Source organism: Burkholderia sp. PvR073 (assembly GCF_054055695.1).
Genome location: NZ_JBSRXO010000012.1, coordinates 110,040 through 202,489, shown reverse-complemented (window position 1 = coordinate 202,489; position 92,450 = coordinate 110,040). Strand labels below are relative to the sequence as shown.

94 protein-coding genes, 4 tRNA genes and 1 riboswitch (1 of these 99 only partly in view) are annotated in these 92,450 nt (G+C 64.5%); of the genes, 91 read left to right on the top strand and 7 right to left on the bottom strand.

The genetic code is table 11. The annotated features are described in order from the left end of the window. Window positions 1-956: 956 nt before the first annotated feature. Window positions 957-1,313 (bottom strand): hypothetical protein, encoded by a 357-nt coding sequence (locus ACVK00_RS28990; RefSeq protein WP_284888427.1) that lies wholly within the window; start codon window positions 1,311-1,313, stop codon window positions 957-959. An 804-nt stretch (window positions 1,314-2,117) separates the two neighbouring features. Between ACVK00_RS28990 and ACVK00_RS28985 the strand changes: the two genes are divergently transcribed. From ACVK00_RS28985 to dsbD, 49 genes are all read left to right on the top strand, one after another. Then, a tRNA-Tyr gene (locus ACVK00_RS28985) sits at window positions 2,118-2,203 on the top strand. Between the two features lie 43 nt (window positions 2,204-2,246). Next, window positions 2,247-2,320, top strand: a tRNA-Gly gene (locus tag ACVK00_RS28980). Between the two features lie 25 nt (window positions 2,321-2,345). Then, window positions 2,346-2,420: transfer RNA gene (locus ACVK00_RS28975), tRNA-Thr, on the top strand. 64 nt (window positions 2,421-2,484) lie between these two features. Then, window positions 2,485-3,675, top strand: coding sequence for an elongation factor Tu (gene tuf / locus ACVK00_RS28970; RefSeq protein WP_011350666.1), 1,191 nt, complete (start codon window positions 2,485-2,487; stop codon window positions 3,673-3,675). Window positions 3,676-3,734: 59 nt separating this feature from the next. After that, a tRNA-Trp gene (locus tag ACVK00_RS28965) sits at window positions 3,735-3,810 on the top strand. 43 nt (window positions 3,811-3,853) lie between these two features. Beyond that, the gene (gene secE / locus ACVK00_RS28960; protein ID WP_006753590.1) at window positions 3,854-4,234 is read left to right on the top strand and encodes a preprotein translocase subunit SecE; all 381 of its coding nucleotides are present in this window, start codon (window positions 3,854-3,856) and stop codon (window positions 4,232-4,234) included. Window position 4,235: 1 nt separating this feature from the next. Then, window positions 4,236-4,793 carry a transcription termination/antitermination protein NusG gene (gene nusG, locus ACVK00_RS28955; RefSeq protein ID WP_006400672.1) on the top strand — a complete coding sequence of 186 codons (558 nt, stop codon included), beginning with the start codon at window positions 4,236-4,238 and terminating at the stop codon, window positions 4,791-4,793. Window positions 4,794-4,932: 139 nt separating this feature from the next. Further along, the gene (gene rplK / locus ACVK00_RS28950) at window positions 4,933-5,364 is read left to right on the top strand and encodes a 50S ribosomal protein L11 (protein WP_006753591.1); all 432 of its coding nucleotides are present in this window, start codon (window positions 4,933-4,935) and stop codon (window positions 5,362-5,364) included. Beyond that, entirely contained in the window at window positions 5,365-6,063 is a 699-nt protein-coding gene (gene rplA, locus ACVK00_RS28945) for a 50S ribosomal protein L1 (protein ID WP_006759673.1), read from the top strand. It begins immediately after the preceding gene. A 308-nt stretch (window positions 6,064-6,371) separates the two neighbouring features. Further along, entirely contained in the window at window positions 6,372-6,869 is a 498-nt protein-coding gene (gene rplJ, locus ACVK00_RS28940; protein ID WP_006753593.1) for a 50S ribosomal protein L10, read from the top strand. Between the two features lie 63 nt (window positions 6,870-6,932). Continuing rightward, the gene (gene rplL / locus ACVK00_RS28935; RefSeq protein WP_006759674.1) at window positions 6,933-7,307 is read left to right on the top strand and encodes a 50S ribosomal protein L7/L12; all 375 of its coding nucleotides are present in this window, start codon (window positions 6,933-6,935) and stop codon (window positions 7,305-7,307) included. A gap of 377 nt (window positions 7,308-7,684) precedes the next feature. Further along, a complete protein-coding gene (gene rpoB, locus ACVK00_RS28930; protein WP_105834654.1) occupies window positions 7,685-11,791 on the top strand; it encodes a DNA-directed RNA polymerase subunit beta in 4,107 nt (1,368 codons plus the stop codon). 21 nt (window positions 11,792-11,812) lie between these two features. Next, window positions 11,813-16,054: a DNA-directed RNA polymerase subunit beta' gene (rpoC, locus tag ACVK00_RS28925; protein WP_105834653.1), complete on the top strand. Its 4,242-nt coding sequence runs from the start codon at window positions 11,813-11,815 to the stop codon at window positions 16,052-16,054. A gap of 241 nt (window positions 16,055-16,295) precedes the next feature. Next, entirely contained in the window at window positions 16,296-18,143 is a 1,848-nt protein-coding gene (recQ, locus tag ACVK00_RS28920) for a DNA helicase RecQ (RefSeq protein ID WP_228906554.1), read from the top strand. Window positions 18,144-18,371: 228 nt separating this feature from the next. Continuing rightward, the gene (gene rpsL, locus ACVK00_RS28915) at window positions 18,372-18,752 is read left to right on the top strand and encodes a 30S ribosomal protein S12 (protein WP_006400662.1); all 381 of its coding nucleotides are present in this window, start codon (window positions 18,372-18,374) and stop codon (window positions 18,750-18,752) included. Window positions 18,753-18,924: 172 nt separating this feature from the next. Next, window positions 18,925-19,395 carry a 30S ribosomal protein S7 gene (rpsG, locus tag ACVK00_RS28910; protein ID WP_006477195.1) on the top strand — a complete coding sequence of 157 codons (471 nt, stop codon included), beginning with the start codon at window positions 18,925-18,927 and terminating at the stop codon, window positions 19,393-19,395. Between the two features lie 123 nt (window positions 19,396-19,518). Then, complete coding sequence (fusA, locus tag ACVK00_RS28905) at window positions 19,519-21,621, top strand: elongation factor G (RefSeq protein WP_011350673.1); 2,103 nt, start codon at window positions 19,519-19,521, stop codon at window positions 21,619-21,621. Between the two features lie 39 nt (window positions 21,622-21,660). Next, the gene (gene tuf / locus ACVK00_RS28900; protein ID WP_011350666.1) at window positions 21,661-22,851 is read left to right on the top strand and encodes an elongation factor Tu; all 1,191 of its coding nucleotides are present in this window, start codon (window positions 21,661-21,663) and stop codon (window positions 22,849-22,851) included. 286 nt (window positions 22,852-23,137) lie between these two features. Further along, the gene (gene rpsJ, locus ACVK00_RS28895; protein WP_004199280.1) at window positions 23,138-23,449 is read left to right on the top strand and encodes a 30S ribosomal protein S10; all 312 of its coding nucleotides are present in this window, start codon (window positions 23,138-23,140) and stop codon (window positions 23,447-23,449) included. 177 nt (window positions 23,450-23,626) lie between these two features. Continuing rightward, window positions 23,627-24,277 (top strand): 50S ribosomal protein L3, encoded by a 651-nt coding sequence (gene rplC / locus ACVK00_RS28890; protein ID WP_006752926.1) that lies wholly within the window; start codon window positions 23,627-23,629, stop codon window positions 24,275-24,277. Continuing rightward, window positions 24,277-24,897 (top strand): 50S ribosomal protein L4, encoded by a 621-nt coding sequence (gene rplD / locus ACVK00_RS28885; protein WP_006477192.1) that lies wholly within the window; start codon window positions 24,277-24,279, stop codon window positions 24,895-24,897. Before rplC ends, rplD begins: the two co-directional genes overlap by 1 nt. Next, window positions 24,894-25,208 (top strand): 50S ribosomal protein L23, encoded by a 315-nt coding sequence (rplW, locus tag ACVK00_RS28880; protein WP_004199275.1) that lies wholly within the window; start codon window positions 24,894-24,896, stop codon window positions 25,206-25,208. Before rplD ends, rplW begins: the two co-directional genes overlap by 4 nt. Before the next feature lie 2 nt (window positions 25,209-25,210). Then, complete coding sequence (gene rplB / locus ACVK00_RS28875; protein ID WP_006482900.1) at window positions 25,211-26,038, top strand: 50S ribosomal protein L2; 828 nt, start codon at window positions 25,211-25,213, stop codon at window positions 26,036-26,038. 10 nt (window positions 26,039-26,048) lie between these two features. After that, on the top strand, window positions 26,049-26,324 hold the full coding sequence (gene rpsS, locus ACVK00_RS28870) for a 30S ribosomal protein S19 (protein WP_004199273.1): 276 nt from the start codon (window positions 26,049-26,051) through the stop codon (window positions 26,322-26,324). 12 nt (window positions 26,325-26,336) lie between these two features. After that, entirely contained in the window at window positions 26,337-26,666 is a 330-nt protein-coding gene (gene rplV / locus ACVK00_RS28865) for a 50S ribosomal protein L22 (protein ID WP_004199272.1), read from the top strand. Window positions 26,667-26,677: 11 nt separating this feature from the next. Beyond that, window positions 26,678-27,478, top strand: a complete 801-nt coding sequence (rpsC, locus tag ACVK00_RS28860) for a 30S ribosomal protein S3 (RefSeq protein ID WP_006482899.1) — start codon at window positions 26,678-26,680, stop codon at window positions 27,476-27,478. A 2-nt stretch (window positions 27,479-27,480) separates the two neighbouring features. Continuing rightward, the gene (gene rplP / locus ACVK00_RS28855; RefSeq protein WP_006752927.1) at window positions 27,481-27,897 is read left to right on the top strand and encodes a 50S ribosomal protein L16; all 417 of its coding nucleotides are present in this window, start codon (window positions 27,481-27,483) and stop codon (window positions 27,895-27,897) included. Between the two features lie 9 nt (window positions 27,898-27,906). Beyond that, complete coding sequence (gene rpmC, locus ACVK00_RS28850) at window positions 27,907-28,101, top strand: 50S ribosomal protein L29 (protein WP_006400652.1); 195 nt, start codon at window positions 27,907-27,909, stop codon at window positions 28,099-28,101. Further along, window positions 28,098-28,370 carry a 30S ribosomal protein S17 gene (rpsQ, locus tag ACVK00_RS28845; protein ID WP_006752928.1) on the top strand — a complete coding sequence of 91 codons (273 nt, stop codon included), beginning with the start codon at window positions 28,098-28,100 and terminating at the stop codon, window positions 28,368-28,370. Before rpmC ends, rpsQ begins: the two co-directional genes overlap by 4 nt. Window positions 28,371-28,680: 310 nt before the next feature. Next, window positions 28,681-29,049: a 50S ribosomal protein L14 gene (gene rplN, locus ACVK00_RS28840; protein ID WP_006752929.1), complete on the top strand. Its 369-nt coding sequence runs from the start codon at window positions 28,681-28,683 to the stop codon at window positions 29,047-29,049. A gap of 9 nt (window positions 29,050-29,058) precedes the next feature. Beyond that, complete coding sequence (rplX, locus tag ACVK00_RS28835) at window positions 29,059-29,367, top strand: 50S ribosomal protein L24 (RefSeq protein ID WP_006477187.1); 309 nt, start codon at window positions 29,059-29,061, stop codon at window positions 29,365-29,367. A 16-nt stretch (window positions 29,368-29,383) separates the two neighbouring features. Continuing rightward, window positions 29,384-29,923, top strand: coding sequence for a 50S ribosomal protein L5 (rplE, locus tag ACVK00_RS28830; protein ID WP_006482882.1), 540 nt, complete (start codon window positions 29,384-29,386; stop codon window positions 29,921-29,923). A 7-nt stretch (window positions 29,924-29,930) separates the two neighbouring features. Next, on the top strand, window positions 29,931-30,236 hold the full coding sequence (rpsN, locus tag ACVK00_RS28825; RefSeq protein ID WP_006482884.1) for a 30S ribosomal protein S14: 306 nt from the start codon (window positions 29,931-29,933) through the stop codon (window positions 30,234-30,236). A 14-nt stretch (window positions 30,237-30,250) separates the two neighbouring features. Further along, entirely contained in the window at window positions 30,251-30,646 is a 396-nt protein-coding gene (gene rpsH / locus ACVK00_RS28820) for a 30S ribosomal protein S8 (RefSeq protein WP_006477185.1), read from the top strand. A gap of 18 nt (window positions 30,647-30,664) precedes the next feature. Further along, the gene (gene rplF / locus ACVK00_RS28815) at window positions 30,665-31,195 is read left to right on the top strand and encodes a 50S ribosomal protein L6 (protein ID WP_006752930.1); all 531 of its coding nucleotides are present in this window, start codon (window positions 30,665-30,667) and stop codon (window positions 31,193-31,195) included. A 12-nt stretch (window positions 31,196-31,207) separates the two neighbouring features. Next, window positions 31,208-31,573, top strand: a complete 366-nt coding sequence (rplR, locus tag ACVK00_RS28810; RefSeq protein ID WP_006477183.1) for a 50S ribosomal protein L18 — start codon at window positions 31,208-31,210, stop codon at window positions 31,571-31,573. 14 nt (window positions 31,574-31,587) lie between these two features. After that, window positions 31,588-32,106 carry a 30S ribosomal protein S5 gene (gene rpsE, locus ACVK00_RS28805; protein ID WP_006752931.1) on the top strand — a complete coding sequence of 173 codons (519 nt, stop codon included), beginning with the start codon at window positions 31,588-31,590 and terminating at the stop codon, window positions 32,104-32,106. Between the two features lie 15 nt (window positions 32,107-32,121). Beyond that, complete coding sequence (gene rpmD, locus ACVK00_RS28800) at window positions 32,122-32,304, top strand: 50S ribosomal protein L30 (protein WP_006400644.1); 183 nt, start codon at window positions 32,122-32,124, stop codon at window positions 32,302-32,304. Window positions 32,305-32,330: 26 nt separating this feature from the next. Then, window positions 32,331-32,765, top strand: coding sequence for a 50S ribosomal protein L15 (gene rplO, locus ACVK00_RS28795; RefSeq protein WP_006482880.1), 435 nt, complete (start codon window positions 32,331-32,333; stop codon window positions 32,763-32,765). A gap of 42 nt (window positions 32,766-32,807) precedes the next feature. Beyond that, window positions 32,808-34,157, top strand: a complete 1,350-nt coding sequence (gene secY / locus ACVK00_RS28790) for a preprotein translocase subunit SecY (RefSeq protein ID WP_011655761.1) — start codon at window positions 32,808-32,810, stop codon at window positions 34,155-34,157. Window positions 34,158-34,166: 9 nt separating this feature from the next. Then, window positions 34,167-34,385, top strand: a complete 219-nt coding sequence (gene infA / locus ACVK00_RS28785) for a translation initiation factor IF-1 (RefSeq protein ID WP_004521905.1) — start codon at window positions 34,167-34,169, stop codon at window positions 34,383-34,385. Window positions 34,386-34,405: 20 nt separating this feature from the next. Then, window positions 34,406-34,522 carry a 50S ribosomal protein L36 gene (rpmJ, locus tag ACVK00_RS28780; protein ID WP_004199844.1) on the top strand — a complete coding sequence of 39 codons (117 nt, stop codon included), beginning with the start codon at window positions 34,406-34,408 and terminating at the stop codon, window positions 34,520-34,522. Between the two features lie 38 nt (window positions 34,523-34,560). Further along, a complete protein-coding gene (gene rpsM, locus ACVK00_RS28775) occupies window positions 34,561-34,926 on the top strand; it encodes a 30S ribosomal protein S13 (protein ID WP_006752933.1) in 366 nt (121 codons plus the stop codon). Window positions 34,927-34,954: 28 nt separating this feature from the next. After that, window positions 34,955-35,356 (top strand): 30S ribosomal protein S11, encoded by a 402-nt coding sequence (rpsK, locus tag ACVK00_RS28770; protein ID WP_004197937.1) that lies wholly within the window; start codon window positions 34,955-34,957, stop codon window positions 35,354-35,356. A 156-nt stretch (window positions 35,357-35,512) separates the two neighbouring features. Then, a complete protein-coding gene (gene rpsD, locus ACVK00_RS28765) occupies window positions 35,513-36,136 on the top strand; it encodes a 30S ribosomal protein S4 (protein WP_006752934.1) in 624 nt (207 codons plus the stop codon). Window positions 36,137-36,260: 124 nt separating this feature from the next. Continuing rightward, entirely contained in the window at window positions 36,261-37,238 is a 978-nt protein-coding gene (locus ACVK00_RS28760; RefSeq protein WP_006477176.1) for a DNA-directed RNA polymerase subunit alpha, read from the top strand. A 136-nt stretch (window positions 37,239-37,374) separates the two neighbouring features. Continuing rightward, a complete protein-coding gene (rplQ, locus tag ACVK00_RS28755; RefSeq protein ID WP_166722470.1) occupies window positions 37,375-37,770 on the top strand; it encodes a 50S ribosomal protein L17 in 396 nt (131 codons plus the stop codon). A 201-nt stretch (window positions 37,771-37,971) separates the two neighbouring features. After that, window positions 37,972-38,298 carry a divalent-cation tolerance protein CutA gene (gene cutA / locus ACVK00_RS28750; RefSeq protein ID WP_354122897.1) on the top strand — a complete coding sequence of 109 codons (327 nt, stop codon included), beginning with the start codon at window positions 37,972-37,974 and terminating at the stop codon, window positions 38,296-38,298. Continuing rightward, on the top strand, window positions 38,291-40,126 hold the full coding sequence (gene dsbD, locus ACVK00_RS28745) for a protein-disulfide reductase DsbD (protein WP_284888467.1): 1,836 nt from the start codon (window positions 38,291-38,293) through the stop codon (window positions 40,124-40,126). Before cutA ends, dsbD begins: the two co-directional genes overlap by 8 nt. 112 nt (window positions 40,127-40,238) lie before the next feature. Here the strand turns inward: dsbD and hemB are convergent, their stop codons facing one another. Together hemB and yihA are read right to left on the bottom strand one after the other, a co-directional pair. Further along, the gene (hemB, locus tag ACVK00_RS28740) at window positions 40,239-41,237 is read right to left on the bottom strand and encodes a porphobilinogen synthase (RefSeq protein ID WP_284888468.1); all 999 of its coding nucleotides are present in this window, start codon (window positions 41,235-41,237) and stop codon (window positions 40,239-40,241) included. Window positions 41,238-41,490: 253 nt separating this feature from the next. Then, the gene (gene yihA, locus ACVK00_RS28735) at window positions 41,491-42,150 is read right to left on the bottom strand and encodes a ribosome biogenesis GTP-binding protein YihA/YsxC (protein WP_006752938.1); all 660 of its coding nucleotides are present in this window, start codon (window positions 42,148-42,150) and stop codon (window positions 41,491-41,493) included. A gap of 217 nt (window positions 42,151-42,367) precedes the next feature. Between yihA and ACVK00_RS28730 the strand changes: the two genes are divergently transcribed. The 5 genes from ACVK00_RS28730 (at window position 42,368) to msrQ (ending at window position 48,505) form a co-directional block, all read left to right on the top strand. After that, window positions 42,368-43,021, top strand: coding sequence for a c-type cytochrome (locus ACVK00_RS28730; RefSeq protein ID WP_006758792.1), 654 nt, complete (start codon window positions 42,368-42,370; stop codon window positions 43,019-43,021). A gap of 202 nt (window positions 43,022-43,223) precedes the next feature. After that, window positions 43,224-45,446, top strand: a complete 2,223-nt coding sequence (locus ACVK00_RS28725; RefSeq protein WP_284888469.1) for a cytochrome c biogenesis protein ResB — start codon at window positions 43,224-43,226, stop codon at window positions 45,444-45,446. A 4-nt stretch (window positions 45,447-45,450) separates the two neighbouring features. After that, window positions 45,451-46,641 (top strand): c-type cytochrome biogenesis protein CcsB, encoded by a 1,191-nt coding sequence (ccsB, locus tag ACVK00_RS28720; RefSeq protein ID WP_228906563.1) that lies wholly within the window; start codon window positions 45,451-45,453, stop codon window positions 46,639-46,641. A gap of 158 nt (window positions 46,642-46,799) precedes the next feature. Then, window positions 46,800-47,795: a protein-methionine-sulfoxide reductase catalytic subunit MsrP gene (gene msrP, locus ACVK00_RS28715; protein ID WP_284888470.1), complete on the top strand. Its 996-nt coding sequence runs from the start codon at window positions 46,800-46,802 to the stop codon at window positions 47,793-47,795. Window positions 47,796-47,815: 20 nt separating this feature from the next. Next, window positions 47,816-48,505 carry a protein-methionine-sulfoxide reductase heme-binding subunit MsrQ gene (gene msrQ / locus ACVK00_RS28710; protein WP_284888471.1) on the top strand — a complete coding sequence of 230 codons (690 nt, stop codon included), beginning with the start codon at window positions 47,816-47,818 and terminating at the stop codon, window positions 48,503-48,505. 86 nt (window positions 48,506-48,591) lie between these two features. On the opposite strand, the gene lptM is transcribed toward msrQ, so the two are convergent. Further along, window positions 48,592-48,873 (bottom strand): LPS translocon maturation chaperone LptM, encoded by a 282-nt coding sequence (gene lptM, locus ACVK00_RS28705; RefSeq protein WP_228906569.1) that lies wholly within the window; start codon window positions 48,871-48,873, stop codon window positions 48,592-48,594. A gap of 39 nt (window positions 48,874-48,912) precedes the next feature. Between lptM and cyaY the strand changes: the two genes are divergently transcribed. Next, window positions 48,913-49,239 carry an iron donor protein CyaY gene (gene cyaY, locus ACVK00_RS28700; protein WP_284888472.1) on the top strand — a complete coding sequence of 109 codons (327 nt, stop codon included), beginning with the start codon at window positions 48,913-48,915 and terminating at the stop codon, window positions 49,237-49,239. Window positions 49,240-49,333: 94 nt separating this feature from the next. Here the strand turns inward: cyaY and ACVK00_RS28695 are convergent, their stop codons facing one another. Next, entirely contained in the window at window positions 49,334-51,721 is a 2,388-nt protein-coding gene (locus tag ACVK00_RS28695; protein ID WP_435521214.1) for a PBP1A family penicillin-binding protein, read from the bottom strand. Between the two features lie 225 nt (window positions 51,722-51,946). On the opposite strand from ACVK00_RS28695, the gene ACVK00_RS28690 reads away from it, so the two are divergent. The 12 genes from ACVK00_RS28690 to ugpQ all read left to right on the top strand — a co-directional run bounded on the left by ACVK00_RS28690 (window position 51,947) and on the right by ugpQ (window position 64,106). After that, window positions 51,947-52,870: a competence protein ComA gene (locus tag ACVK00_RS28690; RefSeq protein ID WP_284888474.1), complete on the top strand. Its 924-nt coding sequence runs from the start codon at window positions 51,947-51,949 to the stop codon at window positions 52,868-52,870. Further along, window positions 52,867-53,499 carry a fimbrial protein gene (locus ACVK00_RS28685; RefSeq protein ID WP_284888475.1) on the top strand — a complete coding sequence of 211 codons (633 nt, stop codon included), beginning with the start codon at window positions 52,867-52,869 and terminating at the stop codon, window positions 53,497-53,499. Before ACVK00_RS28690 ends, ACVK00_RS28685 begins: the two co-directional genes overlap by 4 nt. Beyond that, a complete protein-coding gene (locus tag ACVK00_RS28680; RefSeq protein ID WP_284888476.1) occupies window positions 53,496-54,362 on the top strand; it encodes a pilus assembly protein in 867 nt (288 codons plus the stop codon). The genes ACVK00_RS28685 and ACVK00_RS28680 overlap by 4 nt, the downstream gene beginning before the upstream one ends. Continuing rightward, window positions 54,359-56,029 carry a type IV pilus secretin PilQ gene (locus tag ACVK00_RS28675; protein ID WP_354122898.1) on the top strand — a complete coding sequence of 557 codons (1,671 nt, stop codon included), beginning with the start codon at window positions 54,359-54,361 and terminating at the stop codon, window positions 56,027-56,029. Before ACVK00_RS28680 ends, ACVK00_RS28675 begins: the two co-directional genes overlap by 4 nt. 40 nt (window positions 56,030-56,069) lie before the next feature. Then, entirely contained in the window at window positions 56,070-56,624 is a 555-nt protein-coding gene (locus tag ACVK00_RS28670; RefSeq protein ID WP_126228774.1) for a shikimate kinase, read from the top strand. Then, window positions 56,621-57,700: a 3-dehydroquinate synthase gene (gene aroB / locus ACVK00_RS28665; protein ID WP_175661884.1), complete on the top strand. Its 1,080-nt coding sequence runs from the start codon at window positions 56,621-56,623 to the stop codon at window positions 57,698-57,700. Before ACVK00_RS28670 ends, aroB begins: the two co-directional genes overlap by 4 nt. A gap of 65 nt (window positions 57,701-57,765) precedes the next feature. After that, entirely contained in the window at window positions 57,766-58,950 is a 1,185-nt protein-coding gene (locus ACVK00_RS28660; protein ID WP_228907594.1) for a deoxyguanosinetriphosphate triphosphohydrolase, read from the top strand. 88 nt (window positions 58,951-59,038) lie between these two features. Further along, on the top strand, window positions 59,039-60,373 hold the full coding sequence (ugpB, locus tag ACVK00_RS28655) for a sn-glycerol-3-phosphate ABC transporter substrate-binding protein UgpB (RefSeq protein ID WP_166722455.1): 1,335 nt from the start codon (window positions 59,039-59,041) through the stop codon (window positions 60,371-60,373). 96 nt (window positions 60,374-60,469) lie between these two features. Beyond that, entirely contained in the window at window positions 60,470-61,354 is an 885-nt protein-coding gene (gene ugpA, locus ACVK00_RS28650) for a sn-glycerol-3-phosphate ABC transporter permease UgpA (RefSeq protein WP_228906580.1), read from the top strand. Next, window positions 61,351-62,196, top strand: coding sequence for a sn-glycerol-3-phosphate ABC transporter permease UgpE (gene ugpE / locus ACVK00_RS28645; RefSeq protein ID WP_228906582.1), 846 nt, complete (start codon window positions 61,351-61,353; stop codon window positions 62,194-62,196). Before ugpA ends, ugpE begins: the two co-directional genes overlap by 4 nt. Before the next feature lie 31 nt (window positions 62,197-62,227). Further along, window positions 62,228-63,313: a sn-glycerol-3-phosphate import ATP-binding protein UgpC gene (locus ACVK00_RS28640; protein ID WP_284888478.1), complete on the top strand. Its 1,086-nt coding sequence runs from the start codon at window positions 62,228-62,230 to the stop codon at window positions 63,311-63,313. Window positions 63,314-63,341: 28 nt separating this feature from the next. Next, window positions 63,342-64,106 carry a glycerophosphodiester phosphodiesterase gene (ugpQ, locus tag ACVK00_RS28635; RefSeq protein ID WP_228906586.1) on the top strand — a complete coding sequence of 255 codons (765 nt, stop codon included), beginning with the start codon at window positions 63,342-63,344 and terminating at the stop codon, window positions 64,104-64,106. Between the two features lie 167 nt (window positions 64,107-64,273). Here the strand turns inward: ugpQ and ACVK00_RS28630 are convergent, their stop codons facing one another. Next, window positions 64,274-65,005, bottom strand: coding sequence for an OmpW/AlkL family protein (locus ACVK00_RS28630; protein ID WP_284888479.1), 732 nt, complete (start codon window positions 65,003-65,005; stop codon window positions 64,274-64,276). Window positions 65,006-65,198: 193 nt separating this feature from the next. Here ACVK00_RS28630 and ACVK00_RS28625 point away from each other — a divergent pair, with 193 nt between their 5' ends. The 5 genes from ACVK00_RS28625 (at window position 65,199) to thpR (ending at window position 74,823) form a co-directional block, all read left to right on the top strand. After that, window positions 65,199-65,912 carry a transposase gene (locus ACVK00_RS28625; protein WP_228906593.1) on the top strand — a complete coding sequence of 238 codons (714 nt, stop codon included), beginning with the start codon at window positions 65,199-65,201 and terminating at the stop codon, window positions 65,910-65,912. 289 nt (window positions 65,913-66,201) lie between these two features. After that, entirely contained in the window at window positions 66,202-70,905 is a 4,704-nt protein-coding gene (locus ACVK00_RS28620) for a glutamate synthase-related protein (RefSeq protein WP_284888480.1), read from the top strand. Between the two features lie 85 nt (window positions 70,906-70,990). Beyond that, a complete protein-coding gene (locus tag ACVK00_RS28615) occupies window positions 70,991-72,457 on the top strand; it encodes a glutamate synthase subunit beta (RefSeq protein WP_228906602.1) in 1,467 nt (488 codons plus the stop codon). A 306-nt stretch (window positions 72,458-72,763) separates the two neighbouring features. Further along, on the top strand, window positions 72,764-74,278 hold the full coding sequence (locus ACVK00_RS28610) for an alanine/glycine:cation symporter family protein (protein ID WP_228906604.1): 1,515 nt from the start codon (window positions 72,764-72,766) through the stop codon (window positions 74,276-74,278). Continuing rightward, entirely contained in the window at window positions 74,275-74,823 is a 549-nt protein-coding gene (gene thpR / locus ACVK00_RS28605) for an RNA 2',3'-cyclic phosphodiesterase (RefSeq protein ID WP_228906606.1), read from the top strand. Before ACVK00_RS28610 ends, thpR begins: the two co-directional genes overlap by 4 nt. A gap of 65 nt (window positions 74,824-74,888) precedes the next feature. Here thpR and ACVK00_RS28600 read toward each other — a convergent pair whose 3' ends face one another. Continuing rightward, the gene (locus tag ACVK00_RS28600; protein WP_228906608.1) at window positions 74,889-76,658 is read right to left on the bottom strand and encodes an ABC transporter ATP-binding protein/permease; all 1,770 of its coding nucleotides are present in this window, start codon (window positions 76,656-76,658) and stop codon (window positions 74,889-74,891) included. A 270-nt stretch (window positions 76,659-76,928) separates the two neighbouring features. Next, window positions 76,929-77,052: riboswitch (TPP riboswitch) on the top strand. A 234-nt stretch (window positions 77,053-77,286) separates the two neighbouring features. Between ACVK00_RS28600 and ACVK00_RS28595 the strand changes: the two genes are divergently transcribed. The 19 genes from ACVK00_RS28595 to ACVK00_RS28505 form a co-directional block, all read left to right on the top strand. Next, entirely contained in the window at window positions 77,287-78,423 is a 1,137-nt protein-coding gene (locus tag ACVK00_RS28595; RefSeq protein WP_284888481.1) for an FAD-dependent oxidoreductase, read from the top strand. 32 nt (window positions 78,424-78,455) lie between these two features. Continuing rightward, the gene (gene thiS, locus ACVK00_RS28590; protein ID WP_006762101.1) at window positions 78,456-78,653 is read left to right on the top strand and encodes a sulfur carrier protein ThiS; all 198 of its coding nucleotides are present in this window, start codon (window positions 78,456-78,458) and stop codon (window positions 78,651-78,653) included. Between the two features lie 38 nt (window positions 78,654-78,691). After that, window positions 78,692-79,507: a thiazole synthase gene (locus ACVK00_RS28585; protein ID WP_284888482.1), complete on the top strand. Its 816-nt coding sequence runs from the start codon at window positions 78,692-78,694 to the stop codon at window positions 79,505-79,507. Continuing rightward, on the top strand, window positions 79,504-80,628 hold the full coding sequence (gene thiE / locus ACVK00_RS28580) for a thiamine phosphate synthase (protein WP_284888483.1): 1,125 nt from the start codon (window positions 79,504-79,506) through the stop codon (window positions 80,626-80,628). The genes ACVK00_RS28585 and thiE overlap by 4 nt, the downstream gene beginning before the upstream one ends. An 84-nt stretch (window positions 80,629-80,712) precedes the next feature. Continuing rightward, on the top strand, window positions 80,713-81,534 hold the full coding sequence (locus ACVK00_RS28575) for an ABC transporter ATP-binding protein (RefSeq protein ID WP_228906613.1): 822 nt from the start codon (window positions 80,713-80,715) through the stop codon (window positions 81,532-81,534). After that, window positions 81,531-82,298, top strand: coding sequence for a lipid asymmetry maintenance ABC transporter permease subunit MlaE (gene mlaE / locus ACVK00_RS28570; protein ID WP_011655796.1), 768 nt, complete (start codon window positions 81,531-81,533; stop codon window positions 82,296-82,298). The genes ACVK00_RS28575 and mlaE overlap by 4 nt, the downstream gene beginning before the upstream one ends. A gap of 24 nt (window positions 82,299-82,322) precedes the next feature. Next, window positions 82,323-82,892 carry an outer membrane lipid asymmetry maintenance protein MlaD gene (mlaD, locus tag ACVK00_RS28565; protein ID WP_228906615.1) on the top strand — a complete coding sequence of 190 codons (570 nt, stop codon included), beginning with the start codon at window positions 82,323-82,325 and terminating at the stop codon, window positions 82,890-82,892. A 31-nt stretch (window positions 82,893-82,923) separates the two neighbouring features. Beyond that, window positions 82,924-83,898 carry an MlaA family lipoprotein gene (locus tag ACVK00_RS28560; RefSeq protein ID WP_228906617.1) on the top strand — a complete coding sequence of 325 codons (975 nt, stop codon included), beginning with the start codon at window positions 82,924-82,926 and terminating at the stop codon, window positions 83,896-83,898. A 110-nt stretch (window positions 83,899-84,008) separates the two neighbouring features. After that, window positions 84,009-84,638: an MlaC/ttg2D family ABC transporter substrate-binding protein gene (locus tag ACVK00_RS28555; RefSeq protein WP_228906618.1), complete on the top strand. Its 630-nt coding sequence runs from the start codon at window positions 84,009-84,011 to the stop codon at window positions 84,636-84,638. Then, window positions 84,635-84,910 carry an STAS domain-containing protein gene (locus ACVK00_RS28550; RefSeq protein WP_006751811.1) on the top strand — a complete coding sequence of 92 codons (276 nt, stop codon included), beginning with the start codon at window positions 84,635-84,637 and terminating at the stop codon, window positions 84,908-84,910. Before ACVK00_RS28555 ends, ACVK00_RS28550 begins: the two co-directional genes overlap by 4 nt. Window positions 84,911-85,102: 192 nt before the next feature. Then, window positions 85,103-86,029: an ABC transporter ATP-binding protein gene (locus tag ACVK00_RS28545; protein WP_228906620.1), complete on the top strand. Its 927-nt coding sequence runs from the start codon at window positions 85,103-85,105 to the stop codon at window positions 86,027-86,029. Continuing rightward, on the top strand, window positions 86,026-86,871 hold the full coding sequence (locus ACVK00_RS28540; protein WP_228906621.1) for an ABC transporter permease: 846 nt from the start codon (window positions 86,026-86,028) through the stop codon (window positions 86,869-86,871). Before ACVK00_RS28545 ends, ACVK00_RS28540 begins: the two co-directional genes overlap by 4 nt. 53 nt (window positions 86,872-86,924) lie before the next feature. Then, a complete protein-coding gene (locus ACVK00_RS28535; RefSeq protein ID WP_006477131.1) occupies window positions 86,925-87,164 on the top strand; it encodes a BolA family protein in 240 nt (79 codons plus the stop codon). Between the two features lie 13 nt (window positions 87,165-87,177). Next, entirely contained in the window at window positions 87,178-88,527 is a 1,350-nt protein-coding gene (gene murA, locus ACVK00_RS28530) for a UDP-N-acetylglucosamine 1-carboxyvinyltransferase (protein WP_212053350.1), read from the top strand. Next, on the top strand, window positions 88,524-89,177 hold the full coding sequence (hisG, locus tag ACVK00_RS28525) for an ATP phosphoribosyltransferase (protein WP_006751807.1): 654 nt from the start codon (window positions 88,524-88,526) through the stop codon (window positions 89,175-89,177). Before murA ends, hisG begins: the two co-directional genes overlap by 4 nt. Before the next feature lie 24 nt (window positions 89,178-89,201). After that, window positions 89,202-90,518 carry a histidinol dehydrogenase gene (gene hisD / locus ACVK00_RS28520; RefSeq protein WP_228906622.1) on the top strand — a complete coding sequence of 439 codons (1,317 nt, stop codon included), beginning with the start codon at window positions 89,202-89,204 and terminating at the stop codon, window positions 90,516-90,518. Between the two features lie 121 nt (window positions 90,519-90,639). Beyond that, the gene (gene hisC / locus ACVK00_RS28515; protein ID WP_175794466.1) at window positions 90,640-91,713 is read left to right on the top strand and encodes a histidinol-phosphate transaminase; all 1,074 of its coding nucleotides are present in this window, start codon (window positions 90,640-90,642) and stop codon (window positions 91,711-91,713) included. Between the two features lie 65 nt (window positions 91,714-91,778). After that, window positions 91,779-92,366 carry an imidazoleglycerol-phosphate dehydratase HisB gene (hisB, locus tag ACVK00_RS28510; protein ID WP_060107572.1) on the top strand — a complete coding sequence of 196 codons (588 nt, stop codon included), beginning with the start codon at window positions 91,779-91,781 and terminating at the stop codon, window positions 92,364-92,366. Between the two features lie 62 nt (window positions 92,367-92,428). After that, a protein-coding gene (locus ACVK00_RS28505) for a YchE family NAAT transporter (RefSeq protein WP_006751803.1) crosses the window boundary here: on the top strand, window positions 92,429-92,450 show its beginning. 599 nt of this gene lie beyond the right edge of the window; the window shows 22 of its 621 coding nt (coding positions 1-22); the start codon lies at window positions 92,429-92,431; the stop codon falls past the right edge of the window.

Sequence of the window (92,450 nt, the reverse complement as noted above, 5' to 3'; positions counted from 1 at the left end):
CAGGACCGTGAAACGACTCTACGCCGATGATAGTGCGGATTCCCGTGTGAAAGTAGGTAATCGTCAGGCTCCCTAAGCCAAGAACCCCCGCCCGAACAGGCGGGGGTTTTTGCATTTGGGCGGCGAAAAGAGCGATCGCAGCGAGGCGGGTGCGCTGGCGCCGGCGGGCAGGTGAGCTGGCCGGGCAGGATCCTCACGTACGTCGCATCCGTGTCGCCGCCATCTCTGCGGCCACGACAGTAAGCTTGCATCGCTCGCAGAGCGGGAATCGTGTCGACGCCGAATCGTTTGATCTGACGACGTCAGGTCGACGCATCCGGTTCTTATCACGATCGACAGCATCGAACCCGCGCAGCGAGATCTACCACATCCGGAGGCTCTTGTTACCGCTGGCATCGAGCTCCACGCCGGCTTCCATCCCTTCGAACGATCGATCATCGGAACGCCGCCGATCGCCCTTTTGCAAGGCGAGGATTCGCCATTCGTCTGGCTGTCATTGGTGCTCGCTTCATGCTCGGAATGATCTCGTTTCCTGGCCTTTCTTCCGCTATTTGCCGCCTCGAGCGCACTGCACGACTAGCCGAATCGTCACGCCGTGGCGATCCCTCGTCGCGGCCTATCGGCATGCATATTTCATCTATCTCCGCTCAATATCGGTGATTGTGTTCGAAGTGTCGGTACTCGACCGACGCGTTCGCTGGCAGATCTTGGGGCTCTCGCGGGCAGAACGAGCCTGCAAAAGCGTGCCTGTCGGCGCGTGAACGATGAGCGAAACTGTCGTCAGGCCGTCCGCCGACGCCGAGACAACACGGAGACAAAAAAACTGATCTGCCGGGTCCGATGCCGTCGGAAGTTCGCGCTGTTGCTTTTGACGAGAACGGGGTGCCCGTTTCGAGGGACGTGGATTCTTCGACGAGCGAATAGGCAGTACCGCCGAAACCAGTCGCTATCCGAGCTCAACTGAACAAGGCGTGCATCGTATCGACACGTCGGTTGCGCGTGCGCAGCGCTGCTTCGCTGCGATAGGGCGACCAGGCACTCACGTTGGTCGGCTGGCACGAGGGGCGACGCAATGCGCGCTTGCACTGCTGTCCGTTCGCCGCGACGCCGACGCGCAGCTGATGTGGCAGCCACGCTCGCGTGCGCAGATCGTCGCGTATCAGCAGCTGCGAGACATCAAAGCCGGCCGAGCTGTCGGTGTCGCCCTGAGAGGCGTCATCGTCGCTGCCAGCCGCGATACGGTAGGTCGACGCGTCGTTCTGTAGCCACGCGCACGTGATCGCATCCGGAGCCATGGCGCTCGCGGTCGCCATCCCGTTCTCGGCCGTGATCGCATACCCGGCGTCGATTGCCGGCTTTAACGCGTCACCCTCCGCGAGGGCCGCCGCGTTTTCCGCGCGCCCTGAGGCGTGGCTCTCTGAAAGCGACTGCTACCCGATTGCCGCGATCCTTTCTGCGCGGCGCCACGCATTTGGCGTGTCGCCCGCATGGGCCGCAGAAGCTGCGAAGATCGGCGCGAGGGCAACAAGGAAGACCAGATTTCGCATACGGCGCGAGAGGGGAGGTTGGCTCGATCGCGCGGCGCGGAATGGTGCCGCGCCGGCTCTCTGTCTTCGGTGATGAGCAGGCGCCGGGCGGAGGGGCCCTATCCAGAGGTTAGATATGCCGCGGCGGCGCCGAGGAGCCTTTTACTCCGAACCGGAATCCGGCTTCAGCGTCGGTGTGCCGACAACCACTACAGAGGCGTCGGCCGTCCCATGCCTAGCGGTACGTCGGCGTGTTCCTGATGACCAACTTCATCCGCTCCGAGCCCTCTGCGGATGCCCCCGATCCGCCCGGCATGGAAATTGCGGATTTTTTTCATCTACCCGCTTGGCATTATGAGCCGGAGGCCGTATGATGGCGGTCTTTCGTTTTCAGCGAAGATGCAAATCGACGCTGAAGGCGGAGTCTGACGAGGATGTGGGCGCGCCGTGTGGCGGTCCTCTCGTGCTTGCCTCAGCCGGGCGAGCGTGGGTGTGGGTGAGTCGCGCAGGCGTGCTGGAAGAGAATGAAAATAATCTTCCGGATGTGCTTGACAGGAGTGCGATGCACCCCCATAATCGTCAGTTCTCTACGGAGGGGTGCCCGAGTGGCTAAAGGGGGCAGACTGTAAATCTGTTGGCTTACGCCTACGTTGGTTCGAATCCAACCTCCTCCACCAGAACATCAGCTTGAAGAGCGGCAGGGAATCGTTGGTAGCCCGTGCGGGTGTAGCTCAATGGTAGAGCAGAAGCCTTCCAAGCTTACGACGAGGGTTCGATTCCCTTCACCCGCTCCAGTTCGTGAAGTTGAAGCGTAAAAGCGCCCATGTGGCTCAGTGGTAGAGCACTCCCTTGGTAAGGGAGAGGTCGGCAGTTCGATCCTGCCCATGGGCACCAGCAGTACAAGTCGGTGTCTGTTTGCGCGCGGCGCAACCTGTGAAATTCCTTTTGGGAGTCGAAAATGGCCAAGGGTAAATTTGAGCGGACCAAGCCGCACGTGAACGTTGGTACGATTGGTCACGTTGACCACGGCAAGACGACGCTGACGGCAGCGATCACGACGGTTCTGACGAAGAAGTTCGGCGGCGAAGCGAAGGCATACGACCAGATCGACGCGGCACCGGAAGAAAAGGCGCGCGGCATCACGATCAACACGGCACACGTCGAGTACGAAACGGCTAACCGCCACTACGCACACGTCGACTGCCCGGGCCACGCTGACTATGTGAAGAACATGATCACGGGCGCAGCGCAGATGGACGGCGCGATCCTGGTGTGCTCGGCAGCAGACGGCCCGATGCCGCAAACGCGTGAGCACATCCTGCTGGCGCGTCAGGTTGGCGTTCCGTACATCATCGTGTTCCTGAACAAGTGCGACATGGTGGACGACGCTGAACTGCTCGAGCTGGTCGAGATGGAAGTTCGCGAACTCCTGTCGAAGTACGACTTCCCGGGCGACGACACGCCGATCGTGAAAGGTTCGGCAAAGCTGGCGCTGGAAGGCGACACGGGCGAGCTGGGCGAAGTGGCGATCATGAGCCTGGCAGACGCACTGGACACGTACATCCCGACGCCGGAGCGTGCAGTTGACGGCGCGTTCCTGATGCCGGTGGAAGACGTGTTCTCGATCTCGGGCCGTGGTACGGTTGTGACGGGTCGTGTCGAGCGCGGCATCGTGAAGGTCGGCGAAGAAATCGAAATCGTCGGTATCAAGCCGACGGTGAAGACGACCTGCACGGGCGTTGAAATGTTCCGCAAGCTGCTGGACCAAGGTCAAGCAGGCGACAACGTTGGTATCCTGCTGCGCGGCACGAAGCGTGAAGACGTGGAGCGTGGCCAGGTTCTGGCGAAGCCGGGTTCGATCACGCCGCACACGCACTTCACGGCTGAAGTGTACGTGCTGAGCAAGGACGAAGGCGGCCGTCACACGCCGTTCTTCAACAACTACCGTCCGCAGTTCTACTTCCGTACGACGGACGTGACGGGCTCGATCGAGCTGCCGAAGGACAAGGAAATGGTGATGCCGGGCGACAACGTGTCGATCACGGTGAAGCTGATCGCTCCGATCGCGATGGAAGAAGGTCTGCGCTTCGCAATCCGCGAAGGTGGCCGTACCGTCGGCGCCGGCGTCGTCGCCAAGATCATCGAGTAAGCCAGTTATTCGTTGATCGACAGTTTTGGGGCTGGCAACAGCCGGCCCCAGCATGGTTTAGGGGTATAGCTCAACTGGCAGAGCGTCGGTCTCCAAAACCGAAGGTTGGGGGTTCGATTCCCTCTGCCCCTGCCAAAAATCGCCACGTGGTCCCACGTGGCATTTGTTTTAAGGTGTTATGGCGAATCCATCCGTCGAAACTGTAAATACCTCCGGCGATAAGCTGATGCTGGCCCTGGGCGTATTGTTGGTCTTGGCCGGATTCGTGGGCTTCTTCTGGCTGGCCAACCAGCAGTGGTATGTCCGCGGTGCCGCATTGGCGGTAGGTATCATCGCCGGTGTGGCCGTCGGCCTGATGTCCGCACCTGGCAAGGGCCTTATCGCGTTTGCCAAGGATTCGTACAAGGAAGTCCGCAAGGTCGTTTGGCCCACCCGCAAGGAAGCCACGCAAACCACGCTCGTCGTGTTCGGTTTCGTGCTCGTGATGGCGATTTTTCTCTGGTTGAGCGACAAATCGATCGAGTGGGTGATTTTCTCGGCGATTCTGGGATGGAAATGATATGAGCGATACTCCGGCATCCCCGAGCGGAAAGCGTTGGTACGTCGTGCACGCCTACTCCGGTATGGAGAAGAGCGTGCAACGCGCGCTTCAAGAGCGCATCGAACGTGCTGGCATGCAGGACAAATTCGGCCAGATCCTGGTTCCGACCGAAGAAGTGGTCGAAGTCAAAGGCGGCCACAAGGCTGTGACCGAGCGTCGTTTCTTCCCTGGCTACGTGCTGGTGGAAATGGAAATGACGGACGAAACGTGGCACCTCGTGAAGAATACGGCGAAGGTCACGGGTTTCGTCGGCGGTGCGCGTAACCGCCCGACCCCGATTTCCCCGAAGGAAGTCGAAAAGATCATGTCGCAGATGCAGGAAGGCGTCGAGAAGCCGCGCCCGAAAACCCTGTTCGAAGTTGGCGAGATGGTGCGTGTCAAGGAAGGCCCGTTCACGGACTTCAACGGCACTGTCGAAGAAGTCAACTACGAAAAATCGCGCGTGCGTGTGTCGGTCACCATCTTTGGCCGCTCCACCCCGGTCGAACTCGAGTTCGGTCAGGTCGAAAAAGTTTGATCCCATTCGGTGGGCAGCCTCGGCTGCCCACCTTCGCGCTTACGGCCCGCGTTATGGCCGTTGAGGAGCGTCAGTAGCCAGCGGCGAACGCGCGTTATCACTCACCGAACGCCGCCTGGCGTTCCAACGAGGTTTACAAATGGCAAAGAAGATTGTCGGCTTTATCAAGCTGCAGATTCCTGCAGGTAAAGCCAACCCGTCGCCGCCGGTCGGTCCGGCACTGGGCCAGCGCGGCCTGAACATCATGGAGTTCTGCAAGGCGTTCAACGCGCAGACTCAAGGTATGGAGCCGGGTCTGCCGGTGCCGGTGGTCATCACGGCATTCGCTGACAAGAGCTTCACGTTCGTGATGAAGACGCCGCCGGCGACCGTCCTGATCAAGAAGGCGGCGAAGGTGGACAAGGGCTCGAGCAAGCCGCACACCGACAAGGTCGGTTCGATCACGCGCGCTCAAGCCGAAGAAATCGCGAAGACCAAGATGCCGGACCTTACGGCAGCTGATCTGGACGCAGCCGTTCGCACCATCGCTGGTAGCGCACGCTCGATGGGCATCACTGTGGAGGGCGTGTAAATGGCTAAGATCTCCAAGCGCCGTCAGGCATTTGCCGCCAAGGTCGACCGTCAGAAGCTGTATGCGATCGAAGACGCACTGGCACTCGTGAAGGAATGCGCGAGCGCGAAGTTCGACGAATCGATCGACGTCGCAGTTCAGCTCGGCATCGATGCGAAGAAGTCGGACCAGGTCGTTCGTGGTTCGGTCGTTCTGCCGGCAGGTACGGGCAAGTCGGTTCGCGTTGCCGTGTTCGCGCAAGGCGAGAAGGCCGAGCAGGCTCGTGCAGCAGGCGCGGAAATCGTCGGTATGGAAGACCTGGCTGAGCAGATCAAGGCTGGCCAGATGGACTTCGACATCGTGATCGCTTCGCCGGACACGATGCGTATCGTCGGTACGCTCGGTCAGATCCTCGGCCCGCGCGGCCTGATGCCGAACCCGAAGGTCGGCACGGTCACGCCGGACGTCGCGACGGCAGTCAAGAACGCGAAGGCTGGTCAGGTGCAATTCCGTGTCGACAAGGCCGGTATCATCCACGCGACCATCGGCCGTGCATCGTTCGAAGCAGCTGCACTGCGCTCGAACCTGTCGGCACTGATCGAAGCGCTGCAGAAGGCGAAGCCGGCAACGAGCAAGGGTGTCTACCTGCGCAAGGTCGCACTGTCGAGCACGATGGGCGTTGGCCTGCGTGTCGACCAAGCTACGCTGGCAGCACAGTAAGCAAGTATTCGGGCCGCTTCGTTCGCGAAGCGGCCTACATGGGCTTTGGGCGGTTGTTCGTGCAGTAGGGCGGGCAACCGGTTATCAAAGACCGTTGGTGGGGCGCAGCAGGCAGGCGATCCCTTAATTCAAGCCAACGCAGATGGCGAACCCGAAAAAGTTTTGCAGTGGTGAAGCCGCAGGTCGTGAAGCGATTCACGGCGTGAGGTGGAAATACTCCTAACGAGGTCGGACGCCGTTGTTGAACGAGGTGCGTGAGGTTTCGGCCATGCCGGCCGCACCGAACGTATCGTTTCTGGAGGCTAACCGTGCCGCTTAATAGAGAAGACAAGCAAGCCGTCGTCGCTGAGGTTGCCGCGCAAGTCGCGAAGGCCCAGACCGTTGTGCTGGCTGAGTATCGTGGAATTGCGGTTGGCGATCTGACCAAGCTGCGCGCGCAAGCGCGTGAGAAGCAGGTGTACCTGCGCGTGTTGAAGAACACGCTGGCGCGTCGCGCTGTTGAAGGTACGCCGTTTGCTCCGCTGGCAGAGCAGATGACTGGTCCGTTGATCTACGGCATCTCTGAAGATGCAATTGCCGCTGCTAAGGTCGTCAACGACTTCAGCAAGGGCAATGACAAGTTGGTCATCAAGGCTGGTTCGTTCGATGGCAAGGTGATGGACAAGGCTGGCGTGCAAGCGCTGGCAAGCATCCCGAGCCGTGAAGAACTGCTCTCGAAGCTGCTGTTCGTTATGCAGTCGCCTGTTTCGGGCTTCGCGCGTGCTCTCGCCGCGCTGGCCGAGAAGAAGCAAGCGGAAGCTGCGTAAGCGAACATGCATCAGCGTCACTGATCGCTGGCTGTATTCGAATTCAATTTAGGAGTATTTCAAATGGCAATCGCAAAAGAAGACATCCTGGCAGCAGTCGAAGGGATGACCGTTCTGGAACTGAACGAACTGGTCAAGGCATTCGAAGAGAAGTTTGGCGTGTCGGCAGCTGCAGTGGCAGTCGCTGGCCCGGCAGGCGGCGGCGCTGCTGCTGCTGCAGAAGAGAAGACCGAATTCACGGTCGTCCTGACTGAAGCAGGCAGCAACAAGGTTGCAGTCATCAAGGCAGTTCGCGAACTGACGGGCCTGGGCCTGAAGGAAGCGAAGGACGTCGTTGACGGCGCACCGAAGGCTGTCAAGGAAGGCGTCGACAAGGCTGCTGCTGACGAAGCCAAGAAGAAGCTGGAAGACGCGGGCGCGAAGGTCGAAGTCAAGTAAGTTTCGACGCGCTGTGCGAAGGCTGGCGGTATTTTCACCGCCGGCCTTTTTGTGCTTTGTGGGGACGTTATTCTGGCACTCTTTTGGGAGCCCGAATAATCGGCCCCAGAAGCCAAAGAAAACCGCCAAATCGTTGTCAATGGTCACGATTGGCGTTTCTCTTTGTCTTCTGAAGCGACTGCAGAAGGCAAGTTTGGTCGGGTAGCGGGCAACACAGGCATCCGCTGCCGTCAGCCAGCGGTTGGTAGCGGCCAACCACCAAGCTTCTCGGCTCGTTCAAGCCATCGGGCGGCCATCGGGTCTCAGTCGGTGAACACTCGGGTTAGAAACGTCCAGGTATCCCGCCTCGACAGCACCCGCCGTGATTCGGAGATCGTATGCAATATTCCTTCACCGAGAAGAAGCGCATTCGCAAGAGTTTCGCGAAGCGCCCCATCGTTCACCAAGTTCCGTTCTTGCTGGCTACCCAGCTTGAATCATTCAGCACGTTTCTGCAAGCCGATGTGCCGGGCACGCAACGCAAGCCTGAAGGTTTGCAGGCCGCCTTCACATCGGTATTTCCCATTGTTTCGCACAACGGTTTCGCGCGCCTCGAGTTCGTGAGCTATGCGCTGTCCTCGCCGGCATTCAACATCAAGGAATGCCAGCAGCGGGGCCTGACGTACTGCTCCGCGCTGCGCGCGAAGGTCCGCCTCGTCATCCTCGACAAGGAATCGCCGAACAAGCCGGTCGTCAAGGAAGTGAAGGAGCAGGAAGTGTACATGGGCGAAATTCCGCTCATGACGCCGACGGGCTCGTTCGTCATCAACGGCACCGAGCGTGTCATCGTCTCGCAGCTGCACCGTTCGCCGGGCGTGTTCTTCGAACACGACAAGGGCAAGACGCACAGCTCGGGCAAGCTGCTGTTCTCGGCACGGATCATTCCGTACCGCGGCTCGTGGCTCGACTTCGAATTCGATCCGAAGGACATCCTGTACTTCCGCGTCGACCGTCGCCGCAAGATGCCGGTCACGATCCTGCTGAAGGCCATCGGCCTCACGCCGGAACAGATCCTCGCGAACTTCTTCGTGTTCGACAACTTCACGCTGATGGACGAAGGCGCGCAACTCGAGTTCGTGCCCGAGCGCCTGCGTGGTGAAGTCGCGCGCTTCGACATCACGGATCGCGACGGCAAGGTCATCGTCCAGAAGGACAAGCGGATCAACGCGAAGCACATTCGCGACCTCGAAGCCGCGAAGACCAAGTTCATCTCGGTGCCGGAAGACTATCTGCTCGGCCGCGTGCTGGCGAAGAACGTCGTCGACGGCGACACCGGCGAAGTGATCGCGAGCGCGAACGACGAAGTCACGGAAAGCGTGCTCGAGAAGTTGCGCGAAGCGGGCATCAAGGAAATCCAGACGCTCTACACGAACGATCTGGACCAGGGTCCGTACATCTCGTCGACCCTGCGTGTCGACGAAACGACCGACAAGACGGCCGCGCGCATTGCGATCTACCGCATGATGCGTCCGGGCGAGCCGCCGACCGAAGAAGCGGTCGAGGCGCTGTTCAACCGTCTGTTCTACAGCGAAGAAGCGTACGACCTGTCGAAGGTCGGCCGTATGAAGTTCAACCGCCGCGTCAGCCGTGACGAGATCACCGGCCCGATGACGCTGCAGGACGACGACATCCTCGCGACGATCAAGATCCTCGTCGAGCTGCGCAACGGCAAGGGCGAAGTGGACGACATCGACCACCTCGGCAACCGCCGCGTGCGTTGTGTCGGCGAACTGGCGGAAAACCAGTTCCGCGCGGGTCTCGTGCGTGTCGAGCGCGCGGTCAAGGAACGCCTCGGCCAGGCCGAAAGCGAAAACCTGATGCCGCACGACCTGATCAACTCGAAGCCGATTTCGTCGGCGATTCGCGAGTTCTTCGGTTCGTCGCAGCTGTCGCAGTTCATGGACCAGACCAACCCGCTGTCGGAAATCACGCACAAGCGCCGTGTTTCCGCACTGGGCCCGGGCGGTCTGACGCGCGAACGCGCAGGCTTCGAAGTTCGTGACGTGCACCCGACCCACTATGGCCGCGTGTGCCCGATCGAAACGCCGGAAGGTCCGAACATCGGCCTGATCAACTCGCTCGCACTGTACGCGCACCTGAACGAGTACGGCTTCCTCGAGACGCCGTACCGCAAGGTCGTGGACAGCAAGGTGACCGACCAGATCGATTACCTGTCGGCGATCGAGGAAGGCCGCTACATGATCGCTCAGGCGAACGCCGCGATCGACGAGAACGGCCAGCTGGTCGACGAACTCGTGTCGTCGCGTGAAGCCGGCGAAACGATGATGGTCACGCCGGACCGTATCCAGTACATGGACGTCGCGCCGTCGCAGATCGTGTCGGTTGCAGCCTCGCTGATCCCGTTCCTCGAACACGACGATGCGAACCGTGCACTGATGGGTTCGAACATGCAGCGTCAGGCCGTGCCGTGTCTGCGTCCGGAGAAGCCGGTCGTCGGTACGGGCATCGAGCGCACCTGTGCGGTCGACTCGGGTACGACGGTTCAGGCGTTCCGTGGCGGCGTCGTCGACTATGTCGACGCAGGCCGTATCGTGATTCGCGTGAACGATGACGAAGCCGTCGCGGGTGAAGTCGGTGTCGACATCTACAACCTGATCAAGTACACGCGTTCGAACCAGAACACGAACATCAACCAGCGTCCGATCGTGAAGATGGGCGACAAGGTCTCGCGCGGCGACGTGCTGGCCGACGGCGCCTCGACGGACCTGGGCGAGCTCGCGCTCGGCCAGAACATGCTGATCGCGTTCATGCCGTGGAACGGCTACAACTTCGAGGATTCGATCCTGATCTCGGAGAAGGTGGTCGCCGACGATCGCTACACGTCGATCCACATCGAAGAGCTGAACGTCGTTGCACGCGACACGAAGCTCGGGCCGGAAGAAATCACGCGCGACATCTCGAACCTGGCGGAAGTCCAGCTCGGCCGTCTCGACGAATCGGGCATCGTGTACATCGGTGCGGAAGTCGAAGCGGGCGACGTGCTGGTCGGCAAGGTCACGCCGAAGGGCGAGACCCAGCTGACGCCGGAAGAGAAGCTGCTGCGCGCGATCTTCGGCGAGAAGGCATCGGACGTGAAGGACACGTCGCTGCGCGTGCCGTCGGGCATGAGCGGTACCGTGATCGACGTCCAGGTGTTCACGCGTGAAGGCATCCAGCGCGACAAGCGTGCGCAACAGATCATCGACGACGAACTGAAGCGCTACCGTCTCGACCTGAACGACCAGCTGCGCATCGTGGAAGGCGACGCGTTCCAGCGTCTCGCGCGCATGCTCGTGGGCAAGGTCGCGAACGGCGGCCCGAAGAAGCTCGCGAAGGGTACGAAGATCGACCAGGCTTACCTGGAAGACCTCGACCACTACCACTGGTTCGACATCCGCCTGGCGGACGACGAAGCAGCGGCGCAGCTCGAAGCGATCAAGAACTCGATCGAAGAAAAGCGTCACCAGTTCGACCTCGCGTTCGAAGAGAAGCGCAAGAAGCTCACGCAAGGCGACGAACTGCCGCCGGGCGTGCTGAAGATGGTCAAGGTGTACCTCGCGGTGAAGCGCCGTCTGCAGCCTGGCGACAAGATGGCAGGCCGTCACGGTAACAAGGGTGTCGTGTCGAAGATCGTCCCGATCGAAGACATGCCGTACATGGCCGATGGCCGTCCGGCTGACGTCGTGCTGAACCCGCTCGGCGTGCCGTCGCGGATGAACGTGGGTCAGGTTCTGGAAGTGCACCTCGGCTGGGCCGCGAAGGGCCTCGGCTGGCGTATCGGCGAAATGCTGCAGCGCCAGGCGAAGATCGAGGAAATGCGTTCGTTCCTGACGAAGATCTACAACGACTCGGGCCGCAAGGAAGATCTGGAAAGCTTCACCGACGACGAGATCCTCGAACTCGCGAAGAATCTGCGCGAAGGCGTGCCGTTCGCGACGCCGGTGTTCGACGGTGCGACCGAGGAAGAAATGGGCAAGATGCTCGACCTCGCGTTCCCGGACGACATCGCCGAACAGCTCGGCATGAACCCGTCGAAGAACCAGGTCCGTCTGTACGACGGCCGCACGGGTGAAATGTTCGAACGTCGCGTGACGCTTGGCTACATGCACTACCTGAAGCTGCACCACTTGGTCGACGACAAGATGCACGCGCGTTCGACCGGCCCGTACTCGCTCGTGACGCAGCAGCCGCTGGGTGGTAAGGCGCAGTTCGGTGGCCAGCGTTTCGGTGAAATGGAAGTGTGGGCACTCGAAGCGTACGGCGCGTCCTACGTGCTGCAGGAAATGCTGACGGTGAAGTCGGACGACGTGAACGGCCGGACCAAGGTCTATGAGAACCTGGTCAAGGGTGATCACGTCATCGATGCAGGCATGCCGGAATCCTTCAACGTGCTCGTGAAGGAAATCCGCTCGCTCGGTATCGATATCGATCTCGACCGCAATTAATCGGACTACGGAGAGAAGGCAATGAAAGCTCTGCTCGATCTATTCAAGCAAGTCCAACAGGAAGAAGTTTTCGACGCGATCAAGATCGGTCTGGCCTCGCCGGACAAGATCCGTTCGTGGTCGTTCGGCGAAGTGAAGAAGCCGGAGACCATCAACTACCGTACGTTCAAGCCGGAACGCGATGGTCTGTTCTGCGCGAAGATCTTCGGGCCGATCAAGGACTACGAGTGCCTGTGCGGCAAGTACAAGCGTCTGAAGCACCGCGGCGTGATCTGCGAGAAGTGCGGCGTCGAAGTGACGCTGGCGAAGGTGCGTCGCGAACGCATGGGCCACATCGAGCTGGCCTCGCCGGTCGCGCACATCTGGTTCCTGAAGTCGCTGCCGTCGCGTCTGGGCATGGTGCTCGACATGACGCTGCGCGACATCGAACGCGTGCTGTATTTCGAAGCGTACGTGGTGATCGAACCGGGCATGACGCCGCTGAAGGCGCGGCAGATCATGACCGAAGAGGATTACTACAACAAGGTCGAGGAATACGGCGACGAATTCCGTGCCGAGATGGGCGCGGAAGGCGTGCGTGAACTGCTGCGCGCGATCAACATCGACGAGCAGGTCGAGACGCTGCGCACCGAGCTGAAGAACACCGGCTCGGAAGCGAAGATCAAGAAGTACGCGAAGCGCCTGAAGGTCCTCGAGGCATTCCAGCGCTCGGGCATCAAGCCCGAGTGGATGATCCTCGAAGTGCTGCCGGTGCTGCCGCCGGAACTGCGTCCGCTCGTGCCGCTGGACGGCGGCCGTTTCGCGACGTCGGACCTGAACGACCTGTATCGCCGCGTGATCAACCGTAACAACCGGTTGAAGCGTCTGCTCGAGCTGAAGGCGCCTGAAATCATCGTCCGCAACGAAAAGCGGATGCTGCAGGAAGCCGTCGACTCGCTGCTCGACAACGGTCGTCGCGGCAAGGCGATGACGGGCGCGAACAAGCGTCCGCTGAAGTCGCTCGCCGACATGATCAAGGGTAAGGGCGGTCGTTTCCGTCAGAACCTGCTGGGCAAGCGCGTCGACTACTCGGGCCGTTCGGTCATCGTGGTCGGCCCGACGCTGAAGCTGCACCAGTGCGGTCTGCCGAAGCTGATGGCGCTCGAACTGTTCAAGCCGTTCATCTTCAACAAGCTGGAAGTGATGGGCGTCGCGACGACCATCAAGGCTGCGAAGAAGGAAGTCGAGAACCAGACGCCGGTGGTGTGGGACATCCTCGAAGAGGTGATCCGCGAGCACCCGGTGATGCTGAACCGTGCGCCGACGCTGCACCGTCTCGGTATCCAGGCGTTCGAACCCGTGCTGATCGAAGGCAAGGCGATCCAGCTGCACCCGCTCGTCTGCGCGGCGTTCAACGCCGACTTCGACGGTGACCAGATGGCCGTTCACGTGCCGCTGTCGCTCGAAGCGCAGATGGAAGCGCGTACGCTGATGCTGGCGTCGAATAACGTGCTGTTCCCGGCCAACGGCGATCCGTCGATCGTGCCGTCGCAGGATATCGTGCTGGGTCTGTACTATGCGACCCGCGAAGCGATCAACGCCAAGGGCGAAGGCCTGTCGTTCACCGGCGTGTCGGAAGTGATCCGCGCGTACGAGAACAAGGAAGTCGAGCTGGCGTCGCGCGTCAACGTGCGGATCACCGAAATGGTTCGCAACGAGGACACGTCGGAAGGCGCGCCGCAATTCGTGCCGAAGATCTCGCTGTACGCGACGACCGTCGGTCGCGCGATCCTGTCGGAGATCCTGCCGCACGGCCTGCCGTTCTCGGTGCTGAACAAGCCGCTGAAGAAGAAGGAAATCTCGCGCCTGATCAACACCGCATTCCGCAAGTGCGGTCTGCGTGCGACGGTCGTGTTCGCCGACCAGCTGATGCAGTCGGGTTTCCGTCTCGCGACGCGTGCCGGTATTTCGATCTGCGTGGACGACATGCTCGTGCCGCCGCAGAAGGAAACGATCGTCGGTGACGCCGCGAAGAAGGTGAAGGAGTACGACCGCCAGTACATGTCGGGTCTCGTCACCGCGCAGGAACGCTACAACAACGTGGTCGACATCTGGTCGGCAACGTCGGAAGCGGTCGGCAAGGCGATGATGGAGCAGCTGTCGACGGAGCCGGTGACGGACCGCGACGGTAACGAGACGCGCCAGGAGTCGTTCAACTCGATCTACATGATGGCCGACTCGGGCGCCCGGGGTTCGGCGGTGCAGATTCGTCAGCTGGCCGGTATGCGAGGCCTGATGGCGAAGCCGGACGGCTCGATTATCGAGACGCCGATTACCGCGAACTTCCGCGAAGGCCTGAACGTGTTGCAGTACTTCATCTCGACCCACGGTGCACGTAAGGGTCTGGCTGATACGGCACTGAAGACCGCGAACTCGGGTTACCTGACGCGTCGTCTCGTCGACGTCACGCAGGATCTGGTGGTGGTCGAGGACGATTGCGGCACGTCGAACGGCGTGGCGATGAAGGCGCTGGTCGAAGGCGGTGAAGTCGTCGAAGCGCTGCGTGACCGTATCCTCGGCCGCGTCGCGGTCGCGGACGTTGTGAACCCGGAAACGCAGGAAACGCTGTACGAATCGGGCACGCTGCTCGACGAAACGGCGGTCGAGGAAATCGAACGCCTCGGCATCGACGAAGTGCGCGTGCGCACGCCGCTGACCTGCGAAACGCGTTACGGTCTGTGCGCGGCCTGCTATGGCCGTGACCTGGGCCGCGGCTCGCTCGTGAACGTCGGCGAAGCAGTCGGCGTGATCGCGGCACAGTCGATCGGTGAACCGGGCACGCAGCTGACGATGCGTACGTTCCACATCGGTGGTGCGGCATCGCGTGCGGCGGTGGCGTCGTCGGTCGAAGCGAAGAGCAACGGTATCGTGCGCTTCACGGCCACGATGCGTTACGTCACCAACGCGAAGGGCGAGCAGATCGTCATTTCGCGTTCGGGCGAGGCGCTGATCACCGACGATATCGGCCGCGAGCGTGAACGTCACAAAATCCCGTACGGCGCGACGCTGTTGCAGCTCGACGGCGCGGCGATCAAGGCCGGCACGCAGCTGGCGACGTGGGATCCGATGACGCGTCCGATCATCACCGAGTACGGTGGTACGGTGAAGTTCGAGAACGTCGAGGAAGGCGTGACCGTCGCGAAGCAGATCGACGACGTGACCGGCCTGTCGACGCTGGTCGTGATCGACGTGAAGCGTCGTGGTTCGCAAGCTTCGAAGAGCGTGCGTCCGCAGGTGAAACTGCTCGACGCGAACGGCGAGGAAGTGAAGATCCCGGGCACGGAACACGCAGTGCAGATCGGCTTCCAGGTCGGCGCACTGATCACCGTGAAGGACGGCCAGCAAGTGCAGGTGGGTGAAGTGCTTGCACGTATCCCGACCGAAGCGCAGAAGACGCGTGACATTACCGGCGGTCTGCCGCGGGTGGCGGAACTGTTCGAAGCGCGTTCGCCGAAGGATGCCGGCATTCTCGCGGAAGTCACCGGTACGACGTCGTTCGGCAAGGACACGAAGGGCAAGCAGCGTCTCGTCATCACGGACCTCGAAGGCAATCAGCACGAGTTCCTGATCGCGAAGGAAAAGCAGGTGCTGGTCCACGATGCTCAGGTCGTCAACAAGGGCGAAATGATCGTGGACGGCCCGGCCGATCCGCACGACATCCTGCGTCTGCAGGGTATCGAGGCGCTGTCGCGCTACATCGTCGACGAAGTGCAGGACGTGTATCGTCTGCAGGGCGTGAAGATCAACGACAAGCACATCGAGGTGATCGTTCGCCAGATGCTGCGTCGTGTGCAGATCACCGACAACGGTGATACGCGCTTCATCCCGGGCGAACAGGTCGAGCGTTCCGACATGCTGGACGAGAACGATCGCATGATCGCCGAGGACAAGCGCCCGGCATCGTACGACAACGTGCTCCTCGGTATCACGAAGGCGTCGCTGTCGACCGACTCGTTCATCTCGGCGGCATCGTTCCAGGAAACGACCCGCGTGCTGACCGAAGCGGCGATCATGGGCAAGCGCGACGATCTGCGTGGCCTGAAGGAAAACGTGATCGTCGGCCGTCTGATTCCGGCCGGTACGGGTCTCGCGTTCCACAAGGCGCGCAAGGCGAAGGAGATGTCCGACCGCGAGCGTTTCGACCAGATCGCTGCGGAAGAGGCATTCGACTTCGGTACGCCGAGCGCGCCGGCGGAAGAGCCGCAACACCCGGCAGCCGAGTAAGCACGGGCGGCGCGAGCCGTCTTACGTTGCTGTATTCGCTGTCATCGAAGCCGCCCGGTCCGCCGGGCGGTTTTTTTTATCCGTCGTTCACGTGCATGACGGGCTTGCCGCACGGCTGCGCAGGCCCGTCATGCGCGCGCACGAACCTTGTCCGATGGGCCAACGTTGCACGATTCGCCGCGCGCTGCGCGAGCGGGTTGTTAAAATTGCGGTCATCGTTCCGCCGTCCTCCTTCTCATTCATGTCCCGCGCCCTCGAAATCCTCGACGAAGTCTTTGGTTATTCCGCATTTCGCGGCCAGCAGGGCGAAATCGTCGAACACGTCGCCGGCGGCGGCGATTGCCTCGTGCTGATGCCGACCGGCGGCGGCAAGTCGCTGTGCTACCAGATTCCGGCGCTGCTGCGCCGCGAGGCGGGGCAGGGCGCGGGCATCGTCGTGTCGCCGCTGATCGCGCTGATGCAGGACCAGGTCGCCGCGCTCAGCGAAGTCGGCGTGCGCGCGGCGTATCTGAACTCGACGCTGTCGGGCGCCGAAGCCGCGGCGACCGAGCGCGCGCTGCGCGAAGGCGAGATCGATCTGCTGTACGTGGCGCCCGAGCGGCTGATGACGGGGCGCTTCCTCGAGCTGCTCGAACGCGCGAGGATCGGCCTGTTCGCAATCGATGAGGCACACTGCGTGTCGCAGTGGGGTCACGACTTCCGTCCCGAATACATTCAGCTGTCGGTGTTGCACGAGCGCTTCCCGTCGGTGCCGCGTATCGCGCTGACGGCCACCGCCGACGCGATCACGCGCGACGAGATCATCCATCGCCTCGCGCTCGACGATGCGCGCGTATTCGTGTCGAGCTTCGATCGCCCGAACATCCGGTACCGGATCGTCGAGAAGGACAACGCGCGCTCGCAGCTGCTCGACTTCATCCGCGCGGAGCATACGAACGCGGACGGCACGACCGACGCGGGGGTTGTCTACTGCCTGTCGCGCCGCAAGGTCGAGGAAACGGCCGAATGGCTGAAGGCGCAGGGCGTGCGTGCGCTGCCGTACCACGCGGGGATGGAGTTCGAGGTGCGGCAGAAGCACCAGGAAATGTTCCAGCGCGAGGAAGGCGTCGTGATGTGCGCGACCATCGCGTTCGGCATGGGCATCGACAAGCCGGACGTGCGCTTCGTCGCGCACCTCGATTTGCCCAAGAGCGTCGAAGGCTATTACCAGGAAACGGGCCGTGCGGGCCGCGACGGGATGCCGGCGAACGCGTGGATGGCGTATGGCCTCGGCGACGTCGTCCAGCAGCGCAAGATGATCGACGAGTCGGATGCGGACGACGCGCACAAGCGCGTCCAGACGTCGAAGCTCGACGCGCTGCTCGGGCTGTGCGAGACGATCTCGTGCCGCCGCGTGCGATTGCTGAACTACTTCGGCGAGGCGAGCCAGCCGTGCGGCAACTGCGACACCTGCCTCGAGCCGCCCGATTCGTGGGATGCGACGCGCGAGGCGCAGATGGCGCTGTCGTGCGTGTTCCGCGCACAGCGCGCGAGTGGCTTCAATTTCGGCTCGAGCCATCTGATCGAGATCCTGCGCGGTGGCCGCACCGAGAAGGTGCTGCAGCGCGGTCACGACCAGCTCAGCACGTTCGGGATCGGTGCGTCGCTGTCCGAGCCCGAGTGGCGCGCGATTTTCCGGCAGCTCGTCGCGTACGGCTATCTGGCGGTCGACCATGGTGGATTCGGCGCGCTCATGCTGACCGAGGCCGCGAAGCCGGTGCTGAAGAACGAGGAGAAGGTCACGCTGCGCCGCTACGTGAAGCCGCAGCGCACGCGTCAGTCGTCCAGCCGCGGCGGCACGCGGGTCGACCCGACGGCCGGCATGGGCGCGCGCGAGCGGGCCCGCTGGGATGCGTTGCGTGCGTGGCGCGCGGAAACCGCGAAGTCCGACGGTGTGCCGGCCTATGTGATCTTCCACGACGCCACGCTCGCCGAAATCGCGCGAAATGCGCCCGAGACCATCGAGGACCTGCGCCATATCCCCGGCATGGGCGTGCGCAAGCTCGAGCGCTTCGGCGACGAGCTCATCGACGTCGTCGAGTCGGCATGACACAGGCGTTCCGACCCTTCCGGTAAACCGCTCGCGCGGCCGGCAAATCACGCAAGCCGTTGACTTAGTTGGTATTTCCGGAATATGATGTTGGGTTCCGGTATTCGGCAGGTCACGTCGCGTTCCAACGTTCGTGTCCGTATCGCCGGTGTCGGAAGTCAACTGTGCGTCGATTCTCGCTTTGCCCGAAATCGATGTGCAGATTTTGTTCAATTTCAGGAATAAACAATGCCAACCATCAACCAACTGGTTCGCAAAGGCCGTCAGTCGGAAACGACGAAGAGCAAGAGCCCGGCCCTGCAGGACTGCCCCCAGCGTCGCGGCGTGTGCACCCGTGTGTACACGACGACGCCGAAGAAGCCGAACTCGGCACTCCGTAAGGTCGCCAAGGTTCGTCTGACGAACGGCTTCGAAGTGATTTCGTACATCGGCGGTGAAGGCCACAACCTGCAGGAGCACTCGGTTGTGCTGATCCGCGGCGGCCGTGTGAAGGACTTGCCGGGTGTGCGTTACCACATGGTTCGCGGCTCGCTGGATACCCAGGGCGTCAAGGACCGTAAGCAAGCGCGCTCGAAGTACGGCGCGAAGCGTGCAAAGGCTGCCAAGTAAGCAGTTTTTGATCAGGGATCGCCCAAGGGCGGTCAAGGCGGGAGTGCCGGATTGCCGGTGCTGTCGAGTAAGTGGTCACCCGGCCAAGCTGGTTAGTCGTGAAGATGTGATCGGGTTTGTTGGTGGCCGCGGGGCTGGATACAGCTCCAACTGAACAGGTAAAGGAAGAATCATGCCGCGTCGTCGCGAAGTCCCCAAGCGGGAAGTGTTGCCGGATCCGAAGTTCGGCAACGTTGATGTAGCCAAGTTCATGAACATGCTGATGCTGTCCGGCAAGAAGTCGGTCGCAGAGCGCATCGTTTATGGCGCATTCGAACAAATCCAGACCAAGGGTGGCAAGGACCCGCTGGAAGTGTTCACGGTTGCGCTCAACAACGTGAAGCCGGTGGTCGAAGTGAAGAGCCGCCGCGTTGGTGGTGCCAACTATCAGGTTCCGGTCGAAGTGCGCCCGTCGCGTCGTATGGCATTGGCGATGCGCTGGCTGCGCGAGGCTGCGAAGAAGCGCAGCGAGAAGTCGATGGCTCTGCGCCTGGCAGGTGAACTCTCCGAAGCGGCCGAAGGCCGTGGCGGCGCGATGAAGAAGCGCGACGAAGTTCACCGCATGGCAGAAGCCAACCGCGCGTTCTCGCATTTCCGTTTCTAAGCGCCTGTCAGGGCTGTTAGCGGAAATAAATTCCGGGCGGGTGCGCTTTTCAGGCGCCTCGCCCGTTTGTGTTGAAGCATGATGCAGCAGGGCTGCATCATGTCATCCCAGTAGAGGATCAAAGTGGCTCGCAAGACTCCTATCGAGCGCTACCGAAATATCGGTATTAGCGCTCACATCGACGCCGGCAAAACGACGACGACCGAGCGCATTCTGTTTTACACCGGTGTGAACCACAAGATCGGTGAAGTCCACGACGGCGCAGCCACGATGGACTGGATGGAGCAGGAACAGGAGCGTGGCATCACGATCACGTCCGCTGCTACCACGGCCTTCTGGAAGGGCATGGGCGGCAACTATCCGGAACACCGCATCAACATCATCGACACCCCGGGCCACGTCGACTTCACGATTGAAGTGGAGCGCTCGATGCGCGTGCTCGACGGCGCGTGCATGGTGTACTGCGCAGTGGGCGGCGTGCAGCCGCAGTCGGAAACGGTGTGGCGCCAGGCCAACAAGTACAAGGTTCCCCGTCTCGCGTTCGTCAACAAGATGGACCGTACCGGCGCGAACTTCTTCAAGGTCTACGACCAGCTCCGTCTGCGCCTGAAGGCGAACCCGGTTCCGGTCGTGGTGCCGATCGGTGCGGAAGAAGGTTTCAAGGGTGTCGTCGACCTGATCAAGATGAAGGCGATCATTTGGGACGAGGCGTCGCAAGGTACCAAGTTCGACTACGTGGACATCCCGGCGGAACTCGTCGACACGTGCAACGAATGGCGTGAAAAGATGGTCGAGGCGGCTGCCGAGTCGAACGAAGACCTGATGAACAAGTACCTGGAAGCAGGCGAGCTGTCGGAAGCCGAGATCGTGAAGGGTCTGCGTGACCGTACGATCGCGTGCGAAATCCAGCCGATGCTGTGCGGTACCGCGTTCAAGAACAAGGGCGTGCAGCGTATGCTCGACGCCGTGATCGATTTCCTGCCGTCGCCGGTCGACATCCCGCCGGTTACGGGTGAACTCGAAAATGGCGAGAAGACGGAGCGCCGTGCGTCCGACGACGAGAAGTTCTCGGCACTCGCGTTCAAGATCATGACCGACCCGTTCGTCGGCCAGCTGATCTTCTTCCGCGTCTACTCGGGCGTCGTCAATTCGGGCGACACGCTGCTCAATGCGACCAAAGACAAGAAAGAGCGTCTCGGCCGTATTCTGCAGATGCACGCGAACCAGCGCGAAGAAATCAAGGAAGTTCGCGCAGGCGACATCGCTGCTGCGGTCGGCCTGAAGGAAGCGACCACGGGCGACACGCTGTGCGATCCGGCACATCCGATCGTGCTCGAACGCATGATTTTCCCGGAGCCGGTGATTTCGCAGGCCGTCGAGCCGAAGACGAAGGCTGACCAGGAGAAGATGGGCCTGGCGCTCAACCGTCTCGCTCAGGAAGATCCGTCGTTCCGCGTGCAGACCGACGAAGAGTCGGGTCAAACCATCATTTCGGGCATGGGCGAGCTCCACCTCGAAATTCTGGTCGACCGGATGAAGCGTGAATTCGGCGTGGAAGCAACCGTCGGCAAGCCGCAGGTCGCCTACCGCGAAACCATTCGCAAGTCGGCCGCGGACGTCGAAGGCAAGTTCGTCAAGCAGTCGGGTGGTCGTGGTCAGTATGGCCATGCGGTCATTACGCTCGAGCGCAGCGAACTGGGCAAGGGCTACGAGTTCGTCGACGCGATCAAGGGCGGCGTGATTCCGCGCGAATACATCCCGTCGGTTGACAAGGGTATCCAGGAAACGCTGAAGAGCGGCGTGCTGGCAGGCTTCCCGGTTGTCGACGTGAAGGTCACGCTGACGTTCGGTTCGTACCACGACGTCGACTCGAACGAAAATGCGTTCCGCATGGCCGGTTCGATGGCGTTCAAGGAAGCGATGCGTCGTGCGGATCCGGTTCTGCTCGAGCCGATGATGGCCGTGGAAGTGGAAACGCCGGAAGACTTCATGGGTAACGTGATGGGTGACCTGTCGGGTCGTCGCGGCATCATCCAGGGCATGGATGACATGGTAGGCGGCGGCAAGATCGTGCGCGCCGAAGTGCCGCTGTCGGAAATGTTCGGCTACTCGACGTCGCTGCGTTCGCTGACGCAGGGTCGCGCAACGTACACGATGGAGTTCAAGCACTACGCTGAAGCTCCGAAGAACGTTGCAGAAGCGATCATCAGCGCGAAGACGAAGTAATTCGTTATCACAATCGATTATTTTTGAAAGAAGAGAATCATGGCAAAAGGTAAATTCGAGCGGACCAAGCCGCACGTGAACGTTGGTACGATTGGTCACGTTGACCACGGCAAGACGACGCTGACGGCAGCGATCACGACGGTTCTGACGAAGAAGTTCGGCGGCGAAGCGAAGGCATACGACCAGATCGACGCGGCACCGGAAGAAAAGGCGCGCGGCATCACGATCAACACGGCACACGTCGAGTACGAAACGGCTAACCGCCACTACGCACACGTCGACTGCCCGGGCCACGCTGACTATGTGAAGAACATGATCACGGGCGCAGCGCAGATGGACGGCGCGATCCTGGTGTGCTCGGCAGCAGACGGCCCGATGCCGCAAACGCGTGAGCACATCCTGCTGGCGCGTCAGGTTGGCGTTCCGTACATCATCGTGTTCCTGAACAAGTGCGACATGGTGGACGACGCTGAACTGCTCGAGCTGGTCGAGATGGAAGTTCGCGAACTCCTGTCGAAGTACGACTTCCCGGGCGACGACACGCCGATCGTGAAAGGTTCGGCAAAGCTGGCGCTGGAAGGCGACACGGGCGAGCTGGGCGAAGTGGCGATCATGAGCCTGGCAGACGCACTGGACACGTACATCCCGACGCCGGAGCGTGCAGTTGACGGCGCGTTCCTGATGCCGGTGGAAGACGTGTTCTCGATCTCGGGCCGTGGTACGGTTGTGACGGGTCGTGTCGAGCGCGGCATCGTGAAGGTCGGCGAAGAAATCGAAATCGTCGGTATCAAGCCGACGGTGAAGACGACCTGCACGGGCGTTGAAATGTTCCGCAAGCTGCTGGACCAAGGTCAAGCAGGCGACAACGTTGGTATCCTGCTGCGCGGCACGAAGCGTGAAGACGTGGAGCGTGGCCAGGTTCTGGCGAAGCCGGGTTCGATCACGCCGCACACGCACTTCACGGCTGAAGTGTACGTGCTGAGCAAGGACGAAGGCGGCCGTCACACGCCGTTCTTCAACAACTACCGTCCGCAGTTCTACTTCCGTACGACGGACGTGACGGGCTCGATCGAGCTGCCGAAGGACAAGGAAATGGTGATGCCGGGCGACAACGTGTCGATCACGGTGAAGCTGATCGCTCCGATCGCGATGGAAGAAGGTCTGCGCTTCGCAATCCGCGAAGGTGGCCGTACCGTCGGCGCCGGCGTCGTCGCCAAGATCATCGAGTAATATCGACGATCCGCGGATCCCTCCGGGGTCCGCGATTCCACGGTAGGCAGTTGTACCGTCGAAACCGGGTGTCCAGTTTGATCTGGCACCCGGTTTTGTCTTTGTGGCGCGTGCGTCGCTGTATTGACAAACGCGCACCACCGCTCCGAATTTTCGTGTAGAATCGCGGGCTTAGCAGTGGAAGTACCGTTCGGGACGTGTCGCCTCGCTCCCCGCAGGCAACAGGTTTCGCGTTCTTTTAGTGTCCGGCGATGCAACATCGCCTCGCTCTTTTCAAGGAATCGTCATGCAGCAACAGAAAATCCGCATTCGCCTGAAGGCTTTCGACTATCGTTTGATCGATCAATCGGCTGCCGAGATCGTCGATACCGCGAAGCGGACTGGTGCAATCGTCCGTGGCCCGGTGCCGCTGCCGACGCGCATCCAGCGTTTTGACATCCTGCGTTCGCCGCACGTCAACAAGACGTCGCGCGATCAGCTCGAAATCCGTACCCACCAGCGCCTGATGGACATCGTCGATCCGACCGACAAGACGGTTGACGCGCTGATGAAGCTCGATCTGCCGGCTGGCGTCGACGTGGAAATCAAGCTGCAGTAAGGCTTTCAGCGCCAACCGGCTTGTCGGGTGGCGCTAAGTCTTTGATTGCTTGCGGAAATCGAGAGGTCGGGCTATAATGCTTGGCTTTTCGCGTATTCGCATAAAAAAGTTGGGCCTTGCGTGCCCGGCATTTTGTAAATCAGCCCCGACCAATCGCAGTCGGGAATGGAGAAAATGATGAGCCTTGGACTCGTAGGTCGCAAGGTTGGCATGACCCGTATCTTCACGGCTGAAGGGGATTCGATTCCCGTCACCGTGCTGGACGTGTCGGACAACCGCGTGACGCAGATCAAGACTGTTGAAACCGACGGCTACACGGCCGTGCAGGTTGCATTCGGCTCCCGCCGCGCATCGCGCGTGACGAAGCCGCTGGCAGGTCATCTCGCCAAAGCCGGTGTAGAAGCCGGTGAAATCCTCAAGGAATTCCGCATTGACGCGGCCAAGGCAGCTGAGCTGTCGAATGGCGCCGTGGTCGGTGCTGATCTTTTCGAAGTAGGCCAGAAGGTCGACGTGCAAGGCGTGTCGATCGGTAAGGGCTACGCCGGTACGATCAAGCGTTACAACTTCTCCTCCGGCCGTGCCACGCACGGTAACTCGCGCTCGCACAATGTGCCGGGCTCGATCGGTATGGCGCAGGATCCGGGTCGTGTTTTCCCGGGTAAGCGCATGACGGGTCACCTCGGTGACGTTACGGTGACGGTGCAGAACCTCGAAATCGCTCGTATCGACGCAGAGCGCAAGCTGCTGCTCGTCAAGGGCGCGATTCCGGGCGCGAAGGGCGGCAAGGTTTTCGTGACGCCGGCCGTCAAGACCAAGGGGGCGAAATAATGGAACTCAAGCTCCTGAACGAAAATGGTCAGGAAGGTGCAGTGGTCAACGCGTCGGACGTCGTGTTCGGTCGTGACTACAACGAAGCGCTGATCCACCAGGTCGTCGTCGCGTACCAGGCGAATGCTCGCCAGGGTAACCGCGCACAGAAGGACCGTGAGCAAGTCAAGCACACCACCAAGAAGCCGTGGCGTCAGAAGGGTACGGGCCGCGCTCGTGCCGGTATGTCGTCGAGCCCGCTGTGGCGTGGCGGTGGTCGCATCTTCCCGAACTCGCCGGAAGAAAACTTCTCGCACAAGGTCAACAAGAAGATGCATCGCGCAGGTCTCTGCTCGATCTTCTCGCAGCTGGCCCGTGAAGGCCGTCTGTCGGTCGTCGAGGACATCATCCTCGAAGCGCCGAAGACCAAGCTGCTGGCTGACAAATTCAAGACCATGGGTCTCGACTCCGTGCTGATCATTACGGATACGGTCGACGAGAACCTGTACCTGGCTTCGCGCAACCTGCCGCACGTGGCGATTGTCGAGCCGCGCTACGCTGACCCGCTGTCGCTGATCTACTTCAAGAAAGTGCTGGTCACGAAGGCTGCGGTCGCCCAGATCGAGGAGTTGCTGTCATGAGCGAGATTCGCAAAAACGATCATCGTTTGATGCAGGTCCTGCTCGCACCGGTGATCTCGGAAAAGGCGACGCTGGTTGCCGACAAGAACGAGCAAGTCGTGTTCGAAGTCGCACCGGATGCCACGAAGCAGGAAGTGAAGGCGGCTGTCGAGCTGCTGTTCAAGGTTGAAGTTGATTCGGTCAACGTGCTGGTCCAGAAGGGCAAGCAAAAGCGTTTCGGCCGTTCGATGGGTCGCCGCAAGGACGTGAAGAAGGCGTACGTTTGCCTGAAGCCCGGCCAGGAAATCAACTTTGAAGCGGAGGCCAAGTAATCATGGCAATCGTGAAAGTTAAACCGACTTCGCCGGGTCGCCGCGCGATGGTCAAGGTGGTCAACAAGAATCTGCACCAGGGCAAGCCGTTCGCGGCACTGCTCGACTCGCAGAGCTCGACCGCCGGCCGTAACAACAACGGCCGTATCACCACGCGTCACAAGGGTGGTGGTCACAAGCAGCACTATCGTATCGTCGATTTCCGTCGCACGAAGGATGGCATCCCGGCAAAGGTCGAGCGTCTCGAGTACGACCCGAATCGTAGCGCGAACATCGCGCTGGTGCTCTACGCAGACGGCGAGCGTCGCTACATCATCGCCCCGAAGGGCCTGACCGTCGGCCAACAGCTGATGTCGGGTTCGGAAGCGCCGATCCGTGCAGGCAACACGCTGCCGATCCGCAACATTCCGGTCGGTACGACGATCCACTGCATCGAGATGCTGCCGGGCAAGGGCGCGCAAATGGCGCGTTCGGCTGGCACGTCGGCCATGCTGCTGGCACGCGAAGGCGTCTACGCGCAGGTTCGTCTGCGTTCGGGCGAAATCCGCCGCGTGCACATCGAGTGCCGTGCAACGATCGGTGAAGTCGGCAACGAAGAGCATAGCCTGCGCCAGATCGGCAAGGCTGGCGCGAACCGCTGGCGCGGTATCCGCCCGACGGTGCGTGGCGTTGCGATGAACCCGGTTGATCACCCGCACGGTGGTGGTGAGGGCAAGACGGCTGCAGGTCGCGACCCGGTGAGCCCGTGGGGTACGCCGGCTAAGGGTTATCGCACCCGCAGCAACAAGCGCACGACGACGATGATCGTTCAGCGCCGTCACAAGCGTTAAGGAGTAGGCAATGGCACGTTCTGTAAAAAAAGGTCCGTTCTGCGACGCCCATTTGCTGAAGAAAGTTGAGGCGGCTGCAGCTTCGCGCGACAAAAAGCCGATCAAGACCTGGTCGCGTCGCTCGACGATTCTGCCGGATTTCATCGGCCTGACGATCGCTGTTCACAACGGCCGTCAACACGTTCCGGTGTACATCTCGGAAAACATGGTCGGCCACAAGCTTGGCGAGTTCGCACTGACCCGTACGTTCAAGGGTCACGCGGCCGACAAGAAGGCCAAGAAATAAGGGGCAATCAAGATGGAAGTGAAAGCAATTCATCGCGGTGCCCGCATCTCGGCGCAAAAAACGCGCCTTGTGGCTGACCAGATCCGCGGTTTGCCGGTCGACAAGGCGCTGAACGTCCTGACGTTCTCGCCGAAGAAGGCGGCTGGCATCGTGAAGAAGGTTGTGCTGTCGGCAATCGCGAATGCGGAGCACAACGAAGGCGCTGATATCGACGAGCTCAAGATCAAGAGCATCTACGTCGACAAGGCTGCATCGCTCAAGCGTTTCACCGCGCGCGCCAAGGGCCGCGGTAACCGCATCGAGAAGCAATCCTGTCACATCACTGTGACGGTCGGGAATTAAGGAGCCATACGATGGGACAGAAAATTCATCCGACTGGCTTCCGCCTGGCTGTCAGCCGCAATTGGGCTTCGCGTTGGTACGCGAACAACAACAATTTCGCGGCGATGCTGCAGGAAGACATCGGTGTTCGTGAGTACCTGAAGAAGAAGCTGAAGAACGCTTCGGTCGGTCGGGTCGTCATCGAGCGTCCGGCAAAGAATGCGCGCATCACGATTTACAGCTCGCGTCCGGGCGTCGTCATCGGCAAGAAGGGCGAGGATATCGAACAGCTGAAGACGGAACTGCAACGCCGCATGGGCGTTCCGGTTCACGTCAACATCGAAGAGATCCGCAAGCCGGAAACCGATGCGCAACTGATCGCTGACTCGATCACGCAACAGCTCGAGCGCCGGATCATGTTCCGTCGCGCGATGAAGCGTGCGATGCAGAACGCGATGCGTCTGGGTGCCCAGGGCATCAAGATCATGAGCGCAGGCCGTCTGAACGGTATCGAAATCGCTCGTACGGAGTGGTATCGCGAAGGTCGCGTGCCCCTTCACACGCTGCGTGCCGATATCGACTACGCGACTTCGGAAGCGAAGACGACCTACGGCATCATCGGTGTCAAGGTGTGGGTATACAAGGGCGACACGCTCGGCCGCAACGATGCGCCGGTGGTCGAAGAAGTAGCCGAAGACAAGCGTCCGCGTCGCAATGCGCGTCCGGGCGACCGTCGTCCGCGCCGTGACGGCGAAGGCGGCGCTCCGGGTGCTCGCCGTGGCGCACCGCGCCGTGGCGCCGGCAAGCCCGAAGACGGCAAGACTGGAGAATAACGATGCTGCAACCGAAACGCAGAAAGTATCGTAAAGAGCAGAAGGGGCGTAACACCGGCAAGGCGACGCGCGGCAACGCAGTGTCGTTCGGTGATTTCGGCCTGAAGGCGATCGGTCGCGGTCGTTTGACCGCACGTCAAATTGAAGCTGCGCGTCGTGCAATGACGCGTCACATCAAGCGTGGCGGTCGTATCTGGATCCGGATCTTCCCGGACAAGCCGATTTCGCAGAAGCCGGCCGAAGTACGTATGGGTAACGGTAAGGGTAACCCGGAGTACTACGTCGCAGAGATCCAGCCGGGCAAGATGCTCTATGAAATGGACGGCGTAACCGAAGAACTGGCACGCGAAGCGTTCCGTCTGGCTGCAGCCAAGCTGCCGCTGAAGACGGCATTCATCGTGCGCCAGCTCGGCGCCTAAGGAGAAAACATGAAGGCTTCCGAACTTCTCCAGAAAGACCAGGCCGCGCTCAACAAGGAGCTGGCGGACCTGCTGAAGGCGCAATTCGGCCTGCGCATGCAACTCGCGACCCAGCAGCTCACGAACACGAGCCAGCTGAAGAAGGTTCGTCGCGACATCGCACGTGTGCGGACCGTCATGACTCAGAAGGCGAACCAGAAATGAACGATAGCGTGAAAACCTCGCTGAAGCGGACGCTGGTCGGTCGGGTCGTCAGCAACAAGATGGACAAGACCGTCACCGTGCTGATCGAGCACCGCGTCAAGCACCCGATCTACGGCAAGTATGTCGTGCGCTCCAAGAAGTACCACGCGCATGATGAAGCGAACACCTGCAACGAAGGCGATCTCGTCGAAATCCAGGAAACCCGTCCTGTTTCGAAGACGAAGGCCTGGACGGTGTCGCGCCTCGTCGAAGCGGCTCGCGTGATCTAAGCGGGTCCGTGCAGTAGGCAGTAACAGGCACTTCTCAACGAAGTGCTTGAAATCGCAAAGTTTTTGCTTGCGTGACCAGGATTATTTGTTATAATCCTGGTCTTCCCTCTTTATGGGAGCCCCGTCGCGGGCGAAGTTGGTGGGGGAAGCGGACTGGCGCCAGCCTGTCCGAAAGATTCACCGAATTGCGATGGCGGGTTTCGTTTGCCGTCGCTGCTGTTCCAACCCAAGCAGCCGATTGGCTGACGGGACCAAGACTGACCGAATGCATCATGGTGGTGCATCCGGATTAAGTTGGGAAAGACAAACCATGATCCAGACCGAATCTCGGCTCGAAGTAGCCGACAACACGGGTGCGCGTGAAGTCATGTGCATCAAGGTGCTCGGCGGCTCGAAGCGTCGTTATGCCGGCATTGGCGACATCATCAAGGTGACCGTCAAAGAAGCAACGCCGCGCGGGCGCGTGAAGAAAGGCGAAATCTACAACGCCGTGGTGGTCCGCACCGCCAAGGGTGTTCGCCGTCAAGACGGCTCGCTGATCAAGTTCGACGGCAACGCCGCTGTGCTTTTGAATAACAAGCTTGAGCCGATCGGCACCCGCATCTTCGGGCCGGTGACGCGTGAGCTGCGTAGCGAACGATTCATGAAGATCGTTTCGCTGGCGCCGGAAGTGCTGTAAGGAGTCGCGATGAACAAGATTCGCAAAGGTGACGAAGTTATCGTCGTCACTGGTAAGGACAAGGGCAAGCGCGGCGTCGTGCTGGCTGTCGGTGCTGAACATGTGACGGTTGAAGGTATCAACCTCGTCAAGAAGCATGTGAAGCCGAACCCGATGAAGGGTACGACGGGCGGTGTGGAAGCGAAGACGATGCCCCTGCATATTTCGAACGTCGCACTGGTCGACGCGAATGGCAAGGCGTCGCGTGTTGGCATCAAGGTCGAGGAAGGCAAGAAAGTTCGCTTCCTGAAGACGACCGGTGCCGTACTGAGCGCCTGACGCAGCGGAGTAAAAAATGGCTCGTTTTCAAGAGTTTTACAAAGAAAAGGTTGTGCCCGGCCTGATCGAGAAGTTCGGTTACAAGTCGGTCATGGAAGTGCCGCGCATCACCAAGATCACGTTGAACATGGGTCTTGGCGAAGCGATCGCTGACAAGAAGATCATCGAGAACGCCGTTGGCGACCTCACGAAGATCGCCGGTCAGAAGCCGGTCGTCACGAAGGCACGCAAGGCAATCGCAGGCTTCAAGATCCGCCAGGGCTACCCGATTGGCGCGATGGTGACGCTGCGTGGCCGTGCGATGTACGAATTCCTCGACCGTTTCGTGACCGTCGCCCTGCCCCGCGTGCGTGACTTCCGCGGCGTGTCGGGTCGTGCTTTCGACGGCCGTGGCAACTACAACATCGGTGTGAAAGAGCAGATCATTTTCCCCGAAATCGACTACGACAAGATCGACGCACTGCGTGGGCTGAACATCAGCATCACGACGACTGCGAAGACCGACGACGAAGCAAAGGCTCTGCTCGCCAGCTTCAAGTTCCCGTTCAGAAACTGAGGTTACCGTGGCTAAACTGGCACTGATCGAACGTGAAAAGAAGCGCGCCCGTCTGGTCGCGAAGTTCGCAGCAAAGCGCGAAGCGCTGAAGGCGATCGTCGAAGACCAAAGCAAGTCGGAAGAAGAGCGCTACGAAGCACGCCTGGAGCTGCAGCAACTGCCCCGCAACGCAAACCCGACCCGCCAGCGTAACCGCTGCGCGATCACGGGCCGTCCGCGTGGCACGTTCCGTAAATTCGGCCTCGCGCGTAACAAGATTCGTGAAATCGCATTCCGTGGCGAGATTCCTGGCCTGACCAAGGCGAGCTGGTAATAGGAGAAACGTAAATGAGCATGAGTGATCCTATCGCCGATATGCTGACTCGCATCCGCAACGCGCAGATGGTCGAGAAGGTATCGGTCGCGATGCCCTCGTCGAAGGTCAAGGTTGCAATCGCGCAAGTCTTGAAGGACGAAGGTTATATCGACGATTTCGCCGTCAAGGCGGAAGGTGCGAAGTCCGAACTGAATATCGCGCTGAAGTACTACGCAGGTCGCCCGGTCATCGAACGCCTCGAGCGCGTGTCGAAGCCTGGTCTGCGCGTGTACCGCGGCCGCAACGACATTCCCCAGGTCATGAACGGCCTGGGCGTGGCAATCGTGTCGACGCCGAAGGGCGTGATGACTGATCGCAAGGCGCGCGCTACCGGCGTCGGCGGCGAAGTCATCTGCTACGTCGCTTAAAGCCGAGGAGAGAGAAACATGTCTCGAGTAGGTAAAAGCCCGATCGCGCTGCAAGGCGCGGAAGTCAAGCTGGCCGACGGTGCAATCACCGTCAAGGGCCCGCTGGGCACCATCACGCAAGCGATCAATCCGCTCGTGAACGTGGCGAACAACGACGGCACGCTGAATCTGTCGCCGGTCGACGAAAGCCGCGAAGCAAATGCACTGTCGGGCACGATGCGCGCGATTATCGCGAATGCCGTGCAAGGCGTGACCAAGGGTTTCGAGCGCAAGCTGACGCTGGTTGGCGTCGGTTATCGTGCGCAGGCGCAAGGCGACAAGCTGAACCTGTCGCTGGGTTTCTCGCACCCGGTGGTGCACCAGATGCCGGAAGGCGTCAAGGCTGAAACCCCGACGCAAACCGAAATCGTGATCAAGGGGATCAACAAGCAACAAGTCGGTCAAGTAGCTGCGGAAGTTCGCGGTTACCGTCCGCCGGAGCCCTACAAGGGCAAGGGCGTGCGCTATTCCGACGAGGTTGTGATCCTCAAAGAAACGAAGAAGAAGTAAGGGTGCGCAATCATGGATAAGACTCAATCTCGCCTGCGCCGCGCTCGCCAGACGCGTATCAAGATCGCTGAGCTGCAGGTCGCGCGTCTCGCCGTGCATCGCACGAACACGCACATCTACGCTCAAGTGTTCTCGCCGTGCGGCACCAAGGTGCTCGCCAGCGCGTCGACGCTCGAGGCAGAAGTGCGCGCCGAACTGGCCGACAAGTCGGGCAAGGGTGGCAACGTTAATGCTGCGACGCTGATCGGCAAGCGTATTGCCGAGAAGGCAAAGGCCGCCGGCATCGAATCCGTCGCCTTCGACCGCTCGGGCTTCCGCTACCATGGCCGCGTCAAGGCGCTGGCTGAGGCAGCTCGCGAAGCTGGGCTCAAGTTCTAAGGAAGGAATTCGTCATGGCAAAGATGCAAGCGAAAGTTCAGGCTGACGAGCGCGACGACGGCCTTCGCGAAAAGATGATTTCGGTCAACCGCGTGACCAAGGTCGTGAAGGGTGGCCGTATTCTCGGCTTCGCCGCACTGACCGTGGTTGGCGACGGCGATGGCCGCATCGGTATGGGCAAGGGCAAGGCGAAGGAAGTGCCGGTCGCTGTCCAGAAGGCAATGGAACAAGCTCGCCGCAACATGTTCAAGGTGCCGCTCAAGAACGGCACGCTGCAGCACGAAGTGCACGGCAAGCATGGCGCATCCGCTGTCCTCCTCGCTCCGGCGAAGGCAGGTACGGGTGTGATCGCCGGCGGCCCGATGCGCGCAGTGTTCGACGTGATGGGCGTTCAGAACGTCGTGGCGAAGAGCCACGGTTCGACGAACCCGTACAACCTCGTTCGCGCCACGCTGGACGGTCTGCGCAAGCAGTCGACCCCGGCAGACATCGCGGCGAAGCGCGGCAAGTCCGTCGAAGATATTTTGGGCTAAGCCCGGGTGGTCACCATGTCTGAAAAAACTGTCAAGGTTCAGCTCGTTAAGAGCCTGATCGGGACCCGCGAATCGCACCGCGCGACCGTGCGTGGCCTGGGCCTGCGCCGACTCAACTCGGTTAGCGAGCTGCAGGACACGCCGGCGGTCCGCGGCATGATCAACAAGGTCTCGTACCTCGTTAAGGTCATCGCGTAAGCGGCCCTACGGATCAAGGAGTTGATATGGAATTGAATAACCTGAAGCCGGCCGCTGGCGCCAAGCACGCCAAGCGTCGCGTCGGTCGAGGCATCGGTTCGGGCCTCGGCAAGACGGCTGGCCGTGGTCACAAGGGTCAGAAATCGCGTTCGGGCGGCTTCCACAAAGTCGGTTTCGAAGGCGGTCAGATGCCGCTGCAACGTCGTCTGCCGAAGCGCGGTTTCACGTCGCTGACGAAGGAATTCGTCGGTGAAGTGCGCCTGGGCGACCTCGAGAAGCTGCCGGTCGATGAAATCGATCTGCTCGCACTGAAGCAAGCCGGCCTGGTCGGCGAGCTGACGAAGAGCGCAAAGATCATCGCGACGGGCGAACTGAAGCGCAAGATCGTCGTGAAGGGTCTCGGTGCCACCAAGGGTGCGCGCGCTGCGATCGAAGCGGCTGGCGGTTCGTTCGCCGAGTGACACGCGTAGCGCGTCGTTACTTGCATTCATCGGAGAAGGTACTTGGCTAACAGCCCGAGTCTTGCAAAACCCGGTCGAAGCACGGCGAAATTCGGCGATCTGCGTCGGCGAGCGATGTTCCTGCTCCTGGCGCTGATCGTCTATCGCATCGGCGCGCACATCCCCGTGCCGGGCATCGATCCGGATCAACTGGCGAAGCTGTTCCAGAGCCAGGCGGGCGGCATCCTGGGCATGTTCAACATGTTTTCGGGTGGTGCGCTTTCCCGCTTCACGATCTTTGCGCTGGGGATCATGCCGTACATCTCGGCGTCGATCATCATGCAGTTGCTGGCGATCGTCTCGCCGCAACTCGAGGCGCTGAAGAAGGAAGGGCAGGCAGGGCAACGGAAGATCACGCAGTACACACGGTATTTCACCGTGGTGCTCGCGACCTTCCAGGCGTTCGGTATCGCGGCTGCGCTGGAAAACCAGCCCGGCCTCGTGATCGACCCCGGCATGCTGTTCCGACTGACGACGGTTGTGACGTTGGTTACCGGCACGATGTTCCTGATGTGGCTGGGTGAGCAGATCACCGAGCGTGGTCTGGGCAACGGCATCTCGATCATCATCTTCGGCGGGATCGCAGCAGGGTTCCCGAATGCCGTCGGTGGGCTGTTCGAGCTGGTGCGTACGGGTTCGATGAGCATCATTTCGGCGATCATCATCGTCGTTCTGATTGCCGCGGTGACTTACCTGGTCGTGTTCATCGAACGCGGTCAGCGCAAGATCCTCGTGAACTACGCGAAGCGCCAGGTCGGCAACAAGATCTACGGTGGGCAGTCGTCGCACTTGCCGCTGAAGCTGAACATGTCGGGCGTGATTCCGCCGATCTTCGCATCGTCGATCATCCTGTTTCCGGCCACGATTCTCGGCTGGTTCAGCACGGGTCAGCCGACGGGGAGCTGGATCTCCAACACGTTGCATAACGTCGCGGAGGCGCTGAAGCCGGGTCAGCCGGTCTATGTGCTGCTGTACACGCTGGCAATCGTGTTTTTCTGCTTCTTCTACACCGCACTGGTGTTCAACAGCAGGGAAACCGCGGACAACCTGAAGAAGAGCGGCGCGTTTGTTCCGGGTATTCGACCGGGCGATCAGACCGCACGATATATCGACCGCATCCTCACGCGTCTGACGCTGGCTGGTGCGATCTACATCGTCTTCGTGTGTCTGCTGCCGGAATTCCTGGTGCTGCGCTGGAACGTGCCGTTTTATTTTGGTGGAACGTCGCTGCTGATCATTGTCGTCGTCACGATGGACTTCATGGCGCAGGTGCAGTCGTACGTTATGTCGCAACAGTATGAGTCGCTGCTCAAGAAGGCAAACTTCAAGGGCGGCAACATCCCAATGCGTTAATTCAGGACTATGGCCAAAGACGATGTAATCCAGATGCAGGGTGAGGTGATCGAAAACCTTCCGAATGCTACCTTCCGCGTGAAGCTGGAAAACGGCCATGTCGTGTTGGGGCATATCTCCGGGAAGATGCGGATGCACTACATCCGCATCCTGCCGGGCGACAAGGTCACGGTTGAATTGACGCCTTACGATCTGTCTCGTGCGCGGATCGTGTTCCGGGCGAAGTGATTTGAAAAAAGGGTATTATCATGAAAGTGATGGCATCGGTTAAGCGCATTTGCCGCAATTGCAAGATCATCAAGCGCAAAGGCGTCGTTCGCGTGATCTGCAGCTCGGATCCGCGCCACAAGCAGCGCCAAGGCTGACCGCGCGTTTGTTTGCGCTTTTTGTTTGAGGAAAAACAATGGCTCGTATCGCAGGGGTTAACATCCCGAATCACCAGCATACCGAGATCGGCCTGACGGCAATCTTCGGTATCGGCCGCACGCGCTCGCGCAGCATCTGCTCGGCAGCTGGCGTGGAATTCTCGAAGAAGGTCAAGGACCTGACCGACGCAGACCTCGAAAAGCTGCGTGAGGAAGTAGGCAAGTTCATCGTCGAAGGCGATCTGCGCCGTGAAGTGACGATGAACATCAAGCGCCTGATGGACCTCGGTTGCTACCGTGGTGTTCGTCATCGCAAGGGCCTGCCGATGCGCGGTCAGCGTACGCGTACGAACGCACGTACCCGTAAGGGCCCGCGTCGTGCAGCGCAAGCGCTGAAGAAGTAAGCGGAACTGACAGTTACAGGAAAACGTAATGGCTAAGGCTTCGAATACCGCGGCGCAACGCGTTCGCAAGAAGGTTAAGAAGAACGTCGCTGAAGGCGTGGTTCACGTTCACGCGTCGTTCAACAACACGATCATCACGATCACCGATCGCCAGGGCAATGCACTGGCGTGGGCGACGTCGGGCGGCCAGGGCTTCAAGGGCTCGCGGAAGTCGACGCCGTTCGCTGCTCAGGTTGCTGCTGAGTCGGCCGGTCGCGTGGCGATGGAATACGGCGTGAAGAATCTGGAAGTGCGGATCAAGGGCCCTGGCCCGGGTCGTGAGTCGGCAGTGCGTGCACTGCATGGCCTCGGCATCAAGATCACCGCGATTTCGGACGTCACCCCGATTCCGCACAACGGCTGCCGTCCGCCGAAGCGCCGTCGTATCTAAGAATGCTGCTGGCACGTTTGTGCTGGCACATTTGCCTGTCGCCGCGTAGCGTCGACGGGCGTTGCTTTTTTGATTGACTAAGCCCACCGTTCGCCCCAAAGGGCGCGAACTAGCGCGGATTTCGATCCGCGTGACTGATTGATAAAGGAATGCAAAGTGGCACGTTATATCGGCCCCAAGGCCAAGCTGTCCCGCCGTGAAGGCACCGACCTGTTCCTGAAGAGCGCGCGCCGCTCGCTCGCCGACAAGTGCAAGCTCGACAGCAAGCCGGGTCAGCACGGCCGTACCTCGGGCGCACGTACGTCCGACTATGGTACGCAGCTGCGCGAAAAGCAGAAGGTCAAGCGTATTTACGGCGTTCTGGAGCGTCAGTTCCGCCGCTACTTCGCTGAAGCCGACCGCCGCAAGGGCAACACGGGTGAAAACCTGCTGCAACTGCTCGAGTCGCGTCTCGACAACGTCGTGTATCGCATGGGCTTCGGCTCGACCCGCGCTGAAGCGCGTCAGCTGGTGAGCCACAAGTCGATCACCGTGAACGGCGTCGTCGCGAACGTGCCGTCGCAGCAAGTGAAGGCTGGTGACATCGTCGCGATCCGCGAAAAGGCGAAGAAGCAGGCGCGTATCGTCGAAGCGCTGTCGCTGGCCGAGCAAGGCGGCATGCCGAGCTGGGTTGCAGTCGATGCGAAGAAGTTCGAAGGCACGTTCAAGCAAATGCCGGAACGCGCTGACATCGCAGGCGACATCAACGAAAGCCTGATCGTCGAATTGTATTCGCGTTAATCCGATTGACGGCCGAGGTACCCCGATTGCGTCTCGCAAGGGGGGGCCTCGGCTGTTTATTTTCTGGTTGTTACCGGTCAGCCTTATCGGTGTAACGAGCCGAGGGTATTGAAAAGGAAAGCCCATGCAAACCAGTTTGCTGAAACCCAAGATCATCGCCGTGGAATCGCTTGGCGAGAACCACGCGAGGGTGGTCATGGAACCGTTCGAACGCGGTTACGGCCACACCTTGGGCAATGCGCTTCGCCGCGTGCTGCTGTCGTCGATGGTTGGCTACGCGCCGACCGAAGTCACGATCGCTGGCGTGGTGCACGAGTACTCGACGCTTGATGGCGTGCAAGAGGACGTCGTCAACCTGCTGCTGAACCTGAAGGGTGTGGTGTTCAAGCTGCACAACCGTGACGAAGTGACGGTTACCCTGCGCAAGGAAGGCGAAGGCGTCGTCACGGCCGGCGATATCGAGCTGGCGCACGATTGCGAAGTCATCAACCCGAATCACGTGATCGCACACCTGTCGAAGGGCGGCAAGCTCGACGTTCAGATCAAGATCGAAAAGGGTCGCGGCTACGTGCCCGGCAACGTCCGTCGCTACGGCGAAGACACGGCCAAGATCATCGGCCGCATCGTCCTCGACGCATCGTTCTCGCCGGTTCGCCGCGTGAGCTATGCCGTTGAAAGCGCACGTGTCGAGCAGCGTACCGACCTCGACAAGCTCGTGATGAACATCGAGACGAGCGGCGTGATCACCCCGGAAGAGGCGATCCGTCAATCGGCCCGCATCCTGGTCGACCAGCTGTCCGTGTTCGCGGCACTGGAAGGCACGGAAACGGCTGCCGAAGCACCGTCGCGCGCGCCGCAGATCGATCCGATCCTGCTGCGTCCGGTGGATGATCTCGAGTTGACGGTTCGTTCGGCGAACTGCCTGAAGGCCGAGAACATCTACTACATCGGCGACCTGATCCAGCGCACGGAAAACGAGCTGCTGAAGACGCCGAACCTCGGTCGCAAGTCGCTCAACGAGATCAAGGAAGTGCTCGCTTCGCGCGGTCTCACGCTGGGCATGAAGCTCGAAAACTGGCCGCCGGCTGGTCTCGACAAGTAAGCCCGGTTGTTGCTGTAGTTGGCAAAGATGCGGATTTTCCTTTAAAATCCGCATCTTGCTTTTTTCGTTACCGGCCCGTGCACCCCAGCGGTGCGATAGAAGAGCTGGATCAAAACTTTGAATCAAGGAAACTGAAATGCGCCATCGTCATGGTCTGCGGAAACTGAACCGCACGAGCAGCCACCGTCTGGCTATGCTCCGTAACATGTCCAACTCGCTGATCGAGCACGAAGTCATCAAGACGACGCTGCCGAAGGCGAAGGAACTCCGTAAAGTCGTCGAGCCGCTGATCACGCTCGGCAAGAAGCCGTCGCTGGCAAACCGTCGCCTGGCGTTCAACCGCCTGCGCGATCGTGACTCGGTGGCGAAGCTGTTCGACGTGCTCGGTCCGCGTTTCGCGAACCGTCCGGGCGGCTACCTGCGCGTGCTGAAGTTCGGCTTCCGCGTCGGCGACAACGCACCGATGGCACTGGTCGAGCTGCTCGATCGTCCGGAAGTCGACGAAACGGAAGTCGTGCAAGAAGCTGAGTAAGCTTCCGGTACGCAGCAGTATCTGAAAGGGGCCGAGCAATTGCTTGGCCCTTTTTGTTTTTGGCGCCCCACGGGCTGCGATCGATTGTCGCAGGCCGGTGCCGGCAGCCTCGCGCGCGCTGCGCTACGATACGGGACTGTCGGCGCGGGTACTTGACGCGATCCGTGGCGGCGAAAGCCGGTAAACCAGTCGGGAGGGCGTATGGTGGTGGTGTTGATGCTGACGACGGTGCCGGATGCGGCAACGGCCGCGGCGCTCGCCGACGGTGCGCTCGACGCGCGGCTGGCTGCATGCGTGTCGGAGCTCGGTGCGATCAAGTCGCGCTATCACTGGCAGGGGAAGGTCGAAACGGCCGACGAGATCCAGTTGCTGTTCAAGACGAGCCCCGTGCGCTCGCTCGAACTGGAGCGATTTATTCTCGCGCATCATCGGTACGAGACGCCGGAAATCGTCTCGTGGCAGGCGACGGCCTCGGTCGAGTACGGCCAGTGGGTGACCAGCGAAACTCAACGTCTATTTCATGTTTAACGGTATGGCGCTCTCCGTGCGCATGCGCGCACCGCGGTTCTTCGCGATCCTGTTGTCGTTCATTTTCGCGCTGGGCGGCCTGTCGGTCGCGCGCGCGGCCGACGATTTTCTCGATCCGTCGGTGGCGTTCAAGTTCAGCGCGAGCGAATCGCCGGGGCAGGTGGACGTCCGCTTCAAGGTCGCCAACGGCTACTACCTGTACCGCGAGCGGTTCGCGTTCGCGGTGAAGAGCGGGCAGGCGACGCTCGGCGACCCGCAATTCCCGCCCGGACATGTGAAGTTCGACCAGACGTTCCAGAAGGAAGTCGAGACCTATCGCGACGAGGTCGTGATTCACGTGCCGGTCAAGCAGGCGACGGGTCCGTTCGAGCTCGCGGTGACGTCGCAGGGGTGTGCCGACGAAGGGATCTGCTATCCGCCTGCCGAGCATGTCGTGAAAGTCGACGGCGCGGCGCTGGGTGCGACCGCGCCGGCCGATGGCGCGACGGCTTCGGGCAGCTGGTTCGACAAGGTCACGAGCGCGGATTTCGCCCAGTCGCTGCTCGAGGGGCACGGCTTCTTCACGATCGTCGCGCTGTATTTCGTCGCGGGCGTCGTGCTGAGTCTGCTGCCTTGCTCGTATCCGATGATTCCGATCGTGTCCGCGATCATCATCGGTCAGGGCACGCGCGCGACGCATGCGCGCGGCTTTGCGCTGTCGCTCACCTACGTGGTCGGCATGGCGCTCGTTTATACGGTGCTCGGCATCGCTGCCGCGCTGGTCGGCCAGAGCCTCGGTGCGTGGCTGCAGAACCCCTGGGTGCTCGGCGCGTTCGGCGTGCTCCTCACCGCATTCGCGGTATCGCTGATTTCGGGCAAGGACATCGCGCTGCCCGAGCGCTGGCAGAACGGTGCTGCGGAAGCATCGAGCGCGCGCCAGGGCGGCCACTTCATCGCGGTCGCCGCGATGGGGGCGTTGTCGGCGCTGGTCGTCGGCGCATGCATGACGGCGCCGCTGTTCGCGGTGCTCGCGTTCATCGCGCATACCGGCAATGCGTTGCTCGGCGGCGCCGCGCTGTTCGCGATGGGGCTGGGGCTCGGCGTGCCGCTGCTCGTGGTCGGCGTCGGTGCGGGTACGGTGCTGCCGCGCGCGGGCGCATGGATGGACAGCGTCAAGGTGTTCTTCGGCATCGCGCTGCTCGCCGCCGCGCTGTGGATCGTGTGGCCGGTGCTCGCGGGCGGTCTGAAGATGGTCCTCGCCGCGTTGTGGCTGCTCGTCGCCGCCGCGGCGCTCGGCCTGTTCACGCCGCATGCCGGCGCCGCGTCGATCTGGCGCCGTCTCGGCCGCGGTCTCGGTGCGGCGCTTGCGATCTGGGCAGCGACGCTGCTCGTCGGTCTCGCGGCTGGTTCCAATGACCCGGTGAAGCCGCTGGCCGTCCTCGCGGCGCGCACGGTTGCGTCGGGCGATGCGCCGGCGGCCGCACAGCCGGGGCCGGCGTTCGCATCGGTGCGCTCCAGTGGCGAACTCGACACGCTGCTGAAGACCTCGGGCCGGCCCGTGATGCTCGATTTCTACGCCGACTGGTGCGTGAGCTGCAAGGAGATGGAGCATCTGACGTTCACGGATTCGCGTGTGCAGGCGCGGCTCGCGCAGCTTCACCTGGTGCGTGCGGACGTTACCGCGAACAATCCGGACGACCAGGCGCTGCTCAAGCGCTTCAACCTGTTCGGGCCGCCGGGCATCATCTTCTTCGATCGCAACGGCAATGAAATCGGCCGCGTGGTCGGCTATCAGGCGGCCGAGACATTCCTGCGCAGCCTCGATCGCGCAGCGGTACCGACGGTGTAACGCGCGCTCGTCGGCGGGCACGCGCGGCCTTTACGCCGACCGGACTGCAAATGAAAAACGGCGGGACACCGAAGTGTCCCGCCGTTTTTCCTTGTGCCTGCCGGCGCGCGGCTCAGCGCTGCGCTTTCAGCAGACGCGCGGCATCGAGCGCGAAGTACGTGAGCACGCCATCGGCGCCCGCGCGCTTGAACGCGAGCAGCGATTCGAGCACGACCTTGTCGTGGTCGAGCCAGCCGTTCATCGCGGCGGCCTTCAGCATCGCGTATTCACCGCTCACCTGGTACACGTAGGTCGGGAAGCGGAACTCGTCCTTCACGCGGCGCACGATGTCGAGATACGGCATGCCGGGCTTGATCATCACCATGTCGGCGCCTTCGTCGATGTCGAGGCGTACTTCGCGCAGCGCTTCGTCGCTGTTCGCAGGATCCATCTGGTAGGTCATCTTGTTGCCCTTGCCCAGGTTGGACGCCGAGCCGACCGCGTCGCGGAACGGGCCGTAGAACGCCGACGCGAACTTGGCCGAGTAGGCCATGATGCGCGTATGGACGTGGCCGTCGCTTTCCAGCATTTCGCGGACCGCGCCGATGCGGCCGTCCATCATGTCCGACGGCGCGACGATGTCGACCCCGGCTTCCGCCTGCGTGCGCGCCTGGTCGACCAGGATCTCGATCGTGTCGTCGTTGATCACGTAGCCGTTTTCGTCGAGCACGCCGTCCTGGCCGTGGCTCGTGTACGGATCGAGCGCGACGTCGGTCAGCACGCCGAGTTCGGGGAAGCGCTTCTTCAGCTCGCGCACCGCGCGCGGGATCAGACCTTCCGGATTGGCCGCTTCGCGGCCGTCGGGCGTTTTCAGCGACGGCTCGATGGCCGGGAACAGCGACAGTACGGGCACGCCGAGTTCGATGCACTGCTCGGCAACCTGCATCAGCAGATCGACCGACACGCGTTCGACGCCGGGCATCGACGGTACGGGCTGGCGTTCGTTGGTGCCTTCGACGACGAACACCGGATAGATCAGGTCGTCGGTGGTCAGGCGGTTTTCGCGCATCAGGCGCCGGGAGAAGTCGTCGCGGCGCATCCGGCGCGGACGATGAAGCGGATGGAAGCTCATGGCGATTTGGCAGAAATCAGGGCAAGAAGAACCTTACGGAACCCTTAGGTCATTTTCGAGATCGTTGGTATATGATAGCGATCGAGCGGCACGCGTTGCGTGCTGCTCCCCGCTTCTCCTCCCTGAGCGGGTGCCTGTCGTTTTTCGATTAGGCTGTTTGACCCGCCGTTCGACGGCGGGTTTTTTTATGAGCCGGCCGAATCCGCAGGTGCCGTCAGGTGCGCACAGCCAATCCTGGCCGCGCGTTGCCCGCTCATTGTGCTACAGGCTCGCTTTTTTCGTCGGCGACGGACGGCCGCAGCCAGCTCTCGATCAGTTCGTGCGCCTCATCGAGCCCGGTGCGCTTCAGCGCCGAGAACAGCTGGACGGTCAGCTTGCCCTTCACGCCCTGGTCGCGGTACGCGTCGAGTCCTTTTTGCGTGTTACGCAGCGCATTGATGCTTTCCTGGCGCGTCAATTTGTCGCACTTCGTCAGCAGCGTATGGATCGGCTTGCCGGTCGGCACGAACCACTCGATCATCCGCCGGTCGAGGTCGGTCAGCGGGCGGCGCGAATCCATCATCAGGATCAGGCCGCACAACTGCGAACGGGTCGCGAGGTACGACGACAGCAGCATTTCCCAGTGGGCCTTCGCGGCCCCCGGCACTTCCGCGTAGCCATAGCCGGGCAGGTCGACGAGGTTCGCGACGGGCTCGGCGGCCGGGCCGACGGAGAAGTAGTTGATGTGCTGCGTGCGGCCGGGCGTCTTCGACGCGAAGGCGAGCCGCTTCTGGTTGCACAGCACGTTGATCGCCGTCGATTTGCCGGCATTCGAGCGGCCCGCGAACGCGATTTCCGGCTGCACCGTCGGCGGCAGGTCGCGCAGATGATTGACGGTCGTATAGAAGCGGGCTTGATGGAGCAAAAAGGCCATGGGAAACCGGAGGGACGGGGCGGCGCGAGCCGCTGGGGTGGAGGCGGGGTAGCCCCGATAGGCGCGGGAGCTTTCAGCGCGATATTGTACAATACGCCGGTTTTGCCGAAGAGTTGCGGGCGCCTGCCTCGCGCTTTTATGCAGCTTCTGCGGTAGACTGGTCGACGTCGTTTTTTGCAGAACCTCAAATTCCCACAAGACGAAACAGGGTGTGCGAATGAATCGACTGTGCAAGTCTCTGATGGTGCTTCAGGTTGCAGCAGGGTTCGTAGGTTTCGTAGCGGAGGCAAACGCGGCGGATGCGGCAAAGCCGGATCTGGACCGCGGCAAGGCGATTGCCGGGCAGGTATGTGCGTCGTGTCACGGCGCCGACGGCAACAGCGCGTCGGGCAGTTTCCCGAAGCTCGCCGGCCAGCATCCCGAATATCTGGTCAAGCAGTTGAACGACTTCAAGACCCAGTCGGGCGCGAAGGGGCCGGCGCGGACCAATCCGGTGATGGTCGGGTTCGCGAGTGCGTTGAGTGCGGACGACATGCGCAACGTCGCCGCGTATTACGGCTCGCAGGCAACGAAGCTCGGCACCGCACGCGATGCGGCGACCGTGCCGATCGGCCAGAAGATCTATCGTGGCGGCATTGCGGAAAAGGGTGTCCCCGCCTGCGCGAGCTGTCACGGGCCGACGGGGCAGGGGCTGCCGGTCCAGTACCCGCGTCTGTCGGGGCAGTGGGCCGATTACACGGTTGCCCAGTTGACCGCGTTCCAGCAGGGTGCCGGCGCGCGCAACAACAACGAGGCGATGCATCAGATCGCATCGCGTCTGTCGGACAACGAGATCAAGGCCGTCGCGGATTACATCGCGGGCCTGCGTTGAACGGCCCGTCGCGAATGGAATGACCGGACGCCCGAAGGGCGGCCGGAGTCAGAACAAGAAAAGGGTGGGGCGCCGCGTGATCGCGGTGGCCTCGCCCTTTTTTATCGGCACTCGCCGGGCCGCCCAGGAGTGCTGACCGCCCCTTCCGGGGCAGCGAACAAAGTGAGCGTGGGGGCTGTTTCCCCCCAAAGTCGGAGTTTGAATGAGCGTTACCACGTCGGGGTTGCAGTCGAAGTCGGGTCAAAGTGTGTCCAGGCGCGCGGTCGAGCTAGTGAGCTCGATGCGCTTCGCGATCGCGCTGCTGGTGGTGTTGTCGATCGCGAGCATCATCGGCACGGTCCTGACCCAGGATGACCCGTATCCGAACTACGTGAACCAGTTCGGGCCTTTCTGGGCGGACATCTTCCGCTCGCTGGGCCTGTACAACGTGTACAGCGCGTGGTGGTTCATGCTGATCCTGATCTTCCTCGTCACGTCGATCTCGCTGTGCGTGATCCGCAACGCGCCGAAGATGCTCGCCGATGCGAAGAGCTGGAAGGACAAGGTCCGCGAAGGCAGCCTGCGCGCGTTCCATCACAAGGCCGAATACACGGCGTCCGGCACGCGTGCGACCGTTGCGGCCACGCTCGCCACGTTCGTCGCCAAGGCGGGCTACAAGCACGTCGTGCGCGAAACCGACGGCGCGACGCTGATCTCCGCGAAGCGCGGCGCGCTGACGAAGTGGGGCTACATCTCCGCGCACCTCGCGATCGTCGTGATCTGCATCGGCGGCCTGCTCGACAGCAACCTGCCGATCAAATTCCAGATGTGGATGTTCGGCAAGAGTCCGGTCAATACGAGCGCGACGATCAGCGAGATCTCGCCCGACCACCGGCTGTCCACGTCGAACCCGACGTTCCGCGGCTACGCATGGGTGCCGGAAGGCCAGTTCGTGTCGACCGCGATCCTGAACCAGCCGAGCGGCTCGCTGATCCAGGACCTGCCGTTCTCGATCCAGCTCAACAAGTTCATCGTCGACTACTACACGACGGGGATGCCGAAGCTGTTCGCGAGCGACATCGTCGTGATCGATCGCGAGACGGGCCAGAAGATCCCGGCGCGCGTCGAGGTCAACAAGCCGTTCACGTACAAGGGCGTGTCGATCTACCAGTCGAGCTTCCAGGACGGCGGCTCGCAGATGCAGATGAGGGCCTACCCGATGACGGGCGACAACGCGAAGTCCTTCGCGGTAAAGGGCACGATCGGCAGTACGGCGCCGCTGCAGATGCCGGGCAGCGACGGCGACACGATCGAGTTCTCGGACTTCCGTGCGATCAACGTCGAAAACATGACCGACGCGAACGGCAAGCCTGACGTGCGCGGCGTCGCGAAGACGGAATCGCTGAAGGAGGTGTTCGACGAGCGGCTCGGCTCGGGCGCGAAGACGTCGAAGCCGGTGCAGCTCCACAACATCGGCCCGTCGGTGCAATACAAGATTCGCGGCAAGGACGGCCAGGCGCGCGAATTCAACAACTACATGCTGCCCGTCGACATGGGCGGCACGCGCGTGTTCCTCGCCGGCGTGCGCGCGAGCCCGAACGATCCGTTCCGCTACATGCGGATTCCGGCCGACAGCCAGGATTCGATCGGCGAATGGATGCGCCTGCGCGCCGCGCTCGAGGATCCGGCCGTGCGTGCCGACGCCGCCGCGCGTTTCGCGCAGCGTTCACTGCCGACGACCGAAGCGTCGCTGCGCGGCCGCCTGCAGGACAGTGCATTCAAGGTGCTGACCCTCTTCGCGGCGAGCGACGACAGCGTCGGTCGCGGCGCCGACGGCCAGCCGATCGGCGGCTTCCAGGCGGTGGCGACGTTCATCGACCGCTCGGTGCCGAAGGCCGAGCAGGAAAAGGCAGCGAGCCTGCTGCTGCGCATGCTCGAGGGCTCGATGTGGGAGGTCTGGCAGATCGCGCGCGAGCGCGCCGGCGAGCCGGCCGCCCAGCAGGGCACCGACACGATCCGCTTCGTCCAGAACGCGATCAATGCGCTATCGGACAGCTTTTTGTATGGATCGCCGGTCTATTTACAGCTGGATTCCTTCAAGCAGGTGCAAGCTTCGGTATTTCAGTTGACGCGCGCACCTGGCAAGAATCTGGTGTATCTTGGCAGCCTGCTGTTGGTCGCCGGCATCTTCTCGATGTTCTACGTGCGTGAGCGGCGCCTCTGGTTCTGGCTCAAGGATGCCGGTTCGGGCGTCGATGTGGTGATGGCGATGTCCACGGCCCGCAAGACCTTCGATTTCGAGAAAGAATTCGTGCAGACGCGCGACGCGGCCGGCGCCGCCTTGCGCGCCGCACCGCGCGACGCCGCGCCCGCAGGCGCGGCAGCGACTGCCCGTCCGCCCGCCGGCGGCGGTTCCGATTCCGATTCCGAGAATTCCACCCGGTAACATCATGGATCTCACTCAAGTTTCCTCTTCCCGTTCGGGGCCGGTCCAGGCCTCGAATCCGGCGCCGTTGTTCGACGACCGTCCGTTCCTCGCGCGCCTGTCGGTCATCGACTGGTTGTTCGCCCTGGCACTCGTGGTCGGCGCGGGCTATGCGTTCGTGCACTACAACGAACACATGAATTACTACGACAAGGCGGTGATGATCGGCACGGTGCCGGCGCTTGTCGTACTCGGCTGGCGCTGGAAGCCTGCTCGGCTGATGATGGCGTCGATCGCGGTGCTGTCGCTGCTGTCGATCCAGATCTACCAGGGCGATCTCGCCCGCGCCGATTCGGCGTTCTTCCTCAAGTACTTCCTGTCGAGCCAGTCCGCGATCCTGTGGATGAGCGCGCTGTTCGTGCTCGCGACGATCTTCTACTGGATCGGCTTGCTCGCACGCTCGGAGTCGGGTTCCGCGATCGGCCAGAAGCTTACGTGGGTCGCCGTGCTGATGGGCTTCACCGGCCTGATGGTGCGCTGGTACGAGTCCTACCTGATCGGTGTCGACGTCGGGCATATCCCCGTATCGAACCTGTATGAAGTGTTCGTGCTGTTCAGCCTGATCACCGCCCTGCTTTATCTCTATTACGAAGGCCACTACGGCACGCGCGCACTCGGCGCATTCGTGCTGCTGGTCATCAGCGCAGCCGTCGGCTTCCTGATGTGGTACTCGGTCGCGCGCGATGCGCAGCAGATCCAGCCGCTCGTGCCGGCGCTGCAGAGCTGGTGGATGAAGATCCATGTGCCGGCGAACTTCATCGGCTACGGCAGCTTCGCGCTGTCGGCGATGGTGTCGGTCGCGTACCTGATGAAGGAGCGCGGCGTGCTCGCCGATCGCCTGCCGACGCTCGAGGTGCTCGACGACGTGATGTACAAGTCGATCGCGGTCGGCTTCGCGTTCTTCACGATCGCGACGATCCTCGGCGCGCTCTGGGCCGCCGAAGCATGGGGCGGCTACTGGAGCTGGGACCCGAAGGAAACCTGGGCGCTGATCGTGTGGCTCAACTACGCGGCCTGGCTGCACATGCGCCTGATGAAGGGCCTGCGCGGCGCGGTCGCCGCCTGGTGGGCGCTGACCGGCCTGCTCGTGACGACGTTCGCGTTCCTCGGCGTCAACATGTTCCTGTCCGGGCTGCACAGCTACGGCAAGCTGTAAGATTTCCGACGCTGGTCCGACAAAAGACCGCCGGCGCACTGCGTGCCCGGCGGTTTTCTTTTGTAATGGGCGGGTGGCCCGGTTGTCGAACGGCGCATGATCGGCCGGGTCGAACGCTGATGAAGCGTGCGCGCCGCGCATGCAGGAGGAGCAGCACGATGTGGATCAAAACCCCTTTGCGCACCGTACTGACCGGCGGTGATATCGCGCAGAGCCAGATTACGCCGCGCGCGGTGTTCGAGAACCGGCGGCTTGTATTGCAGGCCGCCGGCCTGGCGGCGGCGGGCGGATTGCTGGGCGGCAGCGGCTCGGCGTTCGCCGCGTATGCGTCACCCGACGCGCGGGCCGCGAAGCTCGCGGCGCAAACCAACCCGAAGTTCGTCGCGGCCGACAAGGTGACGCCGTTCAAGGACATCACGTCCTACAACAACTACTACGAATTCGGCACCGACAAGGGCGACCCGGCGCAGAACGCGGGCACGTTGCGGCCACGCCCGTGGCGCGTGAGCGTCGAGGGCGAGGTGCTGCACCCGAAGGTGTTCGATCTCGACGAACTGTTGAAGCTCGCGCCGCTCGAGGAGCGCGTGTACCGGCTGCGTTGCGTCGAGGGCTGGTCGATGGTGATTCCGTGGATCGGCGTGCCGCTGTCCGAGCTGATCAAGCGCGTGCAGCCGACCGGCAACGCGAAATACGTGCAGTTCATCACGCTGGCCGATCCGTCCCAGATGCCGGGGTTGTCGACGCCGGTGCTCGACTGGCCGTACTCGGAAGGGCTGCGGATGGACGAGGCGATGAATCCGCTGACGCTGCTGACGATGGGCGTCTACGGCCAGGTGCTGCCGAACCAGAACGGCGCGCCGGTGCGCATCGTCGTGCCGTGGAAGTACGGCTTCAAGAGCGCGAAGTCGCTCGTGAAGATCCGCTTCGTCGACAAGCAGCCGAAGACGAGCTGGAACACGTATGCGTCGAACGAATATGGTTTTTATTCGAACGTGAACCCGAACGTGGATCACCCGCGCTGGAGCCAGGCAACCGAGCGCCGGATCGGCGAGGACGGCTTCTTCACGCCGAAGCGCAAGACGCTGATGTTCAACGGCTACGGCGATCTCGTCGCGTCGATGTATCGGGGCATGGATCTGAAAAAGAATTTCTGAGCGCGACGGTGAGAAACGACATGCCTCCTTCGACACTGGAGCCCGTGCGCGCGTCCGGCACGCGCACGTCCGCCGCGGGTGCTTCCCGGGCCGGCGCCGCGCGTACTACGTCGCCGCGCTGGCTCGTGCCCGCCAAGGTGCTGGTTTTCGCGGCCGGCCTCTATCCGCTCGCGCGACTCGTGCTGTTCGGGCTGACCGACCGGCTCGGTGCGAACCCGATCGAATTCATCACGCGTTCGACGGGCCTCTGGACGCTGGTCATACTCTGCGTCACGCTTGCCATCACGCCGCTTCGGCACGTGACGAGCGTTCCCGCGTTGCTGCGTTTTCGCCGGATGATCGGCCTGTTCGCGTTCTTTTATGCGACGCTGCACTTCACGACGTACCTGTGGTTCGACAAGTGGTTCGACGTGCTCGCGATCCTGAAGGATGTCGGCAAGCGTCCGTTCATCACGGTCGGCTTCGCTGCGTTCGTGCTGCTGATTCCGCTGGCCGCGACATCGCCGCGTGGGATGGCGCGCCGGCTCGGCCGTCACTGGGCCACGCTGCATCGCGCGATCTATGCGATCGCGCTGTTCGGCGTGCTGCATTTCTGGTGGATGCGGGCCGGCAAGCACAATCTCGCGCAGCCGAAGCTCTATGCGACGATCGTCGCGGTGCTGCTCGGCTGGCGGCTGCTTGCATGGGGCTGGCGGCGCGTCCGTACGTGACGTGGCGGGCCCGAAAAAACAAAAGGCGATGACGGGAAGTCATCGCCTTGGGGCGCGAGAGAAACCGCCGCGGCGGCGGCGTGCGACTACTGCGCGGAGGCCGGGCCTGATGCCGGCGTGGCGGGCTTCGACGCATCGCTCGACAGCTCGGGCGACAGCGTGAGTGGCGTGCCGGAAGAATCGGGAATACTGTCGGAGGACGCGTTTTCATCGGTCGGCTTGACGTCCGACGGCGGCGTGTCCTGCTGCTGGATGGGCTTCGCCGGCAACGGGGGCACGGTAGGCAGATAGAGCGGACCGCGTTGACCGCAGCCGGCAAGAATCGCCAAAGCCGCTACAATCGCGCTCATCCGGAAAACGACTCGCATGATCGTCCCTGAGCAATTATTTAACCGATAGAGTTTAGCATGTCCGATACTGAATACCTGGCCCGTGCCGAGGCTGTGCTGGCATCCGTCGAACGTACCGTGGACGCCGCAAACGACGGCGATCACGACATCGATCTGGAGCGCAACGGCAGCGTGTTGACGCTCACGTTCGAGAACGGCTCGAAGATCATCATCAACCTGCAGCCGCCGATGAAGGAGCTGTGGATCGCCGCGAAGGCGGGCGGATTCCATTACCGTATCGTGGACGGCGAATGGCGCGATACGCGCACCGGCACCGAGTTCTTCTCGGCGCTCACCGACTACGCGACGCAGCAGGCCGGCCTGCCGATCACGTTCCACGCGTAACGACGCTCGCTCGCCCGTCGGGCGCCGATACGTCGGATCGACGCACAAAGAAAAAGCGCCCCGCGGGGCGCTTTTTTCATGCCCGGGCCGTTCGTCAGTGGCCGCGGAACAGGTTCATGATGTCCTGCTTTTCCTGCTCGTCGACGTGCGGCACCGCTTCCTCGGTGTCCTGCACCGCCGGCGCCTGCGGCACGCCGACCGTCGACACGAAGCCGTGCCCCGGCGTGAACTCGCTGAAGTACAGCTCGCCGCCGAGCGACTGGACGTCGTCCGGCATCGTCGGCTTGAACTCCGGCACGCCCTTCAACGCCGCACCCATGTATTCGATCCAGACCGGCAGCGACAGGCCGCCGCCGGTTTCGCGATCGCCGAGGCTGCGCGGGTTGTCGTAGCCGATCCATGCGATCGCCGCGAGCGTGTGCTGGTAGCCGGCGAACCACGCGTCGTGCGAGTCGTTCGTCGTACCGGTCTTGCCCGCGAGGTCGGTGCGCTTCAGTACATTGGTACGTGCGCCCGTGCCGCGCTGCGCGACGCTCTGCAGCAGGCTGTTCGTCACGTACGCGTTGCGGGCGTCGATCGCGCGCGGCGCATTCTGCTCGGCGATGAGCGGCTGTGCGCGTGCGACGATCGCGCCGTTCGGATCGGTCACTTCGGCGATCAGATACGGGTTCACGCGGAAGCCGCCGTTCGCGAACACCGAGTACGCGCCGGCCATCTGCAACGCCGTGACCTGGCCCGCACCGAGCGCCATCGGCAGGTAGGCCGGATGGCGCTCGGCGTCGAAGCCGAAGCGCGTGATGTACTGCTGTGCGTATTTCGTGCCGATGTGGTTCAGGATCCGGATCGACACGAGGTTGCGCGAGCGCTGCAGCGCAGTGCGCATCGACATCGGACCTTCGAAGCCGCCGCCGTAGTTCTTCGGTTCCCACGGCTGGCCGCCGGTTTCCGCGGCGCTGAAATACAGCGGGCCGTCGTTGATCACCGTGGCCGGCCCGAGGCCCTTGTCGAGCGACGCCGAGTAGATGAACGGCTTGAACGACGAACCCGGTTGCCGCCACGCCTGCGTGACGTGGTTGAACTTGTTCTTGTTGTAGTCGAAGCCGCCGACGAGCGAGCGGATCGCGCCGTCTTGCGGGACGATCGAGATGAACGCGCCTTCGACCTGCGGCAACTGCGTGATCGACCACTTGCCGGCGTCGTTCTTCACGACCCGGACGATCGCGCCCGGGCGGATGCGGCGGTTCGGCTGCGCGTTGGCCGACAGCGCGCCCGACGCGAAGCGCAGGTTGTCGCCTTCGATCGTCGCGGTGCTGCCGTCGATGAAGGCCACCGTGATCTGGCGCGGGGTGGCCGCGGTGACGACCGCCGCGATCAGTTCGCCGTTGTCGGGATGTTCGAGCAACGCGTCGTCGATCGCCTGTTCGCGGTCGTCGGCGCCGGCCGGCAGCTCGATGAAGCCTTCCGGCCCGCGATAGCCGTGGCGGCGCTCGTAATCCATGATGCCCTTGCGCAGCGCGGTGTACGCGACCTGCTGGTCGGCGGAATCGATCGTCGTGACGACGTTGAAGCCGCGCGTGTAGGTTTCCTCGCGGTACTGCGCATACATCATCTGCCGGACCATTTCCGCGACGTACTCGGCGTGCACGCTGAACTCGCGGCCCGCGCCCTTGACGACCAGCGGCTGCGCGGCAGCCTCGTCGTACTGCTCGCGCGTGATGAAGTTCAGCTCGAGCATCCGCTGCAGGATGTATTCCTGGCGGACCTTCGCGCGCTTCGGGTTGACGACCGGGTTATACGCGGACGGCGCTTTCGGCAGCCCCGCGAGCATCGCCGCTTCCGCGAGCGTGACGTCCTTCAGATCCTTGCCGAAATACACGCGCGCGGCGCTCGCGAAGCCGTACGCACGCTGGCCGAGATAGATCTGATTCATGTAGACCTCGAGAATCTGATCCTTCGTCAGCGCGCGCTCGATGCGGTACGCGAGCAGCATCTCGTAGATCTTGCGCGTGTAGGTCTTTTCACTCGACAGGAAGAAGTTGCGCGCGACCTGCATCGTGATCGTGCTCGCGCCCTGCGACGCATGGCCGTTCGTCAGCGCGACGAAGCCGGCGCGGGCGATGCCGGTGAGGTCGACGCCGCCGTGATCGTAGAAGCGCGCGTCCTCGATCGCGAGGATCGCCTTCTTGAGCGAGTCGGGCACGTCCTTGAAATGGACGATGTCGCGGCGTTCCTCGCCGAATTCGCCGATCAGCACGTGATCGGACGTGTAGATGCGCAGCGGAACCTTCGGACGATAGTCGGTCAGCGCGTCGAGCGACGGCATGTTCGGCCACGCGACGACGAGCGCGTAGCCGAGCACGAGGCCGCCGGCCACGACGAGGGCCACGCACATCGCGGCGATGCCGATCAGGGCTTTCTGCCACCAGGGCCGTTTCTTCGGCTCGGGTGCGGGAGGCGGGGACGTAGGAGACGTGGATTGCATAGGCATACCGGAAAACAGTCCCGCGATTATAGCTGCCCGGTAAGACCGGTCCTGACGCGACGGGTGGCCGCCGGAAAGCGGCGGATCGCGGTGCCGCCAGCATAACGTCCGCGCGGCCGCCGCGCGCCATGCCTGGCCATCCGGCCGACTGTCGGGCGCACGCGCCACTTTGCAGAATCAGGCATCGGAAACGCGGCGTGGGCCGCACGATCGCGGGAGGCTGGGATGACAGCACGATGGGCGGCGCGGTTCGCGCCGGGCAGGCACCGTTCGACGGGCATCGACGTCGGGGCGGACGAGGTGAGGGTGGCCGTGCTGAGCCGGCGCGGCCGGGGCACGGATGTGCGGGTCGAAGGGCTCGACCGTGAGCCGGTGGGGCTGGCGGACGGGCCGGAGGATGCGCGCTGGGCCGCGGTCGCGCGGGCGTTGGCGGCCGCCGTGGCGCGGCTGTCGGCGGCAGGCGTGCGCTGCGACGCGCATGGCGTGATGGCACTGCGCGACGACGAGATGCGCACGGCAACGCTCGACCTGGCCGGGCGCGAGGACGTCGCCCACGCCGCCCGGCAGGCGGCCGAACGTATCTCGGGGCTGGCGCCGGACAGTTTCGCATTCGACTGGCGGCAGGAAGGCGGCGCGTGTTCGGGCGAGATCGCGGTCGCCGTGGCGCCGCAGGCCTTGCTCGAGCGGCGGATCGACGTGGCCGCGCAGGCCGGCATCGACCTGACGGCCGTCGACGACGAGTCGGCCGCCGCGCTGCGCGCATTGCGCCATGCCGCGCAGTTCGAGCTCGACGCGCACGGCCCGTACGCCGCGTTCTGGTTCAGCGACACGGGCGTGCGCGGCTGGCGGGTCGACGGCCCGGTCGCCGCACCTATGCTCGCGGTATCCGGCGACGTGCAGGCGGCGCTTCCCGACGCATTGCGCCAGTGCGTATTCGAGCCGGTGCGCTGCGTGCTCGTGGCCGGTGACGCGCGCTGCATCGCCCGCTGCGGTACGTCGGTCGCCGACATCGGCGATGCACTCGGCGTGGCGGCGGTGCCGTTCGACTGCATGGGATGGAACGGGCTGCCGGGCGAGCCCGGCGGTATGCCGGACGGTCCGGCATTTGCCGTCGCGGTCGGGCTGGCGCTGCGCGGGGTGTGGGAATGATGGTCGATACGGGGTTCGGGAGGACTATCGTCGGCCACGCCGCGCTCGGCGGCTTCAATCTGCTGCCGTACCGGGAGCGGCTGGCGCAGGCGTTGCGGCGGCGTCGTGTCACGCAGTGCGGGGCAGCGATCGTGCTCGGCGTATTCGGGGCCTGCGCCTGGACGGGCGCGCAGACAGTGTGGAGATGGCGCGTGGATGCCGAGCGTGCGCGTGTGCAGGCGCAACTGCGGCAATGGCAGCCACAGGTCGCGGCCGCCAGGCGCGCCGCCGGCGCGGCCGCCGACCTCGCGCAACGCGATGCGCGATCGGTCGTGCTTGCCGCGCCTTACCGGCACGCCACCGGGCTGCTCGCGACGCTGGCGCAGGTGCGCGACGACACCGTCCGGCTCGACGCATTGCGCACGACGTCGTCCGGCGCCGTGCTCGACGCGCGCGCGACGAGTTACCGGGCGGCCGCGCGGTGGCTCGCGCGGATCGCGGCCGAGCAGCGCGATTGGCGATTCGATATCGGGATGCTGACACCGGCTTCGGCCACGCCGGTCACGGCGTCAGCCGCGCCGTTCCGGTTTTCCGTCCAGGTGCGCTGGCACGACGCGTCGCCGCAAGGCGCAGCGGGAGGCGGCGCATGACGGTGATCGTGCATAGGTCCGTGCCGGGCGTTGCCGGGTCGCTCGGCCGCGTGACGCGGGTATCGCCGGCCACCGCACACGCCGTCGGCTGCGTGGTGGCATTCGTGTCCGTGCTGGTGGGCGGCATTCATCTGACGGATGCCGGCGACTTGAGCGGGCTCGCGCGCAGTCGTGCGTTGCTGGCAACGGCACAGGTGCGTGCCGCCGACACACAGCGGACGCTCGCCGCCGCGCAGCGGCGCGACCCGGACCCGGCTGCCGGGCGCAGTGTGAGCTCGACGCGTGCGCCGGCGTGGCCCGCGCTGATGCTGGAGCTGGCCGACCTGGCCGGAGCGAGCGGACTGCGGATCGTGTCGATCGAACCGCAGCGCGCGGACGATGCGGCACCGGATGGCCGACGCACGGTGCGGATCGTCGCGGACGGCGGTTTTCCGGCGCTGCTGCGGCTGATGGGTGGGCTGGCGGGTTTGCCCGCGCTGGTGGTGCCGTCGGTCCTGCATATCGAGCGAAAACCGCCCACAGCGCGGGTGGACATGACGATCGACGTGTTTCCGGCGCTGCCGGGAGTCCGTTTCCCGGGTGGCACGGTGCCCATGCTCGCCGGTGCGCCAGGTGACGATCCGTTCGGCGGCGCGGGTTCGCTCACGGTAGCCGACGATGCGGTGCCGCGTCTGGCCGGCACGATTCGCGACGCGCGCGCCGGGCTCGCGTTGTTCGACGCCGGTGACGGCGGATTCGCGACCGTCGCGCGGGGCGAAGCGCTTGGGGCCGGGCGTGTGATGCGCGTCGATGCCGGTGCCGTGACGCTTGCGACGGCTGATGGCGCGCGCCGGTTCGTCATGGACGACGGAGGTCGTCCATGACGAAATACGGATGGTGGGCAATCGCATTCCAGGTCGGATCATGCGTGGCCACGGCACACGCGGCGCTACCGCCTTTGCCTCCCTTGCCCCCTTTGCCGCCGGCCGGATGGTCGATCGCATCGATGCAGGCGCCCGTTGACGACACACCGCTGCCGCAGGGCGCGCTCGATGGCGCGGACGGTGTGAACGGTGTGAACGGTGCCGTATCCGCACAGGACGGCGCACGGCCGTTCGATCAGGCCGCACGTGCAGCGGTTCGGGCGGGCACGACCGCGCCGGTGCCGCTGCTGGAAGGGCCGCCGATTCCGTTGCCGCCGCCGAGCCGCATGAGCGACGCCGCGGCGCGGCACCCCGGCGATGCGGACGACGCGCGGCGGATCTCGCTGAATCTGCAAGGCGCTGGGCTCGCGGCCGCGTTCGATGCGCTCGCGCGATTCACCGGGCTCAACATCATCGTCGGCGAACAGGTGCGCGGCACCGTGACGTTACGTCTGAACAATGTCCGCTGGCGCGATGCGTTCGATACGTTGCTCGACACGCACGGGCTGGCCATGTCGCGGCGCGGCAACGTGATCTGGGTCACGCCGGCGGCCGAACTCGCCGCGCGGGAGCGCGAGCGCTTCGAAACGCACGCCCGCGCGGCCGAGCTGGAGCCGCTCGCGAGCCGGACTTTCGCGCTGCATTACCCGCGCGCGCTGGACGTGCAGCGGCTGCTGGCCGGTGCGACCGGCCAGCGCCTGCTGTCGAAACGCGGTGCCGCGGCGGCCGATCCCCGCACGAACCTGCTGTTCGTCACCGATCTTGCGCCGCGCATCGCGCAGATCGCGGGCCTGATCGATGCGATCGACCGGCCGTCGCGACAGGTGCGGATCGAGGCGCGCATCGTCGAAGGCGAACAGGGCTTCTCGCGCAACCTCGGCGCTCGCGTCGCGTTGCGCGCGCAGGGACGGGCGCCCGCGGCCGACGGCGCGGCATCCGCGGCCGACACGCGCAACGCGCTCGATCTCGTCGCGCGGCCGCTCGGCGGATTCGAGGCGGCGACGGCCGGCTTCACGTTGTTCGCCGCGCCGCTCAGCCGCGTGCTCGACGTCGAGCTGAGCGCGCTCGAGGCGCAGGGGCGGGGCCAGATCGTCTCCAGCCCGCGCGTGGTCACGGCCGACCGCGTGAAGGCGATCGTCGAGCAGGGCTCGGAGCTGCCGTACCAGGCCAAGGTCGGCAACGGCGTGAGCGGCGTGCAGTTCCGCCGCGCGACGCTGAAGCTCGAGGTCGAGCCGCAGATCACGCCCGACGGCCGCGTCGTGCTCGACCTCGACGTGACGAAGGACAGCATCGGCGAGCCGACCGCGGCCGGCCCGGCGATTCATACGAAACACGTCCAGACGCGCGTGGAGGTCGAAAACGGCGGGACGGTCGCGATCGGCGGGATTTACGAGCAGTTGAACCGGGATGATGTGACGCGGGTGCCGCTCTTGGGCAAAATACCGGTTCTGGGCGCGCTTTTCCGGCACCGCGCGCGGCGCGACCAGCGCAGCGAACTGGTCGTCTTCATCACGCCGACGGTCGTCGGCACGCAATGCGAGACGGCCGGCGCGGGCGACGCGGAGGCGGGAAAAAGGGGGCCGGAAGCCGGTGGCGCAGGCTCGACAAGGCAGCCGCTTTGCCAGTAAGCTGCGCCACACACCAGCAAGATTCAAGCAGAGGAAGCCGTTGCAAGCGCGGGACCCACACGCAAACGTATTTTTCGTCGGCCTTATGGGAGCGGGTAAGACCACCGTGGGCCGTGCGGTCGCGCGCCGGCTCGACAGGACGTTCTTCGACTCCGACCACGAAATCGAGGCCCGCACGGGTGCGCGCATTCCGGTGATCTTCGAGATGGAGGGCGAGGCCGGCTTTCGCGACCGCGAATCGCAGGTGATCGCCGATCTCACGCAGCGCGAGAACATCGTGCTCGCGACGGGCGGCGGCGCGGTGCTGCGCGCCGAAAATCGCGATTGCCTGAAAAGCAGCGGCATCGTCATCTATCTGCGCGCCAATCCGCACGATCTGTGGCTGCGCACGCGCAAGGACAAGAACCGCCCGCTGTTGCAGACCGGCGACCCGAAGGCGCGTCTCGAAGCGCTCTACGAAGTGCGCGACCCGCTCTACCGCGAATGCGCGGACTTCATCATCGAGACCGGCCGTCCGTCGGTCAACGGCCTCGTCAACATGGTGCTGATGCAACTCGAACTGGCAGGCGTCATCGCCAAGCCGCTACAAGCATGATTACCGTCAACGTCGATCTGGGCGAGCGCGCCTACCCGATTCACATTGGTGCCGGCCTGATCGGCCGCACCGACCTGTTCGCCCCTCATATCACCGGTTCGTCGGTCACGATCGTCACGAACACGACGGTCGATCCGCTCTACGGCGACGCGCTGCGCGCGGCGCTCGCGCCGCTCGGCAAGCGCGTATCGACGGTCGTGCTGCCGGACGGCGAGGCGTACAAGAACTGGGAAACGCTGAACCTGATCTTCGACGGCCTGCTGACCGAGCGCGCCGACCGCAAGACGACGCTCGTCGCACTCGGCGGCGGCGTGATCGGCGACATGACCGGCTTCGCCGCCGCGTGCTACATGCGCGGCGTGCCGTTCATCCAGGTGCCGACGACGCTGCTGTCGCAGGTCGATTCGTCGGTCGGCGGCAAGACCGGCATCAACCATCCGCTCGGCAAGAACATGATCGGCGCGTTCTACCAGCCGCAGGCGGTGATCGCCGATATCGGCGCGCTGACCACGCTGCCCGATCGCGAGCTGGCGGCCGGCGTGGCCGAGGTCATCAAGACGGGCGCGATCGCCGATGCGGAATTCTTCGACTGGATCGAGGCGAACGTCGACGCGCTGAACCGCCGCGAGCCGGCCGCGCTCGCGCATGCAGTGAAGCGCTCGTGCGAGATCAAGGCGAGCGTGGTCGCGGCCGACGAACGCGAAGGCGGCCTGCGCGCGATCCTGAACTTCGGCCATACGTTCGGCCATGCGATCGAGGCCGGGCTCGGCTATGGCGAATGGCTGCACGGCGAAGCGGTCGGCTGCGGAATGGTGATGGCGGCCGACCTGTCGGTGCGGCTCGGCCTCTTCGACGAAGCGTCGCGGCAGCGGCTCGATGCAGTGATTGCCGCCGCGCACTTGCCGGTCCGCGGGCCGGCACTCGGCGATGCGCGCTACATGGACCTGATGCGTGTCGACAAGAAGGCCGAAGCCGGCGCGATCAAGTTCATCCTGCTGAAGCGATTCGGCGATACGCTGATCACCCAGGCGCCCGACGAAGCGGTGTTCGCTACACTGGCGCAGACGACCCGGTAACGGCGCCCCGGATGCCCCGGCGCCACTGACATGGAGGAGACGTGAGCGAGACATCCAGCAGCAAACTGCCCGAGGCCGGCCGCGCATCCGTCGCGACGCTGGTCGAGCCGCCGACGCTGGCGGCGCTGGAAGCCCATCTCGCTCCGTATGCCGCCCACGCGTCGCAGTCGCGCGGCCGCCGCCATCCGGAAACGCCGCCGGCGGCGCGCACCGAATTCCAGCGCGACCGCGACCGCATCGTTCATTCGACCGCGTTTCGCCGGCTCGAATACAAGACGCAGGTCTTCGTCAATCACGAAGGCGACCTGTTCCGCACCCGCCTCACGCACAGCCTCGAAGTCGCGCAGATCGCGCGTTCGGTCGCGCGCAACCTGCGCCTGAACGAGGATCTCGTCGAAGCGATCTCGCTTGCGCACGATCTCGGCCATACGCCGTTCGGCCATGCCGGGCAGGACGCGCTGAATGCGTGCATGCGCGAGCACGGCGGCTTCGAGCACAACCTGCAGAGCCTGGCCGTCGTCGACGAGCTCGAGGAGCATTACGGCGCGTTCAACGGCCTGAACCTGTGCTTCGAGACGCGCGAAGGCATTCTCAAGCACTGCTCGCGCGAGAATGCGCGCAAGCTCGGCGCGCTCGGCGAACGTTTCCTGCAAGGGCGCCAGCCGTCGCTGGAGGCGCAACTCGCGAACATCGCGGACGAAATCGCATACAACAACCATGACGTCGACGACGGCCTGCGCTCGGGCCTGATCACGATCGAGCAGCTCGCCGAAGTCGAGCTCTGGCAGCGCCACTACGAGGCTGCGCTTGCGGAATTCCCGCATCTCGAAGGCCGCCGCCTCGTGCACGAGACGGTGCGCCGCATCATCAACACGCTGATCGTCGACCTGATCGACGAGACCACACGCAATCTCATGCGCGTCGCGCCCGCGTCGCTCGACGACGTGCGCGCGGCGCCGCCGCTCGTCGCGCACAGCGAAGCGGTCGCCGCGCAGGCGGCCGCCCTCAAGCGTTTCCTGTTCAAGAACCTGTACCGCCACTACAAGGTGATGCGCATGGCCAACAAGGCGCAGCGTGTCGTCACCGGGCTGTTCGACGCGTTCATCGACGATCCGCGCCTGCTGCCGCCGCCGTACCAGTCGGATGACGAAGCGCAGCAGCCGCGCCTCGTCGCGCACTACATCGCCGGCATGACCGACCGCTTCGCGCTGAAGGAATACCAGCGCCTGTTCGTCGTCAACGACAACTGACTGTCACAAACGATCACTAGACTTCGCCGGTTCAATGGCGACGGGAATGTTGCACACGCTGTTGGTAACGTTTTCATAGGAGAGGTCGATGAAGAAGAAGCCTGCGGGGACCATGGTTCGCTCGATCGCGCTTGGCGGCGCGCTGATGTTCGGTGTGCAGCATGCGGCGTTCGCCGCGACGGAAATCCAGTTCTGGCATGCGATGGAGTCGGCGCTCGGCGAGCGCGTGAACGAGCTCGCCGCGCAGTTCAACGCATCGCAGAGCGACTACAAGATCGTGCCGGTCTTCAAGGGCACCTACGACCAGGCGCTCGCGGCGGGCATCGCCGCCTATCGCAGCGGCAACGCGCCGGCGATCCTCCAGGTCTATGAAGTCGGCACCGCGACGATGATGCAGGCGAAGAAGGCTGTCGTGCCCGTCTACGACGTGTTCAAGCAGGCCGGCGTGCCGCTCGACGAAAAGGCGTTCGTGCCGACCATCGCGAGCTACTACAGCGATGCGAAGACGGGCCATCTCGTGTCGATGCCGTTCAACAGCTCGACGCCGGTGCTGTACTACAACAAGGACGCGTTCAAGAAGGCCGGGCTCGATCCGAACCAGCCGCCGAAGACGTGGGCGGACGTGCAGGCCGATGCGGAGAAGCTGCGCAAGTCCGGAATGGCCTGCGGCTTCACGACCGGCTGGCAGGGCTGGATCCAGCTCGAGAACTACAGCGTGTGGCACGCGCTGCCGTTCGCGAGCCGCAACAATGGCTTCGACGGCACCGACGCGGTGCTCGAGTTCAACAAGCCGCAGCAGATCGCCCACATCGCGTTCCTGCAGCAGATGCAGAAGGACGGCACGTTCACGTACGCGGGCCGCAAGGACGAAGCGTCCGCGAAGTTCTACAGCGGCGACTGCGGGATCCTGACGACGTCGTCGGGGGCGCTCGCGAACGTGCAGAAATTCGCGAAGTTCAGCTACGGCACGGGCATGATGCCGTACGACGCGAACGTGAAGGGCGCGCCGCAGAACGCGATCATCGGCGGCGCGAGCCTGTGGGTGCTGGCCGGCAAGGATCCGGCGACCTACAAGGGCGTCGCGAAATTCCTCGCGTTCCTGGCCTCGCCGCCGATCGCCGCGAAGTGGCACCAGGAAACGGGCTATCTGCCGGTCACGACGGCCGCGTACGACCTCACGCGCCAGCAGGGCTTCTATGCGAAGAACCCGAGCGCGGAAACCGCGATCAAGCAGATGATGAACAAGCCGCCGCTGCCCTACACGAAGGGGCTGCGTCTCGGCAACATGCCGCAGATCCGCACGGTCGTCGACGAAGAGCTGGAGCAGGTCTGGGGGCAGAAGAAGTCGCCGAAGGACGCGCTCGACTCGGCCGCCTCGCGCGGCGACGAGCTGCTGCGCCGCTTCGAGAAGTCGGGCGGCTGAGCCCGCATCGCGTCCGTGCCGCCGGCCGCCGCCTCGCGCATGCGCGCGGGCCGGCGGCGCGGTTCCCTTTCCGTTTCGCCTGACCGGATGCCCGCGATGCAATCCCGTTCCCGTTTCGGCGCGAGCCTGCTGCCGTACCTGCTGATCGCGCCGCAGCTCGCGATCACCGCCGTGTTCTTCCTGTGGCCGGCCGGCGTCGCGCTGTGGCAGTCGACGCAGATGCAGGATGCGTTCGGCACGTCGAGCGAATTCGTCGGCTTCGCGAACTTCACGCACCTGTTCGCCGATCCGCTGTACCTCGACTCGTTCCGCACGACACTGGTGTTCAGCTCGCTCGTCACGGTCAGCGGGCTCGTCGTGTCGCTGCTGCTCGCCGCGTGCGCCGACCGCGTGATCCGCGGCGCGCGTGTGTACCGCACGCTGCTGATCTGGCCGTACGCGGTCGCACCGACGATCGCCGCCGTGCTGTGGGCGTTCCTGTTCAACCCGAGCATCGGCCTCGTCACCTATGCGCTCGCAAAGTGCGGCATTGTCTGGGATCACGCGCTGAACGGCGGCCAGGCGATGTTCCTCGTCGTGCTCGCGTCGGTGTGGAAGCAGGTGAGCTACAACTTCCTGTTCTTCTATGCGGGGCTGCAGGCGATTCCGCGCTCGCTGATCGAGGCGGCGGCGATCGACGGCGCCGGGCCGGTGCGGCGGTTCTTCAACATCGTGCTGCCGCTGCTGTCGCCGACGAGCTTCTTCCTGCTGGTCGTGAACCTCGTCTACGCGTTCTTCGACACGTTCCCGGTGATCGACGCGGCCACCGCGGGCGGTCCCGCGCAAAGCACCAAGACGCTGATCTACAAGATCTTCACGGAAGGCTTCCAGGGGCTCGACATCGGCAGTTCGGGCGCGCAGTCGGTCGTGCTGATGATCATCGTCGTCGGGCTCACGGTGATCCAGTTCCGCTTCGTCGAACGCAGGGTGCAATACGCATGATCGAAAATCGCAAGGGTTTCGACCTGTTCTGCCACGCGGTGCTGGTCGCGGGCGTCGTGGCGATCGTGTTCCCCGTCTACGTCGCATTCTGCGCGGCGACGATGAACGCGCAGGAGGTGTTCACGATCCCGCTGTCGCTGGTGCCGAGCACGCACCTGCTGGAGAACATCGCGTACATCTGGGGGCACGGCAGCGGCGGCACGACGGCGCCGTTCGGCCGGCTGCTCGTCAACAGCTTCGTGATGGCGCTCGGGATCGCGGTCGGCAAGATCGCGGTGTCGATCCTGTCCGCGTACGCGATCGTCTATTTCCGCTTCCCGTTCCGCAACACGGCGTTCTGGCTGATCTTCATCACGCTGATGCTGCCGGTCGAGGTGCGGATCTTCCCGACCGTGCAGGTGGTGTCGACGCTGCACCTGACGAACGCCTACGCGGGGCTCACGCTGCCGCTGATCGCGTCGGCGACGGCGACCTTCCTGTTCCGCCAGTTCTTCATGACGCTGCCCGACGAGCTGATGGACGCCGCGCGCATCGACGGCGCAGGGCCGATGCGCTTCTTCTGGGACGTCGTGCTGCCGCTGTCGAAGACGAGCATCGCGGCGCTGTTCGTGATCACCTTCATCTACGGCTGGAACCAGTATCTGTGGCCGATCCTGATCACGACGGAGGCGTCGCTGTCGACGGCGGTGGTGGGCATCAAGACGATGATCGCGAGCGGCGACGCCGCGACCGAATGGCAATACGTGATGGCGGCGACGCTGCTGGCGATGATTCCGCCGCTCGTCGTCGTGCTGGCGATGCAGCGCTGGTTCGTGCGCGGCCTCGTCGATTCCGAGAAATGAACACGGACGGCAACCGGGAGAAGGACCAAGTATGGCTGCGCTGAGCTTGAAGGGCGTCAGGAAATCCTACGACGGCAAGCAGCACGTGCTGCACGGCATCGACGTGGAGATCGCCGACGGTGAATTCATCGTGCTGGTCGGCCCGTCGGGCTGCGGCAAGTCGACGCTGCTGCGGATGATCGCGGGGCTCGAGACGGTGACGGACGGCGAGATCGCGATCGGCGACCGCGTGGTCAACGCGCTGGAGCCGAAGGATCGCGACATCGCGATGGTGTTCCAGAACTATGCGCTGTACCCACACATGACGGTCGCGCAGAACATGGGCTACGGGCTGAAGATCCGCGGCATCGAGCGCGCGACGATCGACTCGCGGGTGGCCGCGGCCGCGAAGATCCTCGAACTCGAGCCGCTGCTCGCGCGGCGCCCGCGCGAACTGTCGGGCGGCCAGCGGCAGCGCGTCGCGATGGGGCGTGCGATCGTGCGCGAGCCGTCGGTGTTCCTGTTCGACGAGCCGTTGTCGAACCTCGATGCGAAGCTGCGCGTGCAGATGCGGCTCGAGATCCAGCGGCTGCATGCGCGGCTCGCGACGACGAGCGTGTACGTGACGCACGACCAGATCGAGGCGATGACGCTCGCGCAGCGCGTGATCGTGATGAACCGCGGCTATGCGGAGCAGATCGGCGCGCCGGTCGACGTGTACGAGAAGCCGGAGACGGTGTTCGTCGCGGGCTTCATCGGCTCGCCGGCGATGAACCTGATGCATGGCCGGCTGTCGGAGGATGGCGCGACGTTTGCGGTCGCGGGCGGCGGTCCGGCGCTGCCCGTCGCCGGCGCGCCCGGCATCGGCACCACGATCGCCACCGGGCGCGACTGGGTGCTCGGTGTGCGCCCGGAGCACATGACGCCGCAGCCGGGCGTCGCGCAGGCGACGCTGCCGGTCGATTCGTGCGAGCTGCTCGGTGCGGACAACCTCGCGCACGGCCGCTGGGGTAACCACGACGTCGCGGTGCGCCTGCCGCATGCGGTTCGTCCCACGCGCGGCACGGCGCTGGGCGCCGCGGTGCCCGCGCACCGGCTGCATTTCTTCGATCCGGAGACCGGCAAGCGTGCCGGCTGAACCTGCTGCACTTGCCGAGAGACCGACGATGACCCTTCGCACCGACTGGCCCTATCCGCGCGTGGTCGCTCATCGCGGCGGCGGCACGCTCGCGCCGGAGAACACGCTTGCCGCATTCGACGAGGGCGCGCGGCGCGGTCACCGGATGGTCGAATTCGACGCGAAGCTGTCCGCCGATGACGTGACGTTCCTGCTGCACGACGACACCGTCGACCGCACGTCGAACGGCAGCGGGCCGGCGGCGGGCATGCGTTATGCGGCGCTGGCCGCGCTCGACGCCGGCGCGTGGTTCGACGCGCGCTTCGCGGGCGAACGGATGCCGACGCTCGAGGCGGCGGCGGCGCGCTGCATCGCGCACGGGCTGGCGGCGAACGTCGAGATCAAGCCGTGCCCGGGCCGCGAGCGCGACACGGGGCAGCGCGTGGCGGCCGACGCCGCCGCGTACTGGCACGGCGCGGCGGTGCCGCCGCTGCTGTCGTCGTTCTCGTTCGATGCGTTGCAGCAGGCGCGCGCGACCGTGCCGGCGCTGCCGCGCGGGATGCTCTATGAAGCCGTGCCGGACGACTGGCATGCGCAGGTCGTCGGGGCGCTCGGCTGCGTTTCGTTGCATGCAGACCACAAACGGCTCGACGAACCGCTCGTGCGCGCGATCAAGGCGGCCGGGCTGCGCATCCTGGTTTACACGGTGAACGACCTCGAACGGGCGCGCGAACTTGCCCGCTGGGGCGTCGACGCGGTCTGCACGGACCGGATCGACCTGATCGGCCCGACGGCACTCGACGACATCGTGTAGCGCCGCGCGCTCCGGGCAAAATCCTGTCCGGGAACATGCCTGACGCGAAAAAACGACGCCCCGGCGGGATTCCCGCCGGGGCGTTTTGCATCGTGGAGACGTTACGTCGGGAAAAATCCGCTACAAATTGCAGCAGGATTAACCATTCCCCAAATATTCGACTACGCTTAGAAGCGGTAGCCGACGTTCAGGTACGTGACGATCGGGTTCAGCGAGATCTTCGCTTTCGACGTTTCGGTCAGGGTGCCGACCGGCGTTCGGCGGGCCGTCGTGAAGGTTGCGGTCACGCTGACCGGGATGTACGAGATCGACAGGCCCCCGAACCAGTGTTTCGTGAAGTTGTACGTGAAGCCGGCGTTGAGCACGGGCGCCCACTGGTTGCTGGTCGTGGCGCTGGTCGGGCCGCCGAGCACGCCGTTCTCGAAGCTGCTGTTCGTGATCTTTGCGCCGGTGAACCAGACATACGTGGCGCCGACGCCGAGATACGGACGGAACTTCGCGTTGGCGCCGTTGAAGTGGTAGCGAAGCAACAGGGCGGGGCTCCACTGGTACGCACGGCCGAGTATGCCGAACTTTTCGAACTGACCCTTGCCGGTAATGTCGAACTTCGGCGGTATCCCCATGACGAGCTCGGTGGAGATGTGGTCGGTAACGAAGTAGCCAGCTGCGAGCCCGAGCGTATCGGCGTCGTTGATGCCGGCGCCCGTGTTGGGAATCGATTGGTTGATGGGCGTGCCGCCGACGCGGTAGAGGAACAGCGGGTCGCTGCTGTCCTGCGGTGCGAGGTGCAGCCAGCCGGTGCTGACGTAGAAATCACCTGCGGATTGTGCGTGTGCCGTGCCGCCCGCAAATGCGAATGCGAGCGTTGCGGCCCCCGTAATGGCCAGTTTTCGTTTCATTGTGTCTCCTCCGATCAAAGGCGTGCTCATTATGACGACTGCGTTTAAAACCAAACAAGCTCGCAAGTTAGAGCTTTCTCCCTAGGATTCGCACGACCGTACGCTTCCGCGCCCCGTAGGGACAGGCATTCTACGCAGGTGCGCAATTTCGGACCTTCGGGTATTTCCTAACGCGTTCAAACGGACATTCAGCATGGCACGGTTAGCACGACTCTACGTTCCCGACCAGCCGCAGCACGTGATACTGCGCGGCCTGGATCAGCAACCCGCGTTCGTCGACGACCAGGACTACGAACTCTTCATCGATTGTCTGAAGGCCGCGGCCCGCGATCACCATCTTTCGGTGCATGCCTATGTGCTGCTCCCGCGTCAGGTGCAGCTCCTCGTGACGCCGAGCGACGAGGCGAGCCTGCCGAAGGCGATGCAGGCGGTCGGCCGCCGCTACGTCGCGCATTTCAACCGCCGCTATTCACGTCGCGGCACCCTGTGGGAAGGCCGCTATCGGGCGACCGTGATCGAAGGCGAGCGCTATTTCCTGCTCGCGAGCCGCGTGGTCGAGATGAGCCCGGTCCGCGCGCAACTGGTCGCGACGCCCGACGCTTATCGCTGGTCGAGCTTCCGGCACCACGTCGGGCTGACCGTCGATAGCCTGATCACCGATCATCCGCTCTACTGGGCGCTCGGCAACACGCCGTTCGACCGGCAGCGCGCGTACAAGGAGCTGTGCGAACAGCCGCTCGACGAGCGGCAGGCCGACCAACTCCAGCAAGCGACGCTGAAGGGCTGGGTGCTCGGCGGCGAGAACTACCGCGAGTGGGCGGCTCGCACCGCGAATCGTCGCGTGTCGCCGCTGCCGCGCGGACGCCCCAGAAAGGTGCGTGAAAACACGCCGCCCATCCAGCAATAGCGCGGAACAGGCGGATCACGAGGCGGCGCTGCGGGCGCCGCTTCTTTTTGCACCAAAATGATACGGCCCCAATAAAACAGCACCAGATAAGCGCACGGCTTTAATTGGGGATCGATCAAGCGGTTTTTGTTGCTATTCCTTTGATTCGTCGCGTATATTCCGAATTCCGGTGGCCCGGGTGAAGCTCGCCCAACCACTGTCGGCCGTGCCGTCTCCCGTCGGGAGCGGGATCGACGGCAACAAAAAATGGTTCAACGGCCCTCGAGGCCCCCTTTACGACGGTGTCCCCATGAACGACCACCAGAAGCCGCTCGCCGCGGTGCCCGCCGCACAAGGTCTGTACGACCCGCAAAACGAACACGACGCCTGCGGCGTCGGCTTCGTCGCACACATCAAGGGCAAGAAGAGCCACGAGATCATTCAGCAGGGTCTGAAGATCCTCGAGAACCTCGATCACCGCGGCGCAGTCGGTGCCGATCCGCTGATGGGCGACGGCGCCGGCATCCTGATCCAGATTCCGGACGCGTTCTATCGCGAGGAAATGTCGAAGCAGGGCGTGACGTTGCCGCCGGCCGGCGAATATGGGGTTGGGATGATCTTCCTGCCGAAGGAAAACGCGTCGCGTCTCGCGTGCGAGCAGGAGCTCGAGCGGACGGTGCGGGCAGAGGGGCAGGTCGTGCTCGGCTGGCGCGACGTGCCGGTCGACCATTCGATGCCGATCTCGCCGACGGTAAAGGCGAGTGAGCCGCTGATCCGCCAGATCTTCATCGGCCGCGGCAAGGACATCATGGTGACGGACGCGCTCGAGCGGAAGCTGTACGTGATCCGCAAGACCGCGAGCCACCGCATCCAGGCGCTGAAGCTCAAGCACGGCAAGGAATACTTCGTGCCGTCGATGTCGGCGCGCACGGTCGTCTACAAGGGGCTGCTGCTGGCAGGTCAGGTCGGTGTGTATTACCGCGACCTGCAGGACGCGCGCGTCGTGTCGGCGCTCGCGCTCGTGCACCAGCGTTTCTCGACCAACACGTTCCCGGCATGGGAACTCGCTCACCCGTACCGGATGATCGCGCACAACGGTGAGATCAACACCGTGAAGGGCAACGTGAACTGGCTGAACGCGCGTACCGGCGCGATCGCGTCGCACGTGCTCGCCGACGACCTGCCGAAGCTGTGGCCGCTGATCTACCCGGGCCAGTCGGACACCGCGTCGTTCGACAACTGTCTCGAACTGCTGGTGATGGCCGGCTACCCGCTCGTGCACGCGGTGATGATGATGATCCCGGAAGCGTGGGAACAGCACACGCTGATGGACGACAACCGCCGCGCGTTCTACGAATACCACGCCGCGATGATGGAGCCGTGGGACGGCCCCGCCGCGATCGCGTTCACCGACGGCCGCCAGATCGGCGCGACGCTCGACCGTAACGGCCTGCGCCCGGCGCGCTACATCGTCACGGACGACGACCTCGTCATCATGGCGTCGGAAGCCGGCACGCTGCCGATCCCCGAATCGAAGATCGTCAAGAAGTGGCGCCTGCAGCCGGGCAAGATGTTCCTGATCGACATGGAACACGGCCGCATCATCGACGACAAGGAACTCAAGGACAACCTCGCGAACGCGAAGCCGTACAAGAGCTGGATCGACGCCGTGCGCATCAAGCTCGACGAGATCGAGCCGAAGGCCGAGGACGTCGCGGCCGGCCGCACGCAGGGCGCCGCGCTGCTCGACCGCCAGCAGGCGTTCGGCTATACGCAGGAAGACCTGAAGTTCCTGATGGCGCCGATGGCGCAGCAGGGTGAGGAGGCTGTCGGTTCGATGGGCAACGACTCGCCGCTCGCGGTGATGTCGAACAAGAACAAGACGCTCTATCACTACTTCAAGCAGCTGTTCGCGCAGGTCACGAACCCGCCGATCGACCCGATCCGCGAAAACATGGTCATGTCGCTCGTGTCGTTCATCGGCCCGAAGCCGAACCTGCTCGACACGAACAACATCAACCCGCCGATGCGTCTCGAAGTGTCGCAGCCGGTGCTCGACTTCAAGGACATCGCGAAGATCCGCGCGATCGACCAGTACACGGGCGGCAAGTTCAGCGCATACGAGCTGAACATCTGCTACCCGGTCGCATGGGGCAAGGAAGGCATCGAGGCACGCCTCGCGTCGCTGTGCGCGGAAGCTGTCGACGCGGTCAAGTCGGGCTACAACATGCTGATCGTGTCGGACCGCAAGACGGACGCCGAACACGTCGCGATTCCGGCGCTGCTCGCCACGTCGGCGATCCACACGCACCTCGTCCAGCAAGGGCTGCGCACGAGCACGGGCCTCGTCGTCGAGACGGGTTCGGCACGTGAGACGCACCATTTCGCGCTGCTCGCGGGCTACGGCGCGGAAGCCGTGCACCCGTACCTCGCGATGGAAACGCTCGCGAAGATGGCGGAAGGCCTGCCGGGCGACCTGTCGCCGGAGAAGGCCGTCTACAACTTCACGAAGGCGGTCGGCAAGGGGCTGCAGAAGGTGATGTCGAAGATGGGCATCTCGACGTACATGTCGTACACGGGCGCGCAGATCTTCGAAGCGCTCGGCCTGTCGAGCGACCTCGTCGAGAAGTACTTCAAGGGCACGGCTTCGAAGGTCGGCGGCATCGGCCTGTTCGAAGTCGCGGAAGAAGCGATCCGCCTGCACCGCGATGCGTTCGGCGACAACCCGGTCTTGCGCGACATGCTCGACGCGGGCGGCGAGTACGCGTACCGCGTGCGCGGCGAAGACCACATGTGGACGCCGGACTCGATCGCGAAGCTGCAGCACGCGACGCGCAGCAACTCGTACCAGACGTACAAGGAATACGCGCACCTGATCAACGACCAGACCAAGCGCCACATGACGTTCCGCGGCCTGTTCGAGTTCAAGGTCGAGCCGACCAAGGCGATCCCGATCGACGACGTCGAATCGGCGAAGGACATCGTCAAGCGCTTTGCGACGGGCGCGATGTCGCTCGGTTCGATCAGCACCGAGGCGCACGCGACGCTCGCGATCGCGATGAACCGGATCGGCGGCAAGTCGAACACCGGCGAAGGCGGCGAGGACCAGAAGCGCTACCGCAACGAGCTGCGCGGCATTCCGATCAAGTCGGGCGAGACGCTGAAGTCGGTGATCGGCGACGAGATCGTCAGCGACATTGCGCTGAAGGATGGCGATTCGCTGCGCTCGAAGATCAAGCAGGTCGCGTCGGGCCGCTTCGGCGTCACCGCCGAGTACCTCGCATCGGCCGATCAGATCCAGATCAAGATGGCGCAGGGTGCGAAGCCGGGCGAAGGCGGCCAGCTGCCGGGCCACAAGGTGTCGGAATACATCGGCAAGCTGCGGTACTCGGTGCCGGGCGTCGGCCTGATCTCGCCGCCGCCGCACCACGACATCTACTCGATCGAGGATCTGGCGCAGCTGATCCACGACCTTAAGAACGTGAACCCGAGCTCGAGCATCTCGGTGAAGCTGGTGTCGGAAGTGGGCGTCGGCACGGTTGCGGCCGGTGTCGCGAAGGCGAAGGCCGATCACGTCGTGATCGCCGGCCACGACGGCGGCACGGGCGCATCGCCGCTGTCGTCGGTCAAGCATGCGGGCACGCCGTGGGAACTCGGTCTGGCCGAAACGCAGCAGACGCTGGTGCTGAACCGCCTGCGCGGCCGGATCCGCGTGCAGGCCGACGGCCAGATGAAGACGGGCCGCGACGTCGTGATCGGCGCGCTGCTCGGCGCGGACGAATTCGGCTTCGCGACGGCGCCGCTCGTCGTCGAAGGCTGCATCATGATGCGCAAGTGCCACCTGAACACGTGCCCGGTCGGCGTCGCGACGCAGGATCCGGTGTTGCGTGCGAAGTTCAAGGGCCAGCCCGAGCACGTCGTGAACTACTTCTTCTTCGTCGCTGAAGAAGTGCGCGAGATCATGGCGCAGCTCGGCATCGCGAAGTTCGACGACCTGATCGGCCGCGCCGACCTGCTCGATACGCGCAAGGGCGTCGAGCACTGGAAGGCGAAGGGCCTCGACTTCTCGCGCGTGTTCTACCAGCCGGAAGAGTGCGAGGACGTCGCGCCGCGTCACGTCGACGTGCAGGATCACGGCCTCGAGCGCGCGCTCGACCACGTGCTGATCGAGAAGGCGAAGGCCGCGATCGAGAACGGCGAGCATGTGTCGTTCATCCAGCCGGTGCGCAACGTGAACCGTACCGTCGGCGCGATGCTGTCGGGCGTGATCGCGAAGAAGCACGGCCACGACGGCCTGGCCGACGACGCGGTGCACATCCAGCTGAAGGGCACGGCCGGCCAGAGCTTCGGCGCGTTCCTCGCGAAGGGCGTGACGCTCGACCTCGTCGGCGACGGCAACGACTACGTCGGCAAGGGCCTGTCGGGCGGCCGGATCATCATCCGCCCGACCAACGACTTCCGCGGCAAGTCCGAGGAAAACATCATCTGCGGCAACACGGTGATGTACGGCGCGATCGAAGGCGAGGCGTTCTTCCGCGGCGTCGCGGGCGAGCGTTTCTGCGTGCGCAACTCGGGTGCGACGGCGGTCGTCGAAGGCACGGGCGACCACGGTTGCGAATACATGACGGGCGGCACGGTCGTCGTGCTCGGCGAAACCGGGCGCAACTTCGCGGCCGGCATGTCGGGCGGTCTCGCGTACATCTACGATCCGGAAGGCACGTTCGCGGCGAAGTGCAACAAGTCGATGGTCGCACTCGATCCGGTGCTGCAGCAGGCCGAGCAGGAGCGTACGGTCGACCGCGCGCTCTGGCATGCAGGCATGACGGACGAAGCGCTGCTCAAGGGGCTCGTCGAGCGTCATTTCCAGTTCACGGGTTCGCCGCGCGCGAAGTCGCTGCTGGAAAACTGGGACGCGGCGCGCCGCCAGTTCGTGAAGGTGTTCCCGCACGAATACAAGCGCGCGCTGGGCGAGATCGGTGCGAAGAAGGCGGCGAAGGAAGTACTGGCCGCCTGAGCGACGAACGACATAGCGAATGCCGCGCGCGCATGACTGCCGCGCGCGGCTCCCCCACCCGATACACCGAACAGAAGAGCACCTTATGGGCAAGGCAACCGGTTTTCTGGAGTTCGAACGCCGCCACGAGGCGTACGAAGCACCGCTCACGCGCGTGAAGCACTACAAGGAATTCGTCGCGGCACTGACCGACGCGGACGCGAAGGTCCAGGGCGCGCGCTGCATGGATTGCGGCATCCCGTTCTGCAACAACGGCTGCCCGGTCAACAACATCATCCCGGACTTCAACGATCTCGTTTACCGCCAGGACTGGCAGCAGGCGATCGAAGTCCTGCATTCGACCAACAACTTCCCCGAGTTCACGGGCCGCATCTGTCCGGCGCCGTGCGAGGCAGCGTGCACGCTCGGGATCAACGACGATCCGGTCGGCATCAAGTCGATCGAGCACGCGATCATCGACAAGGCCTGGGCGGAAGGCTGGGTGAAGCCGCTGCCGCCCGAGCACAAGACCGGCAAGACGGTCGCGGTCGTCGGTTCGGGCCCTGCGGGCCTCGCCGTCGCGCAGCAGCTCGCGCGTGCGGGCCACGACGTGACGGTGTTCGAGAAGAACGATCGCATCGGCGGCCTGCTGCGTTACGGGATCCCCGACTTCAAGCTCGAGAAGTGGCTGATCGATCGCCGCATGCGCCAGATGGAAGCGGAAGGCGTGACGTTCCGCACCAGCGTGTTCATCGGCAAGGATCCGCTGCCCGAGTCGATCGGCAGCCTCGCGAAGGAAACCATTTCGCCGGAGCAGCTGAAGGAAGAATTCGACGCGGTCGTGATCGCGGGCGGTTCGGAAACGCCGCGCGACCTGCCGGTGCCGGGCCGCGAACTCGCCGGCGTTCATTTCGCGATGGACTTCCTGCCGCAGCAGAACCGCGTGAACGCGGGCGACAAGCTCGTCGATCAGCTGCTCGCGAAGGGCAAGCACGTGATCGTGATCGGCGGCGGCGATACGGGTTCGGACTGCGTCGGCACGTCGAACCGTCACGGCGCGAAGCAGGTCACGCAGTTCGAGCTGCTGCCGCAGCCGCCGGAAGAGGAAAACAAGCCGCTCGTGTGGCCGTACTGGCCGATCAAGCTGCGCACGTCGTCGTCGCACGAAGAAGGCTGCGAGCGTGACTGGGCGGTCGCGACGAAGCGTCTCGAAGGCAAGAACGGCAAGGTCGAGAAGCTGATCGCGGTGCGCATCGAGTGGAAGGACGGCAAGATGCAGGAAGTGCCGGGCTCCGAGTTCGAGATGAAGGCTGACCTGGTGCTGCTCGCGATGGGTTTCACGCAGCCGGCAGCCACCGTGCTCGAGGCGTTCGGCGTCGCGAAGGATGCGCGCGGCAACGCGCGTGCGGCAACCGAAGGCGATCGCTCGTACTACACGTCGGTCGACAAGGTGTTCGCGGCGGGCGACATGCGTCGCGGCCAGTCGCTCGTCGTCTGGGCGATCCGCGAAGGCCGCCAGTGCGCGCGCTCGGTCGACGCGTATCTGATGGGGCATTCGAACCTGCCGCGATAAGCGCGGTTCGCGGGCCACTGTCGTATCAGCCGGGCGTCCGAAAGGGCGCCCGGTTTTTTTATGGCCGGCGCCCGCAGGTGCCGCTGGCGTCGGCCTCCGATGTCGGCCGTGCCAGTTCGCGGCGGCCGCCAACCCTCGTCATCTCCCCGAAGCGTCGCCTAACCTGATCACATCGGACGTTGATTTTCCGCGATCCCGTTTCCTTTCATTTTGTAATAATCCTTGGAAACTGTCATATCATGTCGCCCCTCCGGCCGCGTTCGCATGGCAGCCGAATATGACTGACCCCGTTTACAAGGATTCTGGATGGAAGCATTCGTGCAAGGGCTGATCGATGCCGTCAACGGTGTGCTGTGGAACTACGTGCTGATTGCGCTGCTGCTCGGCGTGGGCGCGTGGTTCACGCTGCGGTTCCGGATGATCCAGCTGAAGGCGCTGCTCCTCAGCATGAAGCTGGTCGGCAGCAAGGGCGAGCCGGGCAGCATCTCGTCGTTCCAGGCGTTCGCGACCGGCCTCGCGAGCCGCGTCGGCACCGGCAACATCGCGGGTGTCGCGGTCGCGCTGACGGTCGGCGGGCCGGGCGCGATCTTCTGGATGTGGATGACGGCGCTCGTCGGCATGTCGTCCGCGTTCGTCGAAGCGACGCTCGCGCAGATCTTCAAGGTGTCGCACCCGGACGGCAGCTATCGCGGCGGCCCCGCGTACTACATCCAGACGGGCCTGCGCTCGCGCGGCTTCGGCGTGTTGTTCTCGCTGTCGCTGATCCTCGCGTTCGGCTTCGTGTTCAACGCGGTGCAGGCCAATGCGATCGCCGATGCATTTCACACGTCGTTCGGCTGGCGCCGCGAGACGGTTGGCCTCGGCCTCGTGTTGCTCACCGCGCCGCTCATCTTCGGCGGCATTCGCCGCATCGCGTCGGTCGCGCAGGTGATCGTGCCCGTGATGGCGATCGGCTATCTCGCGCTGGCCGTCTACGCGGTTGCGACGCACGCGGCGCTGGTGCCGGGCGTGATCGCGCTGATCGTGAAGAGTGCGTTCGGGCTCGAGCAGGCGGCGGGTGGCCTGACCGGCTATGCGGTCAGCCAGGCGGTCGCGATGGGCGTGAAACGCGGGCTGTTCTCGAACGAAGCCGGCATGGGTAGCGCGCCGAACGCGGCCGCGACCGCGAGCGTGCGGCATCCGGTCGTGCAGGGGCTGATCCAGATGCTCGGCGTGTTCGTCGACACGATCGTGATCTGCAGCGCGACCGCGTTCGTGATCCTGCTGTCGGGCCAGTACGAACTCGGCACCGGCATGGAAGGCGCGGCGCTCACGCAGCGCGCGATCGCGAGCCACGTCGGCGGTTGGGGCGGCATCTACATGGCCGTCGCGATCTTCTTTTTCGCGTACTCGTCGGTGATCGGCAACTACGCGTATGCGGAAGGCAACGTCGAGTTCATCACGAAGCGGCGCGGCGTGCTGCCGCTGTTCCGCATCGCGGTGCTGGGGATGGTGATGTTCGGCAGCGTCGGGCAACTGCCGCTGGTGTGGGCGATGGCCGATACGAGCATGGGGCTGATGGCGATCATCAACCTGGTCGCGATCCTCGCGCTCGGCAAGTATGCGCATGCCGCGTGGCGCGACTATCGCCACCAGCGCGCGCAGGGCATTGCCGAGCCGGTGTTCACGCGCAACACGATTCCCGAGCTCGCACGCGTGCTGCCAGCCGACGTGTGGGGCGAGCACGGCCCGCTGCCGCTGCGTCCGGCTTCGGCTGATGCGGTGGACGAAGCGGCGAACGACGCGGTGGCCGAAGCCCGCGTGGCGGTGCGCGAGTCATGAACGGCGAGCGGCTCCGTGCATTCGTCGCGCTGATGCCCGATACGGCATCGCGCGACGCGCTGCACGCGCTGCCGGTTACCCGCGGTGCACGGCGCACGCTGCCCGCGCAACTGCACGTGACGCTTGCGTTCATCGGCGCGATCGAACGCGCGCGGTGCGACGCGCTGGCCGAGCGGCTGCCGGCGCTCGCGAGCGCGCATGCGCTGCCGTTGCAGCGGGTCGAGCGGATCGCGTGGTGGCCGAGCCTGCCGCGCGCGCGGCTGATCGTCGCGGAACTCGCTGCCGATCCCGCCTGTACGGCGCTGAATGCCGATTTGTCCGCGCTGTTGCGCGACCTGGGCGTGCCGGCCGACCGCCGGCCGTTCCGGCCGCATGTGACGCTCGCGCGGCTGCCGCGCGATGCTGACGGACAGCCCGCGCACGGCGGCGCGACCGGTCGACCGGTCGCGGTGCGCTTCGTCGCGCTGACGTTGTTCGAAAGCCGGCAGTCGCACGACGGTGTGTCGCATGTGCCGATCGTGTCGGTGCCGATCGGGCGGGCGTAGCGGGAAGGGGGCGGGACGAACAAGAGAAGGCCGGCGCGGCGTGCGCCGGCCTCTTGCTTTTGCGCTTACGCGGCGACCTTGTCGTTGTCGGTCACGCGCTCGACGTTGATCATGCCGACGTGGAACGCGGCCAGCGACTCGCGGTGGGCGATGCTGACGATCGCGGCCTTCGGCAGCCGTTCGGCGAACACGTGATAGAGCCGCGCTTCGTTGTCCGCGTCGAGTGCGCTCGTCGCTTCGTCGAGGAACAGGAAGTCCGGCTTGTGCAACAGCACGCGTGCGCCGGCGAGACGCTGCTGTTCGCCGGGCGACAGCACGCGCGTCCAGTGGCCGGTCTCGTCGAGGCGCCCGACGTAGTCTTCGAGGCGGCACGCGCGCAGCGCGTCGCGGCACGCGTCGTCGGTGAACGCGTCGGGCGCGGCCGGATAGGTGAGCGCGGCCTTCAGCGTGCCGATCGGCAAGTAGCTCGTCTGCGGCACGAACATCATCCGCGCGCCGACCGGCGCGTCGATCGCGCCGTCGCCGAACGGCCACAGGCCCGCAAGCGCGCGCATGAACGTGCTCTTGCCGGAACCCGACTTGCCGATCACGAGCCAGCGCGAGCCGGGTTCGATCGTCAGGTTGCCGATGTTCGCGAGCGCGGTGCCGTTCGGCAGCGCGAGCTTCAGCGACGACGTCGACAGTTTCGCGGCATCGACGTAGTGCAGGTTGATGCCGCCGTGCTCGGTTGCCGGCGACAGGCTTTCCTTCAGGTGCGACGTTCCCATCACGCGCTTGAATTCACGCAGACGGTTGACGGTTGCGCGCCATTCGACGAGGGTCGAGTAACTGTTGATGAACCACGAGAACGAATCGCTGACGGTGCCGAACGCGGACGAGATCTGCATCAGCACGCCGAACGAGAACGCGCCCGCGAAATAGCGCGGTGCGGCGACGACGAGCGGGAAGATGATCGCGATCTGCCCGTAGAAGCTCAGCACGAACGTGAGGCGCTTCGTGTACTTCATCACGCGCCACCAGTTGTCGCGAATGCGCATGAACAGGCTCTGCGCGTTGCGGGTCTCGGTTTTCTCGCCGTCGTAGAACGCGATCTGCTCGGCATTCTCGCGCACGCGGATCAGCCCGAAGCGGAAATCGGCCTCGACGCGCTGCTGCTGGTAGTTGATCGACACGAGTGGGTGGCCGACCTTCTGGATGATCAGCGAGCCGACCACCGCGTACAACGCGGCCGCCCACACCATGTAGCCGGGGATCGTGATCGGCGTCGCGCCGAGCGAGAGCGTCAGCGCGCCGGCGAGCGACCACAGGATCGTAATGAACGACACGAGCGTGACGACCGTCGACAGAAGGTCGAGCGACAGCGCGAGCGTCGTCGTCGCGAACGACTGGAGGTCGTCGGTGATCCGCTGGTCGGGGTTGTCGGCGAGGCGGTCGCGTTCGATCCGGTAGAACGCGCGATCGCCGAGCCACTGGCCGAGAAACCGGTCGGTGAGCCACTGGCGCCAGCGGAACCCGAGCATCTGCCGCAGGTAGCGGCCGTACACCGCGAGGATGATGAAGCCGAACGCGAGTGCCGAGAACTGCATCAGCAGGTTCGGGAAGTCGTGGACGTCCTTCGACTGCAGTGCGTTGTAGAACTGCGCGTTCCACTTGTTCAGCTTGACGTTGATCCAGACGACGCAGAGATTGATCACGATGATCGTGACGAGCAGCCCCCACGCGGTTTTCCATTCGGACGACACCCAGTAGGGCTTGATGAGGCTCCATGCGGATACCGGGCGCTCGTCCTGCGGCGCGTCGGAGGCGGAGCGGACGGGATCGATCGATTGGGTCATGTGCTTCCTGATGAGTAGCCGGCGCGCGGGCCGGGCGAAGCCGGGCGCGCGCCGCGATAAGGCATGCCGGGGCGCGGCGCCGACTGACGGCGGGCGCACGGATGGTCGCCCGCGCGTCTTAAACGGCGCTTAAGGGCCGGCGGTGACGCGGCAACCGGCCGCTCGCGCGGCCGGCCTGCGGGCATTGTGCCAGAGCGGCGCGGCGCGACGGCGAATTTGCCGCAAGGGGGACAGTTTGCGGCGCTTTCCGCTTTTATGGTCTAATGGCCGACGACGAAACAGGGGTGCTTCGAGCGCGGCCGACGGTTAATTCCGGGCGACGCGGCGAGGCTGAGAAAGACCCTTCGCACCCGATCCGGGTAATACCGGCGAGGGAAGTTTCTGATCCCGCCGGGCCGCGCTGGCCGCCATCCCACATGGTCAGCGCCCGAGTCCCGCCCGGCCGGCCTTTGCTGCCGGTTTCGTCCTTTTGGGTACGCGCGTTGCGCGTTACGGAAGGAATGATGACCGCTCAATCTTCAGTCTTTTGCGCTGTTCCCGATCCGCTGTCGCGTGCGTTGGCACGGGACGGCGCGCGCGTGCCGACATCCGTCGCACGGGCCCGCGCGGTTCGCGGGGAGGGTGCGTGATGAACGTCCACGCTTCCCGGCCGGATTTCGCGGTGCTCGGCGGCGGCCTCGTCGGCCGTCTGATCGCCTGGCGGCTCGCGGGCGACGGACATCGCGTCGCGCTGTACGAGCGCGGCGGCCCGGACGGCGAGCAGTCGGCCGCGTGGATCGCGGCCGCGATGCTCGCGCCGCTCGCCGAGGCGGCGAGCGCCGAACTGCTGATCACCGAACTCGGCGCCGCGTCGCTCGCGCGTTGGCCGCAATGGCTCGCGGAACTGCCCGAACCGGTGTTCTTCCAGCATCACGGCACGCTCGTCGTCTGGCATCACGCGGATCGGGCGGAGGCGCCGCTGTTCGAGCGGCGCGTGCGCGCGAACGCGCCGGCCGAGCTGTTCGACGGCGGTTTCGTCACGCTGGTCGGCGCGCAGGTCGACGCGGCCGAGCCCGCGCTCGCGGGGCGCTTCGCGCGCGGCCTGCTGCTGCCGCGCGAAGGGCAGCTCGACAACCGGCAGGCGCTGCGCGCGCTGGCGGCGGGCCTCGCGCAGCGCGGCGTCGAGCTGCACTGGCACGCGACGATCGACGACGCGAACCGGCCCGACGCACATTTCACGATCGATTGCCGCGGCCTCGGCGCGAAATCCGCGCTGCCCGCGCTGCGCGGCATCCGCGGCGAAGTCGCGCGGGTGCGCGCGCCCGGCATCGGGCTCACGCGGCCCGTGCGGCTGTTGCATCCGCGCTATCCGCTGTACATCGCGCCGAAACAGGACGACCTGTACGTGATCGGCGCGACCGAGGTGGAGGGCGAGGACATGTCGCCCGTCAGCGTGCGCTCCGCGCTCGAACTGCTGAGCGCGGCGTTCTCCGTGCACCCGGCGTTCGGCGAGGCGCGCATCCTCGAACTCAATGCGCAGTGCCGCCCGACGCTGCCCGACCATCGCCCGGCGGTGATCTGGGACGGCGCGACGACGCTCGCCGTCAACGGCCTGTACCGGCACGGCTTCATGATCGCGCCGGAAGTCGCGCATGCGGCGGTCGCGTTCGCGCAGGCCGCGCTCGGCGGCGCGTTCGCCGGTGCCGATGCGTTCACCGCGTGGCGCGATGCCGCGCGCTGGCCGGCGCTCCTTTATCACCGCGACGACGCGCGCCAGCCGGCCTGATGCGCGCCGCCGACCGAATTCGATCAAGCCTCATGGATATCCAGATCAACCAACAGACCCTGACGCTGCCCGACGGCGCGACGGTGGCCGACGCGCTCGTGGCGTTCGGCGCGCGTCCGCCGTACGCGGTCGCGCTGAACGGCAATTTCGTCGCGCGCACGCAGCATGCGGCGCGCGCGCTCGCGACGGGCGACAAGCTCGACGTGGTGCACCCCGTCGCGGGCGGCTGAGCGCCGCCGGTTCGCCCCCGCTCTTCCAGGAAAACGACATGACGTCCCTCACTTCCGCCGACGCGCTGACGCTGTACGGCGAAACCTTCGCAAGCCGCGTGCTGCTCGGCACGTCGCGCTATCCGTCGCTGCAGTCGCTGTCCGATTCGATCGCCGCGTCGGGTCCCGGAATGGTGACGGTCGCGCTGCGCCGCCAGATGACGGGCGGCACCGCCGAAGCCGGCTTCTTCGACCTGCTCAAGCGTCACGCGGTGCCGCTGCTGCCGAACACGGCCGGTTGCCAGACCGTCGCCGAGGCGGTGACGACCGCGCACATGGCGCGCGAGGTCTTCGACACCGACTGGATCAAGCTCGAGCTGATCGGCGACGACTACACGCTGCAGCCCGACCCGGTCGGCCTGATCGAGGCGGCCGCGCAACTGGTCAAGGACGGCTTCAAGGTGCTGCCGTACTGCACCGAGGACCTCGTGATCGGCCGGCGCCTGCTCGACGTCGGCTGCGAGGCGCTGATGCCGTGGGGCGCGCCGATCGGCACCGGCAAGGGCGTCGTGAACCCGTACGGGCTGCGCGTGCTGCGCGAGCGGCTGCCGGACGTGCCGCTGATCGTCGACGCCGGGCTCGGCGTGCCGTCGCATGCGTGCCAGGTCATGGAGTGGGGCTTCGACGGCGTGCTGCTGAACACGGCCGTGTCGCAGGCCACGCATCCGGAGATCATGGCGCGCGCGTTCGCGCAGGGTGTCGAGGCCGGCCGTGCGGCCTACCTCGCCGGGCCGATGGATGCGCGCGAGACGGCGCACGCGAGCACGCCGGTCGTCGGGATGCCGTTCTGGCACCAGGACGGGGGCGGCGCATGAGCGCGCGCTTCGCCGATGCCTTCTGGCCGCCGGCCGACGAGCTGGCCGAAGCGGCCGAGCGGATTCGCGCCCGCCTGGGCGACTGGCCGGCCGGCACGACGCCGTGGCGGCTGTGCGTCGCGGCGCCCGACGTGCCGGTCGACGGCGACGTGCTGATCGTGTCGGCCGGCGACCGTGCCGCGCAGGCGCGTGCGTCGGCCGCATCGCGCCCCGCGGCGCCGGATGCGGTCGCGATCGAGTTCGACGAGCACGGTGCGACGCTGCATGCCGCGGGCGTGCGCCATGCGCTGGAAGCCGCGCATCCGCTCGCCGACGACTGGATCGCGGCGCTGGCCGCGTTCCTCGATTGCGGTTTCGCGCCGATCGACGCGCTGGTGCTCGCGCTGGCGTGGCGTGACGGCGACGAGACGCGCGGCGCGGATGCGTGGCCGGTCGACGCCGCGCGATTTCCGCGCGTCGCCGGCCTGGCCGCCGCGCCGGAGCCCGCATTCCCGCCGTGCCCCGCGCAACTCGGCCTCTATCCGGTCGTCCCCGACGCCGAATGGGTCGAGCGCGTGCTCGATTGCGGCGCGCGGACCGTGCAGCTGCGCGTGAAAGGTGCGGACCCCGCCGCGTTGCGCGGCGAAATCGCGCGTGCGGTCGCGGCCGGGCGCGGCTATCCCGATGCGCGCGTGTTCATCAACGATCACTGGCAGATCGCGGTAGAAGAGGGGGCGTACGGCGTACATCTGGGTCAGGAAGACCTGGAGACGGCCGATCTGGCCGCGATCGCGCGCGCCGGCCTGCGGCTCGGGCTGTCGAGCCACGGTTATTACGAGATGTTGCGGGCGTTGCACGAGCGCCCCAGCTATCTCGCGCTCGGTCCCGTGTACGCGACCGCGACCAAGGCGGTTGCGGCGCCGCCGCAGGGACTCGCGCGGATCGCCCGCTATGCGCGCTTCGCGGGGGCGCGGGCGCCGCTCGTCGCGATCGGCGGCGTGGGCCTCGACGCGTTGCCTGACGTGCTGGCGACGGGCGTCGGCAGCGTCGCGGTCGTCAGTGCGATAACGGGCGCTATCGATTATCGAGCGGCGATTGTTGCGTTGCAGCAATGTTTTGCCGGACAATTTGACAATCATTGACCGCAGGGCCCGGAACGGCGTCACGACATCATTCCAATGCAGGCCCTATAATTCGGCGTTCTGCGTTAAAGGACTGTCAGCTCCGTGAGCCCCACTCCTACCGAGACTCTGCTGGAACTTCGCGACGTCGACTTTGGCTATGGCGACCGCCTCGTCCTGTCGAACCTGAACCTGCGCTTCGGGCGCGGCCAGGTCGTCGCTGTCATGGGCGGGTCGGGCTGCGGCAAGACGACCGTGCTGCGCCTGATCGGCGGCCTGGTGCGTGCGCGCCGTGGCCAGGTGCTGTTCGACGGCGCCGACGTCGGCGCGCAGACGCGCGACGGCCTGTACGCGCTGCGCCGCAAGATGGGCATGCTGTTCCAGTTCGGCGCGCTGTTCACCGACATGTCGGTGTTCGAGAACGTCGCGTTCGCGCTGCGCGAACATACCGACCTGCCCGAAGACCTGATCCGCGACCTCGTGCTGATGAAGCTCAACGCGGTCGGGCTGCGCGGCGCGCGCGACCTGATGCCCTCCGAGGTGTCGGGCGGGATGGCGCGCCGTATCGCGCTCGCGCGCGCGATTGCGCTCGATCCGCAGCTCATCATGTACGACGAGCCGTTCGCGGGCCTCGATCCGATCTCGCTCGGCATCACCGCGAATCTGATCCGCACGCTGAACCAGGCGCTCGGCGCAACGTCGATCCTCGTCACGCACGATGTGCCGGAATCCTTCGCGATCGCCGATTACGTGTATTTTCTGGCCAACGGCGGCGTGCTCGCGCAGGGTACGCCCGCCGAGCTGCGCGCGTCGACCGATCCGAGCGTGCGGCAGTTCATCGACGGCGCGCCGGACGGCCCGTTCAAATTTCATTACACGAGCCCGCCGCTGGCGGCGGATTTCGGGCTCGGCGGAGGGCGCGCATGATCAGCGCGATCGGACGTTACGTCATCGGCGGCCTCGAGCGCGCGGGCTACGGCACGCGGCTGTTCGTGCGCCTCGTGCTGGAATTCTTCCCGCTGCTGCGCCGGCCGCGGCTGGTCACGAAGCAGATCCACTTCCTCGGCAACTATTCGTTCGTGATCATTGCCGTGTCGGGCCTGTTCGTCGGCTTCGTGCTCGGCCTGCAGGGCTACTACACGCTGAACCGCTACGGGTCCGAGCAGGCGCTCGGCCTGCTGGTCGCGCTGTCGCTCGTGCGCGAGCTCGGCCCGGTCGTGACCGCGCTGCTGTTCGCGGGCCGCGCGGGCACGTCGCTCACGGCCGAGATCGGCCTGATGAAGGCCGGCGAGCAGCTCACCGCGCTCGAGATGATGGCCGTCGACCCGATCAAGACGGTGATCGCGCCGCGCCTGTGGGCCGGCATCATCGCGATGCCGCTGCTCGCCGCGATCTTCAACGCGGTCGGTGTGCTCGGCGGTTATTTCGTCGGCGTCGTGCTGATCGGCGTCGATCCCGGCGCGTTCTGGTCGCAGATGCAGGGCGGGGTCCAGGTGTGGGCCGACGTCGGCAACGGCGTGATCAAGAGCATCGTGTTCGGGTTCGCCGTGACCTTCATTGCACTGTTTCAAGGGTATGAAGCGAAGCCCACGCCCGAGGGCGTGTCGCGTGCGACGACCAAGACGGTCGTATTCGCATCGCTCGCCGTACTCGGCCTCGATTTCCTGCTGACTGCGCTGATGTTCAGCTAAGCCTCAGCCAAGCCAAATTTTGGGATGACGATGAAAAAGACTGCTCTCGACTTCTGGGTCGGCCTGTTCGTGGTGGTGGGCTTCCTTGCGGTGTTGTTCCTGGCGCTCAAGGTCGGCAACATGAGCTCGCTGTCGTTTCAGCCGACCTACTCGGTGAGGATGAAATTCGACAACATCGGCGGGCTGAAGCCGCGTGCGGCCGTGAAGAGCGCGGGCGTCGTGGTCGGCCGCGTGAAGGCGATCGGCTTCGACAGCAATACGTATCAGGCGCTCGTGACGATCGACGTCGACGGCCAATACCCGTTCCCGAAGGATTCGTCGGCGAAGATCCTGACGTCCGGCCTGCTCGGCGAGCAGTACATCGGCCTCGATCCGGGCGGCGACACCGAAATGCTGAAGTCGGGCGATACGATCACGATGACGCAGTCGGCGATCGTGCTCGAGAATCTGATCGGCCAGTTCCTGTACAGCAAGGCGGCCGACGCGGGCGGCGCGAAGCCGGCTTCCGGTGCGTCGGCAGCACCGGCAGCACCGGCCGCGCCCGCACCGGTCGCGGTGCCGGCGTCCGCGGTGTCCGGCTCGGCTGCCCAATAACCACACGAGAGAAAGACAAGAGGGAATGACCATGCAGACGATCCGCATCAGGCACGCCGCGCTCGCAGTGGCGGCAGTCGCCGCGTTGAGCGGTTGCGCGACTGTACAGACGCCGACCAAGGGCGATCCGCTCGAAGGTTTCAACCGGTCGATGTACAAGTTCAACGACACGGTCGACACGTATGCGCTGAAGCCGGTCGCGAAGGGCTACCAGTACGTGGTGCCGCAGCCGGTGCGCGACAGCGTGACGAACTTCTTCTCGAACATCGGCGACGTCTACATCGCGGCGAACAACATCGTGCAGCTGCGGATCGCGGACGGCGTCGGCGACATCATGCGCGTCGTGATCAACACGGTGTTCGGTGTCGGCGGCCTGTTCGACGTCGCGACGATCGCGAAACTGCCGAAGCACACGGCCGACTTCGGGATCACGATGGGCCGCTACGGCATGCCGTCGGGCCCGTACCTCGTGCTGCCGCTGCTCGGCCCGAGCACGCTGCGCGACACGGCAGGCCTCGGCGTCGACTACGTCGGCAACCCGCTCACCTACGTGAAGCCGGACGGCCTGAGCTGGGGCCTGTTCGGCGTGAACCTCGTCAACACGCGTGCGAACCTGCTCGGCGCGGGCGACGTGCTGGATGCCGCGGCGCTCGACAAGTATTCGTTCGTACGTAACGCGTACCTGCAACGCCGTCAGATGCTGATCAGCAACGCGCGCGGCGAGGCCGCCGCGACGTCGAGCAACGACGCGCTGCCGAAGTACGAGCTGCCGGACGACGGCGCGGCACCGGCGGCAGCCGGCGCGGCCGGTACGGCCGGTACGGCGGGCGCAGCGGCCGTTGGCGGCGCGACCGCGCCGGCCGGCGCATCGGGTGCGGGCGTTCCCGCACCGGCGTCGGGCACGCCCGAAGCGCCGAACCCGGCCAGCGAAACGAACGTGCCGGCGATGCAGGTGGCGCCGCCGTCGCCGGGCGGGTTCCGCTTCCCGAGCATCCGGCTGCACTGATCAACTTACATTCGTTACAGCCGGAAACGATTCAGTCGGTAGCGTTCGCGAACTTGCGCGTAAGCTACCGGCTCCAACCTCCGGATCGACTCTTCATGCAGGTCACTATGATGAAAAAACTGTTCCTGATTCCCGTTTTCGCGGCGCTGTTCTCGTTCGGCAGCGCAGCTCACGCGCAAGTCGACCAGTCGAACCCGCAGGCGCTGATCAAGACGGCGACGCAGCAGGTGCTCGACGAGGTCAAGCAGCAGACGATCAAGCAGGGCGACACCAACCGCATCATCACGATCGTCAACAAGGACATCCTGCCGTACACCGATTTCCGCCGTACCACGCAACTCGCGATGGGCCGCAACTGGCGCGCGGCGTCGGTCGAGCAGCAGCAGCAGGTTCAGGAGCAGTTCAAGCTGCTGCTGATCCGCACGTATTCGGGCGCGCTCGCGCAGCTGAAGCCGGACCAGCAGATCCAGTACCCGCCGTTCCGCGCCGATCCTGCCGACACCGACGTCGTCGTGAAGACGGTCGCGATGAACAACGGTCAACCGGTCCAGATCGACTACCGCCTGTACAAGACGGCCAACGGCTGGAAGGTATATGACCTGAACGTGCTCGGCGCATGGCTGATCCAGACGTACCAGCAGCAGTTCAACGAGAAGATCCAGCAAAGCGGCGTGGACGGCCTGATCAAGTTCCTGACGCAGCGCAACCAGGAACTTGCCGCGGGCAAGCAAGCTTCGTGAGCGGCTTCGCAGCCGGCTCCTCGCTGACCGTCGCGAGCGCGAAGTCCGCGCTCGCGGACGGTCTCGCGCGCATCGACGCGGGTGCCACCGCCGTCGATTGCGCGGCGCTGACGCAGTTCGACTCGTCCGCGCTCGCCGTGCTGCTCGCATGGCAACGCGCCGCGAAAGCCCGCGGCGCGACCCTCGACATCCTCAATCTCCCCCCGAAGCTCGCCAGCCTCGCGAACGCCTACGGCGTCGACGCGCTCATCGAAGGCACCGGGCGACATTGACCCTGTCCGATCGAAGCCTGCCGCGCCAGCCGGCGCGCGCACGCTTCAGGCCGCGCGCCTTCAGCGCCGGCCCCACCAGCCGGTTTGCCCTATAATCAAGCGTTTTGCGGGGCAGCCAATCGGCGTCCGGCCCCCATTTTCATCCGCAGCAAGCACAGAATAGGCGTCGCGACCCTTGCGTCGCGCACAGTCATGTCAGCCATAGAAATCCGTCACGTCAAGAAGCGCTACAAATCGCTTCAGGCGCTCAAGGGCGTCAGCCTGTCGGTCGAGGAAGGCGAGTTTTTCGGTCTGCTCGGCCCGAACGGCGCAGGCAAGACCACGCTCATCAGTATCCTCGCCGGGCTCGCCCGGGCCGATGAAGGCAGTATCTCCGTGCTCGGCCACGACGTCGTCAAGGACTTCCGGGGTGCGCGCCGCGCGCTCGGCGTCGTGCCGCAGGAACTCGTGTTCGACCCGTTCTTCACCGTTCGCGAGACGCTGCGGATCCAGTCCGGCTATTTCGGGCTGCGCCGCAACGACGACTGGATCGACGAAGTGATGGCCAATCTCGACCTCACCGAGAAGGCCGACGCGAACATGCGCGCGCTGTCGGGCGGGATGAAGCGCCGCGTGCTGGTCGCGCAGGCGCTCGTGCATCGGCCGCCCGTGATCGTGCTCGACGAGCCGACCGCCGGCGTCGACGTCGAACTGCGCCAGACGCTGTGGAAATTCATCTCGCGGCTGAACCGCGAGGGCCACACGATCGTCCTGACCACCCATTACCTCGAGGAAGCCGAGTCGCTGTGCGACCGCATCGCGATGCTGCGTCGCGGTGAAGTCGTCGCGCTCGACCGCACCGACGCGCTGCTGCGCCGCTTCGCGGGGCTGCAGCTGTACCTGCGCCTCGCTTCGGGTGCGCTGCCCGCCGAGCTGCGAGGGCTGGAGGCCGATCCGGCCGCGCGCGCGCCGGGCGAGCACCTGCTGCGTCTGACGAGCTACGACGATGTCGAACGCATCCTCGCGCAGTGTCGCGCGGCGGGCTGCACGTTCGACGAGATCGAGGTCCGCAAGGCCGACCTCGAAGATGTGTTCGTCCAGGTGATGAACGGGGCCGAGGTGATCGAGGGGCTGGCATGAATCAACAACCCACACGCGAATTGCGTTCGCCCGGGGAGGCGCGGCCCCCCCGTTCCCGGCAAACGCCCGAGCCCGTCGTAGTGGCTGGAAGCGGGTTTCGCACGCTGTTCTACAAGGAACTGCTGCGTTTCTGGAAGGTGTCGTTCCAGACGGTGTGCGCGCCGATCGTGACGGCGCTGCTGTATCTGACGATCTTCGGCCACGCGCTGTCGGGCCGCGTCGAGGTGTATCCCGGCGTCGAGTACGTGAGCTTTCTCGTGCCCGGCCTCGTGATGATGAGCGTGCTGCAGAACGCGTTCGCGAACAGCTCGTCATCGCTGATCCAGTCGAAGATCACCGGCAACCTCGTGTTCATGCTGCTGCCGCCGCTGTCGTACCGCGACATCTTCGGCGCCTACGTGCTCGCGTCCGTCGTGCGCGGCCTCGCGGTCGGCGCGGGCGTGTTCGTCGTGACGATCTGGTTTATCCCGATGCATTTCGCGGCGCCGTTGTTCATCATCGCATTCGCGCTGCTCGGCTCGGCGATCCTCGGCACGCTGGGGCTGATCGCCGGGATCTGGGCCGAGAAGTTCGACCAGCTCGCCGCGTTCCAGAACTTCCTGATCATGCCGCTGACGTTCCTGTCCGGCGTGTTCTATTCGACGCACTCGCTGCCGCCCGTGTGGCGCGAGATCTCGCGTCTCAACCCGTTTTTCTACATGATCGACGGCTTCCGTTACGGGTTCTTCGGCGCGTCCGACATCAACCCGCTCGCGAGCCTCGCGATCGTCACCGGTTTCTTCGTGCTGCTCGCGATCTTCGCGATGCGGCTGCTCGCGACCGGCTACAAACTGCGTCATTGATATCGACAGGCAGCGGCCGCCCACGGGCGGCGCGTGCCGACAGGAGCCCCCTCATGTTGCCGACTCCCGAACAGGTCAAGCAATACATCGCCGGCGGTCTCGCCTGCACTCATCTGGAAGTCGAAGGCGACGGCCAGCATTTCTTCGCGACGATCGTGTCGGCGGCCTTCGAAGGCAAGCGGCCGATCCAGCGGCACCAGCTCGTCTATGCGGCGCTCGGCGATCGCATGAAACAGGAAATTCACGCGCTCAGCATGAAGACGCTGACGCCCGCCGAATGGCAGAACGCATAACCGGAACCACTGAGTGCAAGTCACCGTCAACGAGCGCGACGCCGTCCAGAGCGTCGCCACGGCACACCCGGCCGCTAACGGGGAATCGCAGGGACACGGGATGGACAAGCTGGTGGTCGAAGGCGGTCGCCGGCTCTCGGGCGAGATCGTCGTGTCGGGCGCGAAGAATGCCGCGCTGCCGATCCTGTGCGCGGGGCTGCTCAGCGCCGAGCCGGTCGAGCTCGACAACGTGCCGAACCTGAAGGACGTGCGCACCACGCTGAAGGTGCTGAACCAGATGGGCGTGAAGAGCGAAACGGACGGCTGCCGCGTGCAGCTCGACGCGTCGCGCGTCGACAACCTCGTCGCGCCGTACGAGCTCGTCAAGACGATGCGCGCGTCGATCCTCGTGCTCGGGCCGCTGCTCGCGCGCTTCGGCGAGGCGAAGGTGTCGCTGCCGGGCGGCTGCGCGATCGGCGCGCGTCCGGTCGACCAGCACATCAAGGGCCTGCAGGCGATGGGCGCCGAGATCAGCATCGAGCACGGCTTCATCGAAGCGCGCGCGAAGCGCCTGAAGGGTGCGCGCATCGTGACCGACATGATCACGGTGACGGGGACGGAAAACCTGCTGATGGCCGCGACGCTGGCCGACGGCGAGACGGTGATCGAGAACGCGGCGCGCGAGCCGGAAGTGAGCGATCTCGCACACTTGCTGGTCGCGATGGGCGCGAAAATCGCCGGCATCGGCACCGATCGCCTCGTGATCCAGGGTGTCGAGCGGCTGCACGGCGCACGCCATTCGGTGATTCCCGACCGCATCGAGGCCGGCACGTTCCTGTGCGCGGTCGCGGCGGCCGGCGGCGACGTGCTGCTGACGGGCGTGCGCCCGCACATCCTCGACGCGGTGATCGACAAGCTGCGCGAGGCCGGCGTGTCGATCGAGGAAGGCGACAGCTGGCTGCGGGTGCGGATGGACCGCCGCCCGTCGGCGGTGACGATCCGCACGTCGGAATACCCGGCGTTCCCGACCGACATGCAGGCGCAGTTCATGGCCCTCAATTCGGTCGCGACGGGCACCGCGCAGATCGTCGAGACCATCTTCGAGAACCGCTTCATGCACGTGCAGGAGCTGAACCGGCTCGGCGCGAACATCACGATCGACGGCAACACGGCGCTCGTGACGGGCGTCGACAAGCTGTCCGGCGCGAACGTGATGGCGACCGACCTGCGCGCATCGGCGAGCCTCGTGATCGCCGGGCTGCGCGCCGAAGGCGAAACGCTCGTCGACCGCATCTATCACCTGGACCGCGGCTACGACCGCATGGAAACCAAACTGACCGCCGTCGGCGCGAACGTGCGCCGCCTCTCCGGGAGCCAAGCATGACCGCGCCGCTGACCCTCGCCCTGTCGAAGGGCCGGATTTTCGAGGAAACCCTGCCGCTGCTGGCGGCCGCCGGCGTGCAGGTGGCCGAGGATCCGGAAACGTCGCGCAAGCTGATCCTGCCGACGACCGATCCGAACCTGCGCGTGATCATCGTGCGCGCGAGCGACGTGCCGACCTATGTCGAATACGGCGCGGCCGATTTCGGCGTGGCCGGCAAGGACGTGCTGGTCGAGCATGGCGGCTCGGGCCTGTACCAGCCGATCGATCTGAACATTGCACGCTGCCGGATGTCGGTGGCCGTGCCGGCCGGCTTCGACTACGCGAACGCGGTGCGCCAGGGCGCGCGCCTGCGGGTTGCGACCAAGTACGTCGAAACGGCACGCGAACACTTCGCCGCGAAGGGCGTGCACGTCGACCTGATCAAGCTGTACGGCTCGATGGAGCTGGCGCCGCTGGTCGGGCTGGCCGACGCGATCGTCGACCTCGTCAGCTCGGGCGGCACGCTGAAGGCGAACAATCTGGTCGAGGTCGAGGAGATCATGGCGATCTCGTCGCGCCTCGTCGTGAACCAGGCTGCGCTGAAGTTGAAGCGCGCGGCGCTCAAGCCGATTCTCGACGCGTTCGAACGCGCGTCGCAGAATGGCAATTGAGCGCATCACCGTAACGGAACTCCCATGGCCATCACCATCCGCAAACTCGATTCGACGAGCGACGGCTTCGGCGCCGCGCTGCGCGCGGTGCTCGCGTTCGAGGCAAGCGAGGACGAAGCGATCGAGCAATCGGTCGCGCAGATCCTCGCCGACGTGAAGTCGCGCGGCGACGCCGCGGTGCTCGAGTACACGAACCGCTTCGACCGGCTGGACGCGAGCAGCGTCGCCGCGCTGGAACTGCCGCAGGACGCGCTGCAGACGGCGCTCGACGGCCTCGCGCCGAAGGCGCGCGCGGCGCTGGAAGCGGCCGCCGCACGCGTGCGTGCGTACCACGAGAAGCAGAAGATCGAGTGCGGCACGCATAGCTGGCAGTACACGGAAAGCGACGGCACGGTGCTCGGCCAGAAGGTCACGCCGCTCGACCGCGTCGGCCTGTACGTGCCGGGCGGCAAGGCCGCCTATCCGTCGTCGGTGCTGATGAACGCGATTCCCGCGCGTGTCGCGGGCGTCGGCGAGATCGTGATGGTCGTGCCGACCCCGGACGGCGTGAAGAACGAGCTCGTGCTCGCCGCGGCGCTGCTCGGCGGCGTCGATCGCGTGTTCACGATCGGCGGCGCGCAGGCGGTCGGCGCGCTCGCGTACGGCACGGCCACGGTGCCGCCGGTCGACAAGATCTGCGGGCCGGGCAATGCGTACGTCGCATCGGCGAAGCGTCGCGTGTTCGGCACGGTCGGCATCGACATGATCGCCGGCCCGTCGGAAATCCTCGTGCTGTGCGACGGCACGACCGATCCGAGCTGGGTCGCGATGGACCTGTTCTCGCAGGCCGAACACGACGAGCTCGCGCAGTCGATCCTGCTGTGCCCGGACGCCGCGTTCCTCGAGCGCGTCGAGAAGGCGATCGACGAGCTGCTGCCGACGATGCCGCGTCGGGAGGTGATCCGTGCGTCGCTCGAAGGCCGCGGCGCGCTGATCAAGGTGCGCGACATGGCCGAAGCGTGCCGGATCGCGAACGACATCGCGCCCGAGCACCTCGAGATTTCCGCGCTGGAGCCGCAGCAATGGGGCCAGCAGATCCGCCATGCCGGCGCGATCTTCCTCGGCCGCTACACGAGCGAAAGCCTCGGCGACTACTGTGCGGGCCCGAACCACGTGCTGCCGACGTCGCGCACCGCGCGCTTCTCGTCGCCGCTCGGCGTGTACGACTTCATCAAGCGCTCGAGCCTGATCGAAGTCAGCGCCGAAGGTGCGCAGACGTTGGGCGAGATCGCATCCGAGCTCGCGTACGGCGAAGGGCTGCAGGCGCACGCGCGCAGCGCCGAGCTCCGGATGAAGGGGTGACACGCGCCGCAGCCGGTGCCGACGCACCGGCCGCGGTCGACGAGGAGACCCCGCGCAGGGCGGCAGCCGCCGCCGTGCCGAGACCATTTGACGCCGGCGCGAAGCACGCCGGCTTGAGACCATGACGACGCCCCAAGACATCATCCGCCGCGACGTGCTCGCGATGACGAGCTACCCGGTGCCCGACGCGAGCGGCTTCGTGAAGCTCGACGCGATGGAGAACCCGTATTCGCTGCCCGCGCCGCTGGCGGCCGCGCTCGGCGAGCGCCTCGCGCAGGTCGCGCTGAACCGCTACCCGGCGCCGCGCCCGGGCGCGCTGCTCGACAAGCTGCGCCGCGCGATGGGCGTGCCGGCCGCGTGCGACGTGCTGCTCGGCAACGGCTCGGACGAAATCATCAGCATGATGTCGGTGGCCTGCGCGAAGCCGGGCGCGAAGGTGCTCGCGCCGGTGCCGGGCTTCGTGATGTACGAGCTGTCCGCGAAGTTCGCGCAGCTCGAATTCGTCGGTGTGCCGCTCAAGGACGACCTGACGCTCGACGCCGACGCGATGATCGCGGCGATCGCCGAGCACCGGCCCGCGCTCGTCTATCTCGCGTACCCGAACAACCCGACCGGCACGCTGTACGACGAAGCCGACGTCGAGCGGATCATCGCGGCCGCGCAACACAGCCTGATCGTGATCGACGAGGCGTATCAGCCGTTCGCGGAGCGCTCGTGGCTGCCGCGCGCCGCCGAGTTCGACAACGTCGTCGTGATGCGCACGGTGTCGAAGCTCGGCCTGGCCGGCATCCGCCTCGGCTATCTCGCCGGGCTGCCCGCGTGGCTGACCGAATTCGACAAGGTGCGCCCGCCGTACAACATCAACGTGCTGACCCAGGCGAGCGCCGATTTCCTGCTCGACCACCTTGACGTGCTCGATGCGCAGGCGGCCGAACTGCGTGCCGAACGCACGCGCCTCGCGCAGGCCGTGGCCGCGCTGCCGGGCGCGACGGTGTTCCCGAGCGCCGGCAATTTCCTGCTGGTGCGCGTGCCGGACGCGGCGGCCGTGTTCGATGCGCTGCTCACCGAGCGGGTGCTGATCAAAAACGTGAGTAAAATGCATCCGTTGCTGGCCGAATGCGTGCGGCTGACCGTCGGTTCTCCCGACGAAAACGCGCGCCTGCTGGCTGCCTTGAAACTCGCGCTGCCCGGTTGAGCCCAGGGCGCGGCGGCGCGCGACGATCAATCCCCATTTACATCAGACTCATTCAAGGAATTGCCATGCGTGTGGCGGAAGTCGTTCGCAATACCAGCGAAACGCAGATCCGTGTGAAGCTCGATCTCGACGGTACGGGCCGGCAGAAGCTGGCCACCGGCGTGCCGTTTCTCGACCATATGCTCGATCAGATCGCGCGACATGGTCTGATCGATCTCGAGGTCGAAGCGCATGGCGATACACACATCGACGACCACCACACGGTCGAGGACGTCGGTATCACGCTCGGCCAGGCCGTCGCGAAGGCGATCGGCGACAAGAAGGGCATTCGCCGCTACGGCCATTCGTACGTGCCGCTCGACGAGGCGCTGTCGCGCGTCGTGATCGACTTCTCGGGCCGGCCGGGTCTCGAATTCCACGTGCCGTTCACGCGTGCGCGGATCGGTACGTTCGACGTCGACCTGTCGATCGAGTTCTTCCGCGGATTCGTGAACCACGCGGGCGTCACGCTGCATGTCGACAACCTGCGCGGGATCAACGCGCACCATCAGCTCGAAACGGTGTTCAAGGCCTTCGGCCGGGCGCTGCGTGCCGCGGTGGAGCTCGACGAGCGCGCGGCGGGGCAGATTCCGTCGACGAAGGGCAGCCTCTAACCTTCCGAACGGGCCCACGCCCAGGACAACCTCACGGCTTCGGCGCGGCGCGCCGGCTTGCGATGGATCTGCTCAAATCGTTCA

Coding starts and splice junctions, on each gene's coding strand:
- ACVK00_RS28600 (WP_228906608.1), bottom strand. CDS start 76,658: ATGACCCAATCGATCGATCCCGTCCGCTCCGCCTCCGACGCGCCGCAG.
- rpsK (WP_004197937.1), top strand. CDS start 34,955: ATGGCTAAGGCTTCGAATACCGCGGCGCAACGCGTTCGCAAGAAGGTT.
- thiE (WP_284888483.1), top strand. CDS start 79,504: ATGAGCGCGCGCTTCGCCGATGCCTTCTGGCCGCCGGCCGACGAGCTG.
- rplE (WP_006482882.1), top strand. CDS start 29,384: ATGGCTCGTTTTCAAGAGTTTTACAAAGAAAAGGTTGTGCCCGGCCTG.
- rplV (WP_004199272.1), top strand. CDS start 26,337: ATGGAAGTGAAAGCAATTCATCGCGGTGCCCGCATCTCGGCGCAAAAA.
- rplP (WP_006752927.1), top strand. CDS start 27,481: ATGCTGCAACCGAAACGCAGAAAGTATCGTAAAGAGCAGAAGGGGCGT.
- ACVK00_RS28615 (WP_228906602.1), top strand. CDS start 70,991: ATGGGCAAGGCAACCGGTTTTCTGGAGTTCGAACGCCGCCACGAGGCG.
- ugpA (WP_228906580.1), top strand. CDS start 60,470: ATGCAATCCCGTTCCCGTTTCGGCGCGAGCCTGCTGCCGTACCTGCTG.
- hemB (WP_284888468.1), bottom strand. CDS start 41,237: ATGAGCTTCCATCCGCTTCATCGTCCGCGCCGGATGCGCCGCGACGAC.
- rplB (WP_006482900.1), top strand. CDS start 25,211: ATGGCAATCGTGAAAGTTAAACCGACTTCGCCGGGTCGCCGCGCGATG.
- ACVK00_RS28545 (WP_228906620.1), top strand. CDS start 85,103: ATGTCAGCCATAGAAATCCGTCACGTCAAGAAGCGCTACAAATCGCTT.
- ACVK00_RS28680 (WP_284888476.1), top strand. CDS start 53,496: ATGACGGTGATCGTGCATAGGTCCGTGCCGGGCGTTGCCGGGTCGCTC.
- rplX (WP_006477187.1), top strand. CDS start 29,059: ATGAACAAGATTCGCAAAGGTGACGAAGTTATCGTCGTCACTGGTAAG.
- rplL (WP_006759674.1), top strand. CDS start 6,933: ATGGCAATCGCAAAAGAAGACATCCTGGCAGCAGTCGAAGGGATGACC.
- ACVK00_RS28675 (WP_354122898.1), top strand. CDS start 54,359: ATGACGAAATACGGATGGTGGGCAATCGCATTCCAGGTCGGATCATGC.
- ACVK00_RS28730 (WP_006758792.1), top strand. CDS start 42,368: ATGAATCGACTGTGCAAGTCTCTGATGGTGCTTCAGGTTGCAGCAGGG.
- mlaE (WP_011655796.1), top strand. CDS start 81,531: ATGATCAGCGCGATCGGACGTTACGTCATCGGCGGCCTCGAGCGCGCG.
- ugpQ (WP_228906586.1), top strand. CDS start 63,342: ATGACCCTTCGCACCGACTGGCCCTATCCGCGCGTGGTCGCTCATCGC.
- lptM (WP_228906569.1), bottom strand. CDS start 48,873: ATGCGAGTCGTTTTCCGGATGAGCGCGATTGTAGCGGCTTTGGCGATT.
- rpsC (WP_006482899.1), top strand. CDS start 26,678: ATGGGACAGAAAATTCATCCGACTGGCTTCCGCCTGGCTGTCAGCCGC.
- rplA (WP_006759673.1), top strand. CDS start 5,365: ATGGCTAAGATCTCCAAGCGCCGTCAGGCATTTGCCGCCAAGGTCGAC.
- secE (WP_006753590.1), top strand. CDS start 3,854: ATGGCGAATCCATCCGTCGAAACTGTAAATACCTCCGGCGATAAGCTG.
- rplC (WP_006752926.1), top strand. CDS start 23,627: ATGAGCCTTGGACTCGTAGGTCGCAAGGTTGGCATGACCCGTATCTTC.
- rpoC (WP_105834653.1), top strand. CDS start 11,813: ATGAAAGCTCTGCTCGATCTATTCAAGCAAGTCCAACAGGAAGAAGTT.
- hisD (WP_228906622.1), top strand. CDS start 89,202: ATGGCCATCACCATCCGCAAACTCGATTCGACGAGCGACGGCTTCGGC.
- ugpE (WP_228906582.1), top strand. CDS start 61,351: ATGATCGAAAATCGCAAGGGTTTCGACCTGTTCTGCCACGCGGTGCTG.
- rplN (WP_006752929.1), top strand. CDS start 28,681: ATGATCCAGACCGAATCTCGGCTCGAAGTAGCCGACAACACGGGTGCG.
- hisG (WP_006751807.1), top strand. CDS start 88,524: ATGACCGCGCCGCTGACCCTCGCCCTGTCGAAGGGCCGGATTTTCGAG.
- rpsQ (WP_006752928.1), top strand. CDS start 28,098: ATGAACGATAGCGTGAAAACCTCGCTGAAGCGGACGCTGGTCGGTCGG.
- cyaY (WP_284888472.1), top strand. CDS start 48,913: ATGTCCGATACTGAATACCTGGCCCGTGCCGAGGCTGTGCTGGCATCC.
- msrP (WP_284888470.1), top strand. CDS start 46,800: ATGTGGATCAAAACCCCTTTGCGCACCGTACTGACCGGCGGTGATATC.
- thpR (WP_228906606.1), top strand. CDS start 74,275: ATGAACGGCGAGCGGCTCCGTGCATTCGTCGCGCTGATGCCCGATACG.
- rpsG (WP_006477195.1), top strand. CDS start 18,925: ATGCCGCGTCGTCGCGAAGTCCCCAAGCGGGAAGTGTTGCCGGATCCG.
- rpmJ (WP_004199844.1), top strand. CDS start 34,406: ATGAAAGTGATGGCATCGGTTAAGCGCATTTGCCGCAATTGCAAGATC.
- thiS (WP_006762101.1), top strand. CDS start 78,456: ATGGATATCCAGATCAACCAACAGACCCTGACGCTGCCCGACGGCGCG.
- recQ (WP_228906554.1), top strand. CDS start 16,296: ATGTCCCGCGCCCTCGAAATCCTCGACGAAGTCTTTGGTTATTCCGCA.
- infA (WP_004521905.1), top strand. CDS start 34,167: ATGGCCAAAGACGATGTAATCCAGATGCAGGGTGAGGTGATCGAAAAC.
- ACVK00_RS28555 (WP_228906618.1), top strand. CDS start 84,009: ATGAAAAAACTGTTCCTGATTCCCGTTTTCGCGGCGCTGTTCTCGTTC.
- ACVK00_RS28990 (WP_284888427.1), bottom strand. CDS start 1,313: ATGGCGACCGCGAGCGCCATGGCTCCGGATGCGATCACGTGCGCGTGG.
- rpmD (WP_006400644.1), top strand. CDS start 32,122: ATGTCTGAAAAAACTGTCAAGGTTCAGCTCGTTAAGAGCCTGATCGGG.
- rplQ (WP_166722470.1), top strand. CDS start 37,375: ATGCGCCATCGTCATGGTCTGCGGAAACTGAACCGCACGAGCAGCCAC.
- ACVK00_RS28625 (WP_228906593.1), top strand. CDS start 65,199: ATGGCACGGTTAGCACGACTCTACGTTCCCGACCAGCCGCAGCACGTG.
- ACVK00_RS28690 (WP_284888474.1), top strand. CDS start 51,947: ATGACAGCACGATGGGCGGCGCGGTTCGCGCCGGGCAGGCACCGTTCG.
- rpmC (WP_006400652.1), top strand. CDS start 27,907: ATGAAGGCTTCCGAACTTCTCCAGAAAGACCAGGCCGCGCTCAACAAG.
- ugpB (WP_166722455.1), top strand. CDS start 59,039: ATGAAGAAGAAGCCTGCGGGGACCATGGTTCGCTCGATCGCGCTTGGC.
- rplD (WP_006477192.1), top strand. CDS start 24,277: ATGGAACTCAAGCTCCTGAACGAAAATGGTCAGGAAGGTGCAGTGGTC.
- rplO (WP_006482880.1), top strand. CDS start 32,331: ATGGAATTGAATAACCTGAAGCCGGCCGCTGGCGCCAAGCACGCCAAG.
- ACVK00_RS28595 (WP_284888481.1), top strand. CDS start 77,287: ATGAACGTCCACGCTTCCCGGCCGGATTTCGCGGTGCTCGGCGGCGGC.
- rplK (WP_006753591.1), top strand. CDS start 4,933: ATGGCAAAGAAGATTGTCGGCTTTATCAAGCTGCAGATTCCTGCAGGT.
- msrQ (WP_284888471.1), top strand. CDS start 47,816: ATGCCTCCTTCGACACTGGAGCCCGTGCGCGCGTCCGGCACGCGCACG.
- rpsM (WP_006752933.1), top strand. CDS start 34,561: ATGGCTCGTATCGCAGGGGTTAACATCCCGAATCACCAGCATACCGAG.
- cutA (WP_354122897.1), top strand. CDS start 37,972: ATGGTGGTGGTGTTGATGCTGACGACGGTGCCGGATGCGGCAACGGCC.
- rpsE (WP_006752931.1), top strand. CDS start 31,588: ATGGCAAAGATGCAAGCGAAAGTTCAGGCTGACGAGCGCGACGACGGC.
- rpsJ (WP_004199280.1), top strand. CDS start 23,138: ATGCAGCAACAGAAAATCCGCATTCGCCTGAAGGCTTTCGACTATCGT.
- rplR (WP_006477183.1), top strand. CDS start 31,208: ATGGATAAGACTCAATCTCGCCTGCGCCGCGCTCGCCAGACGCGTATC.
- ACVK00_RS28585 (WP_284888482.1), top strand. CDS start 78,692: ATGACGTCCCTCACTTCCGCCGACGCGCTGACGCTGTACGGCGAAACC.
- ACVK00_RS28630 (WP_284888479.1), bottom strand. CDS start 65,005: ATGAAACGAAAACTGGCCATTACGGGGGCCGCAACGCTCGCATTCGCA.
- hisB (WP_060107572.1), top strand. CDS start 91,779: ATGCGTGTGGCGGAAGTCGTTCGCAATACCAGCGAAACGCAGATCCGT.
- rpoB (WP_105834654.1), top strand. CDS start 7,685: ATGCAATATTCCTTCACCGAGAAGAAGCGCATTCGCAAGAGTTTCGCG.
- rpsS (WP_004199273.1), top strand. CDS start 26,049: ATGGCACGTTCTGTAAAAAAAGGTCCGTTCTGCGACGCCCATTTGCTG.
- rpsL (WP_006400662.1), top strand. CDS start 18,372: ATGCCAACCATCAACCAACTGGTTCGCAAAGGCCGTCAGTCGGAAACG.
- ACVK00_RS28535 (WP_006477131.1), top strand. CDS start 86,925: ATGTTGCCGACTCCCGAACAGGTCAAGCAATACATCGCCGGCGGTCTC.
- yihA (WP_006752938.1), bottom strand. CDS start 42,150: ATGGCCTTTTTGCTCCATCAAGCCCGCTTCTATACGACCGTCAATCAT.
- dsbD (WP_284888467.1), top strand. CDS start 38,291: ATGTTTAACGGTATGGCGCTCTCCGTGCGCATGCGCGCACCGCGGTTC.
- ccsB (WP_228906563.1), top strand. CDS start 45,451: ATGGATCTCACTCAAGTTTCCTCTTCCCGTTCGGGGCCGGTCCAGGCC.
- aroB (WP_175661884.1), top strand. CDS start 56,621: ATGATTACCGTCAACGTCGATCTGGGCGAGCGCGCCTACCCGATTCAC.
- ACVK00_RS28685 (WP_284888475.1), top strand. CDS start 52,867: ATGATGGTCGATACGGGGTTCGGGAGGACTATCGTCGGCCACGCCGCG.
- ACVK00_RS28620 (WP_284888480.1), top strand. CDS start 66,202: ATGAACGACCACCAGAAGCCGCTCGCCGCGGTGCCCGCCGCACAAGGT.
- ACVK00_RS28560 (WP_228906617.1), top strand. CDS start 82,924: ATGCAGACGATCCGCATCAGGCACGCCGCGCTCGCAGTGGCGGCAGTC.
- mlaD (WP_228906615.1), top strand. CDS start 82,323: ATGACGATGAAAAAGACTGCTCTCGACTTCTGGGTCGGCCTGTTCGTG.
- ACVK00_RS28725 (WP_284888469.1), top strand. CDS start 43,224: ATGAGCGTTACCACGTCGGGGTTGCAGTCGAAGTCGGGTCAAAGTGTG.
- ACVK00_RS28695 (WP_435521214.1), bottom strand. CDS start 51,721: ATGCAATCCACGTCTCCTACGTCCCCGCCTCCCGCACCCGAGCCGAAG.
- nusG (WP_006400672.1), top strand. CDS start 4,236: ATGAGCGATACTCCGGCATCCCCGAGCGGAAAGCGTTGGTACGTCGTG.
- ACVK00_RS28540 (WP_228906621.1), top strand. CDS start 86,026: ATGAATCAACAACCCACACGCGAATTGCGTTCGCCCGGGGAGGCGCGG.
- tuf (WP_011350666.1), top strand. CDS start 2,485: ATGGCCAAGGGTAAATTTGAGCGGACCAAGCCGCACGTGAACGTTGGT.
- ACVK00_RS28760 (WP_006477176.1), top strand. CDS start 36,261: ATGCAAACCAGTTTGCTGAAACCCAAGATCATCGCCGTGGAATCGCTT.
- rplF (WP_006752930.1), top strand. CDS start 30,665: ATGTCTCGAGTAGGTAAAAGCCCGATCGCGCTGCAAGGCGCGGAAGTC.
- ACVK00_RS28640 (WP_284888478.1), top strand. CDS start 62,228: ATGGCTGCGCTGAGCTTGAAGGGCGTCAGGAAATCCTACGACGGCAAG.
- hisC (WP_175794466.1), top strand. CDS start 90,640: ATGACGACGCCCCAAGACATCATCCGCCGCGACGTGCTCGCGATGACG.
- ACVK00_RS28610 (WP_228906604.1), top strand. CDS start 72,764: ATGGAAGCATTCGTGCAAGGGCTGATCGATGCCGTCAACGGTGTGCTG.
- rplW (WP_004199275.1), top strand. CDS start 24,894: ATGAGCGAGATTCGCAAAAACGATCATCGTTTGATGCAGGTCCTGCTC.
- tuf (WP_011350666.1), top strand. CDS start 21,661: ATGGCAAAAGGTAAATTCGAGCGGACCAAGCCGCACGTGAACGTTGGT.
- rpsH (WP_006477185.1), top strand. CDS start 30,251: ATGAGCATGAGTGATCCTATCGCCGATATGCTGACTCGCATCCGCAAC.